At 53.9% G+C, this 115,343-nt stretch carries 93 protein-coding genes and 5 tRNA genes (1 of these 98 running past the window's edge); 69 read left to right on the forward strand and 29 right to left on the reverse strand.

The features are described 5' to 3' along the window. From NXT00_RS02280 to NXT00_RS02290, 3 genes are all read right to left on the reverse strand, one after another. The coding region (locus NXT00_RS02280) for a hypothetical protein (RefSeq protein WP_259157878.1) at positions 1-607 on the reverse strand (607 nt) is incomplete at its 3' end. Positions 608-677: 70 nt separating this feature from the next. Continuing rightward, positions 678-1,373: a hypothetical protein gene (locus NXT00_RS02285; RefSeq protein ID WP_259157883.1), complete on the reverse strand. Its 696-nt coding sequence runs from the start codon at positions 1,371-1,373 to the stop codon at positions 678-680. A gap of 61 nt (positions 1,374-1,434) precedes the next feature. Then, the gene (locus NXT00_RS02290; protein ID WP_259157885.1) at positions 1,435-2,661 is read right to left on the reverse strand and encodes a hypothetical protein; all 1,227 of its coding nucleotides are present in this window, start codon (positions 2,659-2,661) and stop codon (positions 1,435-1,437) included. A 383-nt stretch (positions 2,662-3,044) separates the two neighbouring features. Here NXT00_RS02290 and NXT00_RS02295 point away from each other — a divergent pair, with 383 nt between their 5' ends. The 3 genes from NXT00_RS02295 to NXT00_RS02305 all read left to right on the forward strand — a co-directional run bounded on the left by NXT00_RS02295 (position 3,045) and on the right by NXT00_RS02305 (position 5,250). Then, positions 3,045-4,409, forward strand: a complete 1,365-nt coding sequence (locus NXT00_RS02295; RefSeq protein WP_259157891.1) for an MFS transporter — start codon at positions 3,045-3,047, stop codon at positions 4,407-4,409. Between the two features lie 92 nt (positions 4,410-4,501). Then, positions 4,502-5,005 (forward strand): DUF421 domain-containing protein, encoded by a 504-nt coding sequence (locus tag NXT00_RS02300; protein WP_259157893.1) that lies wholly within the window; start codon positions 4,502-4,504, stop codon positions 5,003-5,005. Positions 5,006-5,070: 65 nt separating this feature from the next. Further along, the gene (locus tag NXT00_RS02305) at positions 5,071-5,250 is read left to right on the forward strand and encodes a hypothetical protein (protein ID WP_259077700.1); all 180 of its coding nucleotides are present in this window, start codon (positions 5,071-5,073) and stop codon (positions 5,248-5,250) included. A 184-nt stretch (positions 5,251-5,434) separates the two neighbouring features. Here the strand turns inward: NXT00_RS02305 and NXT00_RS02310 are convergent, their stop codons facing one another. The 7 genes from NXT00_RS02310 to NXT00_RS02340 all read right to left on the reverse strand — a co-directional run bounded on the left by NXT00_RS02310 (position 5,435) and on the right by NXT00_RS02340 (position 13,654). Beyond that, positions 5,435-6,268: a cytochrome c biogenesis CcdA family protein gene (locus tag NXT00_RS02310; RefSeq protein WP_259077697.1), complete on the reverse strand. Its 834-nt coding sequence runs from the start codon at positions 6,266-6,268 to the stop codon at positions 5,435-5,437. A 6-nt stretch (positions 6,269-6,274) separates the two neighbouring features. Beyond that, complete coding sequence (locus NXT00_RS02315) at positions 6,275-7,174, reverse strand: thioredoxin domain-containing protein (RefSeq protein ID WP_259077694.1); 900 nt, start codon at positions 7,172-7,174, stop codon at positions 6,275-6,277. Positions 7,175-7,221: 47 nt separating this feature from the next. Next, positions 7,222-8,085 carry a glucose-1-phosphate thymidylyltransferase RfbA gene (rfbA, locus tag NXT00_RS02320; protein WP_259157897.1) on the reverse strand — a complete coding sequence of 288 codons (864 nt, stop codon included), beginning with the start codon at positions 8,083-8,085 and terminating at the stop codon, positions 7,222-7,224. Beyond that, a complete protein-coding gene (gene rfbD / locus NXT00_RS02325) occupies positions 8,086-9,432 on the reverse strand; it encodes a dTDP-4-dehydrorhamnose reductase (protein ID WP_259157900.1) in 1,347 nt (448 codons plus the stop codon). It abuts the gene before it with no gap. Continuing rightward, positions 9,429-10,424: a dTDP-glucose 4,6-dehydratase gene (gene rfbB / locus NXT00_RS02330; RefSeq protein ID WP_259077815.1), complete on the reverse strand. Its 996-nt coding sequence runs from the start codon at positions 10,422-10,424 to the stop codon at positions 9,429-9,431. The genes rfbD and rfbB overlap by 4 nt, the downstream gene beginning before the upstream one ends. An 11-nt stretch (positions 10,425-10,435) precedes the next feature. Further along, positions 10,436-12,442 carry a prolyl oligopeptidase family protein gene (locus NXT00_RS02335; protein WP_259157901.1) on the reverse strand — a complete coding sequence of 669 codons (2,007 nt, stop codon included), beginning with the start codon at positions 12,440-12,442 and terminating at the stop codon, positions 10,436-10,438. Between the two features lie 147 nt (positions 12,443-12,589). After that, positions 12,590-13,654 (reverse strand): alpha/beta hydrolase family protein, encoded by a 1,065-nt coding sequence (locus NXT00_RS02340; protein WP_259077677.1) that lies wholly within the window; start codon positions 13,652-13,654, stop codon positions 12,590-12,592. 636 nt (positions 13,655-14,290) lie between these two features. On the opposite strand from NXT00_RS02340, the gene lpdA reads away from it, so the two are divergent. The 8 genes from lpdA (at position 14,291) to NXT00_RS02380 (ending at position 22,529) form a co-directional block, all read left to right on the forward strand. Further along, positions 14,291-15,706, forward strand: a complete 1,416-nt coding sequence (gene lpdA / locus NXT00_RS02345; RefSeq protein ID WP_259157902.1) for a dihydrolipoyl dehydrogenase — start codon at positions 14,291-14,293, stop codon at positions 15,704-15,706. 375 nt (positions 15,707-16,081) lie between these two features. Continuing rightward, positions 16,082-16,849, forward strand: a complete 768-nt coding sequence (locus tag NXT00_RS02350; protein ID WP_259077664.1) for a succinate dehydrogenase cytochrome b subunit — start codon at positions 16,082-16,084, stop codon at positions 16,847-16,849. A 22-nt stretch (positions 16,850-16,871) separates the two neighbouring features. Next, on the forward strand, positions 16,872-18,887 hold the full coding sequence (locus NXT00_RS02355) for a fumarate reductase/succinate dehydrogenase flavoprotein subunit (protein WP_259157903.1): 2,016 nt from the start codon (positions 16,872-16,874) through the stop codon (positions 18,885-18,887). Further along, the gene (locus NXT00_RS02360; RefSeq protein ID WP_259077657.1) at positions 18,887-19,636 is read left to right on the forward strand and encodes a succinate dehydrogenase/fumarate reductase iron-sulfur subunit; all 750 of its coding nucleotides are present in this window, start codon (positions 18,887-18,889) and stop codon (positions 19,634-19,636) included. Before NXT00_RS02355 ends, NXT00_RS02360 begins: the two co-directional genes overlap by 1 nt. A 109-nt stretch (positions 19,637-19,745) precedes the next feature. Continuing rightward, on the forward strand, positions 19,746-20,096 hold the full coding sequence (locus NXT00_RS02365; protein WP_259077655.1) for a hypothetical protein: 351 nt from the start codon (positions 19,746-19,748) through the stop codon (positions 20,094-20,096). 244 nt (positions 20,097-20,340) lie between these two features. Then, positions 20,341-21,636: a DUF445 domain-containing protein gene (locus tag NXT00_RS02370; protein ID WP_259157905.1), complete on the forward strand. Its 1,296-nt coding sequence runs from the start codon at positions 20,341-20,343 to the stop codon at positions 21,634-21,636. Between the two features lie 98 nt (positions 21,637-21,734). Continuing rightward, positions 21,735-22,001, forward strand: coding sequence for a DUF2516 family protein (locus NXT00_RS02375; protein ID WP_259158167.1), 267 nt, complete (start codon positions 21,735-21,737; stop codon positions 21,999-22,001). Beyond that, complete coding sequence (locus NXT00_RS02380; RefSeq protein ID WP_259157907.1) at positions 22,002-22,529, forward strand: hypothetical protein; 528 nt, start codon at positions 22,002-22,004, stop codon at positions 22,527-22,529. A gap of 180 nt (positions 22,530-22,709) precedes the next feature. Here the strand turns inward: NXT00_RS02380 and NXT00_RS02385 are convergent, their stop codons facing one another. The 3 genes from NXT00_RS02385 to NXT00_RS02395 are packed head-to-tail and all read right to left on the reverse strand — an operon-like array spanning position 22,710 to position 24,880. Beyond that, positions 22,710-23,510, reverse strand: a complete 801-nt coding sequence (locus NXT00_RS02385; RefSeq protein WP_259157910.1) for an LmeA family phospholipid-binding protein — start codon at positions 23,508-23,510, stop codon at positions 22,710-22,712. A gap of 45 nt (positions 23,511-23,555) precedes the next feature. Further along, positions 23,556-24,362, reverse strand: a complete 807-nt coding sequence (locus NXT00_RS02390) for a class I SAM-dependent methyltransferase (RefSeq protein WP_259157912.1) — start codon at positions 24,360-24,362, stop codon at positions 23,556-23,558. 14 nt (positions 24,363-24,376) lie between these two features. After that, positions 24,377-24,880, reverse strand: coding sequence for a DUF2505 domain-containing protein (locus NXT00_RS02395; RefSeq protein WP_259077642.1), 504 nt, complete (start codon positions 24,878-24,880; stop codon positions 24,377-24,379). A 30-nt stretch (positions 24,881-24,910) separates the two neighbouring features. Between NXT00_RS02395 and NXT00_RS02400 the strand changes: the two genes are divergently transcribed. Beyond that, positions 24,911-26,002, forward strand: a complete 1,092-nt coding sequence (locus NXT00_RS02400; RefSeq protein ID WP_259077813.1) for a UDP-N-acetylmuramate dehydrogenase — start codon at positions 24,911-24,913, stop codon at positions 26,000-26,002. Here NXT00_RS02400 and NXT00_RS02405 read toward each other — a convergent pair. After that, positions 25,999-27,702 (reverse strand): long-chain-fatty-acid--CoA ligase, encoded by a 1,704-nt coding sequence (locus tag NXT00_RS02405; RefSeq protein WP_259077639.1) that lies wholly within the window; start codon positions 27,700-27,702, stop codon positions 25,999-26,001. The genes NXT00_RS02400 and NXT00_RS02405 overlap by 4 nt on opposite strands. A gap of 178 nt (positions 27,703-27,880) precedes the next feature. Between NXT00_RS02405 and mshA the strand changes: the two genes are divergently transcribed. Next, positions 27,881-29,098, forward strand: a complete 1,218-nt coding sequence (gene mshA, locus NXT00_RS02410) for a D-inositol-3-phosphate glycosyltransferase (RefSeq protein ID WP_259077635.1) — start codon at positions 27,881-27,883, stop codon at positions 29,096-29,098. Between the two features lie 5 nt (positions 29,099-29,103). Continuing rightward, entirely contained in the window at positions 29,104-30,573 is a 1,470-nt protein-coding gene (locus NXT00_RS02415; RefSeq protein ID WP_259157914.1) for a succinic semialdehyde dehydrogenase, read from the forward strand. Here NXT00_RS02415 and NXT00_RS02420 read toward each other — a convergent pair. After that, entirely contained in the window at positions 30,570-31,799 is a 1,230-nt protein-coding gene (locus tag NXT00_RS02420; RefSeq protein ID WP_259157917.1) for a hypothetical protein, read from the reverse strand. The two genes, NXT00_RS02415 and NXT00_RS02420, sit on opposite strands and share 4 nt — an antisense overlap. A gap of 145 nt (positions 31,800-31,944) precedes the next feature. Between NXT00_RS02420 and NXT00_RS02425 the strand changes: the two genes are divergently transcribed. After that, the gene (locus NXT00_RS02425) at positions 31,945-33,513 is read left to right on the forward strand and encodes a DUF885 domain-containing protein (RefSeq protein WP_259157919.1); all 1,569 of its coding nucleotides are present in this window, start codon (positions 31,945-31,947) and stop codon (positions 33,511-33,513) included. A 5-nt stretch (positions 33,514-33,518) separates the two neighbouring features. Here NXT00_RS02425 and NXT00_RS02430 read toward each other — a convergent pair whose 3' ends face one another. Continuing rightward, complete coding sequence (locus NXT00_RS02430; RefSeq protein ID WP_259157920.1) at positions 33,519-34,463, reverse strand: S1 family peptidase; 945 nt, start codon at positions 34,461-34,463, stop codon at positions 33,519-33,521. Positions 34,464-34,695: 232 nt separating this feature from the next. Here NXT00_RS02430 and NXT00_RS02435 point away from each other — a divergent pair, with 232 nt between their 5' ends. Genes NXT00_RS02435 through NXT00_RS02445 form a run of 3 tightly spaced genes read left to right on the forward strand, consistent with a single transcriptional unit; the run spans position 34,696 to position 37,206 of the window. After that, positions 34,696-35,442: a phosphoglyceromutase gene (locus NXT00_RS02435; protein WP_259077613.1), complete on the forward strand. Its 747-nt coding sequence runs from the start codon at positions 34,696-34,698 to the stop codon at positions 35,440-35,442. 31 nt (positions 35,443-35,473) lie between these two features. After that, the gene (locus NXT00_RS02440; protein WP_259157922.1) at positions 35,474-36,496 is read left to right on the forward strand and encodes a cell wall metabolism sensor histidine kinase WalK; all 1,023 of its coding nucleotides are present in this window, start codon (positions 35,474-35,476) and stop codon (positions 36,494-36,496) included. Next, positions 36,496-37,206, forward strand: coding sequence for a response regulator transcription factor (locus NXT00_RS02445; RefSeq protein ID WP_259077609.1), 711 nt, complete (start codon positions 36,496-36,498; stop codon positions 37,204-37,206). Before NXT00_RS02440 ends, NXT00_RS02445 begins: the two co-directional genes overlap by 1 nt. Here NXT00_RS02445 and NXT00_RS02450 read toward each other — a convergent pair. Beyond that, a complete protein-coding gene (locus tag NXT00_RS02450; protein WP_259077607.1) occupies positions 37,166-38,116 on the reverse strand; it encodes a hypothetical protein in 951 nt (316 codons plus the stop codon). The genes NXT00_RS02445 and NXT00_RS02450 overlap by 41 nt on opposite strands. Before the next feature lie 212 nt (positions 38,117-38,328). Between NXT00_RS02450 and NXT00_RS02455 the strand changes: the two genes are divergently transcribed. From NXT00_RS02455 to NXT00_RS02470, 4 genes are all read left to right on the forward strand, one after another. Then, positions 38,329-39,108 (forward strand): hypothetical protein, encoded by a 780-nt coding sequence (locus NXT00_RS02455; protein WP_259157924.1) that lies wholly within the window; start codon positions 38,329-38,331, stop codon positions 39,106-39,108. A gap of 77 nt (positions 39,109-39,185) precedes the next feature. Beyond that, entirely contained in the window at positions 39,186-39,989 is an 804-nt protein-coding gene (proC, locus tag NXT00_RS02460; RefSeq protein WP_259077603.1) for a pyrroline-5-carboxylate reductase, read from the forward strand. A 210-nt stretch (positions 39,990-40,199) separates the two neighbouring features. Beyond that, positions 40,200-40,391, forward strand: a complete 192-nt coding sequence (locus NXT00_RS02465) for a helix-turn-helix domain-containing protein (protein ID WP_259077602.1) — start codon at positions 40,200-40,202, stop codon at positions 40,389-40,391. A 554-nt stretch (positions 40,392-40,945) separates the two neighbouring features. Beyond that, on the forward strand, positions 40,946-41,047 hold the full coding sequence (locus NXT00_RS02470) for a 30S ribosomal protein bS22 (RefSeq protein WP_003402602.1): 102 nt from the start codon (positions 40,946-40,948) through the stop codon (positions 41,045-41,047). 88 nt (positions 41,048-41,135) lie between these two features. On the opposite strand, the gene NXT00_RS02475 is transcribed toward NXT00_RS02470, so the two are convergent. After that, a complete protein-coding gene (locus NXT00_RS02475; protein WP_259157927.1) occupies positions 41,136-42,224 on the reverse strand; it encodes an HAD-IB family hydrolase in 1,089 nt (362 codons plus the stop codon). Positions 42,225-42,478: 254 nt separating this feature from the next. On the opposite strand from NXT00_RS02475, the gene NXT00_RS02480 reads away from it, so the two are divergent. The 16 genes from NXT00_RS02480 (at position 42,479) to ccsB (ending at position 62,184) form a co-directional block, all read left to right on the forward strand. Continuing rightward, complete coding sequence (locus tag NXT00_RS02480) at positions 42,479-42,715, forward strand: glutaredoxin family protein (protein ID WP_259157931.1); 237 nt, start codon at positions 42,479-42,481, stop codon at positions 42,713-42,715. A gap of 145 nt (positions 42,716-42,860) precedes the next feature. Next, positions 42,861-44,192, forward strand: coding sequence for a glutamyl-tRNA reductase (locus tag NXT00_RS02485; protein WP_259157932.1), 1,332 nt, complete (start codon positions 42,861-42,863; stop codon positions 44,190-44,192). 2 nt (positions 44,193-44,194) lie between these two features. Further along, positions 44,195-45,082, forward strand: coding sequence for a hydroxymethylbilane synthase (hemC, locus tag NXT00_RS02490; RefSeq protein ID WP_259077593.1), 888 nt, complete (start codon positions 44,195-44,197; stop codon positions 45,080-45,082). Positions 45,083-45,096: 14 nt separating this feature from the next. Next, entirely contained in the window at positions 45,097-45,858 is a 762-nt protein-coding gene (locus NXT00_RS02495; RefSeq protein ID WP_259157937.1) for a uroporphyrinogen-III synthase, read from the forward strand. Between the two features lie 16 nt (positions 45,859-45,874). After that, positions 45,875-46,879, forward strand: coding sequence for a porphobilinogen synthase (gene hemB / locus NXT00_RS02500; protein ID WP_259157938.1), 1,005 nt, complete (start codon positions 45,875-45,877; stop codon positions 46,877-46,879). 56 nt (positions 46,880-46,935) lie between these two features. Continuing rightward, a complete protein-coding gene (locus tag NXT00_RS02505) occupies positions 46,936-47,478 on the forward strand; it encodes a hypothetical protein (RefSeq protein WP_259157940.1) in 543 nt (180 codons plus the stop codon). Positions 47,479-48,001: 523 nt separating this feature from the next. Then, positions 48,002-50,389: a hypothetical protein gene (locus NXT00_RS02510; RefSeq protein WP_259157941.1), complete on the forward strand. Its 2,388-nt coding sequence runs from the start codon at positions 48,002-48,004 to the stop codon at positions 50,387-50,389. A 292-nt stretch (positions 50,390-50,681) separates the two neighbouring features. Beyond that, positions 50,682-53,297 (forward strand): cation-translocating P-type ATPase, encoded by a 2,616-nt coding sequence (locus NXT00_RS02515; protein WP_259157943.1) that lies wholly within the window; start codon positions 50,682-50,684, stop codon positions 53,295-53,297. A 47-nt stretch (positions 53,298-53,344) separates the two neighbouring features. Continuing rightward, positions 53,345-54,406 (forward strand): uroporphyrinogen decarboxylase, encoded by a 1,062-nt coding sequence (hemE, locus tag NXT00_RS02520; protein WP_259157946.1) that lies wholly within the window; start codon positions 53,345-53,347, stop codon positions 54,404-54,406. Between the two features lie 297 nt (positions 54,407-54,703). Beyond that, complete coding sequence (locus NXT00_RS02525; protein ID WP_259157948.1) at positions 54,704-56,143, forward strand: protoporphyrinogen oxidase; 1,440 nt, start codon at positions 54,704-54,706, stop codon at positions 56,141-56,143. 77 nt (positions 56,144-56,220) lie between these two features. Continuing rightward, positions 56,221-57,528: a glutamate-1-semialdehyde 2,1-aminomutase gene (gene hemL / locus NXT00_RS02530; RefSeq protein ID WP_259157950.1), complete on the forward strand. Its 1,308-nt coding sequence runs from the start codon at positions 56,221-56,223 to the stop codon at positions 57,526-57,528. Positions 57,529-57,562: 34 nt separating this feature from the next. Then, positions 57,563-58,171: a histidine phosphatase family protein gene (locus NXT00_RS02535; RefSeq protein WP_259157952.1), complete on the forward strand. Its 609-nt coding sequence runs from the start codon at positions 57,563-57,565 to the stop codon at positions 58,169-58,171. Continuing rightward, positions 58,161-58,766, forward strand: a complete 606-nt coding sequence (locus NXT00_RS02540; RefSeq protein ID WP_259157954.1) for a TlpA disulfide reductase family protein — start codon at positions 58,161-58,163, stop codon at positions 58,764-58,766. The genes NXT00_RS02535 and NXT00_RS02540 overlap by 11 nt, the downstream gene beginning before the upstream one ends. After that, on the forward strand, positions 58,766-59,575 hold the full coding sequence (locus NXT00_RS02545; protein WP_259157955.1) for a cytochrome c biogenesis CcdA family protein: 810 nt from the start codon (positions 58,766-58,768) through the stop codon (positions 59,573-59,575). The genes NXT00_RS02540 and NXT00_RS02545 overlap by 1 nt, the downstream gene beginning before the upstream one ends. Positions 59,576-59,606: 31 nt before the next feature. Then, entirely contained in the window at positions 59,607-61,190 is a 1,584-nt protein-coding gene (locus tag NXT00_RS02550) for a cytochrome c biogenesis protein ResB (RefSeq protein ID WP_259077571.1), read from the forward strand. A gap of 70 nt (positions 61,191-61,260) precedes the next feature. Beyond that, positions 61,261-62,184, forward strand: a complete 924-nt coding sequence (gene ccsB / locus NXT00_RS02555) for a c-type cytochrome biogenesis protein CcsB (protein WP_259157956.1) — start codon at positions 61,261-61,263, stop codon at positions 62,182-62,184. On the opposite strand, the gene NXT00_RS02560 is transcribed toward ccsB, so the two are convergent. Then, positions 62,181-62,510 carry a metalloregulator ArsR/SmtB family transcription factor gene (locus NXT00_RS02560; protein ID WP_259077565.1) on the reverse strand — a complete coding sequence of 110 codons (330 nt, stop codon included), beginning with the start codon at positions 62,508-62,510 and terminating at the stop codon, positions 62,181-62,183. The two genes, ccsB and NXT00_RS02560, sit on opposite strands and share 4 nt — an antisense overlap. A gap of 40 nt (positions 62,511-62,550) precedes the next feature. After that, positions 62,551-62,823, reverse strand: a complete 273-nt coding sequence (locus NXT00_RS02565; RefSeq protein WP_259077560.1) for a hypothetical protein — start codon at positions 62,821-62,823, stop codon at positions 62,551-62,553. 101 nt (positions 62,824-62,924) lie between these two features. On the opposite strand from NXT00_RS02565, the gene NXT00_RS02570 reads away from it, so the two are divergent. Continuing rightward, positions 62,925-63,224 carry a DUF4229 domain-containing protein gene (locus tag NXT00_RS02570; protein ID WP_259077557.1) on the forward strand — a complete coding sequence of 100 codons (300 nt, stop codon included), beginning with the start codon at positions 62,925-62,927 and terminating at the stop codon, positions 63,222-63,224. A gap of 5 nt (positions 63,225-63,229) precedes the next feature. Here NXT00_RS02570 and NXT00_RS02575 read toward each other — a convergent pair whose 3' ends face one another. The 3 genes from NXT00_RS02575 to NXT00_RS02585 are packed head-to-tail and all read right to left on the reverse strand — an operon-like array spanning position 63,230 to position 66,263. Continuing rightward, positions 63,230-64,117, reverse strand: coding sequence for a 1,4-dihydroxy-2-naphthoate polyprenyltransferase (locus tag NXT00_RS02575; protein ID WP_259077555.1), 888 nt, complete (start codon positions 64,115-64,117; stop codon positions 63,230-63,232). A gap of 42 nt (positions 64,118-64,159) precedes the next feature. Further along, positions 64,160-65,302, reverse strand: coding sequence for an o-succinylbenzoate--CoA ligase (menE, locus tag NXT00_RS02580; RefSeq protein WP_259077549.1), 1,143 nt, complete (start codon positions 65,300-65,302; stop codon positions 64,160-64,162). Positions 65,303-65,315: 13 nt separating this feature from the next. Beyond that, on the reverse strand, positions 65,316-66,263 hold the full coding sequence (locus NXT00_RS02585; protein ID WP_259077548.1) for a 1,4-dihydroxy-2-naphthoyl-CoA synthase: 948 nt from the start codon (positions 66,261-66,263) through the stop codon (positions 65,316-65,318). 412 nt (positions 66,264-66,675) lie between these two features. On the opposite strand from NXT00_RS02585, the gene NXT00_RS02590 reads away from it, so the two are divergent. After that, positions 66,676-67,698 (forward strand): o-succinylbenzoate synthase, encoded by a 1,023-nt coding sequence (locus tag NXT00_RS02590; protein WP_259157957.1) that lies wholly within the window; start codon positions 66,676-66,678, stop codon positions 67,696-67,698. On the opposite strand, the gene NXT00_RS02595 is transcribed toward NXT00_RS02590, so the two are convergent. Next, complete coding sequence (locus NXT00_RS02595) at positions 67,664-69,613, reverse strand: MMPL family transporter (RefSeq protein WP_259157958.1); 1,950 nt, start codon at positions 69,611-69,613, stop codon at positions 67,664-67,666. The two genes, NXT00_RS02590 and NXT00_RS02595, sit on opposite strands and share 35 nt — an antisense overlap. A 175-nt stretch (positions 69,614-69,788) precedes the next feature. Between NXT00_RS02595 and menD the strand changes: the two genes are divergently transcribed. The 3 genes from menD to NXT00_RS02610 are packed head-to-tail and all read left to right on the forward strand — an operon-like array spanning position 69,789 to position 72,639. Beyond that, positions 69,789-71,420 (forward strand): 2-succinyl-5-enolpyruvyl-6-hydroxy-3-cyclohexene-1-carboxylic-acid synthase, encoded by a 1,632-nt coding sequence (menD, locus tag NXT00_RS02600; protein WP_259158168.1) that lies wholly within the window; start codon positions 69,789-69,791, stop codon positions 71,418-71,420. A gap of 11 nt (positions 71,421-71,431) precedes the next feature. Beyond that, complete coding sequence (locus NXT00_RS02605) at positions 71,432-71,896, forward strand: DUF3592 domain-containing protein (protein ID WP_259077544.1); 465 nt, start codon at positions 71,432-71,434, stop codon at positions 71,894-71,896. Between the two features lie 59 nt (positions 71,897-71,955). Continuing rightward, positions 71,956-72,639, forward strand: coding sequence for a demethylmenaquinone methyltransferase (locus NXT00_RS02610; protein ID WP_396124725.1), 684 nt, complete (start codon positions 71,956-71,958; stop codon positions 72,637-72,639). Between the two features lie 84 nt (positions 72,640-72,723). Here the strand turns inward: NXT00_RS02610 and NXT00_RS02615 are convergent, their stop codons facing one another. Then, positions 72,724-73,983, reverse strand: a complete 1,260-nt coding sequence (locus tag NXT00_RS02615; RefSeq protein WP_259157961.1) for a geranylgeranyl reductase family protein — start codon at positions 73,981-73,983, stop codon at positions 72,724-72,726. Positions 73,984-74,163: 180 nt separating this feature from the next. On the opposite strand from NXT00_RS02615, the gene NXT00_RS02620 reads away from it, so the two are divergent. The 10 genes from NXT00_RS02620 to rplA all read left to right on the forward strand — a co-directional run bounded on the left by NXT00_RS02620 (position 74,164) and on the right by rplA (position 79,421). Further along, positions 74,164-75,195, forward strand: coding sequence for a polyprenyl synthetase family protein (locus NXT00_RS02620; protein WP_259077540.1), 1,032 nt, complete (start codon positions 74,164-74,166; stop codon positions 75,193-75,195). 111 nt (positions 75,196-75,306) lie between these two features. Continuing rightward, a tRNA-Tyr gene (locus NXT00_RS02625) sits at positions 75,307-75,388 on the forward strand. 175 nt (positions 75,389-75,563) lie between these two features. Beyond that, positions 75,564-75,636: transfer RNA gene (locus NXT00_RS02630), tRNA-Thr, on the forward strand. Positions 75,637-75,670: 34 nt separating this feature from the next. Further along, positions 75,671-75,742: transfer RNA gene (locus NXT00_RS02635), tRNA-Met, on the forward strand. Between the two features lie 58 nt (positions 75,743-75,800). Next, positions 75,801-75,873 (forward strand) — tRNA-Trp (locus tag NXT00_RS02640). 173 nt (positions 75,874-76,046) lie between these two features. Beyond that, positions 76,047-76,119: transfer RNA gene (locus NXT00_RS02645), tRNA-Thr, on the forward strand. A gap of 210 nt (positions 76,120-76,329) precedes the next feature. After that, entirely contained in the window at positions 76,330-76,665 is a 336-nt protein-coding gene (gene secE, locus NXT00_RS02650) for a preprotein translocase subunit SecE (RefSeq protein WP_259077539.1), read from the forward strand. Between the two features lie 239 nt (positions 76,666-76,904). After that, positions 76,905-77,711, forward strand: coding sequence for a transcription termination/antitermination protein NusG (nusG, locus tag NXT00_RS02655; RefSeq protein WP_259077538.1), 807 nt, complete (start codon positions 76,905-76,907; stop codon positions 77,709-77,711). Positions 77,712-78,109: 398 nt separating this feature from the next. Then, positions 78,110-78,544 (forward strand): 50S ribosomal protein L11, encoded by a 435-nt coding sequence (gene rplK, locus NXT00_RS02660; RefSeq protein WP_259077532.1) that lies wholly within the window; start codon positions 78,110-78,112, stop codon positions 78,542-78,544. 172 nt (positions 78,545-78,716) lie between these two features. Beyond that, positions 78,717-79,421, forward strand: coding sequence for a 50S ribosomal protein L1 (gene rplA / locus NXT00_RS02665; RefSeq protein ID WP_259077530.1), 705 nt, complete (start codon positions 78,717-78,719; stop codon positions 79,419-79,421). Positions 79,422-79,848: 427 nt separating this feature from the next. Here rplA and NXT00_RS02670 read toward each other — a convergent pair whose 3' ends face one another. After that, positions 79,849-80,766 carry a class C sortase gene (locus tag NXT00_RS02670; protein WP_396124903.1) on the reverse strand — a complete coding sequence of 306 codons (918 nt, stop codon included), beginning with the start codon at positions 80,764-80,766 and terminating at the stop codon, positions 79,849-79,851. A 993-nt stretch (positions 80,767-81,759) separates the two neighbouring features. Here NXT00_RS02670 and NXT00_RS02675 point away from each other — a divergent pair. From NXT00_RS02675 to NXT00_RS02735, 13 genes are all read left to right on the forward strand, one after another. Continuing rightward, positions 81,760-83,310 (forward strand): SpaH/EbpB family LPXTG-anchored major pilin, encoded by a 1,551-nt coding sequence (locus tag NXT00_RS02675; protein WP_259077527.1) that lies wholly within the window; start codon positions 81,760-81,762, stop codon positions 83,308-83,310. A 175-nt stretch (positions 83,311-83,485) separates the two neighbouring features. Then, positions 83,486-84,412 (forward strand): class C sortase, encoded by a 927-nt coding sequence (locus tag NXT00_RS02680; RefSeq protein WP_259077526.1) that lies wholly within the window; start codon positions 83,486-83,488, stop codon positions 84,410-84,412. Further along, on the forward strand, positions 84,412-85,212 hold the full coding sequence (locus NXT00_RS02685; protein ID WP_259077525.1) for an LPXTG cell wall anchor domain-containing protein: 801 nt from the start codon (positions 84,412-84,414) through the stop codon (positions 85,210-85,212). The genes NXT00_RS02680 and NXT00_RS02685 overlap by 1 nt, the downstream gene beginning before the upstream one ends. 125 nt (positions 85,213-85,337) lie before the next feature. Further along, positions 85,338-87,866, forward strand: a complete 2,529-nt coding sequence (locus tag NXT00_RS02690) for a VWA domain-containing protein (RefSeq protein ID WP_259157963.1) — start codon at positions 85,338-85,340, stop codon at positions 87,864-87,866. Positions 87,867-88,625: 759 nt separating this feature from the next. Next, positions 88,626-89,141 (forward strand): 50S ribosomal protein L10, encoded by a 516-nt coding sequence (gene rplJ, locus NXT00_RS02695; protein ID WP_259077522.1) that lies wholly within the window; start codon positions 88,626-88,628, stop codon positions 89,139-89,141. Between the two features lie 100 nt (positions 89,142-89,241). Next, positions 89,242-89,628 (forward strand): 50S ribosomal protein L7/L12, encoded by a 387-nt coding sequence (gene rplL / locus NXT00_RS02700; RefSeq protein ID WP_259157964.1) that lies wholly within the window; start codon positions 89,242-89,244, stop codon positions 89,626-89,628. Positions 89,629-90,054: 426 nt separating this feature from the next. Beyond that, positions 90,055-91,611 (forward strand): SpaH/EbpB family LPXTG-anchored major pilin, encoded by a 1,557-nt coding sequence (locus NXT00_RS02705; protein ID WP_259157965.1) that lies wholly within the window; start codon positions 90,055-90,057, stop codon positions 91,609-91,611. A 128-nt stretch (positions 91,612-91,739) separates the two neighbouring features. Next, the gene (locus NXT00_RS02710; RefSeq protein WP_259157966.1) at positions 91,740-92,660 is read left to right on the forward strand and encodes a class C sortase; all 921 of its coding nucleotides are present in this window, start codon (positions 91,740-91,742) and stop codon (positions 92,658-92,660) included. A 9-nt stretch (positions 92,661-92,669) separates the two neighbouring features. After that, on the forward strand, positions 92,670-93,980 hold the full coding sequence (locus NXT00_RS02715; protein WP_259157968.1) for a SpaH/EbpB family LPXTG-anchored major pilin: 1,311 nt from the start codon (positions 92,670-92,672) through the stop codon (positions 93,978-93,980). A gap of 3 nt (positions 93,981-93,983) precedes the next feature. After that, the gene (locus tag NXT00_RS02720) at positions 93,984-98,042 is read left to right on the forward strand and encodes a SpaA isopeptide-forming pilin-related protein (RefSeq protein ID WP_259157970.1); all 4,059 of its coding nucleotides are present in this window, start codon (positions 93,984-93,986) and stop codon (positions 98,040-98,042) included. 110 nt (positions 98,043-98,152) lie between these two features. Beyond that, positions 98,153-99,079, forward strand: a complete 927-nt coding sequence (locus NXT00_RS02725; protein WP_259157972.1) for a DUF3068 domain-containing protein — start codon at positions 98,153-98,155, stop codon at positions 99,077-99,079. 276 nt (positions 99,080-99,355) lie between these two features. Then, entirely contained in the window at positions 99,356-102,850 is a 3,495-nt protein-coding gene (locus tag NXT00_RS02730) for a DNA-directed RNA polymerase subunit beta (protein WP_259158171.1), read from the forward strand. 112 nt (positions 102,851-102,962) lie between these two features. After that, positions 102,963-106,970, forward strand: a complete 4,008-nt coding sequence (locus tag NXT00_RS02735) for a DNA-directed RNA polymerase subunit beta' (RefSeq protein ID WP_259157973.1) — start codon at positions 102,963-102,965, stop codon at positions 106,968-106,970. 77 nt (positions 106,971-107,047) lie between these two features. On the opposite strand, the gene NXT00_RS02740 is transcribed toward NXT00_RS02735, so the two are convergent. The 3 genes from NXT00_RS02740 to NXT00_RS02750 form a co-directional block, all read right to left on the reverse strand. Beyond that, positions 107,048-107,701: an anaerobic ribonucleoside-triphosphate reductase activating protein gene (locus NXT00_RS02740; protein WP_259157974.1), complete on the reverse strand. Its 654-nt coding sequence runs from the start codon at positions 107,699-107,701 to the stop codon at positions 107,048-107,050. After that, positions 107,667-109,421: a ribonucleoside triphosphate reductase gene (locus tag NXT00_RS02745; protein WP_259077497.1), complete on the reverse strand. Its 1,755-nt coding sequence runs from the start codon at positions 109,419-109,421 to the stop codon at positions 107,667-107,669. The genes NXT00_RS02740 and NXT00_RS02745 overlap by 35 nt, the downstream gene beginning before the upstream one ends. Before the next feature lie 168 nt (positions 109,422-109,589). After that, positions 109,590-110,846, reverse strand: a complete 1,257-nt coding sequence (locus NXT00_RS02750) for an ammonium transporter (RefSeq protein WP_259157975.1) — start codon at positions 110,844-110,846, stop codon at positions 109,590-109,592. 276 nt (positions 110,847-111,122) lie between these two features. Here NXT00_RS02750 and NXT00_RS02755 point away from each other — a divergent pair, with 276 nt between their 5' ends. From NXT00_RS02755 to pulA, 3 genes are all read left to right on the forward strand, one after another. Then, the gene (locus NXT00_RS02755) at positions 111,123-112,214 is read left to right on the forward strand and encodes an ABC transporter ATP-binding protein (protein WP_259077484.1); all 1,092 of its coding nucleotides are present in this window, start codon (positions 111,123-111,125) and stop codon (positions 112,212-112,214) included. A 90-nt stretch (positions 112,215-112,304) separates the two neighbouring features. Beyond that, positions 112,305-113,585 (forward strand): DUF4032 domain-containing protein, encoded by a 1,281-nt coding sequence (locus tag NXT00_RS02760; RefSeq protein WP_259077483.1) that lies wholly within the window; start codon positions 112,305-112,307, stop codon positions 113,583-113,585. A gap of 50 nt (positions 113,586-113,635) precedes the next feature. Next, positions 113,636-115,343 carry the 5' portion of a type I pullulanase gene (gene pulA / locus NXT00_RS02765; RefSeq protein WP_259157976.1) on the forward strand. Its footprint extends 104 nt past the window's final position, so 1,708 of the gene's 1,812 nt are visible here — the first part of the coding sequence; it begins with the start codon at positions 113,636-113,638; the stop codon falls past the right edge of the window.

Below are 115,343 nucleotides of genomic sequence, written 5' to 3' on the forward strand. Positions count from 1 at the left end.
GTTCGTCGCTGAACGCTCGGGTGGAAAAGTTTATAGTGCCGTTAGTCGTACTCGTTGCGGCAGTGCACCTGATGTAGAAGCCTGCTTTACCATTGGTTAAGTTTGAGTAGAAGTAGATGCGGGGGTGACGCCCTTCGAAATCGAAGTACAAAACTTTACCGGCTAGGCGGCGTGTTTCGTACGATAGGCGGTCAGTTAACACTTGGTATTCGACGCCTGGGTATTCAGGGATGGGATCGAAGTGACAGACCGATTCTTTGAATTGAGCGTCTCTTTCGGTTTCTGAGCTGTCGTGGGCGCGTAGCCCGATGCCAGCGAGTTCTTCGAGGGTGAAGCGGTCGCAGAAATCATGAACAACAAGCTCACGATCTGAGCGGTCGTATGCTTCTTGGTAGCCTTCGAATTTAGGGTCGTCGGGGTCCACATCGACCGGCTGCACGGTGGGGGCCGTGGTGGGGGCAGTAGTCTCGGGGGTTTGGGGTGCTTGGGGTGCGGTGGTGCGAGACATTGTTGCTGTTTCGGTTGTTTCAAGATCTGGTGGGCTCGGTGTGCACGCGCTAGCACTAAGGAGTGCTGTGGTGCTGAGGAGGGTGAGTAGTTTGTTCATCAGGGTCGGCGTTTCTGTGATCGTGAGTGCGATTGGATTTAGCTTGCAGTGGCGGTGGGGTTGAAGGTGATCATGGCCATGGGACTCCGCTGAGGTTGATCAGCTCGATGAGTTGGTCGTGTGAATGGTGGCAGGTGCTAGCGGCATCGTTGAAGCGCGCATCAGGGATAAGTTCGTCGCTGAACGCTTCGGTGGAAAAGTTTATAGTGCCGTTGGTGGTGCTCGTTGCGGCGGTGCAACCGAGGAAGAAGCCTGCTTTAGCATTGGTTAAGCTGGAGTAGAAGTAGATGCGGGGGTGACGCCCCTCGAAATCGAAGTCTAAAAGAGTTCCCAAACTACGCTGCGCTTCGTATGGTACGCGGCCCGTTAACACTTGGTATTCGACGCTTCGGTCTCCAGGGATGGGATCGAAGGAACAGTACGATTTCTTGAGATCGATGTTTCTGTATGTTTTTAAGCTGTTGTGGGCGCGTAGTCCGATGCCAGCGAGTTCTTCGGTGGTGAAGCGGTCGCAGAAATCATGGACAACAAGCTCACGATCTGATGAGTCGTATGCTTCTTGGTAGCCTTCGAATCTAGGATCGTCGGGGTCCACATTGATCGGCTGCACGGTGGGGGCAGTAGTCTCGGGTGCGGTGTTAGCTGCAGTGCGAGACACCGTTGCCGTTTCAGTTTCCTTTGGTTCGTTTGGCCCAGAAGAATCTGGTGTGCACGCGCTAGCGCTAAGGAGTGCTGTGGTGCTGAGGAGGATGGGTAGTTTGTTCATCAGTGCTCGGCGTTTCTGTGATCGTGAGTGCGATTGGGTATAGCTTGCTGTGGTGGAGAGGCTATGGCCACTGTATTCCGCTGAGGTTGATCAGCTCGATGAGTTTGTCGTGTGAATATTTGCAAGTACTGGCGAGATCTCTTAGGGGTGTACTAGGGTCCAATAAATCTTTGTAGACAAGTGTCGAGAAGGATAATGTGCCGCTGGTAGTGCTTGTAGCAGCGCTACAATCAAAATTTTCGTCCGTCTCCCCATTGGGTAAATATGCAAAGAAGGAGATGCGGGGGTGACGCCCCTCGAACTCGAAGTCGAGAATAAGGCCAGCTGAGCGATTTTTTTTGTACGGTACTCCGTCGGTTGCGATGAGGTGAACGATATCTGGGTTTTCAGGGAAGGGCTTGAATTGGCAGACCGTGAGTTTCGTCTTCGGCGACTTGCTAGTTTCAAAAGTCTCATCTTTTTGTAGTCCGATACTGGCGAATTCTTCGGGAGTAAAGCGGTCGCAGAAATCATAAGGGACAAGATTGGGGTCTGAATAGTCGTATGCTTCCTGGTAGCCTTCAGACGCAGGATCGTTGGGGTCTATATTGACTGGCTGCATGACAGGTTGCGGCCACCTTATTCCGCTGAGGTTGATCAGCTCGATAAGTTTGTCGTGTGAATGTTTGCAGGTGGTGGCACTATCGTTGAAGTACGCATGTGGGTTAGTGGCGTTTTTGGAAACTTTCGTTGTGAGGTTTACTGTGCCTCCAGAGGTGCTCGTTGCAGCGGTGCAATTGAAGAGTTCACTCGACTCACCATTTTTTTGGGGTGATTGAAAGTAGATGCGGGGGTCCTGTCCTTCGAATTCGAAGAGCAAAAGACGGTTAAGTTGGTGGTATAAGTTGTGCTGTGTGAAGTTTGTCGCGACCGCATAGAGGACGTTGGGGTCTTGTGGATAGGGCTTATAGTCGCAGCTCGATAAAAACCCATCAGGGCTCCGCTCTGTCTCGGAGCTTTCGTCTTCTTGTAGTCCGATGCTGACCAGTTCCTCGGGGGTGAAGCGGTCGCAGAAATCATGGAGGACGAGGTTGGGATCAAAATGGCTGAAAGCTTCGTGGTAGTCTTCGCCCCTAGGGTCGGAGCGGTCTATGGTAATCGGTTGCGTGACGGGTGCAGTGGCGGGAGCTGTCGCCACGTTCAACTTGGACGGGTTGGTGGAATCGGCGTTGAGCTGTGGGGCATCGTTCGTACATGCGGTGAGAAGGGTAAGGCAGCCGCCTAGTATTCCAACTGGCAAGAATTTCATAGCTAGAGTCCTTCGGTCGTTGAATTTCGCGAGAGTAGCTGTATGTAAACCGTTGGACTGCGAATAAGCGCAATCGGTTCCCTGAATGTGGGAGAGACTTGGATATGTCGGTGTGAGGCGAACCTGATCACATACATGGGGAGATATATCCGGGTTAATCCAGATTTATGCAGTGAATCGCATTGTGAAGTCCGTGTGTGGATGCTAGCGCCCCTGTGGGAGGGGGACTTTAGTCACATCGTAGGCTTTACTCATGTTTTTATTAGGTTTTCATTAATATTATTCATATAATATGTGCGGCTTTTTGGCGATATCTAATTCATCGCAAGCTGACGTATTTTGCAATAAATGCGCCTCCTACAATCTAGTAAAGGAGCATTTCAGTGCTGACATGGCTACACACCCCGCCAGCTGCACCACGGTTGCCTCAAGCAGAAATCGACCGTAAATATCCCCGCCTCCGATTCCAAGTTTTCATGGGAATCTTCCTCGGGTATGCAGGCTTTTATCTTATCCGCAACAATATTTCGACTATCGCGCCGTTGCTTCTTGATGAAAATGGCGTCATCGATAAGCCCGCTGTCGGCATTATCGCCAACGCTGTATTGATCAGCTACGGGTTATCCAAATTCTTCAGCGCTATGGTTTCCGACCGCTCCAATGCGCGATACTTCCTTCCGTTGGGTCTGGGCCTGTCGGCCATTATGAACCTCATCGTCGCCTTTGTGCCGTGGGTTTCGGCCAGTGTGGGTATCTTTGCCACCGTTATGTTCATCAATGGATGGTTCCAGGGTATGGGCTATCCTCCGTGTGGGCGCGTTGTAGTTCAGTGGTTTAGTACTAACGAACGCGGCTGGAAAGGCTCATTGTGGAATACCTCCCATAATCTCGGCGCTGGCGCCCTGCCCTTCCTCGTCGCTTTTGGTTTGCACCTTACTGAGCAAAACTGGCGTGCAGCATTCTGGGTACCCGCTGTTGTGGCGCTTGTCGTCGCAGTTATCTCCTTTGTGCTCATCAGGGATAATCCTACCGCTGTGGGCTTGCCGCCAATTGATGAGTACCGCAATGACCCGCCTAAAGTCGCCGAAGACACCAATAATGGGTTGGGAATTTCCACCCGTGAACTGGTATTCAAGCATATCTTGACCAATAAGATCATCCTGCTGCTCGCCATCGGTAATGTCTTCGTCTATGCCTTGCGCTACGGCGTTCTTAACTGGGTGACTACCTATCTCTCCGAAGTGCACAATATGTCGATCACCAGCGGATTGATTAGCTTTGGGGCTTTTGAAATCGCCGGATTTATAGGCACGATTCTGTGTGGTTGGACGTCCGATAAAATTTTCAATGGTAATCGCAGTGCTTCGATCCTGCTCTTCACCACGGGTGCTGGCCTATCTATTGCGGGCTATTGGCTCATGCCCGTTGGCACCCCATTTTTGGTCATGGTGCTATTTGTCGCCCTCATCGGTGGGTTCATCTATGGTCCCGTAGGCCTCATTGGTCTCCAGGCTCTGGACCTATCGCCTGCTAATGTCGCCGGGACCGCCGCAGGTTTTACCGGTCTGTTTGGTTATCTTCTCGGCGCTACCTTAGCGTCTACTGGTGTCGGCTACCTCGTGGAATACGCTGGCTGGGACGTGACCTTCATGGTCTTCCTCGGTTTCGCCGTTCTGATCTTCATCATCTTCCTTTTCATTCGAAGGGAAGAAAATGCTCTACTTGAACGTCGGAAGATGCTGATCTAGAGATTTTCACCGAAAGGGCGGGGTGCACGCACACTCCGCCCTTTTTATTACCCGAATAAATAGCCCTGAGCATATATGCCATACTGCTGAGTATGTTCTTTGATTCTTGGTTTTCTCTGATTCGTATTCTTGTTATTGGTGTGCTGACCTATTTCACCATCGTTGCCATATTGCGCATGAGTGGTAAGCGAACCCTCGCGCAGCTCAATGCTTTTGACTTTATTATTACAGTGGCTCTCGGCTCGACTGTTGCGAGCATTATTCTCAGTACGGATGTGACATATTCTGAAGGACTGCTCGCCCTTGGCCTCTTGGCGTGCCTGCAGTTTGTAGTTGCACGAGCAAGCTCCAATAACTCTAGGATCCGGCGCATTATCACCTCTCCACCTGCACTTCTTGTCCGAGACGGTGAGCCGCTACTCGATGTTATCCATACTCACCGTTTGAGCGTTGCCGGAGTTGAACAGGCGATTCGCCAAGCGGGGTATGGTGGCTTCGACCAAATATTTGCCGTTATCTTGGAATCCAATGGTCAGCTCAGTGTTATCCCCCACAGTAATCGAGGCGATGGAAGCGCATTAACTAATCTCTACTGATCAATGAGCACATTGTGAGTGTCCGTAGAGCTCGATCCCGTCATGGGTAAACCGTTAAGTTCAGAATGAATAGGACTACAGTGCGGAGACTATCGATTGTGTGCAATGGTTATGGTGTGCCGCACGGAAATAATCGCCCGCTTCCTATCATTGGTTTTGCCGCATTCGGCAAAACCGAGAAAATTGTGCACCGTGCACTGCCCCGCCTCGCTCACAACTGGTGGTACCTCAGCGTGCCTCGGTAGTGATGCGGCAGGTCCATATATACCCGGTGACTTAGGTTTTCCCCCACATCCTAAGATTCAGCGCACACGCTAGGTGACTGGTGAGAATATGAGATCCGCAAGCGTGCGGCTGTCGCGGGTCTGGCCCTGATTGCCTAATTAGGACATCAAAAAGGAGACTTTCCCCAAGGGAATGTCTCCTTTTCTACTTCTCACGCTCGCTGGTGCTCGTGGCGGGAGATTTTTTCAGAATATAAATGATCAGTCCTAAGGCTACCAGGAGCGCACACCCGAGAAGGACGAGGACATCCGAGATGGGACCAAGGTTGACAACAATCCATCCTTGAATCTCAGCTTGAGTATCAATGCTTATTGCGGACGGAAGATGCGTTGTGCCTTTGCTGAAGATGAAGAGCAGTCCAATGCCTATAAAGAGAAGCCCGGAAAGCATCGACATTGTATTCAGGCGAAGAGGACCACATATCAGCGTCCGGCCGCGCAACCACGATCGTGAACTCATATCAAAACGCTCCCATACTAGCGCTAAACATATGAGGGGAACGGTCATTCCAAGAGCATAGACGGCAAGGATGAGCGCTCCGTAGAGGGCGCTACCACCCACCACGGCTGTGGTGAGCACAGCACCTAAGAGAGGGCCGGCGCAGAACCCCGAGAAGCCGTAGATGGCTCCGAGGAAAAACGTCGCTGGATACCCACGTCCTGTGACTGCAGCTCGAGGACCTAGTCGAAATCCTCCTCCAAAGAAGCTAATTACTCCCATGATGCAAATGAGGACGCCCCCGTAGACAATGAGCTCGTGACGGTAGGTGTTCAGAAAGCTCCCGAGGGTTCCGGCCCCCGCTCCTAAGGGGACGAGAACTGCCAGCAATCCGAGGAAAAATACCCCTGTGCGGCTTAAAAGCTGTGCAGGCGCGCTAAATGCATAGGCGAAAAATGCTGGGAGTAAAAGTGCTGAACAGGGGCTGAGTAAGGCAAGGACGCCTCCGAGGAAGGCGCCCAGTAATCCAAAATCAATCACGATCGTTTAATTCTTAGCCTTTTCTAGCTCGGCGTCGATAACTTGTTTGAAAATTTCAAATGGTTGAGCGCCGTTGACGAACTGCCCACCAATAACAAATCCTGGGGTGCCCGTGATTCCCAAAGAAGCCCCATAGCTGCGGGCCTGGTCAACAGCCTCGTCGAAGGTGGCGTCCATCGCTTCTTGCTTGAATTTATCTAAATCGGGCACTCCTGCTTGACGTGCGAAATCCATAAAATTCTCTATGGTGTTGTGGGGGTGACCCGGGACAGATTGCGAGGCAGTGAACAGGGCGGCTAAGAATTCATGGAATTTACCCTGAGCCGCAGCAGCGCGAGCAGCTTTAGCGGCTGCGATCGAGTGATCACCATTAATAGGGAAGTCATTCCACTCAATACGCACCAATCCCTTATTCACATACTCCTGCATAATTTTAGGATGGGTCTCATTAGCGTGGCGCGCACAGAAGGGGCACTCAAGATCGGAGAATTCGCTGATGACTACGGGTGCGTCGAGGGCTCCAATAGCAAAGGGATCGGCTGGATTGCGGCGGTGGACATTCATGATATCCTCAGCGCGTTTCACTTCAGCCCCAGGTCCGTACATGGTGGCGTCGATAGTAGCACTATCCGTATTGGGGGCAATAGCCTGGCTACCAGGAGTAGCCTCAGCACCAGCAGGAGCAGCCTCAGTTGCGGGATTGGGGTCGACGCTCGTCGGGGCCGCAGCTGTGGTGCTGATCGTCTCAGCTGGAGCTATGGCAGGTTCGCTACTACCTTTGTTATAGCCTAAGGCATAGCCGGCGAGACCGGCGACGGCGATGAGGGTAATAACAAGCGCCCAGATCGCCGGAGATACGCTGGCGAAAGCCGATTGCTTCGCGGGCGGATGAATAGGTGTTGCCATGGATGAATCTTTCTCTGTTAGGGTTTGTCCAAGTTTATCAGCGTCTGTTATCTCAACGTATTAAGCAGGAGGGCGCCATAACCTGATTTCGCGTATCGACGCTGCGCTAAATGCTTTAATTCCTCGGCACTAATGAAGCCCTGATGGTAAGCAGTGGCTTCGGGGGATCCGATGACAATCCCTGTGCGTTTTTCCAAAACCTCAACATAAGAGCTAGCTTCGCTCATGGAATCGAAGGTGCCAGTATCGAGCCATACGTCACCTCGAGCCAATTTGACCACGTTAAGATGACCAGCCTGTAAATAGGCCTGGTTAATCGCGGTAATTTCTAATTCGCCGCGCTGCGAAGGGGTGATGGACTGCGCAATCTCCACCACCCGGTTGTCGTAATAGTAGAGACCTACCACTGCGAAATTCGACTGCGGCGCAGCGGGTTTCTCCTCAATGGAGGTGGCGCGCCCTTGATCATCAAAGGTCACCACTCCATAGCGCTGGGGATCTCTGACCTCATAGGCGAAGACTATTCCGCCATTAACTGAGCTGATGCTTGAGAGGCGCTCAGTCAGCTGGGAGCCGTGGAAAATATTATCACCGAGCACTAATGCAACATCATCGTTTCCGATAAAGTCAGCGCCAATGCGAAAAGCATCCGCGAGCCCCCGTGGTTGATCCTGGATAGCATAGCTAATGCTGATTCCGAGGTGGCTGCCGTCGCCTAAGAGGCGACGAAAGTGCTCGATATCGAAAGGAGTCGTAATAACGAGGATCTCTTTCATGCCCGAACTCATCAGTGTTGAGAGTGGGTAGTAGATCATAGGCTTGTTATAGATGGGCATCAATTGTTTCGAAATGCCTTGGGTAATGGGGTAGAGGCGGGTACCTGAGCCGCCGGCAAGAATGATGCCCTTCATTTAGATCATCTCCTCGAATGCGAGTTGCCAATCGCGTGGATAAAAGCCCGTGGCCTCAATCTTCGCTAGATCTAATACGGAATACTGTGGCCTCGGAGCCACCGCCTGATACTCAGCGCTGGTACAGCGGCTCACCCGTGAGGGATCGTGACCGGAGCGAGAAAATACTCGTTGAGCAATCTCGTACCAGCTCACCACCGGCCCGGAATTGCTGAGGTTATAGGTGCCATAGGGAGCCTGAGTATGAAGGAGGTGCACGATACCCGAAGCGATTTCATTGGCAAATGTTAAGCGCCCAAATTGGTCGCCCACAACCTGTGGATTAATCCCTGTGCGAGCAAGGGTGGCCATGGTGGTCATGAAATTTTTGCCGTCGCCAACTACCCAAGACGTGCGGATAATATAGTGCTTGGGGTTTCGGGCCGCAGCGATATCCCCAGCCGCTTTGCTGTGACCGTAGACATTAAGCGGCGACGGAATATCCATCTCGGTATAAGGATGCGCTGTGTCGCCGTCGAAGACATAATCAGAGGAAATATGAACCAGGCACAGGTCATAGTCACGGGTAATATCAGCCAGTGCCCCCACTGCCTGTGCGTTAGTAGACCACGCTTTTCTGCGGTCGGTTTCGCAAGCGTCAACGTTAGTATAGGCAGCCGTATTAATAATCGTGGAATATTTGGTGAAGTCGATGCCAGAAGCAGCCGGCCTCTCAATATCGAATTCTGCCCGCGTGAGGTAGTGCGCATCGGGGAGGATACGACGCAGGGCCGTGGCTACCTGGCCGTCAGCGCCAGTGACAAGAACCTTCTTATTCGGTACCGGTAGCGCCTCATCTAGCGGTGGGTGGTGGCGATCTTTTTCGGAGATTTCGGTAACAGGAAGAGGCCAAGAAATTTCGTCGAGGTTGGTAAAACTGTAGTGGGCCGTGGGAGACCAGTGGGCATCAACGAGGTAGCTATAGCTGGTTGCCGTGAGGGCTTGAAATCCATTGGCTACTCCGCGCGGTACGAAGACAGCTTCGCCGGGGCTTAGGCGGCAGTGGAATTGGGTTTTGAAGGTAGGGGAATCGGCGCGCAGGTCGATCCACGCCCCCTCGACCTCACCGGCGGCGAGGGAGATGAGCTTATTCCACGGTTCGGCGTGCATGCCGCGGGTCACTCCCGGGCGCTGGTTAAAGGAGATATTGTGTTGGGCGGGTCGGAAATATTTTAAAGCCAGCGGTGCGAGATCGAGGTTCTGAAATTTTTCGCGCTGCCAATTCTCCTTGAACCAGCCACGGTTATCACCGTGGAGGTCGAGGTGGATGATGGCTAGATCTTTAATAGGCGTGAGGGTGATATTCATGAGTGTCCTTTGCGCGCATAGGTGGCCTCGACACGCTCTTTATCTCCTTCCCACCAACTGCGGTGGGTGGTGTACCAGTCAATAGTGTCCAACAGGCCTGCGCGCATGCCGGTGTCGGTATCGGTAAAGCGTGGTGCCCAGCCTAGTTCGGAGCGCAATTTGGTGGAATCAATCGCGTAGCGCATATCATGCCCCGGGCGGTCGGCGACATGCTCATAACTGCCCGTACCCATGAGTTCGCAGATCAGTTCAATGACCTGCTTATTATTCACGTGGTCGTTATCGGCGCCAATAACGTAGCTTTCTCCGATCGTGCCACGATCAATAATCATATTGACGGCGTCATTATGATCATCGACGTGGATCCAATCACGCACTTGAGTGCCTGAACCATAGAGTTTCGCAGGTTGGCCTATGAGAATATTGGTGATCTGGCGGGGGATAAATTTCTCTATGTGCTGATAGGGGCCGTAATTATTGGAGCAATTGGACAAGGTCGCGGCTATGCCGAAGCTGCGGATCCAGGCCTGCACCAGGTGATCGCTTGAGGCTTTACTCGCGGAATAAGGAGAGGATGGCCTATAAGCGGTGTGCTCGTGAAAACGCGCCGGGTCGTGCAGGTCTAGGTCGCCGAAGACTTCGTCGGTGGAGATATGGTGATAGCGGGTCTGGTGGCGGCGGACGGCTTCTAGGAGTGTATAGGTGCCAATAATATTGGTGTGAATAAAGGGCCACGGATCGGCTAAAGAGTTGTCATTGTGGGATTCGGCGGCAAAGTGAACCACGATATCGTGGGTTTTAACAAGCTCGTCGACAAGCTCAGTATTGGTGATATCTCCTATAACGGTGGTGATATCTAGGCCCTCAAGGTTAGCGGGGTTGCCTGCGTAGGTGAAGGAATCGAGACAGGTGATCTCGTAGTGGGGGTGAGTCGAGAGCGTGCGCCGGATATAGTTGCTTCCAATAAAACCGGCGCCGCCAGTGACGAGCATTTTCATAGTATTTATCGTACCGCGCGCAGCCTCTTCTTCATCCAGCTGTATACAAGTGCCTCCATAAAAGCCGATTGGGCATTATCGGCGGCACCTGCGTGACCACCTTCGGTGTTTTCGTAATAGGTAAGGTCCTGGCCAGCCTGAATGAGGGCGTGGCTGAAGAGACGAGCATGGGCGGGGTGGACGCGGTCGTCGCGGGTGGAGGTTGTTACCAGCGCCGGGGGATAGATCTGGTCGGATTTCGGAACCACGTTCTCTAGTGGTGAGTATGCCTGGAGATAGGGGCGTTCCTCAGGATTATCAGGATCGCCATATTCTGCCATCCAGGAGGCACCGGCAAGGAGGGTGTGATAGCGCAGCATATCGGTCAGTGGAACCTGTATGACCGCACCGCCGATTTTTTCGGGGTAGTGGGTAAGCGCGACCGCGCTTAATAGGCCTCCATTGCTACCGCCGCGCACGAATGTGGTCTCGGGTCGGCTATAACCGCGGTCAACGAGGTCATCGAGGATTGCCTGATGATCTTCGTAGACTTTGTAGCGGTTCTCCTTTGTTGCCTGGTTATGCCACCCAGGGCCAAATTCGCCGCCCCCGCGTAAATTGGGTTGCACGAAGTAATAGCCATCTTCCAGCCAGCCGATGCCCCGTGCCCCGCTATAGGCTGGGGTAAGGGAGACTTCGAAGCCCCCATAGGCATAGACCAGAGTGGGCTTGGGTTGCGGTTGATCAAAGACGCCAACAATGAAGTAGGGGATCTGAGTACCATCAGCGCTTCGTGCCCAGTGTTGCCGGGTCTCGATTTTCGTGGCATCGAAGAAGGTGGGGGCTTGGGCAATTTTTTCTAAAAGGGAGGCACCTTGGCGGTATAAGGTGTCGGGTTGGCTAAAGCTGGAACAGCTCAGCCATACTTCATCGCCGTGTTCATCGGCTGAGATTATTCGTGCGGTTGTCAGCTGCGGAAGATCTAAGGTGCGCTGGGCAAAGCTGCGCAAATCAATCTCAATAATCGAGCTGCTGACATCTCGCATGATGGTGATATAGGCCTTGTAGCGGGAGAAATGGAGGCTCTGCAGACTCGTGTGCTCATCGGGGCTAAAAAGCACATGGAATTCTCGGTTACCCGCCATGAATTCTTCGAAGTCGATCACCCCGAGTCCGCCTGCGGGAATGGTGCAGAAATCGGTGCGGGGAACCACAAAGAGGAAATTTTCGCGCACATTCATGCTGGCATCGCCCGGCACCGGAACGGGCTCCAGCCCAGAGGGGGTGTGGACAAAGGTTGTGGAGGTATAAAAATCGATTTGGCGGCGAACAAAAACCCGCTCAAATCCTGGCGTTGGGTCGGCCCACCCCATCACCAAGAGGTCGGATTGTTCTCCAGAGTATAGTTCTTGGGCAGCGCTGATATCCTCTCCGCGGCGCCACACTCGAATCTGTCGAGGGTAGCCAGATATGGTCAGCGAGCCCGGTCCGAAATCAGTGCTGACCAGCAAGCTATCGCTGTCGATCCACGAGAGATAGGAGCGAGCCTCATCGAGGACAAAGCCATTTTTTACAAAACTCTGCGTGCAAAGATCAAATTCGCGCACGCAAGCAGCATCGGCGCCGCCACGAGAGAGGCTGACTAAAGCCACGTCTGCTTCACGGCGTATGACCACGCCCTTCCATACCCAGTTTTCCCCATCCTCGTGGGCCAGGGCATCGACGTCTATGAGTATTTCCCATTGAGTATGAGCGTCGCGGTAGCTCTCTAGCGTGGTGCGTCGCCAAATGCCGCGGGGATGGTGAGAATCGCGCCAGAAATTGTAGAGGAAGTCACCGCGGCGGGTGACGTATGCGATGCGATCAGTATTGTCATAGGCTTCTAAGATGCGGCGGGCGAGCTTTTTGTCAACCTCTTTCGCTGCCCGCCCATTCAGAGTTGCTACCCAGCTTAAAGCCTCGGGAGAGTCGATAGGTTCGAGCTCCTGGGTGCTTATATTCGGTAGTGGGTGAGCGGGAGAAACAGGATTCATAGGTGATATGGGCCTTCTGACGAGCGAGTAAAGAGCTAGTGTCAGGCTACCCAACGCGACGGAGGGCGGCAATCAAACGGATAGAAAAATTCGACCCCAGCCCCCTTCTCACTACAGGGGCTGGGGTCGAATGGTCGGTTCGAGCTTTTAAGAATTGAAGGCGCGCTCGAAGGTTACCCAAGAGTTGCGCAGGTCATCTTGCCAATAACCCCACGAGTGGGTGCCGGTGGGGCGGAAATTGAAGTCCGCGGGGATGTTCAAGCTGTCCATCTTAGATTTGAGATCGTGGGTGCAGGCATTGGTGGCTGCCTCGATCACGCCACCTTCGATAATGGTGGTAGCGGCACCGACGGACTGGATTAAGGGATCTTGGCCAATCAGACGTGGGCCAGTGGGCATATCCCAGGCGCCGGCGAGTCCGGATCCGTTGGAAACGTAAACCTCGGAATTGCGTAATCCTTCAGCATTAATCACGGCATCATTATAGATCCAGGTGGGGTTGCCCCATGGACCCCACATTTGCTCGATAGTGGCTTGGCCACGTTGGAGAGTCAGTGCAATAAATCCAGTGGGTGCAGGTTTCGAGGACGCGTAGCAGCCAGAGAAGGCGCCTACAGCGTCATAGAATCCCGGATTGTGTTCAGCTAAGAGAAGCGCAGATGTTGCAGACATCGACATTCCGGCAATAGCGCGTTTGCCATTTGCGCCTAAGAGGTTCTCGATAGGGCCAGGCAGCTCTTTGGTGAGGAAGGTTTCCCAGCGCTGCTTGCCACCGAGATGGGGAACGTCCTGTACCCAGTCGGAATAATAAGAGAAGCGTCCGGCCATGGGGATGACGACGTTGATATCTTTTTCTTTGTAGAAGTCGATAGCATCCGTTTGCATGAGCCAGTTGGCGCGTCCCTCTCCACCGTCGCCACCATTGAGTAGGTAGAGGGTGGGGCGTGCGGGCTGACTGGCTTTGATAACGACTACCGGGATCGAGCGATTATCCATAGCTGGAGAGGTTGCCCACATCTCAACCACGCGATCGCCGTCAACGACACTCCGCCAGCGCGGGTTCTCATTGGTATTCGTTCCCACCGTGATCTGCGAGGTTGCCGCGTTGGCGGCGAGCTGCGCTGGGGTTATGGTGCCGGCCACGGCAGGACTAGCGCCTAAGAGTCCGAGGGCGAAAAGTGTTGCGCTAAGGCGTCGGTACGTGTACTTCATAGTGATCCTTTGGGAGCGTATTTGTGCTTACTTCTCATATCATCGTTGTCAGCGCTTCAAACGTTAGCTGAGACGTGGCGAATAGACGATATTTCTGCGCTAATGGTTGCGCCATCAGTGCTCAACAGTATCACCAGTAATGTTACTAGAGTTGCTTATGATACTCGAGTGAATAACATGTGTAGATGAGCGATAGCAGGTATAGGTATAAGCGCTGATACCTTGATATAAGCATTTATAAGCACTTATAAGTGCTTATATAGGCGCGGGCAAAGCTGTTGATGTAACGCTGAAGGCCGCTTGAGCGCTGGTACTAGTTGAGAACTCTGAGCCCTCATCGGCTATTGTTTTTTAAATATATGATCCCTCGAGTAGGCAAGGAACACCATGCCCATTAATGTTATTGAGCAAATTATCGTCCAGATCAACGCCGCCCTCGGAGCCGTCCTTCACTTCGGTTCCTCCGCATCGAGTGAACTAGCGCTCATCTTGGGTCTCATCTAATCCCTAGTAGGCTTTAGGCGCCTCAAAGATCCAGTCTCGCTCGAAAGCCTTTACCCCCTTTAGGTGAGGAGGTCAAACATTTTCCCCGCATAAAAGGCGACATTCAGCGGAATTTTCCGTATCCTTGTGGGCGTGACTAAACATTATGACGTAGTAGTTCTCGGCGCTGGCCCTGGTGGCTATGTGGCCGCCATCCGCGCAGCTCAGCTCGGCAAGAAAGTCGCTGTGGTGGAGAAGCAGTATTGGGGCGGGGTCTGCCTCAATGTTGGCTGTATTCCATCCAAAGCGCTGCTAAAGAATGCTGAAGTGGCCCATATCTTCAATCATGAGAAGAAAACCTTTGGTATCGAAGGTGACGTTAGCTTTGATTTCCAAGTGGCTCACGCGCGCTCCCGCAAGGTTTCTGCAGGCATTGTCAAGGGCGTGCATTATCTCATGAAGAAGAACAAGATCGACGAGATCGACGGCTTGGGCTCTTTTGAAGATGCCACAACCATCCGTATTACTGAGGGTAAAGCAGCGGGCGAAACCCTCACATTCGATGACTGTATTATAGCCACGGGCTCCGTGGTCCGTTCCTTGCCTGGGGTGGAACTAGGCGGAAATATTGTCTCTTATGAAGAACAGATCTTAAGTGCCGATCAGCTCAAGTCCATTGTGATTGTGGGTGCCGGTGCTATCGGCATGGAATTCGCCTATGTACTGGCCAACTATGGTGTCGATGTCACCATAGTGGAATTTATGGACCGCGTTCTGCCTAATGAGGATCAGGACGTGTCTAAGGAGATTGCCAAGCAATATAAGAAGCTAGGTGTCAAGCTCCTTACCGGACATAAGACCACCGCGATCAAAGATCTCGGCGGGGACCATGGTGTAGAAGTGTCTGTGGAATCTAAGGATGGTTCTTCCTCCGATACCATTAAGGCCGATCGATGCATGGTCTCTATTGGTTTCGCCCCGCGCACCGAAGGCTTCGGTTTAGAGAAGACTGGCGTGAAATTAACCGATCGTGGTGCTATTGCCATTGACGAGCGCATGCGTACGAATATTAAGGGTATTTATGCCATTGGCGATGTGACCGCGAAATTACAATTGGCTCACGTTGCTGAAGCACAAGGTGTGGTGGCAGCTGAAACCATTGCAGGGGCTCCAACCCAAGAGCTGGGTGATTATATGATGATGCCACGGGCAACATTCTGCAACCCCCAGGTCGCCTCATTCGGTTATACCGAAGAGCAGGCGAAGGAGAAATTCTCTGACCGGGAGATCAAGGTAGCAACCTTCCCCTTTAGTGCCAATGGTAAGGCCCAAGGTCTGGCGGAATCGGCTGGTTTCGTTAAGGTCATCGCCGATGGTGAATTCGGTGAACTCCTTGGAGCGCATATGGTTGGCGCTAATGTCTCGGAGCTGTTGCCGGAGCTGACCTTAGCTCAGCGCTTCGACCTTACGGCGGAAGAAATCGGGCGCAATGTGCATACGCACCCCACCCTTTCGGAGGCGATGAAAGAAGCCTGTGAGGGAACTATGGGTCACATGATTAACCTTTAAAGGTTCTCTTAGATAAAGGGGCGCGATCTCACAGGATTGCGCCCCTTTATGTGTACTCGAACAGGGCTTTGGTGCCTGAGTGACGCAATGTCATTTTGACGCTTACAAAAAGATCCGTCCTTTGATTGAATCCAAACGGGTGGACACCTATCGGTCGAAGCAGTATGCACCGCTTTTCAATAAGAGCATTTTAAGGGTGTGGCTTTCTTATAAAGCCAGCTCGAGGGGCTCTACCCGAAGTGAGCGACAGGTCAGGCTATCCTAATTTGCAGGTGAGAGGCTATTTTTAGCTATGTGAGGTGAATCACCTCCACGCTGTGCGAGTGGTAAAACTGTGGTCACGCCTAATAAAGTGGAGGTGACACTGGAGGTGCCATGACTATTAATAATGTTGACCGTGATGCACTCGCGCACGGTAAAATTACCGAAAAGCCGCTGCGTGAGCGGCCAAAGTTCCCAACCTGGGCGCTAAAACTAACTATGGCCATTACCGGCCTTATTTTCGCAGGTTTCGTTGTTTTCCACATGGTGGGAAACCTTAAGATCTTCCTGCCCTTCTACGAAGACGGAAGCCACCCCATCGATGTTTACGGGCATTGGCTACAAAAAGAAATTCTCTATCCGCTGGTTCCTCACGGCTGGTTCGTGTGGATCTTCCGCGGTGTCTTGCTCCTCGCTCTGATTCTGCATGTCTACGGCGCTTTCGAACTCACCAGGCGCTCGAATCAGTCCCGCGGAAAATTCCGCCGCACCAACCTCATGGGCGGCATGAACTCCTTCACCACCCGCACCATGCTGGTGACCGGCATCGTGCTCTTGGCGTTCATTGTCTTCCATATCCTTGACCTCACCGCTGGTGTAGAACCTGCAAGTAGTGACGTATTCGTCCATGGTGAGATCTACGCCAATATGGTTGCAAGCTTCTCGCGCTGGCCAGTAACGATTTTCTACGTTATCGCTATGGTGACCCTATTCCTGCACCTAAGCCACGGCATTTGGCTGGCAATTTCCGATCTGGGTGTTACTGGCAAGCGCACTCGCGCTGTGGTCTTGGCCCTGTCGTATATCGTTCCCGCAGCTGTGATGGTGGGTAATATTTCCATTCCGCTATCCATTGCTTTGGGCCTCATCGGCGCGAACTAAGAAGGACGAAAAGGTAAATCATATGAGCATTAACTCTGAAACCGTAACTCGCCCGGAGTTCCGTCACCCCGAATCCATCGTGCCAGGCGTTCGCCCAGGTACCATCCTGGAATCTCACGAGCCTAAAGGGGTTTCCACCCGTGAGATGTGGCAGTACCACAAGGACCATATGGAGCTGGTCTCGCCACTGAACCGTCGTAAATTCCGTATCCTCGTCGTTGGTACCGGACTCTCTGGTGGTGCCGCAGCCGCAGCTCTCGGTGAGCTCGGCTACGAGGTGCAGGTCTTCACCTACCATGACGCCCCTCGCCGTGCGCACTCGATTGCTGCGCAGGGCGGTGTGAACTCCGCTCGCGGTAAGAAGGTCGATAACGACGGCGCTTACCGCCACGTTAAAGATACCGTCAAGGGTGGTGACTACCGGTGTCGTGAGTCCGACTGTTGGCGCCTAGCATATGAGTCCGTCCGCGTGATCGACCATATGAATGCTATTGGTGCCCCCTTCGCTCGCGAATACGGCGGCGCCCTCGCCACCCGCTCCTTCGGTGGTGTGCAGGTCTCCCGTACTTACTACACCCGTGGACAAACAGGTCAGCAGCTGCAGCTGTCCACCGCTTCTTCCTTGCAGCGCCAGATTCATCTCGGATCGGTGGAGATCTTCACTCACAACGAGATGGTCGATCTGATCGTTACTGAAAAAGACGGCCAGAAGCGCTGCGAAGGCTTGGTGATGCGCAATATCCTCACCGGCGATCTGGTTCCTTATACCGGTCACGCAGTTATTCTTGCCACTGGTGGCTACGGCAACGTTTACCATATGTCTACCCTGGCCATTAACTCGAATGCTGGTGCCATCATGCGCGCCTACGAGGCCGGTGCCTATCTCGCATCGCCATCGTTCATTCAGTTCCACCCCACTGGTTTGCCCGTTAACTCGGAATGGCAGTCCAAGACCATTCTGATGTCGGAGTCCTTGCGTAACGATGGCCGCGTGTGGTCACCTTTGGTAGAAAAAGATGATCGCGATCCTAATACCATCCCAGAGGACGAGCGAGATTACTTCCTCGAGCGTCGCTACCCTGCCTTCGGCAACCTGGTTCCCCGCGACGTGGCTTCCCGTGCTATTTCGCAGCAGATCAATAAGGGCCTGGGTGTTGGACCGCTGCATAACTCCGCCTACCTCGACTTCCGCGATGCGATTGAGCGTCTCGGGGCCGATACAGTGCGCGAGCGCTACTCCAACCTCTTCCAAATGTACGAAGAGACCATTGGTGAAGATCCCTTCACCTCACCTATGCGTATCGCTCCAACCTGCCACTTCACCATGGGCGGTTTGTGGACCGATTACAACGAAATGACCTCCATCGAGGGTCTCTTCGCCGCTGGCGAGTGCTCGTGGACCTATCACGGCGCTAACCGTTTGGGTGCAAACTCTCTACTCTCGGCTTCCGTTGACGGGTGGTTCACCCTTCCGTTTACTGTTCCGAATTTCCTCGCCCATCACCTCGGTGAAGAGCGACTTCCAGCAGATGCCCCAGAGGCTCAAGCTGCCGTTCAGCGAGCCGCTGACCGTATCCATCGCCTCATGAATATTAAGGGTAACGATCCTCACGGCCCTGAGTATTATCACCGCAAGCTCGGTGCTATTCTCTACCGCTATTGCGGTGTGGCACGTGAAATCGATGGTCTCAAGAAGGGCATCGAAGAAATCCGCGCACTGCGTCGCGAATTCTGGGCCAATATGCACGTCACCGGTCGCGCTGATGAACTCAACCAGGTGTTGGAATATGCAGCCCGCGTCGCCGACTATATCGATCTCGGTGAACTTATGTGCGTCGATGCTCTCGACCGCGATGAGTCCTGCGGTGCTCACTTCCGTGACGATCACCTCTCGCCTGAGGGTGAAGCTGAGCGCGACGATGAGAATTGGTGCTTCGTTTCGGCATGGGCTCCGGGTGAACACGAAGGTGAATTCATCCGCCACGCTGAACCACTCGAATTCGAAGCGATCCCTCTGATGACAAGGAATTACAAGTAATGAAACTGCATCTAGAAATCTGGCGCCAAGCCGGACCGACCGCGGAGGGGCACTTCGAGTCTGTCACTGTTGAAGACGCAGTTGCGCAGATGTCGATCCTGGAGCTGCTCGACCACGTGAACTCTGAGCGAATCGAACGCGGTGAAGAGCCCTTCATGTTCGCTTCCGACTGTCGCGAAGGTATCTGTGGTACCTGCGGCCTCCTGGTCAATGGTCGCCCTCATGGCTTGGAGCAAAATAAACCCGCATGCCAACAGCGTCTGATCAATGTCGCTGATGGCACCACCTTGAAGATTGAACCATTCCGCTCCGCTGCTTTCCCTGTGGTCAAGGATATGATCGTCGATCGCTCCGCCCTGGATCGCGTTATGCAAGAGGGTGGCTACGTCTCGGTAAACTCCGGTACGGCTCCTGACGCTGATACCCTCCACATGAACCATCAGACGGCAGAGCTCGCCCTCGACCATGCTGCCTGCATTGGTTGCGGTGCCTGCGTAGCAGCCTGCCCGAACGGTGCAGCGCACCTGTTCACCGGCGCCAAGCTGGTACACCTGGCCCTGATGCCGATGGGCAAGGAAGAGCGCGGTCGTCGTGCCCGCAAGATGGTCGATGAGCTAGAAACCAATTTTGGCCACTGCTCGCTCTATGGAGAATGTGCGGATGTCTGCCCAGCGGGAATCCCACTGACTGCCGTAGCCGCTATTAACAAAGAGCGCGCTCGCGCCTTCTTTAGTAATAAAGAAGCCTAAAGATCCCTACCCCCGCAGTAGTGGTCAACCTCCTCGCGTGCTTGCTAAGCTTGGAGAATAACACCCTGCTGTGGGGCGATCGAAGACGAACGTGAGAGAAAGGCAGATTATGTCCGCTGCGAATAACACCACTGAGTACCCTGTATTCAATGGCGAAGAATCTAGCCGCATGCATTATATCGAGGGTTACGAGCCAGTTAGCTATGCCGCACCCCACTCGGCATTGCTGCGTACCAGCACCTGGGTCGGTATGGGATTCGTCCTCGCCTCGGTGGCAGGTTTTGGAACCTTAATCTTCGGTTTTGCGACGAAGATTTACGGCACCCAGGACAATGCGTCTTTCTTTATGCTGATCGGTGCCATCTTGGCCGTTAGCATGATGGTTATCGGCTTCGGCTTGATCTACCACGGGCGTCGCTTCAATCGGCAGTATCGTCAAGAGACTGGGCGAGTAGCCTAGCACGCCTAGCAGTTATTGCTAGGGGCACCTCCACTACGGGAGCTCACCGGCGAACCACTTCGGTTTGTCAGTGGGCTCCCGTGGCATTTCAGCAAAGGACAACCACGATATGAATAAACCCATGATCATTATCGCTATCCTAGCGAGCCTGATAACCCTGCTGACTGTGATCAGTTTTCTCGACCTAGCCAGGCAGCTATTATAAGAAATCAATCACAGCTCTCAAGAAAATCAAAGGGATGATATGAGCTTCTCCGGGGTTCCGGCCTTCAGCATGGAAGCTGAGGCCACACGGCGCATCGACTTACGTCGCCATAAAGCTCTAGCCACAGGCTTACTCATTCTCGCGGGGCTGATCTACCTAGCCTGCCAATGGTATGACACCGCTATCAACCCAGGCACCGTCTGGGTTGGCTTCGTGCGCGCTGCCGCCGAGGCTGGAATGGTTGGCGGTTTAGCGGACTGGTTCGCTGTCACTGCCTTATTTCGTTATCCCTTGGGGCTCAAGATCCCGCACACCGCCATTATTCGTCGCAAGAAGGACCAGGTGGGGCGTTCCTTAAGTGAATTCATAGGCGATAATTTCCTCAACGCCGCGCTGATTACGGAGAAAGTCGCGGCTTTGCAGCTGCCCCTGCAACTGGCGCGTTGGCTGAGTGTGGAGAAAAATGCTCGCACTGTTTCAGTTAAAATCTCGGAATTTCTTGTCAAGGCAATCTCAGCGCTCGATCCAGGTGATGCCGAGTCGGTGATCAAGAACTCTCTCATCGACCGGCTCGCCGAACCGCAGTGGGCACCACCTCTGGGCCGGGTGCTCAGCCAACTGCACCACGAAGGGCGCAGTGAACCCCTGGTCGATCAATTGGTGGCTTGGCTGCATCGTAAGGCGTTAGGGAGCGAAGCTCTGATCGCGCGACTCCTAGACGAACGCGCCCCCTCATGGGCACCGCGATTTGTCAATGAGCTGGTGGGTGATCTCGTGGCCGAAAAGGTATACCGCGAGCTCATCACATGGACAGGGGCGGTCAATGCAGATAAAGATCATGAGGCTCGCCAAGGGATCCGCGATTTTATTGAGCGCCTCGCTAGCGATCTGCAATCAGATCCCACGTTGATTGCGAAAGTAGAAGAATTAAAGCAACAGTTCCTGTCCTCCACCCCGATTCACAATGCCCCGCAGCTGATGTGGCAGCATACCCGCGAAGGGATCATCACCGCGTGTTCTAATCCCGACTCCTTGCTGCGTCAGAAATTAGAAGAACTTGCACAGACATGGGGGCAACGCTTGGCTACGGATGAGGCTCTCCGCGACAGTGTGGAGCGCCGTTTTGAGTCTATTGCTGAATTCTTTGCCGATAATTATGCCACCGAGGTTACCGGTATCATCTCCGAAACGATTGAGCGCTGGGATGCTGACGAGGCGAGCGAAAAGATTGAATTGATGGTGGGTAAAGATCTGCAATATATCCGCCTCAATGGCACCTTAGTGGGTGCTCTTGCGGGCCTCGCCATCTATACAGTTTCTTATCTACTCTTCTAGGAGCTTGGTCTTTGGCCGTGGAATCCACTACGCTGGGGCTTGGATAGACTGTCTCTTTTGCCAAGAATGAGGGCGCTCGCGTGCTATATATTTCACTAATTCTTTCCTATGCCATTACGGGTGTGTACTGGGTTTTAGCGCTGTGCGCACTCATTGGTGCGGTCGAAGTGCTCTTTACGCGTGACGACGCTTTTACCGCCGCCGATCGCAAGCCCAAAATGATCTGGGCGGCTATCCTCGGTGGTTCCAGTTTTGCGGTGGCCCTGAGCCTGCCTTTCCTCTCGTGGATCGGTATTGTGATGACGGGCCTGTACTGGTTTGACGTACGTCCGCAGATAAAGAATATTATTTCCGGCAACTGGTAGATGAAGCGCTATACCACCTATCTTGATCCGCTTATAGTAGCTGCGGATATCCCCGCGAGCGGCGAGCCCATCTGCACCCCCGCTGGATTGATCGACAGTTCTTGGTCAGATAGTGCCGCGCTTATTGCCTATCCCAGCGGCAAGCACCATATGCTGGTCAAGGCAGCCGAAGCCCGACTGGCGGTAAGTCTTGGTGCACGTCTCGTTATAGTGGTAGCCGATCCGGGATTGGTTCATAAAAACCCCAATGCTTTCCTCACGGAAGCGATTATGATCCGCGAAGCAGCCTCCCACCCCACCACCATCGCGTATATGGTGGAAGCAGAACTACTTAATCCAGCGGATCTTAAAGCAATGGCACATCACGCCAAGCAAGCAGGAATTGATGCTTTGGTATCTGGAACCACCCAATCACACGCGCTCACCGATGAGCTCTTTAGCGAGTATCTGCCCACCATCAGTATGGGCCCTCAATCGCCAGAGCAAGCGATGATCTGGTTAGATACATCGTCTGCAGCCCCTTCTTAAGAAGGCCCCACAGTCGCGCAGGCCCAAGCGGGATGGCGAGGGCTCGCCCTCAACTAGGTTTAGTTCCATGCGCAGCAGTGACACCCGTGGATGTGACGGCAGTGGAACACTGTTGGGCACAAGAACTAAGTAGGAAAAAATCCCCTCGATTATAGCGAGGGGATGTCTGAGCTGGTGTTTTTAAGCTGGTACCTGCTCTTGTAAATCCTTCAAGGGAACGTCCGTACCGGCGAGGCGAAGGGACAATCCTTCGGGAGTAATCACAGCCTCGGTCACTTTCATCCGAGGACCAGCCACCTGAGCAATACCTTGATCAAGGGCCTCGGTAATGGCATTCGTGAGGTTTTCGGGGAGATCAAATCCCAATAATTGTGCATTTGTCGCCTCAAAGGTTAAATTACCTGCAACAACGACCGGTGTAAACGTCAGCACCGCAGCACCGCCTGTGAACTGCACATCAAAGGTGTTATCGGTGGCATTGGAGGAAAAACCCGTCACTGTGATGATCTGCTGCAGGAACTCCTGCGCTAGCGCCGCGATATCATCACTATCTGCCGGAGCTTCCAGCTGGTTCTCCGCCATACCCTTTTGAATCTGCGCTAAGACGAAATCATCGCTGAGAACCGTATGCATCTTAAGCGCCCCAATAGTGGCATCGGGATCTTGGCTCAGCGGCATATCGGTTATCTCAAGATTAATGCGGGGCTGTCCAGTAATGACCGGTGCTGCGCCTGAGATCCTACTAATACTGATGGTATCGGGGGCAGAGACTGCCAAATAGGGAATGCCGCCGCGCACCAAACCCAGGAGCAGAGGGGAGGAGCCTAGTTCCACGGTGGTTTCTTCCTTGGCGGTGCCGAAGGATGACGTCAATTGATCTTTGATAAACCAACGCATCCCACCCTCAGCAACCACCAAGGTCACCACAATGAGTGCGAGGATTCCGACGACAATACTCGTGACGAGCTTTCCCTTATTCATAAGATACTAGTGTGGTCGAAAAGCCTAAGATTTTCCACCCCATCACTACTCAACCACATGCCACGGCACCGATAAGATATTATCCCGGCGCATCCGAGGCCGAGGCACCTGAAATTCTGGGTGCTCTGAGCGCAAAATCTTGGAAGCTTCAAACCAACGCACTCGAGGCCCGAAGGGGGCGAAACCACTCGCTAGATCCCACGCTCGATCCGCTGCGCTAAGCAGTGAATGGATCTTATTGCCAGGGGTATTGCGGTGGATTAAAATCTTAGGCAGGCGCTCAGCGATACCCGAGGGGGTATCTAAACTCCATGGGTTCCACGCTAGAGTCAACGATTGGGGCCCCTGTGGCGAGAGCAGCACCCATGTTGCCAATCTGCCTATCTCATCGCAGGTACCCTCGATAAAATAACCCTGAGGATCGATCCGACCGAGTACCGTATCCCAAGCTGCATGGACCTGATTCACATCATATTGCCGCAACACATTAAAAGCGCGCGCTAGCTGCGGGCGGTGCCCGGCTAATTCAAATCCGCCCTGTTCGAATTGCACGCCATCGCGTGGGGGTAATACACGCGCCGGGTCGATTTCTAGCCCAATGACTCGCATTGCGGGATTAACTGTGCGCAGCCAGCGGGCCCACTCGCAGGTGGTCGTATGGCTGGCCCCATACCCAATATCGATAGCTAAGGGGGAATCGGTCAGATGGCATGCAGCGCGAATAGCGGGCTGATGAAAAGCCCATCGGTCGGATTTGCGCAGCCGGTTGAATCCGGTGGTGCCGCGCGTAATAACGCCGATGGGCTTGGAAGTCGTGAAATCAGCGCGCTTATTATGCCCGTGATATGCCATGACTTACAAAGATTTTAAAGATGAGCTGAAATCCATTCCTCGGTCAGCTTAGCCTCGTTATTGAAAAGTTCCGCGAGTGCCTCAGCGACTTTAGGTTCAATAGCAGGTCCCATAAAAGGAATATTCACATCCACTTCATTGGCGTAGCTCAGCGTGGTGATCTCGCCCTCGCCACTGAGGTTAATGGTGCCGCGGAAGTCTACCGGCGTCCCCTTAACGTCGGCAGTGTAATCGAGGTGAGAGTTGGCGGCATTGAGGGCACCAACAGTGACCACACGCTTAACCTTGAGTGCCTGAGAAATCATCGCACGCACGGCCTCAGGGAGAATCTCTAGAGGTAGCACCTCGTAGAGGGTGATTTCGGCGCCAGACTCGGTGGCACGGAATTCGTGGACCTCGCCAGCTTCGGGGGAGAGGTGGGCTGCAATATGAGCCCAGTAATCGGCGTTGGTATAGGCTTTGTGAACCTTCTCGGCGCCGTGATTGATAGTTACAGTGTTTTCACTACGCGTTGTCATGGCAATAAGACTACCCTTTAAAGGGTGAGTATGCCTTCTGACACCCTCGAATCTCTATCCCGCATCGATGGCGTTGCGCTTGATCAGCGCAGCTTCGCGGATCTCACCACCTTGCATATAGGGGGTCGCCCCCGCGCTACTATCAGTTGCCAAACTTCTGACTCAGTGGTGGCCGTGGTATCGCTTCTCGACGCCCACCACATTCCCTTCCTCATCGTTGGCGGCGGTAGCAATCTGGTCGTCGCCGATGGAGAATTACCAATCGTGGCCGTGGTAGTAGAAAGTGATACGGTTCGGATCGATAAAGAGACCGGTCAGCTCTATGCTGAGGCCGGCGCCTGCTTCGATGACGTGGTGGCCAAGAGTATCGCCGCCGGCTTGGGTGGTCTGGAGTGTCTCTCCGGAGTCCCTGGTTCTACCGGCGCCACTCCGGTGCAAAATGTGGGAGCCTACGGGGTAGAAATCGCCGATATCCTGAGCGGGGTAGAGCTCTATGACCGTATAACAGGCATTAGGGAGTGGGTGAGCGCAGAAAGCTTAGAGCTGAGCTATCGCTATTCTAATTTGAAGTTCACATCCCGAGCCGTTGTTTTAGCCATTACTGTGCAGCTGCGTACCGATGGTCTTTCCGCGCCGGTGCGCTTTGGGGAATTGGCTCGCCAATTGGGGATCGAGGAAAGCGAGGAGGAGCCGCGCCGCCCAGCTCACCTGGTGCGTTCTGCGGTGCTGACCTTGCGCGCGCGCAAAGGGATGGTTTACAACGAAAAGGATTTTGATACCTGGTCAGCGGGTTCTTTTTTCACCAACCCCATTGTCGACGAGCAGCAACTACGCGTAGTACGCCAGGTTTTAGGGGATGAAGCTCAGGCAATGCCGTGCTTTCCCCACGGGGACACACATTATAAACTTTCTGCGGCGTGGCTTATTGAGCGAGCGGGCTTTTCTAAAGGATATCCAGGTACAGGCCCGGCACGGTTATCGGATAAACATACCTTGGCCTTAACTAATCGCGGTGATGCGAAGGCCGCTGATATTGTGGCCCTCGCCCGCGATATTCAGGCTGGGGTCGAGGAGACCTTTGGGGTCATTCTCGAGCCCGAGCCGATTTGGGTGGGGATTTAGCTATTGCGCTCGAGGAGTGCATCGCGCACCTCGCGGCGCCTGATTTTGCCGAGCGGGTCGCGGGCAAGTTCCTCAAAGTGGTAGAAGGAGCGGGGCACCTTATAGCGGGTGAGGCGCTCGCGGCAGAAGGATTTCAACCCCTCCGGATCCAAGATGGCGCCGGGGGCGAGGGTGATGGCGGCAACAACTGATTCGGAGCCGTCGTCACGCGGTAGCCCCACAACGGCGCAATCCGTGACGTCGGGGTGCTCCGCCAAGGCCTCTTCAACCTCCGCGGGGTAGACATTAAAACCGCCCGTAATAATAACTTCCTTGATGCGAGCCACCAGACGAATAAAGCCGTCTTCTTCCATAATTCCCACGTCACCGGTGCGATACCAATCTTTATGGAAGCTTTCAGCGGTGGCTTCTTCGTTATTTAAGTAGCCAGCGAAAACCTGAGGGCCGCGGGCCAGGACTTCACCTTCGGTACCATCGGGCATCGTTTCGTCGAGGTTATCGGGGTTCGCGATGCGAACTTCGGTATCCGGCATGGGAATCCCAACATAGCCAGGGCGACGATTCGGATTCATTGGGTTACCTACCAAAACAGGTGAGGTCTCGGTGAGACCGTACCCCTCAACGAGCAAACCACCAGTGAGCTTCTCCCACTGTTCCACGGTACTCACCGGCAGGGAGGATGCGCCCGAGAAGGAATTGCGCACTCCCGAAATGGAGATTCCCTCGGCCTCCGCCGCTTCGGCAATTTTCTGATACAAGGTCGGTACACCCGGAACCCACGTGGGCTTAACCTTCTTAATCATCTGCATCACCAGCGGTATTTGCGGTGCAGGTAAAAGGAGGAGCTCACCACCAACATAAACGGAGAGGTTCAAGATAACGGTGAGCCCATAAGCATGGAAGAAGGGCAGTGCAGCGAGGAGACGCTCTTCTTGATCGCCTAGGCCTGGTACCCATGCTTTACCTTGTAAAAGGTTGGCAAAGAGATTGCCGTGGGTCAGCTGCGCGCCCTTCGGGGCCCCGGTGGTGCCAGAGGTATAAAGGATCACAGCTACTGATTCCTTAGTAACCTCTACGTTATCGAAGACATCCTCGCCATTGCCGCCGAGCGCAGTGCCAGTGAGCACACTCCAAGGAATGGTATTAGGGGCATAGGCATGGAGTTGATCGCGCTTTTTAATGATCGCTGGAATGGGGAGTTTGAGAGCATAGCGCTGCAGCGTAGGCATCGCGTGGATCATATTGACAGAGACAATAGTCTCCAGCGGGGTCGTACGGCGCAACTTCTCCAGGGTTGAACACACCTTATCCCACACGATTGCGACTCGAGCGCCGTGGTTTTTAAAGGGCTGCTCTAGTTCGCGCGCAGTATACAACGGATTATGCTCAACGACCGTGGCGCCTAGTTTTAAAACCGCAAAATAGGCGGCTACGTGTTGCGGGCAGTTTGGTAGTGCGATAGCAACGCGGTCTCCGGCGCGCACGCCTAGGGCTCGCAGCCCGGCGGCAGCGGAGCGCACCTGTTTATCCAAATCGCCATAAGTTTCGCGGCGACCAAAAAAATTGGTCGCATTTTTATCAGCGTTAACAGCAATGCTGTTGTCATAGACATCGACGAGCGTCGAGTTTTCGTAGTCCAGAGTGTGGGGGGTCCAGTCTCCGTAATACTGCAGCCAGGCCTTGCTTTCGAGAGCAGACATAGAAAGTGTCCTCTTCTTTCGTGGGGCACGGGTGACCGTGTCGTGAAATAATTGCTTTCCCCACTCTACAATAAAACATGACGCTTTCCTCATATACGCGCCAGATTTTATTTCCCTTCCAAATCTTCATATAAAACCATAAGCCCAACGCGGTCAACAGATACTACACTTGACGGTCATGCGCGTCGCCATGATTTCTATGCACACCTCCCCCCTGCTACAACCAGGAATTGGAGATGCCGGGGGGATGAATGTTTATATCCTCAATACCGCGATGAATCTCGCTCAACGCGGGGTTGACGTGGATATATTCACCCGCGCCATAAGGCCTAGCGAAGGCGAGATCGTAACAGTGGCACCAGGCCTCCGGGTGATCAATATCGCAGCTGGCCCCTATGAAGGGCTGGCTAAAGAAGAAATGGCGACGCAATTAGCGGCCTTTAGTAGCGGCATCGTGCGTTTTATTCGCGAGCATCATTCCTATGACCTTATCCATTCCCACTACTGGCTGTCCGGACAAGTTGGATGGTTGCTGCGCGAGGTCTTTGGCATCCCCTTAGTCCACACCGCCCATACCCTAGCCGCGGTAAAGAACCACGATCGCGCCCTCACCGATACTCCTGAGTCAGAAGCGCGCCGGATCTGTGAGCAGCAATTGGTTGACCACGCAGATCTCCTGGTGGTCAATACTGCTGCAGAGACGAAGGATTTGGTGTACCACTACGACGCCGACGAGGCCAAGATCAGGGTGATGACCCCAGGCGTGGACACCACTCTTTTCACTCCGGGAGAGGATCGGAATACTGAGAAGGCGCGCCGGGAGTTAGGAATTCCGCTCTATGCCAAAGTGGTTGCATTTGTGGGTAGGCTTCAAGAATTCAAGGGGCCCCATGTACTCATTGAGGCGATTGCCAAACTTATTCATGCCGATCCGCACCGCGATCTCTATCTCGTGTTGTGCGGTGGGGCCTCGGGGGCCGCGGCAAGTATGACGCAGTATCACGCGATGGTTGCTGATCGTGGCATTGCCCACCGAGTGCGGTTTTTCAGGCCACGGCCGCCGCAAGAATTAGTGAGTATTTACCGTGCAGCCGATATCGTAGCGGTGCCGAGCTATAACGAATCCTTTGGCTTAGTTGCCATGGAGGCTCAGGCCTCGGGTACTCCAGTGGTGGCGTCCAAGGTGGGCGGCTTGCCCATTACGGTCAGCGACCGGGAAACGGGAATCCTCGTGGAGGGGCATAATCCGGCTGATTTTGCTACCGCGCTCGCCACGCTGTTAGATGATGATTCTTTGCGCATCACGATGGCTCGGCGCGCCCACATCCATGCTCAAAAATTCTCTTGGGATCAATCGGCCGAGGTATTGGCGGGAATTTATAGCGAGCTATGCTAGGAGATATGACACCTTTAGAAGTGAGAGATCCTCGTACTGGCGAATGCGTCGGTCAGGTCAATGAATTAGACGCCCAGGCAGTCGACCGCGCATACGCCGTCGCCCAGCACGCACAAGTCAAGTGGGCTCAGGTTCCTGTGAAAGAGCGCGCAGCCATTATGATGCGCCTGCATGATTTGATTTTGCGCAATCACAATGAGTTATTGGATCTCATCCAACAGGAGACGGGAAAGAATCGACGCAGTGCCTTCGATGAAATTCTCGATGTTGCGGTGACCGCCCGTCACTATGCCAAAAGAGCCCCGTATCTGTTGCGGCGGCATGCGGCGCAAGGGGCTTTACCTATGGTGACCAAAACTCGCGTCGATCATGCACCCATTGGTGTCGTAGGTATTATCTCACCGTGGAATTACCCACTTACCCTCACGATCTCTGACGCCATCCCCGCCTTACTTGCTGGTAATGCGGTTATTTTAAAACCAGACTCCCAAACCCCGCTGACCGCTATCTACGCGGCTCGTCTCCTCGTTGACGCAGGCCTAGATCCAGATCTTTACCAGATCCTTCCTGGGCCTGGGCGTATTGTGGGCGATCGGATAGCTCGCGTCGCTGATTATCTTATGTTTACCGGTTCCACTCAGACCGGGCGTAGCCTCGGGGCGATCGCGGGGGAGCGCCTTATTGGTTTTTCGGCCGAATTAGGGGGCAAAAATCCCCTCATTATTAGTCCCGATGCCGATCTGTCGCGCGCGGTCCGCGGCACCATTGAGGCGGCCTTTTCTAATTCCGGTCAGTTGTGCATCAGTATCGAGCGGGTCTATGTCCACCAAGATATAGCTGATACTTTTATTCCCGCACTTGTGAAGAAAGTCAAAGAAATGCGCATTGGCGGTGGCGGCTGGGAAGAAGATATGGGTTCTTTGATATCTGCGGAGCATCGCACGCATGTGATGGAGTACTTAGATGACGCGCTCAGTCATGGTGCCACCTTATTGCACGGTGGTCCGCGCGATGACCTAGGGCCAGCATATCTAGATCCTATTGTGCTCACCGGAGTCACAGACAGTGCGCGGCTATATCGCGAAGAGGTCTTCGGCCCGGTTATCGCTATCGAGGTCGTAGCAGATGAAGAGACTGCCATTAAAAAAGCCAACGATACCCAGTACGGATTGAATTCGGCGGTCTTTGCTCGTAGTCGCACGGGATGGCGTATCGCCGGCCAATTAGAGTCTGGAACGGTCAATATTAATGAAGGTTTTGCTGCTGCCTTTGGTTCGGTGGATGCTCCCATGGGTGGATGGAAAGCGTCGGGAACAGGGCGTCGGCACGCTGATGACGGGCTATTGAAATATACCGAGGCTCGCACCATTGCTGAGCAGCGATTTTTCCCCATCTCTGGGCCTCAAGGGGTAGATCGAGAACGGTATGCAGGGTTCTTAATGAATGTCCTACGCTGGGGTAAGCATATCCTCTAAAGGCGTCTCCACCCGGCTCGGAGCACGATGAAGCCTACGGCAATGATCGGAAGAATTCCCTGGCCGCCAGTATTGGGGAGGCGGCCAGGGGATGACTTAGTCTGAGTTTCGGCTGTGCGCGCTGGAATTTCGATGGTGGATATTTCGCTCGGAATAGAGAAACCCCAATTGGTCTGATCAACGTCATACCCTGGGGGTTCCTGAGTCATGATCAGGCAGTAGGACTGGCCACTTACCAAGCTAGCGGAGGTGATCTCTGGGGCAAGAGGAGATGTGGTGAGCGGAAAGAGATTCAATGGTTGAGTACCGGGGATCAACTGGTAATCAGGGGAACAGCGGTAGAGATCGAAGAACGCGCCGCCAATCTCCTCGCCATTTTCATTGCGTACAATAATATCAATGGTGGGAGCAGCCGCTAAAGGTTCAGTATGTACCCGAATTGTTGCAGATTGACCTGCGGGAATGCTCAGTGGGAGTTGCGCGCTCTCAAAGCGCCCACTTAAAAAACCTACACCCGACGAGGAAACCTCCAGATAAGCCACGCTGAGCTCGGCAGGGGGGCGGAACTCAAAGGGGGAGAGACCGAAGCGGTTATCCACAAAGAAAATATGGTCTTCGCCTAAACCTGAGGCGACACCATCGAGATATATCTGCTCCCCCACACTGTAAGGCTCGGGGATATCCTGGCACGCAGTGGCGCTTAGCTCAACACCAAAACCAACTGTGAGGACCACGTGATTTTTAGCTCCGCACTCAAGCTGATTCACAGGCGAATCAAGCCGGCTAGTGAGGCGAATGCGGTAAGTGCGATTAGACAAGGGTGCAAGATCACCGCTATCGACTATATAACCCTCTTCTGTGGCGAGAAGATCAACTGCTGTGGGTTCTAGAAGCTGTACCCGCTCGAGCATGAGTCCTGGGCTTATAGCGGGAGTATCCACGAGGGTGAAGGGCTGTGTGAAGGGGGTGTTATTGCGAACAGATATCAGATAGTCGAAGGAGTAGGGGGCATCCTCTGCTTGTTCCAGGGCGATCTTCTCCACGCTGATGGGCACCACGCCGCTGAGATATTCAAAAGCCTCTAAGAATGCGCGATTTAATGCCACAAGCGGAGATTCACCACGAGGTGAAGAACTAGTTAACTCAGGCTGGGCATAAGCGACCCCGGTATTGAGACTCAGCGCAAGCAACAGACCACCAAGAAGGGTGCGTCGCAAACGGGACATGGGGCATCCTCGGGGTCAAGAGTTGGTCAATGCTGCCTCATGGTAACACCGTCACTCGTGCAGGTGAGGGAGGCGCCACCGGGAAAGTCATCCACTCCTTTTCATTGTGTACGACCAATACACTAGGTGGGTTAAACTTGTTGATATGACGCATTCAACTCCCCTTGATCTCGCTGCCGATCGCTATGTTCACGATATGGCGGCCCTCATCCCTACCCTAGCTAGTGCCTGGGGACTTGATGGCTATGAGGACCAACTGCAGGACTACAGCCCCGACTACCACGAGCAGGTATATCAGCGCACCGCCCGCATGCTGGCCGAGCTGGATCACCTCGACGGCGATCCTATAGCCAAGGCCACCATGCGTGACCGACTAGGGGTAGAAGTGGCCATGTCTGAGCAGGGCGAGGACCTAAGAGATCTCAATAATATTGCTTCCCCCATCCAAGATATCCGCGATACCCTCGTGCAAATGGGCGAGACCGGCCGAGCCGATAGGCTGCGCAAAGTTCCCCAAGCGCTTGAAGGCTATCGCCAATCACTCGCTCTTGCTGCTGATCGCAAAATGGTTGCAGCCCAGCGTCAAATCCACAAGGTTATCGCTGAAATCGATACATTGATTAGCGCTGACACCTTCAACGGTTTTGGGCCGGAGAAGGATATCAACAAAGCCTATGAAGCTTTCGCATTTCTGCGGCAGTGGTTAAAGGACGATTTGTTGCCCCAAGCTCCGCATACAGATGCCTTCGGTAGGGAGCGCTATGAACTCTTAAGCCACCTCTTCGTCGGTGCTCGTGTTGATCTCGACGAAGCCTATGAATGGGGAAACGAGCAGCTCAAGGACATCATCGCCCAACAACACGCGTGTGCTGCGGAACTCTATGGGCCCGATATGGATATCGCCACCTGTTTTGAGCGCCTAGACCGTGAGGATCGCTATACTCTCCGCGGTGTTCCGGCCCTGCAGCAGTGGATGCAACGGGTAGCCGACGCTGCCGTGAATGATCTAGCTGGCATCCACTTCGAGATCCCGCAACAAATGCGTACTATCGAGGCCTGCATTGACCCAGCTGGCACGGGGGGTATCTTCTACACCCAGCCCTCCGCCGACTTCTCTCGCCCTGGTCGGATGTGGTGGTCGGTCCCTGAAGGCGAGGACACTTTCCATACATGGCAGGAATTAACCACTGTGTACCATGAGGGCGTTCCAGGGCACCACCTGCAGTTGGGAACGGCCCTTCTGGCTCAGGACCGCTTGAACCTGTGGCGCCGGATCGCCTGCTGGAATTCCGGACACGGTGAAGGATGGGCCCTGTATGCAGAGTCACTAATGGCAGAACTAGGATATTTCGACGATCCGGGTTACCGCATGGGCTATCTTGATGCCCAACGTCTGCGCGCAGCTCGCGTCGTCCTCGATATCGGGGTGCACCTTGAGAAAAAGAACCCCGACGGAGGCGTGTGGGATTATGATTATGCGCGCGCCTTCTTACGCCGTCATGTAGCGATGGCGGAATCAGCCCTCGATTTCGAGATACACCGCTACCTCGGCTGGGCAGGCCAAGCGCCCAGCTACGCACTGGGGCAGCGCCTATGGCAAGAGCTGCGAGCTGATGCCGCTACAGCGGGAATGAGCGCTCCGGAGTTTCACGCGAAGGCGCTATCCGAAGGCTCAATCCCTATGGATATTTTGCGCCAGGCAGTGTTAGGGTAGCCGGGTTAGGGTAGCCGAAAAAGTCCGCGCACAATCCCAAAAATCACTCCCAGTACCCCCAAGATTCCAGCAATGATGCCGGCGATCATACCAGGTGTGCTGGGGGCTTTCGGTTGCGGAGAGCTAGGGGGCTTGGGCTGCGTAGTTGGAGTATTGGGCTGAGTAGTCGGTTTTTTTGGTGGCGCCGTTGGGATCTCAGGGTGGGTGGTCGGAACCGTAGGGTGGGCAGACGGGGCCGTAGAGTGAGGTGCATAAGGATCCTCGGTCTGCGGGACACTATCAGGACCTTCGTGAGACTTTATTATGTCTTCCACCCACTTCAAGTGGGGATGAAGTTCCGCATAATCCGCGAAGCCGGCGCTCGCCTTAAAACTTGTCGAGGTTACCCCAGCAACGGCGCCATCGATCACCAATGGACCCCCGGAATCGCCGCGGCGCGGCGAGGCATCATTTAAATACTGCACTTCGATGGTCGAACCACCAAAACCAGCAGGATCCATGCGTAGCCTCTTAACAGCGATATCAGCTTTTTTGAGCCGGTGGAGGGTACCGCCGCCCCAGCCATAGGTGATACCTAGATCGCGGAACTGGGCTTGTTTGGGATAAAGCCCAGGGTAGGTAGGTACCGCCATATTCTCACTAATGTGCAGAAGCGCAATATCGCCAAATTCTGGAACCGTAGCCGAATCCACGAGGTACTGCCTGGCCTGGGGGTCATCCTTGAATGGCCGGTTGAGCCCGTGATGAACCGTGCTGGAGTGAGCACAATGGCGCGCGGTGAGTACCCAATGCGGATGAATAATCGTGCCAGTACATACCCCAACCTGAACGACTGCCTGAGCAATGGGATCATCGGAACTGACTTCTACTCCACCCACCAGTGCATGAGCCACAGGCACGTGGCCGAGCAAAGAGGCGGCTAAGCCTAAGGCCACGATAGACTTCTTCACGTTCTAACCTTTCTCACCCGTTTGTGATTGCGGTTTTTGATCATAGAGCACTTATGCCATACGAGAAATATGTGGACACCAAGCTTCCTTCTTCCGCACCTACGAGACCTCTGCTGAGCTGCTCTCAGGACCCTCCTAGGGGATCGTGTAAAAGTGTTAAAAAGTCCACATTTGCCCGACATGTTGGTTTTTCGAGCTGACTTTGCGCCCATTTAATGGCACACTAAGAGCTATGGCTAATGGAAAACTAGTACTCCTCCGTCACGGACAGAGCGAGTGGAATGCGTCCAACCAATTCACGGGCTGGGTTGATGTCAACTTGACCCCTCAAGGCGAGGCCGAAGCAAAGCGCGGCGGCGAGCTCATGAAGGATCAGAATATCCTCCCCGACGTGCTGTATACCTCCTTGCAGCGTCGTGCTATTCGCACCGCACAAATTGCTCTCGACGCCAGCGACCGCCTGTGGATCCCCGTTGTGCGCGATTGGCGCCTCAACGAGCGCCACTACGGTGCACTGCAGGGCCTCAATAAGGCTGAGACCAAGGAAAAGTACGGCGAAGAGCAATTCATGGCGTGGCGTCGCTCCTATGACACCCCACCACCAGCACTCGATGATAATAGCGAGTTCTCCCAAGCACACGATCCTCGCTACGCACACCTGGATGAAGTGCCCCGTACCGAGTGCCTCAAGGACGTTGTTGCTCGCTTTGTTCCTTATTTCGAGGAAGAGATTTTGCCTCGCGTGAAGAAGGGTGAAACCGTTCTCATTGCTGCGCACGGTAACTCCCTGCGGGCCTTGGTCAAGCACCTCGACCATATCTCCGATGATGATATTGCTGGTCTCAATATTCCAACCGGTATCCCACTGGTCTACGAGCTTGATGCTGAAGGCACCGTGCTGAACCCAGGCGGCACCTACCTCGATCCTGAGGCAGCTGCGGCTGGTGCTGCTGCCGTTGCTGCTCAGGGCGGCAAATAATACTCCCTTGAAAGCACGAGGATAGTACGGCATGGAACTCCTCCTTGCTTTCGGCGCGGGCGTGGCCTTGATGGCCTTAGCCCGCGCTTTTTTCAATCCACCACCGCAGCGTGTGGTGGCCAATGATCACGATATCTTAGAGCGAGCCCCCATCGGTCTGCTCATTATCGATTCCGATGACCACCTCATCTTTGCCAATAACCTCGCGCGTCAGTTGGGGTTGGATACGCTGGGTATAGGACGACAGGGGAGTTCCACCATTCAGCTAGCTGAAAAGATTCTCCATATTGAGCGCTCTGACCTTGGGAACGCTACCGCGATATACGCCTACGATGATTCCAAACATCATCGACTCGAAGCAGCCCGCCGCGATGTGGTAGCCAATATTACCCACGAATTGAAAACCCCAGTAGGCAGTATTGCTTTATTAGCTGAGGCGCTACGCCATAGCCTTGACGAGCCGGAACAGGCAGAAAATTTCAGCCAACAGCTCTACGCAGAGGCACACCGACTCGGGGAGATGATCTCCGAACTCATTGCTCTCTCCCAGCTTCAAAGTGCACGTCCGGGAGACAATATGCAGCTTGAGCCACTCGATGAGATTATCTCCTTAGCCCTCATGCGCAACCAATTGGCCGCCGATAATGCCCACATCTCTCTCAACAGCGAAACTGTACCAGGGCTGAAACTTTACTGTGACGCCAGCCTTCTGGCCACAGCGCTATCTAATCTCATCTCCAATGCTATCCACTATTCCCCTGCTGGCTCCACGGTATGGGTGAGTACCATCTCGAATAATGAGGGAATAGATATTGTGGTGCGCGATCAAGGTATTGGGATTGCGCAACGCTATCATGAGCGTATTTTCGAACGATTCTTTCGCGTCGATGTGGCCCGTTCCAGGGCGACGGGTGGCACGGGACTGGGGCTGGCTATTGTTAAGCATATTGCCCATATCCATCACGCTCAGATACGTGTGGAGTCTGCAGAGAATAAGGGTTCAACCTTTATTTTGAGCTTTCCTCCAGGTGAAGGTAGAGGCGGTGAGCAATAATGACTACAGTTCTTTTGGTTGAGGACGAAATGGCCTTAGCAAGCCCCTTGATTTTTCTCCTGGAAAAGGAGGGGTATCAGGTCATCCACGCTGCCAATGGTCCAAGTGCGTTGGTGGAATGTGATACTCAAGCAATAGATATCGTGCTTCTCGATCTCATGCTGCCCGGGATGTCTGGGGTGGCAGTGTGTAAAGAATTGCGAGAAATGAGTTCCGTACCCGTCATAATGGTGACGGCAAAAGATTCCGAAGAGGATAAAATCCGCGGCTTCGAGGTGGGGGCAGATGATTATGTTACCAAACCCTTTTCTGCCAAAGAATTAGTAGCACGCATTAAAGCAGTGCTGCGTCGCGGTCCAGATCGCAGCGTAGATCGCAGCATAGATCGCAGCGAAGATCGTGGTGATCAGGTAGAGCGTGGCACGAGCAGGCTTATCCTCGATACTGATACCCGCTCTATTGTAGTGGACGGCCTGAGACAATCCTTAGCCCCCAAAGAATGCGAGCTTCTCGAATATTTTATGTGCAATCCAGGTAACGTTCTCACCAGGGGTTTGCTCATTGAGCGAGTGTGGGGCGCTGACTATGCGGGAGCGACTAAGACTCTCGACGTCCATATCAAGCGGCTTCGAAGCAAGATAGAAAAGGATCCCAGCAACCCAATTCACCTTATGACCGTGAGAGGCGTGGGTTATCGCTTCGAGCCCTAAGAGTAGCGGGATGGGTATAGAAAAGCCTTTCTACCAGCTCTGGTGACATGGTTTTCTCAGCCTCCAGGCGGGCATTTTCCCGCATGATGAGATGATTTTCGAGAATATCGAAGCAGGCAGTGCCAAGCAAAGCCAATAATTCTTCTCGGCAACTACGCCACAGCGGTTGGGTATTCTCATGGCAACCAGGTGCGGTCGTGCAATACCAATCGAAATCCTCACCACCATTGCCCCATCCGCGCCTGGTGTACTCAGTAATGGTGGTGCGCAGAATTTCCTGCCCGTCACTCCGCTGCTCGTAAGCATCAATTCCGCGCAGGGGAAGTTGCCAACACACTTCTGGCTTCACCACAGTGAGATCTCGACCGGTTGCACTGGCCCACTGGTGCAAGGCGCATCCAGTCCCAGAGGCCCACCCAGGACGATTGGCAAATATGCATGCTCCATCAATAATCGCTGTTTTTAAAGCGGGCTCGTTCTCGCCCTCCTCATTTTCTAATTCATCCCACTCCAACCACGGCTCTATAAGCTCGGGGCGATGATGAACATCATCAATGACATCATCGGTGGTATCAGGGCGCAATTGCCAGTAGCGGGCAGGCATCTGAGAAACAGCGTCGAAAAGCGCTACGCGATCATCCTCATCCGCGAGGAAGGCACCGTGATTGCAGCAGCCCACGGATGGAGCATCGCTTAAGATTCCGTGACAGCGGGAGGTCCCGAAGGCACAGCGATAATGCGATTCGAGCCATGTGAGGTCAATGTCAAGAATATGGAGGGGATCCTCAGGGTCGGTAAATTGCCACCATAAACGGGGAAAATCCGGTGCTAATTCCGCCCCCGAGAGGATACTTCGCCCGGCTGGACTGGTTCGGGGGAAGCCCAGATTAATCCGCGTATGCTCGTTCACACCCGCATATCCTAGACGCATCGGGGGAAAATATGCGATACGGGTGGGCTATGGCTGATAAAATTCTTGTGAATATATAATCCTCTGAGAGTTTCTCAACTAGGGCTATACTTGCACAAGCTCATGATAACGCGTTGAATAACCTAGAGATGGCTATAGGATTATGCTACCCAGATACCTAGAGCCGAGAATACTTGGGAAGGTAATGAAAGATGAGTGAGAAACAGCTTACAGTTGCTGAGCTCCTAGCCAGGGCCGGCAAGGAAGAGGCTGCCGAGCCCACCCGCCGGCGCCGCCGCCGCAGCCTCGACGAAGGCGGCGTCTCTGTCGCCGAACTAACCGGCAGCATCCCTAAGGTGGAGGCAAAACCCGCCGAAGCAAAACACTCATCGGAACCCCTCGATCCTGATCCTGAAGACACCCCCGTCACGGTAGTCGCAGAGGACGTTACCTCAACCCCAACGTCGACGGAGCCAGAGGTTATTGTTGACAACGTTAATACCAGTGTCAACACCGAGGACGAGGCAGATAGCGCAGATGAAACGGTGGTCCTCTCGGTGGTACGCGAGGATGAACCCGTGCGCCTGACCACCTCTGATTTTCCGGCACAGGAGAAGCAGGTGGCGGTTGCTGATCTCACTGAGAAAAAGCCTCCGGCTACTGGCTATGATGTCGAAGGCCAGCCCACCCCAGTCTTTGAAGAAGAGGAAGCGGCTCCCGTTGAGGAAGAGACCCGTTCTATCTCGGTGCTCTCTGTGATCCTCATGGTCGTTGTGGGAAGCATTATTGGCTTCAGCGTCTTTGCAGGTTTCGAATATCTGTGGGGTCATTTCAGTAAGAGCGTTGTCGGGGCACTTGCGCTCGGCGCAACCGCAGGTCTGGTAGTGGTAGTGAAGATACTGCGCACCTCACACGATATCTTCTCCATGGCGCTGGCAGCCGTGGTTGGCCTGGTCATTACCTTTGGGCCGTTATTAGTCGTTGGCTTCTAAGTTTCCATCCCCGCCTGAGATAAGAGGCGGGGTTTTTCTTAAGTGCATTTGCTTCAAATTTTTGGCATGGTAGAACCATGACATCTGTAGCAGTAGTTGGTGGCGGAAAAATAGGCGAAGCTCTTATTGCGGGGCTGATCGAGGGTGGCACGAACCCCAAGGATATTCACGTATCGAATAGGCGGGAGGAGCGGGGAACCTTTCTGCTTGAAACATACGGCATTGTCCCGTTTGACGAACCAGCCGCTGCCGTCGACGGGGTAGATGTCGCATTTTTGTGCGTCAAACCCAAAGTGCTCCTGAATATTGCCGACGAGATCTCTGATGTGATCTCCAATAATGACGCCACCACCGTGGTGTCGATGGCGGCTGGGGTCAGCTGCGCGGCTATCGAGGAGGTTCTGTCCGCCGGAGCACCGGTAGTCCGCGCAATGCCTAATACCCCGATGCTGGTTAACAAGGGCATGATTGCCTTGGCTCCGGGGCGCTTTGTCGAGCAGGAGCAACTAAACGAGGTGGTAAAACTCATTTCTGCGACGGGTCGAGTGCGCTTAGTGCTTGAACAGGATATCGACGCTGTCACCGCCATGAGTGGATCCTCACCGGCCTATTTCTTTCTCATGATTGAATCCATGATCGACGCGGGAGTGGCCTTAGGTCTAAGCCGCGATGCTGCCCAAGAGTTGAGTATTACCGCCCTGGATGGTGCGGCGGCCATGTTGCGTGAGACGGGCGCAGATCCTGCACATCTGCGCGCTAATGTGTCCTCCCCAGGTGGTGCCACGACGGCCGCGATTCGTGAATTTGAAGAGTCTGGTTTCCGAGGCATGGTCTACCGGGCAACGGCCGCGTGTGCGAAGCGTTCGGGGGAGCTAGGGTAATAGATACCCCTGCACAGACAATCCAAGCTGGCTCGGCTGTCGGACTTTACCGTGCTCAGCGAGGTTGATATGAAAACGAGGGGTACTTTTTTTAACTTCTGTTCGCAACAGTCACACCGTTCACGCTAGAATCGTAGAAGCACGTGCGTGTTTTGTTCTGCAGGAGGGGAAGCCTGCAGCGCGCTCGCCGCTGAAGGGTATAGGTTAACTATGGCTAGAGAAGAAAACGGAACCTTTTTAACAGTCGCGGAAGTCGCAGAAATCATGCGAGTATCCAAAATGACTGTTTACCGGCTTGTTCACTCCGGTGAGCTGCCAGCGGTTCGCGTTGGACGCAGTTTCCGCGTTCACGAAAAAGCGGTCAATGAATATCTGAATGCCTCGTATTACGAAGCAGGTTAATATCAGATATCTCAGTGAACCCAGTGCCTGTGAAGGCGCCGACGGCGGTGTATAGGTCTGCGCATGCAGTCTGTATACCGCCATTTTCGTCGTCCTAGATAAGTGCCCGACCCTCGGCAGCAGCCAAGATATGACCTGAGGTTCGATTTATAGAGCGATCCCTTGTTTGAAGCGTGGCTCGATCCGTGGCTCCATCCCTTGTTTGATTCATGCTCCGATCTTTGGCGCGGTAGTGTGATAACCGAACAAGTACCCCAAGTGCCCAAGGCGGAAACTGCCCTCTTAATTTTTGTTCATGGCTGATGCTCGGTATGATTGACACCATTCGTGTCAGGCAAGGCTTTTGCACGAGAATTTCTCGCGGATGCGGCATCGTATCTCCATGGGTGGCCACGGTTACTCTTTATGGCTGGGATGCGGTATCTTGTTGAGATTTTCACACCGCAGGGCGAAAGTGCACTTCGGACTGCTGGGAAGCATTCAGTCCGTGCAATGAGCCAGCAAGACTGACGTCGGAAGTACGTACATCCATCTAGTAAGCGAGGGAAACCGATATGGGTTCTGTCATTAAGAAGCGCCGCAAGCGCATGTCCAAGAAGAAGCACCGCAAGTTGCTCCGTCGTACCCGAGTGCAGCGTAGAAAACTCGGTAAGTAAAACGTCTGTCAAGATCCCTGCCCCAAGGCATCACCTGAAACGATTGGTGAAATCTTATGGGCAGGGATTTTCTGTGTCACCGTACCAGCTAGGATCGACGACGAGCTTTCCAGGTTCGCCACGAAAACAGGGCTGTGATCAGAGCGGGAGCACCAAAGGTGCGCACCGCCTTGCGTACACTGCGATAATCATATATTTCCCACCCATGTGCTTTGGAAATCTTGCGAAGCTGGCGATCGGGATTAATAGCCACCGCCGTACCCACCATCGACAACATGGGAGTATCGTTAACCGAATCAGAATATGCGGTGCACTGTTTGAGATCGATCCCTTCTAAGGTGGCCAATGCCGCCACCGCATGGCGTTTGCCGGGGCCGTGAAGAATATCACCGACGAGTCGACCCGTAAACTTGCCATCCTCCACCTCGGCAACGGTGCCTAAGGCTCCAGTAAACCCTAGGCGTTCTGCGAGAATCTGTCCTAGCTGGACAGGTGTGGCCGAGACGAGCCACACTTGGTGGCCCGCAGCTAAATGTTCTTCGGCTAGCTGCTTAGTACCTGGCCACATTCGATCGCTCATATGGGAATCGACGATCTCACGGCAGAGCTCGACTAGATCAGCGGTCTCTCGTCCTGCAATAAACTCCAGTGCCTGTTCTCGGCCAATAGCGACGTCCTTCGCAGATTCTTGACCGGTTACACGGAATTTAATCTGCTTCCACACCATCGGAATGATATCCCCGACTGTAATAAAGCGCTTGCGGAAAAGACCGATGGCAAAGACAATCATCGAAGACCCTTGTATTAAGGTGTTGTCGATATCGAAGAAGGCAGCCGCTCGCTCTGTAGGCGGGTGAGTAGGGTCCGGTTGCTGTTTTCTGCCTCGCCCCGCGGCCTCAAATGCTCCAGATACGGACTTTAAACCAGAGTCGTAGTCACTGAGCTCTAGTCCAAAGAGCTCGCTAGCTGCTAGAGCGGCCGCTGCTTCACCAGCTGTTCGTTGGGCTTCATCGTCGATAGGGGGGAAGGCTTGCTCTTCGAAAAAACGCCGCATATTGCCGCGCGTGCTGCTCCAGCTCGCCAGAAAATCTTCGGGTCGCTGGTGCCACTGCGGGTTTCCGGAGTGTGAGGGTGAAGGGGCATCGCCTGAATGAGATGCAGGTTGAGGGGAATTCATTGCGGGTAGTCACTACCTTTTGGGGCTTGGTGAGGTGCTGATTAACGCTACTATCTATCATGCCAGACACACGTATATTCCGCCGTAGCCCTTGTACTAAGCCAGTTGATAGTTTGATTGATACCAGCCCGTGGGGTGTAGCGCATAGGAAGCACAAACCAGCTGCTCTTCCTCAGCCTAAAAGTATTAGGCTAGGAGGTATTTAAAGAAGATTCCGTGGGGTCATCAGCGCGGCATAAAAATGGGGAGGATCTATGGCATCGAAGGTCGAATTGATGGTGCGCAAGCAGTGTGGCTCGTGTGTGCGGGTGCGGGAGCAAATACGTCCGGTTGTACAGGCGGCTGGTTTGGAATTATTGGTCATTGACGTGGAAACCGATCGCGAGCTTTGTGCTGAGTTCTCGGATCGGGTGCCCGTTGTGGTCATCGACGATGAGGAATTTAGTTGCTGGGAGGTGGACAATAGCGACTTAGCCAAGGCTTTGTTGTAAAAAAGTGCGTGATATGACAAGGTTAAATAAACCTTAAATATGCAGGAATTATCCATCTAAAGTTGGATATCTATCGTGCTTTTGGCGGATGGCTACGCGATGCACACCAAAGCGAACGTGGAGAACAGAGAAGGGATAACAGGCGATGAGTGTCCTCGTTGTGGGATTATCCCACAAATCAGCGCCCGTCTCTTTGCTGGAAAAATTAAGTCTTGATCCCGAGCACCGCGATCGCATGGCTCACCAGCTTCTGGCTCGAGACTCAATATCCGAGGCCATGATCATTTCTACGTGTAACCGAGTTGAGGTCTACGTCGTTACTTCCTCCTTTCATGGTGGAATCTCGGATATTGTGAGTGTTCTCCAGCTCAATTCAGGGGTCGATTTCGACCAACTGCGTTCCTCTCTATACGTGCGTTACGATGACGCCGCAGCCGAGCATATGATGGTGGTGACCTCCGGCCTCGACTCCATGGTCTTGGGGGAACAGCAAATTATTGGTCAAGTCCGCTCCGCCTACCAAGCCTCAATTGCTGCTGAGAGCGTTGGCCCGAAATTGCACGGCCTAGTACAGGCCTCGCTCCATACGGGCAAGCGCGTCCACTCCGAGACGGAAATTGATGCAGCTGGAGCCTCAATGGTGTCCTTTGCTTTTGAGCAATCTCTTGGGCATCTGCAGGCGGAGGATTTTCGAGGGAAAACCGCGCTCGTCTTAGGGGCGGGTGTCATGGCTTCCCTGGCCGCCACGCACCTTGGCAGACTGGGCATTAACAAGCTCATCATCTCCAACCGCACCCAATCGCGCGCGGAGCGATTAGCTGAGCATGCTCGCGAATCAGGGGTAGAGGCTGAGGTTATTGATTTCGGCCTGCGTACTCAAGCTTTGCGCAAAGTTGATATTGCTGTTTCAGCCACGGGCGCCCAAAACTTCACCATTACCGCTGCCGATATCCCTGCCATGGACCAGCGTCAATCAGAGCTGCTTCTTATCGATCTCTCCCTGCCTCGTGATATCGAGGATGCGGTGACCGAAAGAGGAGCCAGATTGGTCAATATCGAACGCCTTCACGCCATTCGATCCGACCGTGGATTTATTCCCTCCGACGCCCAAGCTCAAGCGATTGTTGCGGAGGAACTCAAAGCCTACTGCTCTGAGCAGCGGATCAAGGATGTCGTTCCCGCGGTGACGGCTCTCAGGCGCCACGGAGCGAAGCTTGTTGAATCCGAGATGGCCAGGCTGCGCTCGAAAGCAAGTGGGCTCGATGTCCAAGAGCTGCACGAAGTTGAGCGATCAATGCGGCGCGTCGTGGATAAATTGCTCCACCAACCCACAGTAGCCGTGAAACAACTAGCGGCTGAATCTCGGGCCGTCACCTACGAAAGTGCCCTCCAGGAGCTTTTCGGGGTCGCACCAGCCGGTCGATCCATTACGGTCGATCTCGACGCGATGCCGCTCAATGAGGAAATAGGAGCCTAGAAATGTTGACAATCGGTACCCGAGGATCGCTACTGGCCACCACGCAGTCTGGCCATATCCGAGATGCACTGCATCAACTGGGGTACCACGCAGATCTTCGCATTGTCACCACACAGGGGGACGTCAATATGGCCCCAGTGGAAAGAATCGGCGTGGGAGTATTCACCCAAGCCTTGCGTGATGCCCTCGCCCAAGGAGACTGCGATATCGCTGTTCATTCTTTTAAAGATCTCCCCACCGCGCCCGACCCCCGTTTTTATTGTGTGGTTCCTCAGCGCGCTGATGTCCGGGACTGTCTCATCGCTCGCGATGGCTTAGATTTCGCAGCCCTTCCCGAAGGCGCTGTGATCGGAACCGGCGCCCCGCGCCGTATATCCCAGTTGCGGGCGATGCGTCCAGATATTCAGACCCGCCCCTTACGAGGCAATATTGATACTCGCATAGCCAAGGTGCGCTCTGGGGAACTCGATGGCGTTGTTTTAGCATATGCGGGGCTGGCGCGCGTCAATAGGAATAACGAAGCTACCGATATTTTTAATCCTGAGCAGTTTATTCCCGCCCCTGCGCAAGGCGCATTGGCGGTCGAATGTCGCGCAGACGATCAGGCCGCTATTGCTGCTATTTCACAGCTAGCAGACCACCCCGCTACAGCGTGTGCTCTCGCTGAACGAGCGGTTTTAGCCCACCTCGAAGCCGGCTGCACGGCTCCGGTGGCCGCCTATGCTCGTCTAGAGGCAGATACTCTCACTCTTGTGGGAAGTGTTACCCGACTCGATGGCGGCCTCACGCTGCGAGCCCACGCAACCGGGGCTGTGGATCAGGCTGCGAACCTAGGCGAAGAGGTGGCGGCAAAGCTCTTTGCTCGTGGAGCCGCGTTGCTCCTCGATTAGGACTTAAGACCATTATGATGCCCGCAATCGTGGTGCCTCGAGCGCTCGGACAGGCACAAAACATGGTTAACGCCATCGAGCACCACGGCATGCGCGCCCTCGTCGTACCCATGATTGCCATCAAACCTACCTGCGATCAACAGGTCTTATCTAAGGCATTACAAGGCGCATATGAGTGGGTCATTTTCACCTCCACCAATGCTGTTGATGCCTGCCGCGAGGCCTTACCTCTCCATGGAGTGAAAATAGCGGCCGTCGGCGTCAAAACCGCACGTGCGCTCGAAGAACTCGGCCAATCGGTTGATGTAGTTCCGCCCGCACAGCACTATAACGCCACTGGACTGCTCACTATTTTTCCTCCCTTTTGTGCACAGGGCACACACCAACCCCAAGGCGCAGGGAGAGTTCTGCTGCCTCGAGGCAACCTGGCGAGCCCAGAACTACCCGCAGGGTTGACCTCGCTGGGATATGAGGTGGACTGCGTCGAAGCCTACCGAACCGTGGAGGCACCACCGCCCCCACCAGAGGTGCTAGAGATCATGGCGGCAGGCGACTACGCGGCAATCTGTTTGAGTTCGGGATCGATGGCTCGACATTTTGTTAGTCGTTTCGGTCTTCCACCACAGCGGTGTGTTGTGGGCTGTATCGGTCCCCGCACCTTAGCCGTGGCCGAGGAGCTCGGACTACACTCCACAGTGATGCCCCCTGTTGCCACTGTCGACGCACTGGTTAGGGTCACCATCGACCAAGTACGATCAAGGTTGAAATTCGAATAATAATGAAGGCTTAATCATGACCTCCCACTATCCACAACGCCGTCCTAGGCGGCTGCGCGTTAATGCCACGATGCGAGATTTCGTTGCAGAAACAACGCTGCAACCCGCAGATCTCACTTACCCGCTCTTTATTGCCCACGGTCTATCTCAACCTCGTGAGATCAGTTCGATGCCAGGCCAATATCAACACACGATGGACTCCTTGCGCGAAGTCGTCGGCCAAGCGATTGAGTGTGGTATCCGCTGCATTGATCTTTTTGGAGTCCCTGACGAAGGTAATAAAGACGCTCGTGGCACGGAAGCGAGCGACCCGGATGGCATCCTCAACCGAGCAATTTCAGTGCTCCGCCAGGAATACGGTGATGATATCCTCATTATGGCCGATACCTGCCTTGATGAATTCACCGATCACGGTCACTGTGGAGTGCTCACTGAGAATCAGTGGGGTGAGATGATCGTTGATAATGATGCTACTCTTCTTCGTTATAAAGATATGGCGGTATCGCAGGCGCGAGCCGGAGCGCATATTATCAGCCCATCGGGAATGATGGATGGACAAATCCGCGCGATCAGGGAGGGGCTTGACGAAGCGGGCTACCATGATGTGGCCATTATGGCCTACTCCGCTAAATATGCATCTGCATTCTTTGGGCCATTCCGAGAAGCCGTCGGCTCCAGCCTGGTGGGGGATCGGCGCGCTTATCAGCAAGACCCCGCGAATGCGCGCGAGTCGCTGCTTGAAGTCGATCTAGATATAGCCGAAGGTGCCGATTTCGTCATGGTAAAACCAGCCATGAGTTATCTCGATATCGTACGGCAGGTAGCAGATCGTTCACCTATCCCAGTTGCCGCCTACCAAGTCTCGGGTGAATATGCGATGCTACACGCGGCAGCCAGTAACGGGTGGCTCGACCTCGATGCCGTGATGATGGAATCCCTGCTCTCTATTAAACGTGCAGGCGCTGAGCAGATTTTGACTTATTTTGCGTTGGATGCGGCAAAAAAGCTCCGTAACTTTTAAACTGGAGAGACAAATTTATTGGCTTGCGGAGCCACGAGAGTAGATTTTGAGGAATTATGAGCGAACCGGGATCAAAACCTGAATTAGTGGCTTTTGCGATCAAACTGTTAAGCGGCATTTTTCTCATCGAGATTCTCCACCAGATTATCGCCACAGTGGGCGCTATCATCCACCGGGATACTCTTATCCGACAAATTCAACAGGCTTATGCGGATTCGGATGCCGGCCTCAAACCCGGCCCCGCGATGCTCGATCTCCTTGCAATAGTCAGTATTTGCTTCTCGGCCTTAGTTGCTATCGCTCTCGTCGGAGTCTTTGCGTGGTTTGTGACCACCTTGTCGCAGCGGGGCAAGCGATCTGCGATGGCCCGACGATTGCTTATTTATGTATGTATATATCTCAGTGTTCGGGGAATTTTTGTCTTTGCTGTCACTGAGGCAAGTGCTATGTCCTTAGTGCTGTTAGCAATCAACGGCAGCTTACAAATTCTTATCGGTGTGGGAGCAGCCTTAGCGGTTTATCTTTTAGGCCGAGAAGAGATGCGTCGCTGGGCTGAGGATGACACTAACTCCACGCCCCTATCGTCGATTCGGTCATAGAAAGGCGTATATAGCGGGTGGATGAGGCCGCCGCGGTGTTCCTTATTGTCCTTTCAGCACCCATCAGAGCCCCGCAGTTTCTCACGGTGTTCTCCAGTGCCGTGAGAAACTGCGGGGTTTTGCTATGACTATAAGATTTTTCTAAGTATTTAGTGAGCTCCCAGTCCTGATAAAAAGTATTTGAATATAAATACTCTTCAACCGTGAGTGGTATCACAAATATATTATGCTGTGAATAAGATCCCCAATATCTAGTAGCATATCAGCAAAAGCGCAGATCAGACCATAGGTGAGTGGAAGAAAGAGGTCCGTTTCTTCGGCCTTTTCTGGGGATGATATAACTAAGAGCCTTAGCCGGTGTGCATAGTTATTTCCTATTTGTTACCGTGGTCTTCACAGAAAACTTATTAACTACAGGAGCTCCTGAGGGTCGACTGATTGCTTGGCTCCACGAGCAACCAGCTCGACCAAGACGGGGTGCGGATATCGCCCTCATACAGGCGCTCCGAAAGAAAGGTTCACGATGACGCAAACCTATGGCCGTCGCAATGCGGGGAAAAACCTCAGTGCTGGCAAATTCCGCACAGGGCTTTCCGCAGCTGCAATTATCGCCTTAGCCGCAACAGGCTCCCTGAGCGTCCCAGTGATTGCTGAGGAGAACCCAGCAGCTGATGCGCAGGTTGAATCTCAAAATCAGGATGCACAGACTGATGCGCAGTCTCAGGACGCTCCAGCAGCAGACGCTCCAGCGTCGGATACTGAAGCGCAAGATACCCAGACGCCGGATGCTCAGACTCCACAGGGTGGCGAAAAAGCGCCAGCTTATGAATCTGCTCCAGTTACGGAAGATATCAACGATCTCCCCGAAGGCCTTCGCGACCTTATCGGTGGAGCAAATGACGAGACCGATACCGACAACGATGGTATCCCAGATGCTTATGAGGCCTTCTACGGAACCAAAGTGGGCAATCCTGATACCGACGGTGATGGCATCCTGGATGGCGACGAAGTTCTAGGAACGCACAATCAAACATTCCCTACCGGTTATTTTCCTGATACCCCCGGCTCAACCAACCCTGCCGATGCCGATACCGATAACGACGGCACGAGCGACGGTGTGGAGCTTAAGGTTAAGTACAACGAGGTCACCGGGGAGACCGAAACGCTCGACGGTGAAAAGACCGACCCCAACGACAGCACCTCCGGTGCTTTGACTCTAACTTTGCCCGACGGTGAGGATACCGACAACGACGGCCTCCCCGACGCCTTCGAGCTAGAAATTGGTACCAAGATCGACAACGTTGACTCCGACGGGGACGGGATTACCGATTACGATGAGGTCTTCGCAACCGTGTCGAACGATCTCTTCAAGAATCATTCCTTCAATCCGGAGTGGCCAGCAGGCAATACCGACCCCAACAACGCAGATACCGACGGAGATCTGATCCCCGACGGAAAAGAAATGCAGGTCAAGGTCCGAGGCAATAAAACCGTTGACGATGGCATTCCGGGCACCCTACCTACCGACCCAAACAAAGCTGACTCGGACGGCGATGGCCTCACCGATAAAGAGGAGCGGGACTACGATACTGATCCTTGGGAAGCAGATACCGATAATGACGGCATCGGTGACGCCGCTGAGGTGAAGGGTCTACTCTCGGATTTCGAGACCAAATTTGATCCCTCACGTCCAGCGGGCAATACCAACCCTAAGGATCGGGATACCGACAAAGACGGAGTGCTCGATGGTATTGAATTGGGTACCTACGTCGATGAGGCAACGGGCCAGACCTTTGTGAACCCTACCCTCGATCCTCGCTTCTTCACCGATCCAAACGTACAAACCGTCGATACCGACGGTGACGGCCTAGCGGATCCCGTAGAAGAGAACTTCGGAACCAACCCTCAGGCGAAGGACTCTGACGAGGACGGAATTGATGATTTCTCTGAAATTGCTGGTACCTTCAACCCCTTCAAGGATCAACACGCAGACGGCATCAATTTCCCAGGGAGCACCAACCCAACTAATAACGATACGGATGGCGACGGTATCCTAGACGGTGAAGAACTGAAGGTTCGCTTCGATGAGACCGAAGGCCGCAGTATCCAAGATGAATCTGCCTTCGGTGAGTACACCAACCCTAATCGCGATGATCGCGTGGTGGATACCGATGGTGACGGCATTCCCGACGACGAAGAGATCGCAATCGGAACTGACCCACAGCTGGCCGACACCGATAAGGATGGCGTTAATGATCTGGACGAGCTAACCGGCAAATACGGTGAGCCAACCGATCCCCGCGATCCAGACTCCAAGCCCGCGACCGCTGTACCTGAAGAAGCTCCTAGTGTTGAGCTTCCTGAGGGCGAAGTGCCGGAGACCGCTGTACCTGAAGAGGCTCCTAGTGTTGAGCTTCCTGAGGGTGTAGTGCCGGAGACTGCTGTTCCTGGCGAGGCTCCTAGTGTTGAGCTTCCTGAGGGTGTAGTGCCGGAGACCGCTGTACCTGAGGAGGCTCCTAGTGTTGAGCTTCCTGAGGGTGTAGTGCCAGAGGCTGCTGTTCCTGGCGAGGCTCCTAGTGTTGAGCTTCCTGAGGGTGTAGTGCCGGAGACCGCTGTTCCTGGCGAGGCTCCTAGTGTTGAACTTCCTCAAGGCGAAGTGCCGGGGCAAGATAAGACCGGTAGCGCCGATATTAAGGATCCGAAGTTCTGGACTAACCTTCTCGGTGGGGGCGCCATTGCCGCAGCAGTGACTTTCGCTATCGCAGCGCTGGTATCTCTGATTCCTGGTGGTCCTGTTGCCGGAACCTGGCCTCAAAACCGCCACGCACCTTTTGATTGGACCCGCCCATTCCCATGGCTGCGTCCTATCGTTGATTCCTTCATGAAGAACTTCACTAATCCACAACGCTAGGATCAGGAAGTCCTAATACAGAAGATTAGGCGATGACTTTGGCTCTGAGCTGCTGATGAAATAGCAGCCCAGAGCCTTTTCATTTCTCTTAGCCTGCTTCAGAAAGGCGGAGTTCCGAGGAAAGAACGCCCAAAGGAAGCTCACGAGGTCAATCTTCAACTCAGCCCCATGACCCTGTAGTGTGTGAGGAGTGCCTCTGGGAAAGCTGGGGCTTCGTCGGTCGGGTGCCGAGTGATGGGGAGCTTTTTTCTCCCGCTGAATAGGCTGTGAGACAGTAACGGGTTGGAAAATTATGGATCAAAACGATATTAAGGCCATCGATTCACGGGTTCTTGATGCTATCGCCTCGGCGAAGAAAGCAGCAAAGCGAGTAGGAATCTCGTCATTTACTCTTTCGGATATCAACGACCCCGAAGAGGCGGCGGCCGCTGCCATTAGTAGTGGACGCACCTCTTTTGCCTTCGAGCTCAAGGGATTAGAAAATGCTGCTTCCGTAGCACCGCTAGAAGAAGCCATCAACGACATTGAGGGCGTTGAGGCACGCATCGTTTACACCTCATCCATGGCATGGGTGAGTGCCATTCGCACGATCGATATCCAAGTTATTGAACAAGTCTTTGCCCGCCACGGGATTACTGCTCGTCTCACGGACTCCTCGATTCGACGGCGCATGGCGTGGTCGGATGTGGAGGAGGGGAGAATCTCCCGCTCGCAACTGCGACAGCGTCGTCGGCAGCAGCGGATGTCACGGGGGGCGCGCAGGCTCGCCGAAGAAGAGCAGAAGGATTTCGCTCTTGCCCGCAGAGAGGGTTTTCTGGAAGGGCCGGATCGGCATATCGAGCCCCAAGACCCCACAGATGTACTTTTCACAGCACGAAGCCTCATCACGAAAGCTCGGCTGATCGTCTCATTATTGCTCACCATCCCCGTGGTAGTGATCAGCTACGATTCGACCCTGCAATTCGATTACTGGCAGTGGGTGCTCGCTCTCATTGCATTTCCTGTTGTTACCTATGGCGCTTACCCCTTCCACCGGGCGATGCTCGGCGGTTTCCGACGCAGCATGTTCGCTCTCGATGCTGCGAGTTCCCTCGCTATTATCGCCGCATATGTTTATTCCGTCTTGCATATGCTGCTGAGTTCGGCAGGGAGCCCGAGCTATCGGGTGAGTTCAGAAATTCTCACCGCATCTCCCGCCGCTAATGATTCCGGGGTCTTCTTCTTCGATGTCGCGTGTACGATGACCCTCTTCCTGCTAGCGGGACGCCTACTGTCACGCAAAACCCGAAAGAACTTAGTTGATGAGCTCGCCGAGTATCTTCCCGCTGCCCGCCAGACGGCCCTGCGGGTAACCAAACAACGCACAACTGGGGCAGTCAAAGAAGAGGAAGTTGCAGTTCAGAAACTCAACGTGGGCGATGACCTCATCGTTGCGGCAGGAGATATTATTCCTGTTGATGGAATAGTTATCGGCGGATCCTCCACCATCGACGGTCGAGCCCTCGGGATCGGCCACTTCGATGTCAAAGTTAAAAGTACCGTGTACGCAGGGTGCATCAACGGAGAAAAGAACCTGAAAGTACGCGCCATCGCAACGGGTCACCGCACCTGGTTAGTAGCAATAGCGCGGTGGATTCGGCGTTCGGGTCTTCATCAAAATTATTCAGATGCTCTCGCTACCCGTTCGGCATCGCTACTCGTTCCAGCAGCAATTATGGGCGCGGTGACTGTCTTTTCCATCTGGGCACTGCTCACCAACAATTACTATCTCGCCACCGCAACGGCCCTCTCTATGATGGGGTGCGTGGCGCCGGTATCCCTAGCTGTATCCGCGTCGGTGGCTACCCGTCAGGGAATTGAAGCAGCAGCGCGCCGAGGCGTGCTGATTCGAGATTCTGCGACGGTGCGTCGCCTCGATATGGTGGACACGGTTATCTTCAACCGAGTGGGTGCCTTAAGTGAAGGCGAAATGTCAGTGGAAACGGTTACCGCGAATGCGGGAGAAAATGCTGACCTCGTGATTCGCGTTGCCGGAGCCCTGTGTATGGAGAGTGAACATCCCGTATCGCTGGCTCTGGTGCGAGCAGCCCGGGAATCTCGGGATACGTCCTCTGATGATTCTATCCCGAGTTTGATCGAGGTGAGCCACCAATATATTGATGAACAAGGTAGCTTCGGGGGTGTCGTAGAGATTCCTATGCGCACCGCTGATGGGGGCATGGAGATGCGTAGCGTAGAGGCGAAACTGTGGCGCCCGCGTAATCTCTCTGATGTCAAGGGTCGGTTGGCTGCCCCCGCTGTCTCTGGGGGCACACCGCTCGTCGTTCGGTGGAAGGGGCAAGATCGCGGCGTTATTACATTGCATGATGAGGTAAAACCCGATGCTAATGATTCCATTGAGGCCCTCGAGGATCAGGGCATCGACACCATGATGCTCAGCCGTGATACCTATCCGGTGGCGCGTCGCTACGGGGATATGGTTGGAGTATCGCATGTGTTGGCAGGCATCCAGCCGGGAAATAAACCCCAGACGGTGCGCAGTGTGCACAACCATGGCCGGGTAGTGGCCGTTGTCGGCGATGACTCGGCTAAGCGTTGCTTTAGAGCTGCCGATGTGGGCGTGATGGTGGGAGCGATGGCGAGTATGCCACTGCCTGCAGGGCTGGAAACGACCGACGCTAATGTTGTCCTCTTAAGGGGTCTTACCGAACCGATACCGTGGCTCTTTACCGGAGCCAAGCGCATGAATCGCCTCATTAATAACAATTTTCTTTTAGCCTGGACCTATAATATCGCTGCTATGACCGCTGCTGCTCTCGGGCTTTTACATCCTATGGGTGCCACCATCTTGATGCTCGCAGCATCCTTGATTATCGAAGCGCGGTCGATGTGGATTAAAACTTTTTAGGCAAAACTTACTTTCCTAGGATTGTCGGCTGTGTCATACTTTCGTATATGATCTCCCCTCGCCGACGCAATATAGACAGTGCTCCCTTTATGCAGGCTGCTCGTGGCCTGAAGCCATCGCACCGCCCCGTCTGGTTTATGCGGCAGGCGGGGCGCTCACTTCCTGAGTATCGGAAACTGCGGGAGAATACTACGATGTTGGACTCCTGCTTTAACCCCAGTATGCTCGCTGAAATCACCATGCAGCCAGTACGCCGTCACGGGGTAGACGCTGCTATTCTCTTCTCCGATATTGTGGTTCCCTTAAGGGCGGCGGGAGTCGGCGTGGAAATTGTGCCAGGTAGAGGGCCCGTCATGGATCAAGCGATCCGTAGTGCTGATGATATAGCGGCGCTTCCTATCCTCGAGGGCTCCGTGCCGGAACTCACTGAGGGGATTGGTATCATCCTCGACGAGCTCGATCATACTCAAGCCCTCATTGGTTTTTCGGGTGCACCTTTTACCCTCGCGAGCTATCTTATCGAGGGCGGTCCTTCACGTAATCACGAGAAGACGAAGTCCATGATGCATCACCAGCCGGATATGTGGCATGCACTTATGCGGCGTCTGGTGCCCACCATCAATGCTTTTCTCGATACCCAAATAGCAGCAGGCGTCGATGCGGTGCAGCTGTTCGATTCCTGGGCCGGTTTCCTCAACGAGCGGGATTACCGCGAATTTGTTCTTCCCTACTCCCGTGAAGTTTTCGAGCATATCGCTGACGCCGGCATACCGCGTATCCATTTTGGCGTAGGCACAGGAGAAATCCTTGGCGCCATGAGTGAAGCGGGGAGCGAAGTGGTGGGAGTTGATTGGCGGGTACCGCTCGATCAAGCCGCCCGGAGAATGTGCACCCCAAAGGTGCTACAAGGCAACCTTGATCCGGCGCTCCTATTCGCCGGCGATACAGCGGTGGAGGCCGAGATCGAGCATATCATTGCCCTAGCAGATCACGCTATTGCCGCTGGTCATGCAACCGGCCATATCTTCAATCTCGGCCACGGGGTGCTCCCAGATACCCCACCAGAAGCGCTCAGTCGCGCGGTCGATATCATCCACGCCCATGCCTAATATTCACGTGCATGCGGTACACGGATACCGTACCGCTCAAGGTGCACACCCACAGTGAGCACTCATAGGTAGAATGGGGCCAAATTACAAGGATGCCAGATACTTATAAGAATTCGCGAGTCCACCCTTGACCCCAAGGCTCGCAGAGTGATTTCGGAAAACAAGAAAAACAAGGTAGTTCCATATAAAAACCCTCGAGCCGTCAAAGAGAGGCGCTCGTAGAAATACTTCAGCCCCACGTGATCGACGGCAGCACAGTGGTGGTTCTATACGCTAAGAGAAAGGCTTGAATATATCGTGCGTGTCGCTATTATCGGAGCAGGACTGGCTGGATTAACAACGGCGTGGCAGTTACATCAAGAAGCCCCCGACACCGAGGTTGACATCTTCGAGGCCTCGGATCGCATAGGCGGCAAACTCTATACGGTTCCCTTCCACTCCGGACCGACAGATATGGGTGCGGAAGCCTATCTGAATTTCCGCGCGGACGCTACGGACTTCTTCAAGCAACTCGGTCTCGCGGACTCCTTGGTCTATCCCTCCGGGCTTCCCTCTTCGTTTTACGCCGCGGGCCAGCTACACGATATGGTCGACGATACAATCATGGGTATTCCAGCTGCGAGTACCTCCATTAAAGACCTTATCGATGCGGAAACAGCGGCCCGCATCGATGCAGAGGACCAGGGGCCCGGGATCGAGTGGGAAGTGGATGGACCTGATATTTCACTCGGAGATCTGATCAGTCAGCGCTACGGCGAACTCGTGAATTCTCGCTTGGTATCTGCTTTACAAGGAGGGGTTTACTCGGCCCGCTCAGAAGATCTTGGTATTAGAGCCACGTTGCCGCAGTTGGCGCGCACCTTCGATGAAATGGCGTTGGCCGGAGAAAAAATCAGTCTCAAGGCGGCCATTGAAAAGATCTTGTCCCAACGCCAGCGCAATAACCGCAATAACCACGAACGCGGATACCGCCCCCATGTATTCGCGACCTTTAAAGGTGGCTATGCGCAAGTCTACGAAACGCTTGCAGAGGCGTCACAGGCACGTATCTACGTTGATGCCTTTATCTCCGGCATCACCGATTCCGCACAGGGATATGCACTGCGAGGAGGTGGCGAGGGCTATTATGACGCCGTCGTGGTGGCCACCCCAGCACCAACCACATCCTTATTATTAAAAACAATTGCCCCCGATATCAGCCCCCACTTCAGTACAATCCCCTTGGCTTCCTCGGTGGTCGTCGGGATGAAATTCGCCAGCGATCGGGGTCTCCCGGATAATTCCGGGATTCTGGTGGCAACCGATGAAGTAGATATTAAAGCCAAAGCCTTCACTTTCAGTTCCAAGAAGTGGCCTCACCTAGGTAGCCGCGGAGGCGCTCTAGTGCGAGCCTCTTTCGGGCGCTACAAGGATGATGAGATTTGCCGGGCAGATGAGGATGTCCTTGTTGACCACGCTCTTGCGGATCTCAAGAAAATCACCGGCTTTGATGGCATTGCGGCAGGGCTCGACGAAATCTTTGTACAACGCTGGTTCGGAGGTTTGCCTGTGTACGGGCCGGGGCATCTAGAGACCGTCGCTGCGATCACTGAGGGCTTGGCGCACTACCCGGGTCTTTATGCAACCGGTGCGTGGGCTCAGGGTGTGGGGGTGCCGGCGGTTATTGCTCATGCGCGCGGCGTGGCGCACACCATCTGTGGCAACGCTGAACCCAACCCCGCTCTCGCTGAGTCTTAAACTAGCCTGAAACTGGTATTGAATCGCTGATACTGGCTTACACTGGCCTAAAAAGCTTGAAACAGAAAGAAAACACGATGACCCAGAAAACTACCCGCTCCGCTGAACTCATGCGTCGCGCCGAAAAACTCATCCCCGGCGGAGTTAATTCCCCAGTCAGAGCCTTCGGCTCAGTGGGAGGTCAAACCCGCTTCATTGAACGCGCCTATGGTTCCACCCTTGTAGATGTGGACGGTAACGAATACGTTGACCTTGTTAACTCCTGGGGGCCCATGCTCATGGGCAATGCCCACCCCGAGATTCTCGACGCTGTCAGCACCGCCATGGCCAAGGGCCTATCCTTCGGTGCCCCCACAGAGGCCGAGGTAGAACTTGCAGAGATGATCATTCAACGAACCAGCGTTGAAGAAGTACGCATGGTCAACTCCGGCACCGAAGCCACCATGTCTGCTGTACGCCTAGCGCGCGGCTTCACGGGTGCGGAAAAAGTCATTAAATTCGACGGCTGCTATCACGGACACGTGGACTCACTGCTAGCCGCCGCCGGTTCTGGAGTGGCTACGCTTTCTCTGCCCGATTCACCAGGGGTGACTGGTGCGAGCGCTAAAGATACTATCGTCGTCCCCTATAACGATATCGCGGCAGTGCGCACTGCCTTCGAAGAACACCCGCACCAAATCGCCTGCGTGATCACCGAGGCGGCCGCTGGCAATATGGGGGCGGTGGCGCCACAGAATAATTTCAATCAACAGCTCAAAGATCTCTGCCATGAATTTGGGGCTGTGCTGATTATCGACGAAGTTATGACTGGTTTCCGCACCTCTTATTCCGGCTGGTACGGGGTTGACCATGTAGCGGGCGATCTCACCACCTTCGGCAAGGTCATCTCAGGAGGCCTGCCCGCTGCAGCTTTCGGTGGACGCGCCGATATTATGCAGCACCTAGCACCCGTTGGACCCGTCTACCAAGCGGGCACACTCTCGGGTAATCCGGTCGCAATGGCGGCGGGCAAGAAGTCACTCGAGCTCGCCACCCCAGCAGTCTATGAGAAGGTAACCAAGCACGCTGATCTGCTGCATTCTCTCATTTCCCAGGCGCTTGATCGGGCCGGAGTTGAGCACCACATCCAGCGTGCCGCTACCATGCTAAGCGTTCGATTTGCTCGTGGTGAGGGCCACAATTTCGCAGATATGAAAGCCGCCGAAACCTTCCGTTTCGCTCCTTTCTTCCACGCTCTTTTAGAACATGGCGTTTATGCGCCACCGAGTGTCTTCGAAACGTGGTTCTGCTCTGCAGCTCTCAGCGCAGATGATTTTGAGCGCATCGAGAAGGCACTGATCCCAGCAGCTCAGGCGGCAGCAGCGGCGGATAAGGTAAATTCATAGCCTGCAGTGTATTAACGAGAAAGGGCCATAAGCTATGACAACAACCATCGTGCACCTCGTGCGTCATGGAGAAGTATTCAATCCGGAGCGAATCCTCTATGGGCGGCTGCCGGATTATCACCTCTCAGCTCGGGGGGAGTCGATGGCTCACGCGACGGCACACTCGTTGTCCGGCCACGATATTTCACTGATTCTTTCCTCTCCACTAGAGCGCGCCCAGGAAACAGCCGCCCCAATTTCCGCCATCAGCGGGGTTGAGGTGAGTATCGATGAGCGCCTTTTAGAAGCCGGTAACCAATTCGAAGGTCTGCGAGTAAAAAGCTGGCGCTCGGATCTGCTGCACCCTCGCTATTGGCCTTTAATGACTAATCCGCTTCAGCCCAGTTGGGGTGAGCCTTATCATGAGATTGCCGAGCGCATGATGGCGGCCGTTACCTCCGCTCGGGAACAGGCCCATGGTCATGAGGCGGTATTAGTGAGCCACCAATTGCCCATTGTGTGCGTGCAGCGCCACGTGAATCAGCAACCTCTGTGGCACAACCCTGCACTGCGTCGCTGTAATCTTGCGAGCGTCACTTCTCTCGTCTTTAGTGATGACGTCCTTATCGACTATCGCTATTCGGAACCCGCGTATGAGATCTAGAACAAGGCATGATCCTTTCGCACTGGTAGCTCTTGGTGGGGTACTAGCGCTGCTGCTTGGTGCCTGCGCCGATGATAGCCTTGCTGGAAAAGACGCCGTAGCGGTGGGCGGAACCTTCCAATTCCACTCACCCGGTGGGCAAAAAACCATCACCTATCCCGAATCTGAGCGCGCACAGATAGCAGATATCACTGGGCCATCAGTCATCGATGACACGGAGATAAGGCTTTCAAATTATGCTGGCCACATCGTCGTTATCAATGCTTGGGGCCAGTGGTGTGGGCCCTGCCGTACTGAAGTCGACGATCTTCAAACGGTGCACGAATACCTCACTAAAGAGGGGGGTACGGTGCTCGGCATCAATATCCGCGATAATAAGCAGTTGGCTAAGGATTTTATGCTCGATAATGGCCTTAGCTATCCGAGCATCTTTGATCCACCCTTTAAAACGGCGGGCTTATTAGGCGGGATTCCCGCCTCGGTGGTACCCACCACCATTATCCTTGATAAGCAGCACCGACCTGCCGTTGTATTCTTGCGTGCCATCACCGAAAAAGAATTAATGGAGGCCATTGCGCCCCTGGAATCAGAATAATGCAGCTCAATATTCTCTCCCAAGGCATCGGGGAATCTTTCGCCACAACAATTAGCTCAGGTCCTTTAATCGCAGGCCTCATCGCCGCAATGATAGCGGGACTTGTCTCCTTTTTAAGCCCCTGCGTCTTGCCCCTGGTACCAGGGTATATCAGCTATCTGGCAGCGCTTGTCGGCGGCGATATCACTTTCGACGCCCACGGGCGCGCCGTTATAACCAAAGGCTCGCGGATGACAATCGCCTTCGCGGCGATCTTATTCATTGCAGGTTTCACGATTATTTTCGTTCTAGCTACTGCTAGCGTCTTCGGTCTCATTGGAGTCTTGGCTTTAAATAATCAGTGGTTAAGCAAGATCGGCGGGCTTATCACCATAGTCATGGGGCTAGTTTTCCTCGGCAAGATACCATTCCTGCAAACAACGCGCAGTCTCTCAGCTGGGCACTGGTCTAGCATTATCGGCGCCCCAATCCTCGGGGCAGTATTTGCACTCGGCTGGACACCCTGCTTAGGCCCAAGTCTCGCGGCCATTATCTCCATCGCGGCTGGCACCGAAGGGGTGACAGCCTTACGGGGAGTAATCCTCATTATCGCGTACTGCTTAGGGCTAGGTATTCCTTTTCTCATTGTGGCACTCGGCTCGGTACGCGCCATGGCGGGCCTCGATTTCTTAAGCCGCCACGCTGTGATCATCCACCGACTGGGCGGTATAGCCCTTATTCTTACGGGGCTGGCGCTTCTGAGTGGATTTTGGTCCGTTTTCATTAGCTATATCCAAGTGCTGAGCTCCAATTACGCGCTGCTACTATAGAGAGCCGAAGAATGAATAAGAAAGGGTTGTCATGGTGAAAAAAGCGTGGCAGTGGCTGACAAGCATGCGCACAGCACTCGCACTATTATGCCTCCTCGCCATCGCCGCCATCCCCGGCGCCCTTTTGCCCCAGCGCTCGCTCAATGCCGCCAATGTTGACGAGTACCTCATCGAGCACGGACGCATTGCTGAGATCTATGACCGCCTACAACTATTTGACGTCTTTTCCTCCACCTGGTTTAAAGCCATAGCCGTCCTGCTCACCATTTCCCTGATCGGCTGTATCATCCCGCGCAGTATTGATCACTACCAGGCCATGCGCACCCCACCAACGAGGGCGCCGAAAAATCTGCACCGGCTACCTCTGCATGGGCAGGGAGTTTTTATAGGAACAGAAGCTCAAGCCCTCTCAACGGCACGTGCGGCACTTAAGGGCTGGAATATTGCTGAGTATTCACCCGCCGACGATCGCGCCCATATTCGCAGTATCGCGGCTGAAAAAGGATATATCCGGGAATTCTTCAACCTCATCTTCCATATCGCTCTTGTGGGTATGCTCGTCGCCATGGCCATTGGCCGCATGGTGTACTACGAAGGGCAAGTTATTATCATCGCCACCGATAAACCAGGTATCAATTCCCAGTTCTGTAATACTGCCACCGCCAACTTCGACTCCTTTCGCGCCGGACCGCTTTTCGATGGTACTGGGCTTCACCCCTTTTGTTTCACAGCCCATAATTTCGTGGCCGATTATCTACCCAATGGCCAGGCCGAAAATTTCCGCTCTGATCTTTCCTATGCCATCGGTGATGATATTTTCCGCGATGAATCCACGTGGGCATCGACCACCCTCGAGGTCAATCACCCCTTAAGAATCGCCGGCGACCGCATTTACCTCCAAGGCCATGGCTATGCCCCCACCATAAAGGTGATATGGCCAAATGGAGAAGAACGCACCCAAACCGTGCAGTTTAGGCCCGACGACCCCACTTTCTTCCTCTCCTCCGGCGTGATGCGCTTCGACCCACCGGTAGGAATGTATGACGATCTTTTTTCCCGCCGGCAGAATCAGCTGACCATTCAAGGGCTCTTCGCACCCACCGCGGCGTGGAGCGGGGAGAATAACGATATCTTGGCCTCCCGTTTCCCAGAAATGCGCGATCCGGCGGTGGCTATCGATATCTACCGCGGCGATAACGGGCTCGATTCCGGACAATCGCAAAGTATCTTCGCCATCGACCCCACCTTGATGAGCTCAGGGCAGTTACAAAAAATTGAACGCGTCAACCTCGCCCAAGGGGAAGACATTACCCTCGATGATGGCACCATCATTCGCTTTGAGGGTGCGGAGGAATTTGCCAATTATCAAATAGCCTACGATCCCACCCAGATCTGGGTTCTCCTTTTCACCCTAATATTCCTTTCGGCCCTGGTTGGATCGGTGACCATCAAGCGCCGCCGCATCTGGGTGCGCGTGCATCCTCAAGATAACGGCACGGTCCTCATCGAGACAGCCGGGTTGGCGCGCACTGATCGCGCCGGGTGGGGTGAGGAATATTATCGGATTCATCGTCGCATTCTTGGGCTCGCTGAGCCGGAGGATGAGGACAGCTAGGCTTTATCTTTGGGTAGGCTGGCGGCTATAGTTGCAGCAAGTTTAAGGACCAAGAAACGAGGTAAGCGGGATGAATATTAATTACACGCTCGCATCTTTTTCAGATTCCGCCTTTTTTAGTGCGGTGGGCATCTATATTCTCGCTCTCGTGCTGTCAGTTATTTACTATATGAAGGCGCAAACCGTTGTCGATTCCCAGCGGGAGGCGAAAACAGTAGCGGTGCGAAGCAAAAACTCCGCCGATACCTTCTCTGGTATGACCCAAGCGGTTGTATGGCTGGGCATTATTATCCATGCCACCTCGGTGATTTTGCGCGGGATATCCGCGGGCCGATTCCCTTTTGGAAATCTGTACGAATATATCACCGAGATCACGCTGTTTACCATGATCATTGCGGCGATTTTCCTGCGCAAAAAAGAGATGCGGGCCCTATGGCCGTGGATTATTACTCCTGTGGTGGCGCTGCTCCTATTGGCCAGTTCCAAGCTCTATGCTGATACCGCTCCTGTGGTTCCGATCCTGCAATCCTACTGGCGGCCCATCCACGTGGGTACCATCTCTATTGGCGGGTCTATCGGTATGCTCTCCGGTGTGGTGTCGGTGCTCTATTTGCTCCGGATGGCGCAACCCAAGGGCCAGGAGCACGGTTTCCTGGGCGCCATAGCCCGGCCACTACCAACGGCACGAGTCCTTGATGCCGTAGCCTACCGCACGGCTATTATTACCGTTCCCCTTTTTGGTTTGGGAATCATTTTAGGAGCCATCTGGGCCGAGGCCAGCTGGGGACGGTTCTGGGGCTGGGACCCTAAGGAGACGGTCGCTTTTATCACCTGGATCCTCTATGCAGCGTATCTCCACGCGCGGGCTACAGCCGGCTGGCGAGATACCAAGGCGGCGTGGATTAATATTCTGGCGCTAGCCACCATGATTTTCAATCTATTCTTTATCAACCTAGTGGTATCCGGGCTGCATTCTTATGCCGGAATCAATTAGAAATAATCGCCGATAAAGGGCATGAGCCTGGCGGAGTGGGCGTTATGGGCGAGCTCATAATATGCCCACTTTCCTTTTTTCGTGCGCGTCACCAAAGACGCCGCCATCAGCTTTTTCATATGGTGGGTGATCGTGGGGGCGGAGACCCCTAAAACTCCCGTGAGGTGATGGGCACATATTTCTTGGCCCGCATTGCTGGCAACTATGAGCAAGATTTTAAGCCGGGTGGGGTCGCTTAATACCTTAAATATCTCGGCGGTGCTGTGCGTGAGCTCAGCGTTGGGTATACGCAACGGCGCGCGGCGCGCAGATTCAGGGCGAGACATACCTCCAATTATAAAGGGTAGCCTAAGTTAAGAAAAGCTTTTATATATCTTCGGGATTGTCGCCATCCATCCGCCGCTGCTTCGCTCTTTTGATGCGTTCAGCCTCTTCTTGAGCCGCTAATTCCTCGGCGCGGCGCTGCTTAAAGCGTTTCTTTTCTAATTCCCACAGAAAAGCCTCATCGTCGTCGGGGCCTTTAATTTCTCGCGGTGGATTCGCCGTTGATACGGTGCGCTGCCATGAGCTGGGGCCGAAGGCCCGCCACACAATATAAATAGCCAGGATTAAGAGTAAGAAGAGAATAAAGCGGCCCACGGTTAGAAAAACTCACCTCGTTGATCTGGGGAATAATCACGGTCTGCCTGTATTTTACCTGCTTTATCACCCGAGGAGGGCATAAGGTAGTCTTAGAAGATATGTCACAGCAACCAGATGCAGCGATCCGCCGGTCCGCGGTGAAAAACCTCCTCTTATACGGCCTCGCTAGGCTTGCGCTTTTTATTCTGCTTACGGCACTCATTCAAATCATTGCCACCATGATCGGGGCCCTAGTGCCCATTTTTATCTCCGCCATGCTGGCCTTGTTGATCGCTATGCCGTTGAGTGTTTTTGTCTTCAAAGGGCTGCGGGTGAAGGCCACGACCGCGGTCGCCCAGTGGCACTATCAACGCAAAGCCTATAAAAAGTGGGTCCAGGACGAACTCGCCTCCCGCTAAGCGCGCTAACTACTACACTGCGGGAGGATAAGTCCGAGCGCCGTCAAGAAGCTAAAGAGGATCATCGCTTTGCCCGTGCCGGCAAGAACAGGGATGAGATCTTTGCCCATGGCGTGTGCGCGCACCGGCGCGCTCGCTGTCCATAGAAGTGGAACGATGCCCACACTCACAAGTGCCCACGGTTCAATAAAGGATAAGAGCAAAGCCCCGATGACCGGAGTGCTGGCGAGAATATAATAGAGAACCCGGGTGCGACTATCTCCTAAACGCACTGCAAGGGTGATCTTTCCGGTTAACCTATCAGAGGGGATATCGCGAAGGTTATTGATCAGATTGACGCTCGCAGACATTGCCCCGATGCTGACCGCAAGAATAATTCCCACTATGGTGATGCGACCAGATTGGGTGAATTCGGTGCCCAAAACGGCCACCAGGCCGAAGAAGATAAAGACAGCTACTTCGCCTAAACCACGATATCCATAGGGGTGAGTACCGCCGGTATAAAACCACGCCGCTAGAATACAGATCACCCCAATAAGGATGAGCCACCACGCGCTTAATAACGATAGGGTGATACCGGCGATCCCGGCAATACCGAAAGCTATAAAAGCAGCCCGCTTAACTAGGTGGGGACTAGCGAGTGCGCTTCCAACCAGCCGCATAGGGCCGCTACGTTGATCATCGGTGCCCTTAATGCCATCAGAATAATCATTGGCGTAGTTCACTCCGACAATGAGAGCCCAGCTTACGATGACGGCCAAGAGAGCACGCCCGAGATTAAAACTGCCTGCCATTGCCGCGGCGGTAGACCCGGCAATGACGGGGGCGAAAGCATTAGCCCAGGTATTGGGGCGGGCGCCGCGGAACCACTGCTGCAATGTAGGAGAGGACATAGACTCTATTGTTGCCCGCGCCCGCACCGAAATTCAAACCCGTTAGCCCAGATCATGCATAAATTTCTCGCGTACCATAAGGCGATCGATCTTACCGGGGCCCTTCAGTGGTAGGGACTCTACCCGCGTGATCTGTTTCGGCAACTGCCAGCGCGGCATCTCATCGAAGGCCTCAATAATGGTCGCTGGTGAGGCAGTACCTGTATAGGCTGCCACAATGGCTTCGCCGAGGCGTCGATCTGGTATCCCTACGACGCACACGGCACTGACACCCTCGATATTCGCGATCACCTGCTCGATGACCTCGGGGTGAATTTTTAACCCCCCGGAATCGATAATGGTATCGATCCTGCCGGTGACCGTTAATAGGCCATTGTCAATAAAACCGGTATCAGAGGTGAGGAACGAGCCGGGTGAAAAAAAGGCCGGAGAATCGCTCATATTTCGATAACCACGCGCAACCATCGGCCCGGAGATAGCAATGCGCTCGCCGCGTAGTTGAATAGTGACCCCAGGTAGTGGGCGCCCATCGTAGACGCAGCCGCCTGAGGTTTCCGAGGATCCGTAGGTGCGTACCACGGTGATCCCGAGACGGCCTGCAGCCTCGTAATCAGAGCGCCTCAGAGGAGCTCCGCCGACTAAGACGGCATGAAAAAGCCTTAAGGCCTCAATACCGGCGAGGGTATCCATGGCTTTGAGCAACTGCATGGGGGTGAGCGCGGTATAAATGCGACCCGGGAAGTGCGCCAAGCGCTCGGCCTTTAGGGCAAATTCCTGGATGGAAAAGCCGTGGCTGAGATCAAGAAACTCGGGTTCATATCCGGAGACAATGCTGCGCACCAAGACCTGCAACCCGGCGATATGGTGTGCGGGCATGGCCAGCAACCACGCTCCCTCCCCACCAAGGTATTGATGGGTGGCATCGGCGGAAGAGATGAGGTTTGCGGGCGTAAGTTCCGCCCCCTTCGGGGTTCCCGTGGACCCTGAGGTAGCCACCACCACGGCGACTTCGGGGTCAATGGGTGCGCCCACTCTACAGTGCCCACGCAAAATCTCGTTCTGGCTTAAGTCAGGGCCACAAGGAAGAATGCTCATTTGGCCGCTGAGCGCCTCTTCTAAGGAGCTCATCAAAGGCAGCGGATCAGCTGGATCAACTGTTATGGCGCGCAAGCGAGAACGAGACATAGGGATTCGCGATCTAGTAATAGTAGGGGAAGGAGGACCAATCGGGGTCGCGCTTTTCTAGAAAAGATTCCTTACCTTCTACTGCTTCATCGGTCATATAGGCCAGGCGGGTTGCTTCACCGGCAAAAACTTGCTGCCCCATGAGTCCGTCGTCAGTGAGGTTGAAGGCAAATTTCAACATCCTTTGCGCCGTCGGCGATTTGGAATTGATTTCCCGACCCACCTGGATGGCCTCGTTTTCTAGGTCCTGGTGATCGGCCACAATATTGACCGCCCCCATGCGCTGCATGGTCTCCGCATCATAAGTGCGGCCCAGGAAGAAGATTTCGCGGGCATATTTCTGCCCCACCATTTTCGCTAAATAGGCCGAGCCGTAGCCGGCATCAAAGGATCCCACATCGGCGTCGGTTTGCTTAAAGCGTGCCTCTTGGCGTGAGGCAATGGTCATATCGCAGACTACGTGAAGGGAGTGACCACCGCCGGCAGCCCACCCGTTCACCACGGCAATAACGACTTTGGGCATGGTGCGGATAAGACGCTGCACTTCGAGGATATGCAGCCTGCCACCTTCGACCTTAGTTCGCGCCTCATCGACGGTATCTGCGGTTTCTCCCGAGGCATAGCGGTAGCCTGAGCGCCCTCGAATACGCTGGTCCCCGCCGGAGCAGAAAGCCCATCCACCGTCCTTGGTTGAGGGACCGTTTCCAGTGAGCAAAATAGTGCCAATATCGGGGCTGCGCCTGGCGTGGTCAAGAGCTTGGTACAGTTCATCGACAGTATGCGGGCGGAAAGCATTGCGCACCTCGGGGCGATTAAAGGCAATACGGACGATTCCGTATTCGCGACCGTCGCCGGTGTGGCGGTGATAGGTGATATCAGTAAAATCTTCGAAACCTGGGACGGTAGCCCATTGGGTTGGGTCGAATGGTTGGCTGGTGCTCGGTGCAGGGTTTTTCTCCATAATGCCTATGTAGTCTAGTTGCTGGCTTAATCCAAAGTCTATGAAGGGCGCCACCCCCTCATATAACCGGTGAGATCGACACCCGGACGGGCATAACAGACAGCAGAAACAGGGCTGGCAGGAAAGACAGCACGAGCGTGCCAGGGCAACGCTGACTATATAAGTCACTACTGCCGACAAGGGGTGAGCTGATATGACTTGGCCTTGGGGGAGTAGTCACAAGTGACTACTCCTGACTACTCCGGGCTCGCGGCTCGCCTGCCCCCAGATCATCCGAGTACTTCAGAGCTATCATGGATTCTATATCTCCCCACGGCCCGACTCGAGGGGGCTCAGCTTAGCGACACTGCTTGACGACACTGCTTAACGGCACTGATGTTGTCCTTAGTATTGCCTCGCTATAGTAAGGGGCATGACCGTATCTTCTCCCAGTGATATCTCAGTCGACGAACTCATTGAGCGCGCCCATATTGTGAGCCTGCCCATGAGGGTACCTTTTCGCGGTCTCAACCACCGTGAAGCAGTGCTGATCGAGGGCCCTGAGGGCTGGGGGGAATTTTCACCCTTTATCGAGTATGAACCTCATGAAGCCGTTCAGTGGTTGCGCTGCGGGATGGAGATGGCCTTCCAGGGACCACCACCTATCAACCGAGAACTCATCGCTGTTAATGCCACTATCCCCGCCGTTGCAGCCGCGGAGGTTGAGGGGGTGCTGGCCCAATTCCCGGGCTGTACCACTATTAAGGTGAAGGTAGCCGAAGCGGGGACCAGCCTGGATCAAGATTGCGAGCGCATTCAACGGGTGCGTGAGTTAGTTCCGCACGCCAAAATCAGAGTGGATGCTAATCGTGGCTGGAGCGTTGCGCAGGCGCTAGAGGCAGCGCACCGGCTGGGCCCGCTCGACTATATGGAGCAGCCGTGCCACAGTGCCGCTGAGTTAAAAGAGCTGCGCGAATTGCTGCTGCGCAGTGGACTTATTGTTCGAGTGGCCGCCGATGAATCCATAAGGCGCGTGGAGGACCCGTACGATGTGGCTGAAACCCGGGCTGCCGATGTAGCTGTGGTAAAGGCCGCTCCCTTGGGGGGACCTCGCGCGGTTCTAAAAATCGCAGAGTTCTACCGTGCCCGCGGCCTTGATATCACCGTCGCTAGCGCCCTCGATACCGGGGTGGGCATGAATGCTGGGATCGCTGCGGTCGCCGGTTTGCCCGTCTTTTATGACGACGATGGCTTCGAGGTTCCCCCGGCTGCCGCTGGATTGGCAACCCAGCGGCTTTTTGTCGCTGATATCACCGCTGAACGCCCGCTGATCGACGGCCATATGAGTACCGAATTACTCGAACCCGATATGGACCGAGTAGCGGAATTTAAAGCCTCAGCTGACCGTCGAGATTTCTGGATCACGCGTCTAACTGAGTGCTTTGAGCTTCTTTAAGCCGAGTGGGCCACCAGAATTTTTCACCGATAATTTCCACCACAGCGGGCAGCAAGATGGTGCGCACAATCAGGGTGTCAAGCAGCACTCCGATAAAGATGATGACGCCAATTTGTGCCAGCGCCACCAGGGGAAGTACTCCGAGAGCGGCGAATACGGCTGCAAGAAGGATACCAGCTGAGGTAATGACTCCACCGGTGGCACTCAGTGAGCGCATTACCCCGATACGAGTGCCATAGATCTGTGCCTCCTCTTTGGCTCTGCTAATGAGGAAGATCGAATAATCAATACCTAAGGCCACCAAAAAGACAAAAGCATAGAGCGGGGTCAAGCTATCAAATTTCTCAAAACCGAAGACGGCTGTGGAGATCCACCAGCCTATGCCAAGGGCTGCGAGATTAGTGAGCAACACCGAGAAGGTCATAACCGCTGGTGCAATAAGAGCGCGCAACATGACAGCAAGCACGATGAAGATAAGCAGCAAAATGAGCGGGAAGATGATCATGCGATCGCGAGCGGCGGATTCTTCTGCGTCGATGAGTTGCGCATCAACCCCACCGACGAGTGCATCAGTTTCGCGCACTGCCTCGCGCACCTCATTGACATCTGCCCCTGAGACATTGAAGACACTCCACTGCTCGGCGGGGCGATCAGGGCGCACCACATAGCCTTGATTCTGAAGTAATTCAGAGACTTTTTGCGGCTCTTGGGTGATAACGGTGAGGGGGGTGGCGTCTTGATCGGGGAATGCCCGAGCAAGATCTGCGGCGGCACTAATAGATTCTGGAGTTGTAACGAACTGATTGCGCTGATCCAGGCCGGTTTCAATCGCCCCTACCCCCAGGCTTGCGAGGGAGAGAAAGATCAGCGAGACCACTGTGACTTTAACCGGCTGGTGCCCCACATACTGTCCGATCCGATCCCAGAGGGAGGAGTGCTTGTCTTCGTTGAGGCCCGGGCTGCGCGGCCAGAATATCCACCGCCCGAAAAGTAGCAAGATGCCAGGAAGGGCGAATACCGCGAAAATGAAGGCCACGATTATCCCCACCACCGTCGCCAAGCCGAGCCCGCGCGTGGTGGGAACAGCAGAAAGAAGCAGGCAGGCCACGCCGATAATCACGGTTGCCCCGGACGCCGCAATAGTTTTCACCGTCGGCGCCCACGCATGGGCCATAGCGGCGAAGCGGTCCTCGTGGCGGGTCAGTTCATCGCGGTAGCGCGAGATAATCAGCAGGGCATAGTTGGTGCCAGCACCGAATACCAGCACCGAGAGGATACCTGAAGTGGAATCATTCCACACCATTCCTAAAGCGCTTAAGACCCAGGTATAGGCGGTGGCAGCGACACGGTCGGCCACCCCGATCACGAGCAGGGGAATCAGCCACAGCCACGGGGAGCGGTAGGTCACAATGAGGAGGATGGCCACGATAATTCCCGTCACTGCGAGAAGGAGGAAATTAGCGCCAGAGAAAACATTAGCCAGATCTGCGCGGATTGCCGCAGGCCCGGTTACTTGGGCCTTGATGGAGGGGTCGAGAGACTGAGTTTGGGCGCGGAGGTCTTTAATGCGAGCGTTATTGTCCTCGGCTTTAACAGCTGGCACGGTCACAGGAATGAATGCGGCTGTGCCATCTTTATTGGGAATAGGTGGGGCCCCGAGCTCGGCGGCGAAGGGGCCCACCACCTGGAGATCGATGGCTCCTTGAGTCGATTCGAGGAGAATGAGGGCGGGCAGGGTTTCTTCGCCGGGGCGGGAGTCAAGAACCTGCGCCACCGTGGTGGAGTCTTTGCCGTCGGGTAGGGCTTGTTGCGGGGCGGTGGGTTGTGCACTCGGTCCAAAGCTGATGATGGCAATTCCTAACAGGATGACCACCAGCGCTAACTGACGAAACCGAAGGAAAACGGATGAATTCATAGGATCAAGATTAATTGAAATCCGTTAAGATCATTCGCTAGGAACCTCAAGAGGCTGCTAGCTGAGCGGCATTATGAGCCGCTAATTGAGCTCTAACGTGCGCACAATGGGGCTCAATGTGACCAGCTGCGGGGAGGTTAGCGCCTTTATGCTTGCGGGCATTAGGATCGATCGCATGAATAATGCGGATCTTTCTAGCCCTGAACTCGCCCGCGAGATTGCGCGCGAGTTAGCGCGGCACCTCACCGATATTGTGATTTGCCCAGGCTCGCGTAATTCCTCCCTCTCTCTAGCGTTGATTGCGCGCGGCGATATCCGCATCCATTCGCGTATCGACGAACGCTCTGCCGCTTTCCTCGCTCTCGGCATGGCGCGCGCCACGGGCCGCCATGTGGGAGTGCTCATGACCTCAGGCTCTGCCGTAGCCAACTGCCACCCAGCGGTGATCGAATCGCTGCATTCCCATACCCCGCTGGCCATCATCTCAGCCGATCGGCCGCGATATCTGGTGGGAACAGGAGCTAATCAAACTATTGATCAGCACCAGATTTTTGGCCAACCCACGATCGACATTTCAACCCAGGCTGATATCGGCGCCCTCGATACGGCTTTCGAGCACACCTTTGTCCATATCAACTGTCATTTCGCCCAGCCCCTGGTGGATTCAATGCCTCCCGGGGAACCCCCGGTAGAAAAGGTGCAGGGAGGAATTAAACGAGTCGACCATGGGGAGGTTACTCTTGACCTCTCCAAGCGCACCCTCGTCATCGCGGGTGATGAAGCATGGCGCGTCCCTGGGCTCGAAGACGTGCCCACCATCGCTGAACCCTCCGCACCGGCACCCTATCACCCAGTGCACCCCCTAGCCGCCAGCCTGTTCCATAGCACCCACGTATCAGCAGATGGGTACGTGGTGGAAACTAAGCCAGAACAAGTCGTGGTGGTGGGTCATCCCACCTTGCACCGCGACGTAATGAATCTGCTTCACGATGAAAGAATTGAGCTCATTATCCTCTCGCGCACCGCGCAGCTGACCAACCCGGCGCGCCGGGAGGCCCAGTGCGGCAGCCGCATTAAAACGACCGGTGAGGTCAGTGCAGAGTGGATAAAAATCTGCCACGCCGCCAGCGAGCTCGCCATCGAGGCGGTGCGGGAGGCCATCGCCCACCCCGACTACGGCTTTACAGGGTTGCATGTGGCCGCAGCGGTAGCGGATTCCGTTGGGGTAGGCGATACCCTCTTTATCGGACCCTCCAATCCGGTTCGAGATATATCCTTTGTCGGTGCCCCCTTTGACGGGGTGGACCTGTATACCCCACGGGGTGCTGCGGGTATTGATGGCAATCTCTCGCAGGCAACCGGTATCGCTTTGGCCGTACAGGCGCGCGAACCCGATCTCATTAGGGCCCCGCATACTCTGGCTTTGGTGGGTGATATCACTTTCCTCCACGATTGTGGGGGGCTGCTTACTCCCGTCTATTCACCGGTAGCCGAGAATTTCACCATCGTGGTAGCTAATGATGATGGCGGGGGCATTTTTGAAACCATTGAGGTGGGCGATCAATCCTATGCCCCAGGTTTCGAGCTCGCCTTTGGTACAACCCACGGGGTGGATATCGAAGCGTTAAGTGCAGCCTATGGCTATGACTATGAGAGGGTCGATTCTTTAGCGGAGTTATTGCGTGCCCTCGATGATGCCGGTGAGCAGCCGGGAATAAAGATCATTGAGGCGAAGACGGTGCGCGATACGCGCCGGGTGATGCACCAAGAATTGCAGCAGAAGGTTCGTTTTAGCGCACGGGACTAGACTTAAGCGGTATGTCTGGTCGCTTGAGTGCTCGTCGCCCCGTTTATCATCCGGCTGTCGCGCGTCGAATGAGTAGGCGTGTGCTAGTTCTGATTTATCTCGCGGCTGTTATTGGGTGCGTGGCTATGCTCATCGGCCCCATGCTCAATGATTATGCGATTGGCAAGGATCCAGGCCGTGCACTGGCGCGAGTGACTTCGGTATCGGCGTTGGAAACGGCAATTGAATACCAGGATGAAGAAGGGGTTTATCATTCTCCGCGCACGGGTTTGCTTTATCCATCTGGTTTGGGTGTAGGGCAGCGGGTATGGATCACCTACGCCCGTTCTAATCCTGAGCTGGCTAAAGTGGAAGGCCGCACCTGGACGCTGGCCATTATTCCAGCATTCAGTGCGCTGGTAGTAGTGCACATTATTGCGGCTTTGCTTTTTGCTTTCCGACGTTTCATTTTGCGTCAATTAGCAGCCAGGCGCTAAGAGCTGCTGCGCAATCGTGATCCGCCCTTGTTAGACTTTAAGGCGTGGCTAAGGCAAATATGAATAAAAAACCCCTCGATGTAGCGCGCATGTTCGATCAAGTGGGGGAGAAATATGATCTCACCAATACGGTTTTAAGTTTCGGCCAGGACCGCCGCTGGCGTCGCCGCACGAGGCAGGCCTTAGGTATTGGCCCAGGCGATAGGGTTCTAGATCTCGCCGCGGGGACCGCTGTGTCCACCGAGGAGCTGGCCAGCTCCGGGGCGTGGGTTATAGCCTGCGATTTTTCCCAAGGAATGTTAGCTGCCGGAGAGAAGAGGGCCGTGCCTAAGGTCTGCGGCGATGGTATGGCACTCCCGTTCCCCGATGCCACCTTTGATGCGGTGACTATCTCCTACGGGCTGCGCAATATCTACGATTACCAAGCCGGTTTGCGGGAGATGGCACGCGTGACCAAACCAGGGGGGCGCTTGGTGGTCGCGGAGTTTTCTACTCCGACGCTTCCAATTTTCCGCACCTTCTATATTGAGTATCTCATGCGGCTATTACCGGCGATAGCTAAGGTTGTGTCCTCGAACCCTGACAGTTATGAATACCTTGCTGAGACCATCAGGGCGTGGCCCAAGCAGAAGGAATTAGCCAGCGCTATCGATGCCAACGGGTGGAGTGACTGTACCTGGACTAACCTCACCTTTGGCATTGTGGCTTTGCATTGCGCCTATAAGCCAGCGGAGGCCAGCTAATATCACCCAAGGCCCACCCAGGGCCTACCTGGGGCTACCTGGCCTACTCAGGGCCACCCAGTCCTACCTAGATCTACTCAGGGCCTAGGGTGTGGGCACAGTCGACGACCACAGGGTAGGGGCGGCGGAATAACGTTTGATGGCAGCGCCTGCGCTACGCCAGAGCCTGGCAATAAGGTCTTGATCCTCAGGGGTGACAAGGTTACCCATAAGACGCGCCGCCGCGGGCATGAGCATCGGGCCCAGTGGCCGCCTAAGGCCAATTGGGCCAAGATAATCAAGCAAGCGGGGATAGGTTAGTAATTTCGCAGCAGTTCGCGCAAGGAGGAAAGCTTCACCGTAGTGCTGACCGAGGAGATCTGGCCACATCAGCGTAAAATCCTTGGCCTCATCGAGGATTCCAATGGCATACTCCGCTGATTCCATCCCGTAGTCAATGCCCTCTCCATTGAGCGGATTAACCAAAGCGGCGGCATCGCCGATGAGCATCCAGTTCGCTCCAGCCACATTAGACACCGATCCACCCATGGGTAGAAGGGCGGAGGCGATATTCTCCGGATCTCCGAAACCCCATTCTTTTTCGCAGGAAGAAATATAGTGGGAGAGCAATTTCTTGGTATTGATCTGCGCCGGCCTAGACTCTGTTGATAGTGCGCCACATCCCACATTGGCATATCCGTTACCAAGGGGGAAGATCCACCCGTAGCCAGGTTGGGTGACGCCATCGGGGCTGGTGAGTTCTAAGTGGGAGTGAATCCACTGTTCATGAGAATATTCGGTTGTGCAGTAGGAACGCGCTGCGATCCCGTACACATTATCTTTATGCCACGTCCTGCCCAGCAATTTTCCGAAAGTAGAGCGCACGCCATCGGCGACGATGACGAAGCGCGGGCTAATAATAGTTCCGTTTGAGAGTTCCACTTGGCTAATCCGCGAGGAGGAGAACTCCACTTTTTTAGCCGCAGCCCCGGTAATGGTGCTAACCGCTTCCTCTGTCTGAGCTTTGGTGAAAAGAAGGTGATCGAATTCGCGCCGGGGCATCGCTGAGCCTTGATCCCCGAAGCTGCCATCCGGCCACGGGGCTGTGATATCGCCGCCGAAGCCGTGTAATTTCAATCCCTTGGAGTGGTAGCGGTCTAAGATCTCCTCGGCCAGTCCGAGGGTTTTTAGTTGCGTAATAGCCCGCGGTGTGAGACCGTCTCCGCAGGTTTTATCGCGCGGGAAGTCTAAGGCGTCCACGAGGATGGTGGAATAGCCTGCGCGCGCGGCATAGAGGGCGGCGCTTGATCCGGCGGGTCCAGCGCCAATGATGAGAATATCTGTTGCTAACCTTTTTTCTTGCACGTTCCCATTCTTGCAAGGGTTCTAGCCCTTTAGCCACCCCACGGATATGTAAAGGGCCGAGTTTCGGCTACGGTTGAGGGGTTAGTTGGATAAAGTGGTGTGGTGATATGAGAATTTCTTTAACTTTCCTGTCCTCACCACTCTTCGCACCGGCTGTGACAAAAAGAAGGTAGATAAAGCATGAGCAACCGTGCCGAACTTCGCCAACATACTGGTGATTCTGCTATCGGTACACGCCTCGATCTGGGAGATAATGCTCTCAACGAGCAAATCGCCGAAGGAATGGTTCGAGTCGAGGCCACGCTGCGGGCAGAACTCAATAAAGGCGAAGATTTTGTCACCGACAAAGTCATGCATTTAACTAAAGCGGGCGGCAAACGCTTTCGCCCCATGTTTTCGTTACTAGCCTCCAATTACGGGCCCAACCCCATGAACGATGATGTCGTCAAAGCCGCCATCGTTATTGAAATGACGCACTTGGCTACCCTTTACCACGACGATGTGATGGATGAGGCAACTCAACGCCGTGGGGTGGAATCGGCCAATGCACGGTGGACTAATTCGATTGCCATCCTCGCCGGCGATATCCTGCTTGCTCACGCTTCGCGGCTAATGGCGGAATTAGGGGCCGATACTGTAGCCCACTTCGCCAAAACCTTTGGTGGTCTCGTGACCGGGCAGATGCGAGAAACTCTCGGTGCTGGTAAGAGTAATGCGGTTGATCATTATATGAAGGTCATCGACGAGAAAACGGGCGTTCTCATAGCAGCGGCGGGCTATTTGGGGGCCCTGCACTCCGGTGCCGATGAGAGGACCCTAAAAGCTGTAGAAGCCATCGGTTCCGCGATTGGTATGATCTTCCAGATCGTTGACGATATTATCGATATTTTCTCTGATTCTTCCCAATCCGGTAAGACGCCGGGGACGGATCTGCGTGAGGGAGTATTCACCTTGCCGGTGCTCTACGCCCTCGAGGAAGATTCTGTAATCGGGGAGGAATTACGCCTCCTTCTTACTGGCCCTTTGCGTAGCGATGAGGAGATCGCCCGCGCCTTGACACTACTGGGAAAGTCGAAGGGGCGTGACAAAGCGCTTGCGGATGTTCATCGCTTTATGGCGGTGGCCGAAAAGAATCTAGATTTATTGCCCCAAAATTCCACCACCGAGGCGTTGCGCACGCTAGCGCGCCTTACAGTGGCGCGCGTTGGCTAAGGTTGGCTGTTCTCCCCAGAGAACCTGAGAATAGGGTTGTTAAGGTGGCGATTTGTAGTTTGCTAGCGGGTATATAGTAAGGTACTTAAGCGCACCACGAAAGTGTTGCACGCCAGGTTGCCCGAGCGGCCAAAGGGAGCGGACTGTAAATCCGTCGGCATTGCCTACAGAAGTTCGAATCTTCTACCTGGCACAGATTCAAACCCCACCGTTTGTTCACTAACGCGGTGGGGTTTTTCTTATTATCTTCATTTTTGATCCGATGAGCAGGCGATTTGTTTTCTAGCTTGGGATCGGGTTAGAGTATTCGCAGTTCCCGAGACGATCGATATGGTATTACCTTTTTATCGATCCTGTTCTTGAGATCTGCCCCCTTAGCTCAGTCGGCAGAGCGTTTCCATGGTAAGGAAAAGGTCGACAGTTCGATTCTGTCAGGGGGCTCTGTTTCTTTGTTTGAACCCAAAGAATCAGGTATGGCGGTGTAGCTCAGTGGTAGAGCAAGCGACTCATAATCGCTGTGTCGCGAGTTCAATTCTCGCCATCGCTACGGTGACGAAGAAAAAACACTTTATCGTGTACTATTTTCAATATCACTAAAGATAAATAGGGGCGTAGTTCAATTGGTAGAGCAACGGTCTCCAAAACCGTAGGTTGCAGGTTCAAGTCCTGTCGCCCCTGCAAGATGAAAAAGCACCATCCTTCCTCAAAGAGGTTGGTGCTTTTTTGCTTCCGTAACCCTCTCTGAACTGGGAGGATGGGGATAATTTGTAAAAAATTTAATATATCTGTAATCTGATCCACGCTGCGACTAAGAGCACAGATACATGATCTGTTTGTTCCATCGAAGCAGTGCCCCCTTAGCTCAGTCGGCAGAGCGTTTCCATGGTAAGGAAAAGGTCGACAGTTCGATTCTGTCAGGGGGCTCTTTTTTATTGCCCCCACCCCTTGTTAAGCATGGCCTCCATTTATGCCACCGGTAGAGCCCTGATGGGCGCTCGACCTCCCCGTAAGGGTGAGAGTAATGGGATAGCAGTGGATCTTTGATATAGTTAAGCTCTTGCGGGTGGATGAATATCCACGCGACGTAGCATTCTATATATTTCCAACTAATAAAATTTTTTTGAGGAGAGTCGCGTGAGCGAAGATAAGCCAACGCCAGGCGGTGCCGCACGCCCTACGGGTAAGCGTCAGCTGACCGGTGTCAGCACAACCTCCACTGCTGATTATGAGAAAAAGCAACCGCGGCCAGTCGCCGAGGCCGCAGAGCCGACCTCCTCGAAAGCTAATGCAGTTGTTTCCTTCCTGCCTGAAGTAGGCTCGGAAATGAAGAAGGTGATCTGGCCAACCTCACGTCAGATGGTTAACTACACCCTCATTGTTTTCGCTTTCCTCATCGCCTTAACCGCTCTTGTCGCTGGTGTGGACTTCCTTGCAGGCTTGGGAGTTGAGAAGGTTCTCACGCACCGCTAGGATCGTTTTTAGTAGTACATAACCTAATACTTCTCCCGCCGTAACCTCTAAAAATAGAAGCGAAATAATAGCTTCCAATTCGAGGTGAGGGCGGGATAATTTTTCCCATACCGTCCCACACCGCCCCATACTGGGGACGTGGGACACGCCGCCACGATAATCAAGCTGCGGCGTAGGCTCCCACGATTACTCTTTATAGCAACTCATATAAAAGCCCAATTGAAAGCGAGAAGATGACCATGAGCGATGAAACTCCAGATACCTTCGGCGATGTATTTGCCGAAGCAGAGGTTGAACTGCCCGAGACCACCCCGGAACTGGTAGAGCCTGCCTCGCAGTCCCTCGACGAATTAAGTGAAACCCCCGTATCAGAAGGCGCGGACGTCCCCGGTCATGAAGAGGGCGATTATAAGGCTCGTCTGCGTGCTTTTACCCGCGAACTGAAAAAGCAACCCGGCCGTTGGTATATCATCCAGTGCTATTCTGGCTACGAAAACAAGGTGAAAACCAACCTTGATATGCGCTCTCAGACCCTCGAGGTAGAAGATTCGATCTACGAGATTGTGGTTCCGGTGGAACAAGCGGTGGAGATCAAAGATGGTAAGCGCAAGGTAGTTAAGCGGAAATTGCTACCAGGCTACGTTCTCGTGCGCATGGATATCAACGATCGTGCCTGGTCCGTGGTGCGCGAAACCCCGGGTGTGACTTCCTTCGTGGGCAATGAGGGCAATGCCACTCCGGTCAAGCACCGCGATGTTGCTAAATTCCTCATGCCACAAGAGTCTGCTCATGCTGCGACCGCCGCCGAAGCTGAGGCCGAGGGAGAGATGGTGGTGGAGATGCCACTAGACACCTCCAAGCCCGCGGTGACCGTGGACTTTGAAGAAGGCGAGGCTGTCACCATCCTCACCGGTGCGCTCGCGGGTGTATCTGCCACTATTTCTTCCATCGATGCAGATAATGCAAAGCTGCAGGTTCTCGTTTCCATCTTTGGCCGCGAAACCCCAGTGGAAGTCAATGTGGACCAGGTGGAAAAGATTAGCTAACTCGCTCTGGCTCACTCAGTTAACTCCGTTAACTTGGTCAACTTGGTTAACTTGGTCAACCCCGCACCGCCACGAACGTATAGTGATCTAGGGAAAAGATCAACGCTTTGGCCCCGCCTCTATGGTGGGGCCAAAGCATATATGTGCTGGGCTTTGATAAATATTTCACTGACCTGTAGAGTGGTATCCCGCGTGTCTTTTGATGCGCATACACCATAAATTTTAACCGGTGGCTTTGAGCGTTGAATAATCCGTCAAAGGCAATTCTTCGCGGGGCATCCGGGCGCAAGTGGGTATTACCATCACCATCTTGGGTAATACATCCCCCACACGTTGGTCCTGTGGATTCCTCAAAGACCAGGGGTGCTTAGCGTTAACATAGGAAGTAGGTAGTAAAGATGGCTCCAAAGAAAAAGAAAAAGGTCACCGGCCTGATCAAGCTACAGATCGAGGCTGGCGCTGCTAACCCAGCTCCTCCAGTTGGCCCAGCACTTGGTGCTCACGGCGTCAACATCATGGAGTTCTGTAAGGCTTATAACGCTGCCACTGAATCTCAACGCGGCAACGTTGTTCCTGTGGAGATCACCGTCTACGAAGACCGTTCCTTCGACTTCAAGCTCAAGACCCCACCAGCAGCCAAATTGCTGCTCAAGGCTGCGGGTGTGAAGAAGGGCTCCGGTGTTCCTCACACCGATAAGGTCGCTTCCGTCACCATGGATCAGGTGCGCGAGATCGCCCAGACCAAGATGGAAGACCTCAACGCCAACGATATCGAGGCTGCAGCCAAGATTATCGCCGGCACCGCCCGCTCCATGGGCATCGAGGTTAAGTAATACTTTCCCTCTTTAAAGGTGGTAGGAATAAGCCCTAGAAGTTTTCTTACCACCCTTCACCTGGAGTCCTCCTCTAAGGGCTGAGGTGATAAATATTTGTATATACAGTGGAAGGGCTCGCTTCGGCCCACTCACCACACCATCCTCATATCTATCGAGAGAAGGATCTATCATGAGCAAGTCATCCAAAGCTTATAAGGCCGCCGCGGAAAAGATCGTCAAAGATCGTCTGTACGAGCCACTGAAGGCCCTCGAGGTTGTTAAAGAGACCTCGTCAAAAAACTTCGACGCTACCGTTGACGTGGCTATCCGTCTGGGAGTTGATCCCCGCAAGGCTGATCAGCTTGTTCGCGGTACTGTTTCCTTGCCACACGGCACTGGTAAGACCGTGCGCGTCGCCGTCTTCGCCGCAGGCGAAAAGGCTACCGAGGCAGAGGCTGCCGGCGCTGATTTCGTGGGCACCGACGAGCTGATCCAGAAGATCACCGACGGCTGGACCGATTTCGACGTTGCCATCGCAACCCCCGATCAAATGGCTAAGGTCGGACGCGTGGCTCGCGTACTCGGCCCTCGTGGTTTGATGCCAAACCCTAAGACCGGCACCGTGACCACCGACGTAGCCAAGGCCATCTCGGAGGTTAAGGGCGGCAAGATTTCTTTCCGCGTGGACAAGGCTGCAAACCTTCATGCTATCTTGGGCAAGGCCTCCTTCGATGCAGAGAAGCTCGCCGAGAACTACGGCGCTTTGATTGATGAGATCAACCGCTTGAAGCCTTCCTCTGCTAAGGGCATTTATATCAAGAGGGTCACCGTGTCCTCTACCTCTGGCCCTGGTGTTCCAGTGGATCCCTCCATTCAGAAGAATTACCTCGGCTAAGAACTAAAGTTCTATAGCTCGGTTTTAAAGCCCTCTCCCTGATCGGGGAGAGGGCTTTAATGGTGAATCCATTAAGACCATAAGGGGGTTGTATGTGGAGTGGGGGGCGCCCTTGTGATCTCTAGTCAACATTGCCCCCGGTTACTCCGATGTATTAAGAGAACGTTGAGCGTTATCTGCCCGGGAGTTTTGTTCATTTCGTTGAGCTTGCTACGACCATCGAGCGCAGTGTGGGCGAGTCGATGCTACCGACAAAAGGCCGCTATGCGGGTTCTGGTCCCCGCCCTCAGGAGAACCTCGAGTATGTGGCTTTGCATAGATGTGAGTGGACCTAGGGATAGATGCGCTACTGCGATCAGCCACCTCTGGTTGCACTGGTTCAGGCTGGGCTATTGCTAGTACTGAGAAGCCTGAGCAAAAAATCAGCTCATAGTGCGGTGTGCCTGCCCGCACGTCGAGTGCCTTTCATAAGCCACGCTAAGAGTGTCAGTATGATAATGATTGCGGCAGCTATGAGGGCCCACATCCACCACTGCCACACTATTTGAGAGGCTTCGAATACTTTAGACTCGTCCTTATCCATGGGTACCCGGTGTCCCCGAACTAGCAGGCGGTGACTATTAATTCCGTAGGGTGTACACGTAACAAGAGTGACAAAATCACGACCGTTTTCGCGGCCGAGATCATCCAAATGATCAGGCTCTACAATTTTGATCATATCTACTTGATATTTCAGTTTGTGGCCGGATACCGCGATATAGAAGACCTCACCCTTTTTGACGTTGATTAAGTTATCCCACAAGGTCGCGGTTTGAATCCCAGTGTGTGCGGATAATACGGAGTGGCGATTGTCGCCCCCGATCGGTAGATCTGTTCCAAATAGGTGCCCAACACCGCGGTCAAGGGCATGTGGTCCAGTGCCGTGATAGATGGGTAATTTTGACTTGATCGACGGAATCATGATCTGGCCCATGGCATCAGTATCCGACAATTGCGATAGATACTGCAGATATTGCTGGTATGCCGGGGAGGTTTCGTCCGCTATAGCCCGCCACGCGTCTGTGAAGCCAGAATTGCCTGTGCGCTCCAGGTTGTAGCGGAGTGCATCCTCCCATGCGGTATCGAGCACCTCAGGAGGGGCCGCCTTTTCCAACTTGGCATATTCATCAGCTGCTTGCTGCTGCTGCCAGTTATTCCACTGAGTAGCCACGACGGGGTAAACCAGAACGCCTACTCCGATAAGAATTAATATAACCGCGAGAAACATTTTGACATTGCTTCTTTTTGGTGGTGAAGCATTACGTGAGCGGGCCTTCGGATCGTTGTGCGCAGCTATTTGAGCCATATATGAAGAATTTACCCAATAAAGGGACGAAAATATAGGGCTTCACACTAGATATTTTTCTCTGTCCACTAAATGCCCGCTCGTGGGGTAGTAGATCTGCGGTCAGGTGGTGGAGTTTTAAAAAGGACAATGAGCTGCGCCGAGAGCTAAAAAGATACCGGCGTGCAGTGACAAGGTGCGCGATGGTGAAAAATCAGGTGGATTGCTCTGACATGGTGCAAATCTACAAGGGGTGGGTTCCAGCAATCACTCATGGCTGCACGCATCTCCTGACGTGCTGTGACCTGGCTGTACTCGTCGTAGGGTTCATTGGATTTATATGCCATACTCTTCGGCGACTTGAGGGGGAGCCGATATCAGGTGAGCTTTGGCGTCGATGCGGTAAGGCCATCTGTACTCGGTTCACATCGATGTGCGCGGCCAATTACGGGTACATCAAGACCATCGTGGTAACCAGTGACGCGTTGAGTGCGTTGGTATCTAGCTCGTATGAACAAGGCTAGTGCTCTAGCTATTCCCTGTGCGTCTTTGAACAGTGGTGGTTGGAAATATGTGCATACGTTGCTGGACTCTCTGAGATCAGGGGCGGGGGTGTGCCCTGGAGGCATATACATAGCAGGGGAAGGTGGACAGTCTTGGCCTGTTTGTGTGCACTCTCCTCAATGGGGGGCTGCCATAGCGGCCAGGTTAGGGGGGGCGGTGTGGTGAAATCCTAAAACCTCATGCTGTCAGGGGATTTGGCTGGTGAGGAGGCGGGTTAACACCCCCGAAATATAAGTGATTCTCATCACAAAGTAGCACATTACGCTACGTGTAGCCAATATGCTACCTGAGTGTAGTTAATATGCTACCCACGGCCTTGCCCTTCCACCGCAGCTCATATCGATCTCACTATGCAGATCAGGTTTGACGTTGGGGAGGAGGGGCAGACACAAGTTCCTCTCGTTGGGTGATCACATTTGCACTCAATCCACTGATCTAAGGACAGTTCACATGCACAAATATTCCCGTACGGCCCGCTCCGTAACTTTCGCGGCCATCGTCGGCCTCTCGCTCGGTATATCAGCTCCGGGTGCCCTAGCCCAATCCAATACTGGCGGCTCAAATTCTGGAGCCTCGACCTCTGCGAGCGCAGCCCTCATTGACCCCACTCAAACCGGCTCACTGACCCTGCACAAGAAAAAAGATCCAGAATCGCTTGGAACCCCAACGGGTAACGCTGATGATCAAGTCAAGGGCGAAGCCCTCGATGGTGCGGGCTTTACAATCTACAAGATCAAAGGTGTTGACCTCACAACCAATGAGGGACTTAAAAACGCTGCAGGCCTAAACGTCGCAGATTACCTCAGCGGTGAGGAAGCCGATCTTAGCAAGGTAGACAAGGTTGGCGATGAGGTCATTACTGGCGCAGCCGGCGTTGCCGGTCAGGCTCTGTTCGAGAATCTGGAACTCGGCGCTTACCTCGTGGTGGAAACCACCACTCCAACGCTGGCTGGAGTTACCTTCCGCAAGGCTCAACCTTTTATCGCATTCATTCCAATGACACAGGATAATGCCGGTCAAGGTGGAACCAGCTGGAACTACAATCCTATTGCATACCCTAAGAACTACTCGTCGAAGAAACCCATTAAGGAAGTCGTCGACTCCGGAATGAATGCAGGCGATACGATTGTTTATACAATCAAAGCCTATGCTCAAGCAGTGGGTGCCAAGCAGGATCGAACCAAATTTGTCATCACCGATGAGCTCGATGCGAAATTAACCCCACCCGCTGCGGATGCAGTCTTGGTTGCAGGTTTTACCGCTGGTACTGATTACACCGTGACGGTAACCGGAAATCTCGTGACTATTACCTTCACACCTGCTGGCCTAGACAAGCTAGCGAATAATCAAGAAGTTGTGGCAACGATTCCTGCGACGGTCAAAGACGATACAAACGGAGTTGTTGAAAACACCGCGGATGTTATCGAAAATAAGCCAGGGACGAATCAGGATAAAGAGCCTCAGACAACCGATAAGGTGAAGACCTACTACGCGGGTATCACTTTCGAAAAGGTTGAAGCTGGCAACACAGACAACAAGCTCGCTGGCGCAGAATTCCGAGTCTATGGTGTTAAGAACGGTCAAGAGTGCTCGAAGAGCGCGCTGGATGCTGACCTGCTCGATATCGCACAGATCAATAAGGCGGACGCTATTGCAACCTCGGACAGCAATGGTGTGGTGACTTTCAACGGTCTACACGTCAACGATTGGACAGATAACTCGGGACAACCCAACAAATATGAGTCATATTGCTTGGTTGAGACAAAGTCCCCAGCTGATTTTGAACTGCTCGCTGAGCCTATTGAGTTCACACTGACCAAGGCTCAGTCAATCCAAGGCGATCTGGTTCCAATCAACGGCGGCAAGATTGAGAACTTAAAAGATACGACCCCAGAACTACCGATGACCGGTGGTTTCGGCGTAGGTATCCTCGCTGCCTTTGGTGCTGCGATTATCGCAGCTGGTGCCTGGTTAGCTCGACGCACCTCACCCAAGGCCTAAAACAGGTCAAAGGTTGAGGCCATAGGCGTCAACCACACGCACTGAAGGTGAGAAGGGAGCTCGCCACCACCGAGCTCCCTTCTCACCCGGTGCACCAGCAATTGTCTCATTCAGAAAAATAGCAGCGTATCCACACCATTTATATCGGTGGGTCTGCGCCATATGGGGAACCACATTGACTCAGCTTTCGCTTCCAGATCGTAGTAATTCCTACGGTTTCCTTTCAGGTTTTAGGCATATCCTACTGCCAGCACTTCTCGTGCTCTCGGGGCTGCTTATCATCATTTACCCAGTTGTTTCCACAGAATGGAATAACTGGCAACAAAGTCGCGCAGCTGCTCAGTATGCAGAAATACACAAAGATATCCCAGCACCAGTTATAGACCGCGAATGGGAAGACGCTCACCGCTACAACGAAGAGCGTGCAATCGGCCCCATCCTAGACCCATGGATCGAAAGATTCATCTCAAATAACCCAGCATATGAGGATTATCTTGAGCAGCTTCACTCAGTAGACGTAATGGCACGCCTGACCATTCCCAGTATTCGATCAGACCTCCCGATTTACCACGGAACCCAAAAAGATACCCTGTTGCAGGGTATAGGCCATCTATTCGGGTCGGATCTCCCAGTTGGTGGTGCGGGATCACATTCGATCTTGACCGGACATACCGGACTCCCAAATGCCACACTGTTTGACAATTTGAAAAACGTTAAAGAAGGCGATTCCTTCTTCATTCAGGTGGCTGGGCATCAGCTCAAATATCAAGTTGACCAGATCCGAACGGTGCTACCGAACGAAGTCGAATCTTTAAGAGCCGAGGATAACAAGGACATGGTCACCCTAGTGACCTGTACGCCCTACGGGATCAACACCCACCGTCTGCTCGTACGCGGACAACGAATGCCCCTCCTTGAGGAAGATCGAACCCTGTTGAACTCCCCCCAATCGGGCGCACGCCAATGGTGGGTGTATGCGCTCAGCGCGATCTTCATCTTCGGACTACTCATCCTTGTGTGGTGGTTGATTCATGAAAAACGTCGCTTGAAATTCCAACAACTAAATCACAACAACAATATTGACTATGAAGGCGAACTGTAATGGACGAGTATCTTATTAAACCTGCACGTATTGTGCGGATAGGCGTACCCCTTGCTACGGCGTGTGCGTTATCTGTCGCAGCAACTATAGGTTTCGGTGAACCTGGGTGGGTGAGTTCGCCGCAGGCTCATGCAGCGGTGACTGGTTTCGCTAATCCTGCTCCTGCTGCAGATACCATTGACCTTGATCGTGATATCACCGTTGAAATAAGGATTCCGTCTAATTCGGGTCTGTCTGGGGAGGGGTCTGCGGGGTATACGGTTACGCTCACCAAACTCGATACTGATCCGATTAATACGACTCAGGGGTATACCAAAGCCGCTCGGTTGAGTGTTACTCAGGCTAAGAGGCTTGGTCAAGGTGATAGTTATAGCGAGGTCACAAATGCTCAGGGGACAGTGGTATTTAGTGGTTTGAAACCTGGCGTATATCTTTTTAAAGCTACGCCTCCTGCTGGTGGTGGCCGCAAGACACAAGAAGATGTCATCGTTATTCCCATTATTGATAAGCAAGGGGAGTGGAGTTATAACCTCGCTCTTGCAGCGAAATTTGAAGTACCACCGACTCCGACGCCAACACCTCCACCGTCACCTCCTGTAACAATTACTCCTCCACCACCTGTAACGAATACACCGCCTCCCCCTAGTACCACGACACCTCCGGCGCCACCGGTGAAGGGTATGAAGTCTCTGCCGATGACGGGTGCTGGGGTCATTGGTCTTGTTGGGTTGGCTGGTCTGTTGATTCTTGCGGGCTTTTGGGTGCTCGCGGTGAATCGGAGAAGAAATTCACAACAATAAAACGTCGTGGGCACGAGGTGGGCTTGGAATGCTCTACCTGTTAGTGCCTTGGTGTGGTTATAAAACTCAATTCATGGCACGAGCGGATGGTTATCGTGATCCGTTCATATTAAAAGGGATACAGAATGAAGAATGGTTTAGCGGTTAAGGTAGCGGTGTTGGTTGCTGCGGGTAGTTTGATAGGGGTGACCAGCCCGGTTTTAGGTCAACAGGTCACCGAGAGTGTGGGGGGTGAGGCAGTGCTTGATGAGGTTGTGGTGTCTACGAGCGAACCAACCCCAACCAGCGACTCCAACGCGCCCGAACTTACAACGACTGAAGAAATCACCGACGAAGGTGAGACTCCGCCTGAAGAGGGTGAGTTCGTAGAGCCCCAAGACGTCGATATTAACGAAGATAGCGATGAGCAAGTACCCTCTTCTGATGACGATACGCAGTTAGAAGGCGCGAGGACCGTTGCGGGAAGAGTCCTCCCAGATAGTGAAGTAGCCATCGTTAGAGTACGTGCCGGTTCCGACCGATTATGGGACGGCCAAACAGCATCTAATGCAGGAGCCAGTCGTTTCTCGAAGTATTTTAGTCCACTAGCTGGCGTTACTTTGCAGGTTTACCGCGGTAACCCACGATCTCAGGTTTCCTCTATGACGAAGGCGCTAAGCTACGGAGAACCCCTGCGTAGAGTAAATGAAGATTGGGCTAGCTGTACGACGGACTTCACTGGCTTCTGCGATATTAGGATCCCGGTGGGCAGAGAAAGGGGAAGGATCCCCACAAACGAAAGAGTGTGGATTAAACCAGTGGCCGTGCCCATAGGTTATAACCTCATTGACAAGGTCCGCACGGGCCCTTCCGATAGTGGAGATCGCCTCTCCCGCCTGCAGAGCTATGCGCAGCTCACGCCTAAGCTGAAAGCCGGAGTGGTGATAGAAGCTGGTGATGGTTCTGACAAATCAGAAACATTCATGCGCGCTTATGAGTCGAATTGGGAGAGGAATTATAGCATAACGGAAAGTCATCGCTCATCGAGCGGAAGTTTCATTATCCCCAAGGAGAACCCACGCTTAGGGAAAAAGTGCGGCCTGAATTTCGCCATCGTTGGCGACCTCTCTGGTTCCGTTAAGAGAGCTGGGAAAACTGATGACCTATCCCGAGCGATGATAAAACTCGTCAATACCATGGAAGGATCCGGAGGTAACGTTTCCATCTTTTCGCTAGGTTCTGATTCACCGGCTAAACCACCGTATAGGCTGTTTGGTAGGCCCAATATCAAGAACCTGCCGGAACTCTACGATCTCAACGACCCAAGTCAAACGCAAAAAATTAAAGATCAGATCCGTGAATGGGGCAAGTACACCGATAGTAACGAGGGGACTAACTGGGATGCTGGTTTGATGGAAGTATCCCAGGCTCAAGAGGGCCGTACAGGCGGCCCGATTTATGATGCAGTTCTCTTCGTCACCGACGGAAACCCCACGACGAATAGGCTCCCGCAATATTCGGAGGAAAATAATCAGGGTGGATCCATGACCGATTTCATTCGCGTGGAAGCCGCAATTGCTTCTGCGAACCGCCTCAAAGAACAGGGTACCAAGATAATCGGCATCGGTGTGGGAAGAGGAACCACGGGTTTAGATGGTGACTCTGAGTACAACCTGCAGTCGATATCAGGCTTCACTCGATACAGCGATACGGCGAATAACGCAGATAGGTCCGATTATTTTTTGCTCAGCGATTATGATGAGATCCCAGATACGCTCCGATCGATCGTCTCCTGTAGTGCCAGTGTGACCGTGGAAAAGCACATTCTGGATGAAAATGGTCAGAACCCAGAAGCTGGTGTTGGCTGGGACATTGTGGGTGACGCAACGGGTCCGGGTGTGCAGTTGAACTCTCCGCGTGCCCAAAAGACCGACGCAGACGGTTTAGTTTTCTACCGTATTGGCCTAGAGGACACTACAAGCCGTGCGGAAGTCAGTGTGGCGGAGGTGCAGCAAAGTGAATGGGAGCTGGTGAAACAGTCTGATTCGGCTGCCCAGGTGAGAAATGCCTTATGCTACGACAGCAATGATCCGCAGCTACAAGAATTACCTGCATCGCGATATTCAGATGACGGTGAATTTGGATTGCGGATTCGTGGTATAGAAAACGGCGAGCATATTCGGTGTGTGTATCAGAATAAACGGACACCGTCCCCTGCGATCGTGGAGATCGAAAAGCAGGATGCTCAGATGCAAGGTCTTGCGGGTGCTGTATTTATGGTCGCAACCGATAGTGCAGGAAATAGCCCCGTTGCTGGGCTGGAGACTATTACGGAGGACCCTGCTGGATCTGGCCGCTACTCCTTTGAGTTAAAACTCGGTCAGTACTACCTGATCGAGACGGTCTCACCGTCTGGATACAGTCTCTTCCCGGAGTCTGTCGGTTTTGAAGTTTACAAAGATCCTAATGATCAAACGAAGAAGGTCCGCCTTCTCGACGAGGCGAAAGACGGCACTGTGGTGACGGTGGATCAAAATAATACTCTGAAATTGGTAGTGATGAATGTTCAGTCAGGAACCTTGCCAGAAACTGGTGGACAGGGCCTGTGGTCGTGGCTCCTCACATCCCTACTACTGATTCTCGGTGGAATATTCTTAGCGAAGCGACGCGCTTAACGCACAGATAATTGGCAGAGCATATGAAGGATACCCCTCTTCATATGCTCTTTCTTTTGCTATAAATCTTCCCGGTTCTCCTCACCCAGAGATACTCCGGGGGTCTGTTGAAGGGTTTTATACGGTTGCGTACAATCCATATCAAACTAGTTGCACTGACCGCCGCCGTTAGAATTCCTGCAATAGAATCCGGCCAGTCAGTCGAGATAAACCACGGGTGGTCAAATAAGCGCTTCGTATATATTGCGTGCAATCTTTTTATAGTGGGCTACGGGACGGGGGTCTGCAATCGCTTCTACCCGAGCACTTCGGTCAAGCTGGCTAGTATTCGATCCTAGCCACCGGCCGTGAGTTTCCAGTGTCAGCGCAGCGACGGCGGTGGGTAATCGGGGGCTGCTATCTGTTTGCTTCGTATGGATCTGGAGGTGTATAAGACATATGCAAATCGCACCGATAGTTTGGTATCTACCCGGTCGTACGGTATAGTGCCAGATGAAGTTTGAAAGCAGGTGAGAATTACCTCGCTTGTCGCTCAAGTTTCACCGTAGACCGTCGGTCAGCGTTCGCGCTTGAAAGTATCGAAAAGCTTTATCGCTTGAGATCGGCCCACGCAGGAGTCACTTTAGAGCTCATTTCTTTCCCATTTGTGGGAATTAAGTGTTGCGCCCTGTGCTCTTGTACGGGGCTTTTGTCTTGTTCTAAAGAAAAAGCTCCGGCGGATAAACCTTTGAATCAATAAAGAGGAAAGGAGGCGTAGTAATGGCTAACCCGAAGAATGATGCTGCCCTGAAAGCTCTCAAGCAGAGCTTCGCAGAGCACGACGCATTTGTGCTTACGGAGTACCGTGGCCTGAGTGTTGCTCAGACCACCGAATTGCGTAAAGCTCTCGGTGCTGATGTCCAGTACAACGTCGCCAAGAACACCCTCCTCAAGCTGGCAGCTCAAGAAGCTGGCATTGAGGGCCTCGATGACCTTTTCACCGGCCCAACCGCTATTGCCTTCATTAAGGGCGAAGCTGTTGACGCTGCCAAGGTGATGAAGAAGTTCGCTTCTGACAACAAGGCATTCGTTGTTAAGGGTGGCTACATGGACGGCAACGCCCTGAGCTCCGCTCAGGTTGATGCCATCGCTGAGCTGGATAACCGCGAGACCACTCTCGCAAAGCTGGCAGGTGCCATGAAGGGCAACTTGGCAAAGGCTGCAGGCCTATTCAACGCTCCCGCTTCCCAGGTTGCACGCCTCGCGGCTGCACTCCAGGAGAAGAAGGACGCTTAAGAGGCATAGCGTGTAAAAGCGCTGCTTCTTGAAATATATAAACACTTTTTAGGGATATCGGTTTATTGGATGTCCCACCCACACCGAAAGGAATACCACCATGGCTAAGCTCACCAAGGACGAGCTCATCGAGGCTTTCAAAGAGATGACCCTTATCGAACTCTCTGAGTTCGTTAAAGAATTCGAAGAGGTCTTCGAGGTAACCGCTGCTGCTCCTGTTGCAGTTGCTGCTGCTGGCGCTGCTGCTCCTGGCGCTGCTGCTGAAGAAGAGAAAGACGAATTTGACGTTGTTCTCGAGGATGCTGGCGCTAAGAAGATCGGCGTTATTAAGGCTGTTCGCGAGCTCGTCTCCGGCCTGGGCCTGAAGGAAGCTAAGGAACTAGTTGAGGGTGCTCCTAAGGCTATCCTCGAGGGCGCTTCCAAGGACGACGCTGAGGCTGCTAAGGCTAAGCTCGAAGAGGCTGGCGCAAAGGTTACCCTTAAGTAATCTTCCAGCTTTACTTATTCCCCACACAGGTGAGATATTTCACTTGGGTGGGGATTTTTCGTTTTGTTAACATTTAGCGATCATAAGTAGAGCCGGGAATCTTTATTGCCGGTACCTATAATACCTGTTTATATTCCGTAAATGACAGGGTAGATTTTCGTGAATAAAAGCTCTTCTAGCAGTGTATTCGTATCTCCTAATAGTTAATGACTTTCACTGTTTTTCTCTGGTTGGAGACAGTTAAAGCGAGCTTTACATGGCGCGCACGATTGTATTAACATTCCCCGCAGACGCCAACCGCCGAGACTTATCCCATCGTTATCGAGAGCGGTTTGGCTCTATAATTTCAACCGCACAGGAGCTCGTTTCTATCTGGAATTTTAGGACTTTTAGGAGTCGGAGCTCCTCTCGTAGAAAGATATCTATATGAAAATGCTTAAGAACGCTTTGGCGATTTCTTTGGCTGCAGGCCTGATGACCGGACTGCCCATGACAGCTGTGGCGCAGAGCGGTGTTCGTTTCGGAGAACTTCAATCCCTGCCGAAGAACACACCTGACCACAGCCTGATCATTCACAAGTATTCCAATAACACTCCAGGTGAAGCGGGTAACGGCACCGAGATCGACACCCGAAATCTGGGCGATGCCCTAAAGGGTGCGAAGTTCAAGATTGAAAAGGTCAAAAAAGACTCGATCGACCTGACAACAAATGAAGGTTGGAAGAAAGCCGAGAAAGTTTCCAAGGGCGCCGAACCTCTGCGAGATAGTGACTTTGAGACTCTCCCTGACAAGGATGAGCAGACAACCGGTGAAGACGGCGTTGCTAGATGGGACGGACTTCCACTCGGTCTCTACCGAGTAACGGAGACCGAGGCTCCAGTGGGGCACCAGATCTCTCAAGAGCCGTTCTATGTTGCTCTCCCAACAACCGATCCAACTAACCACGATGAATGGTTGAAGACAGTTCACGTTTACCCCAAGAATACCAAGCGGGACGAAACTACTAAGACTGTCCAGGATGAAGCAGTTAGGCTTGCGGGTGATACTACGACTGGACAAAGCGAGGAATTGACCTACAAGATCACCTCGCAACTGTCGGCTGGCAAGGACTACACCAAGTACGTGGTATCTGACTTCTACCCCACTGATCGCCTAGAATACGCCGGTGATAATCTTCTGACAGTTGAGCTTGCTAATGCCCAACTGGATGGTAGCAAGTATGAGGTAACCACGGGTACGGTTGATAACAAGTCCTACCTGGTCATAACCTTCACAAAAGGCGGCCTTAATGACCTGAATAATAACAAGACCGCTCAACTGGTTATCACGCCAACCTTCACAGTGAAGCAGAATACCGATCTTGATAATGTAGCTCCTATCATCAACGAGTTCAAGGTCATTCAGATGCGTGATGGCCAACCAGAGCCTCCGAACCCAGAGGATCCGAAGGTTCCTCCTGTAACACCTCCAGGTACTCCTACTCCAGACCCTAAATATCCTAAGTCCTTCTACGGCAATGTAGACATTGTGAAGAAGAACGCTGATGGTCAATCCCTTGGCGGTGCTGAATTCTCTCTGTACGTCTGCACCAAAGATGGCGTGATCGATGGACAGGCAAAGCCACTTCGCGAAGAAATCAGAGCGACGGATGACGTTGAGATTAAGGGTCTCCTTGCTAATGACTACCGCAACGGCCAAGCCGTTGCTGAGAATGATCGTGATGCTTATTGCTTGGTAGAGACCAAAGCACCTGTGGGTTATGAACTTTCAGCCCAACCGATCCGGTTCCAAATCTTAACCAATCAGGGGGCCGATGCTGAGGTCGCTCTTGTATCCCAAGATGTTGTGGACACTAAGAAGAATGGCGGCTTCAACCTGCCACTTACAGGTGGCGCCGGTGTCATGTACCTGCTGCTCGCCGGTGGTGCATTCTTGCTGGTTGGTCGCGGTTATTCCGCCTATAGCAATCGTCGTAACGCCTAAGTCTCAAGACTTCAACGTTGCTATTTGCTAGCTGAAGGCTTAAGGGGCTAAGCCCAAGCGCTTAGCCCCTTACCTTCACTTTTCACGATCTTATATAAAATAACTTAAACAAACCGAAGGCGTCACCTATGACTGTAACCGCCCGCCATAGGGCCCCTCACGCCCCTGCCCCGCGCAAGCGCGTCTCCCCAGTCTCGGTAATCTTCAGCGTGATTGGTCTCATCCTCTTGCTGTACCCAGTGGTGGGGACCATCTATGAAAATTCGCAGCAAAGCCACCAAGTCCAGGCATATTCCTCACAGGTAGGTGCCGTAGACAAACAAGAGCTTTCCGCGGAGATCGAGCGAGCCCGGGAATGGAACGCTGAGAAGCAAGGTGGTCCTATTTTGGACCCCTGGTTACAGCGAGTAACGCAAGATAACGTCGAATACCAAGAGTATCTCGAACAGCTCAATCTGACCTCTGTGATGGGACGTATATATATCCCATCCATAAAATCTGATTTGCCGATCTACCACGGCACCACCGAGACGGTTCTATCCAAAGGGATAGGCCACCTATTCGGCAGTGGATTGCCAGTGGGCGGAGTGGGTAACCACACGGTTCTGACAGGTCACACGGGTTTATCGGTGGCTACCCTCTGGGATAATCTGATCAAGGTCAATGTCGGCGATGTTATTTACCTCGACGTCTCCGGTGAAAAAATGAAGTATCAGGTACGCCAAACCGAAATAGTTTTGCCTACGGAGACGGATAACCTCCGCCCCGTTCCAGGGCAAGACCTCATAACACTTATTACGTGTACCCCCTACGGCATCAACAGCCACCGCTTCCTCGTTCACGCGGAGCGGGTGCCCATGGAGCCTGAAGATGAGGAAGAATTTCAAACGATTGACACGATTCGTCAACCATTGCAGTGGTGGATGTATGTTGCGCTAGCAGTAGCGCTCATCTTCATGATTTTGATGATTCGGGAGTTTGTAAAAGCGCGCCGCGACAGCAAAAAAGCGGAAACCACTACCGGCCTGAGCGAAAGCGCAGAAGGCTAAGGATAACGAATGCTACAGAAAACGAAACGCCACCAAGGCCGCCGACTCTTTGCGGCCTTGGCCACGGTGGCTTGTATGACGGTCACCACCCCGCTAGCAGTTGCCGCAGACGGCGGGCCATCGCCTTCGCTTATCGACGCCTCGCAAAAAGCCTCCCTCAGTATTCATAAAAGCGAGGGCGACCCCGTCATGCAATACGGGGATCCGTCGAATCCCAACGCACCTAAAAAATTGGATCCACTGGAAGGGATCAAATTCTCAGTGCAGAAGATCAACGGCGTTGATCTCACCACCAACGACGGCTGGCGCCTAGCGGAATCATTTAAGATAGCCGACTTCTACCAGAGGGGAAAAGAGTTCTCTCGCCTGGCACCTAAAGTAAGTGAAGCCACCGGCGCAGACGGCATAGCCCGATTTAATAATCTCGACCTGGGCCTCTACTACGTCACCGAGGAAGTGGATTCTGCTGCTCGCGGGAATTTTACGGTTGTGTCTCCCTTTATTGTGGCGGTGCCTACCACCAGTAAAGATCGCAGCGGTTGGGACTATAGCGTGACAGTGAACGCTAAAGATCAAAAGATCACGGGACGGTCTTCAAATAACCTCAGCTGCGTAAACCCAGGCGATGATCTGCAGTACGGAGTATCGACCACGCTGCCTGCTCCCGAACGCGATGGACGAATCTCTACGTTCAAGGTCTCTGTACCGCTCGAGCAATCGCAGACGTATATTCCTGATAGTGAAGAGGTATATTACGGCACTTACCATAATGACAAGAACCCAGTGCGTCTTGAGGGTGGGGACTACACCATCGACGCGGATTCAGGCAATGTTGTACGCGTAACGCTCACCGATAGCGGGTTGGCCAAGGTTAGCGAGGTGCGATTCGGTAACCCTGATGCCCACCTAACGGTGCTATTCAAAGCTAAGACCTCGCGCGATGCCTCTAAGAACAAGGATCGTATTAGCTTCCGCGGCTATATCACTCCTCCTGGTTACCCGGATTTCGATCTGATTGGCCGGTATGGTGTGGCAACCGATGAGGCGTCTGTGAAGGTGCCGTGTAGTAGTCCGAATATTCCAATAGTGCCGATTCCTATTCCTATTCCTCCAATTGACCCACCAGGTAACCCTCCAATTCCCAAAGATCCTCCGTCGCCAGACGAACCCCCGAGGCCGAATGATCCCAAAAAGGGGATACCCAAGATTCCGGGAAATCTAGCCTACACAGGGGCCAATAGCCTACCCATAGCCATCTTTGGACTGGTGCTCTTGCTCGTGGGCATTGCAGTACTTCGTCGTAGTTACAAAAGGAACTAGTTTATGAAAAACTCTCTATCTCGTTACGGCAAGGCCCTTTTTGCCTCAATGCTAGCGACTGGGTTGCTTGTGACCGTAGCTCCTTTTGCTCAATCGGCAGAGGAGATGGCTGGCACTTCCGAGATTGCTCAGCTATCAGACGCCTCAATCGAAGGGGAGCCGACTCTTGTCGAACAAGAGTCTCTCGCAGAGAATTCTGAGAACAGCGAAGGCAACTTATCCGCTGATTTCACGAGTCGAACCATCTCAGCAGATGAAGAATCTGGACTCGTTGTTCGTACGCTCGAAGGCGTGATTACAAACGTGCCGGAGCTGCAAAGTTCCCCCGATTTTCTCCTGATTCAAAAACTGGGAAATAACGATCCAGTAAAGGAAATTATCTCTGCTTCATTCGGCGACACGGAGGCAAGCGGTGATATCTTCGAGCTTGCCTCCGACGAACTGGAAAATTCGTTCGGACAATCTCAAGAGGATGCAAAGTTTGGGCAGGTTCTTCGTCTTTATCTAGATTCCACCAATGCGGATACGCCCACTGAAATCCAGCGCGGCGACAAGTTCTCTATTACGTATACGGTGATGGGAGTCGAAGAAGATGCCCATTGGAAGCTACTGACAAGTGAATTCTTGGATAGCGTACTCGGCGACTCGCCCCTCAAGCTATCATCAGTCTCGGCTGGCCCCAAGATTGAGTACACAGTCACTGATCTAAAAACTGGTGAATATAAAGGACGTAAGTATACCGAGCGCAGGGTATCCGGGCGGATTGTAGACGACTCGGGGATCCGCCCCAGTTTTCCGCGTGTATTCTTTGAGTTCCAAGGGGTTCCAACGGACTTTTGGGAAGCCCAGTCTCGAGACAGGGGGCCCCAGGAAAAACCTAGCGATCCCAAAATAGGAGGCATAAGAGTTCATATCTATGAAGAAGCAACCGGAAACGTAGTTGATTCTCGAAACCACTACATTTATACCCCTATGCAGTACGAGCGCAGCTTTGATCTAAATGCTGCCGATAGAGACCATGTGATCGTGCAGCTCGTAGATGACCAGCGTAGAGCCACAAATGGACGATTGAGCGGTAAAAATTTCGAATTTGTTTACCGGGATTTTGGGCCAAAAGTGCGCTCAACTTGGAAGATTTTGCCTACAGATTCTGGCTATACAGAAGCTGCTGCAGCACCAAAACCCGGCGGTTTTGACCGGGTCTCGGCGGGCCGAGATGCATATCAGCAGTTCATCGAGAGAGATCACCTCCCTTCCGAGCTCCTCGGTGCTAGGGACGAAGACGGGGAGGTAGAGGATTACCGGTACCCAGTTAAAGAAGTCGCACCTCGTTCCGATAATCCCAGTTTCCCAGGCCCTAATGCGGGCAGCGATAACGTAACGACAGATGGTGGCATATCTAGAAAGATAATAAACAACCCAGGGTGGTGTTCTCCTTTCCATCGAAAACCCGATCACACGACTATAAATTTTTCGCAGGAGCGGCAAAACAATTCAAGGGGGGGAGAGTGCCAAGTTCTGAACTATGGTGAGCAAGGTCGTTTCTATAGCCGGGAAAATGTTCAAACAGCGACCTACAATCGAAACACTCGCCTATCCTACCGTTCGCAGGAGTTTACGATTGGCGGTACAAAGGGCGGAGTGCTTTACGGAGTAAATTTCGGTGTCTTCGAACCCTTGCGATATGCAAGGATGGGCCCCCCCGACTTAGGAATAGTCAGGGGAGACGCCCGTAAAGCCTTGAATTTTCAAATCCTCGATATTTTAGACACGACTGACTGGGTGGTCACCACGGACCTGAAAAATAACTATCACGGCAGTTATATCCTAACTCCTCACCCAGTTAAATCTCGCGGTAAGTATATTGATGATCCGCGAAATAAAATGGGCATTCGAGTATCGACTTCCCAACGGGGGAAGTCCAAGGTTGAATTCCTGTCACCCGAGGGTATTAAATTTTTTATTGATAGCGGCAGAGGAAGTAGCGCAGTAGACGTTACTCGTTTGGGGTTGAAAATCCCCCCAAACACCCCAATGAAAATCAGCTATGGGACTAACGAGCGAGAAAGTGTGCTAAGGAATGACTTAAAGTTTGCGCGGAATGGATTTTTGGTGCCCTATTGGGGGAATGTCTCTCAACCAGATCCAACTGAGTTAGAGGTATCGAAAGCCCCAATCGCATCGGAGTCGAATGGGGTAGACATTTTCACCTACGACCTGACGGTGCGAAATGATAAAGCTGAAGCGGGTAAGCGGAATATTAGCCGCGAATATCTGCTCTACGACACCCCAGATTTCGCCAAGGCTGAGAAGATTATCAAAGTGGTTCAGGTTAAGTCTGGAGGCGAAACACCCCTAGTAAAGTCCGGAGATGGCAAAGGATATGTGATCCCAGGCGAAAATGGTAACACCCATGTCATCGAAGCTGGAGCTACTCAGACTTTCCGGATCAAAGTCTATACCGAATTAGACGCCGAAGCGCTAAATCCGTCTAGATTGGCATGCCAACCAAAACCCACACCTGGAGATGGTGCATACAACAAAGCCCGTATCGAATACGGCCAGTCGGAGGTGGCTGAGGCGGAAGCGTGCATTGACATTGTCAACCTCAAGATCGCTCCGCCGCGGGTGTCTAAGGAAGTTTATGGCAACAGAATTACGTGGCGTCCGAACGGGAATGAGGAACCATTCTACCAGGCCACTTACACGGTAACGGTGGATAATAAGGCTGAGGAAAATCAAACTAATGGCCCAGTTGTATCCACAGATCGGGAGATCTACGTTGATCGTGAACTTACAGTCGTAGATTCCCTCGGTTTTAGCGAAGACGTTGATGTTTTTAGAGTGGTGCTGATCGATCTGGACACCAACAAAAATACGGTGATAAGTCCAGTCAACGGACCGCTAGTACTGCAGCACGGTGACGTGCCGGGCAAGGTAAAAGTCCGAGCTGGTGAGACATTGGAGTTCCGGGTGCTTGTCCAATTTCGATTCCAGCCGAAGCTCATCTCTGGGGTATCTCCGAATTCCCTTAAATGCGCGGCGGGGGGACGTGGAAATGGCGGCTTCAATAAAGTTACTGTAGCGAAGGAAGGTGCCGGCACAACCGAGGATCTCACAGCTGAAGCTTGCATTGATCTCCCTCTACCTCCGCTGGTGGTGAAGGAGGTTTTTCGAGGACCACGGGAGAATGCGTCGGGCAAGCTCGAAATCGAGTATCGCGTTAAGGTTACTAATCCCAACGACAGTACGAAGATCGGGAAATTGAAACTAGTGGATCAACCTCGTTTCTCTCCTAGCGCTAGGAATATTTCCGTCGGAATCAGAGAAGACTCGGCTTCTTCATATCAGATGAGGCCGGCAGATAATCACAAACTGCCAAGTGATGTGTTCGATCTGGACTCTGGTGCGTCGAAAACCTTTTTCGTGATCGCAGAATTTGATAAGCCTCAGCTGCAGGATAAGGCAAGCACTACCTTAATCTGTGACCCCCAAAACGGTGGCGGCCACGGACTTTTCAACGAGGCCACGGTGTCAATCGGCAGTCGGTTGATTGCTCGTGACGATGCCTGTGCCGATATTCCGGCTCCAGAGGATCCGTTGACCAGCCTAGTGCTTCAAAAGGTGGATACCTCTACAGCAATTATTCCGTTGGAAAAGGATTGGCAGTTTAGCGTTTATCGGGCAAATGATTCATGGGAAATTCAGGGGGATGCGATCAACTTCACCCAGACCAATGCGGGGGATAATACGCGCCAGACCGAGAACATTATCGGTCTGGGTAAATACATCCTGATCGAAACCAAGGCTCCGCAGGGCTACCAACTTCTCGCGCAACCGGTTGAACTCGAGGTTTTCCTTGACGGGAATCAGCTCAAGGTGCGTCAACCTCAGGGGCGAGTGAACCCCGCCGCGGAAGTTACAGAACCGAATATCATCAAGGTAGCTGACGTTACTACCGGTGAGTTACCTCGCTCGGGTGGCTTCGGGGTGTTCTGGCTCCTTATCGCTGGCGCTGGTCTTTTAGGTGGCGCCTGGTGGTTTAATCGCCGTAAAAACTAGACCAGGAATTTCAATATAATGCTCCCCTTCCACTGGTAGGGGAGCATTATTGTATGACCGCATATAAGCGCTCCCAAGGGATTATTCGAAGGTGTTATAGGATGGTGCACATGCTTCCAAAGTCACGAATCTTTAGTGTTCTGCTGCTCGGCTTAGGCTGTGCGCTGCTTGTCGGCGGATTACTCCAAGCCCAACTAGGACGCTTTGACGCCAGGCTACCCCTTGACCCCACCCGCTATACCTGGACCCTGGTGGATCCTGAGGCAACCATTTCTGATCTCACCCTGGAAGCAACCGAGAAAGCGTCCGTGACAAAACAGGTAGAAGCAAGTCTGATTCGTCCCAGCGACGAAGATACGGCCACCATTAGGCTCGCCACCTCAGTGCGGCGCACTGGGCTGGACGATCTAGAGGGCCTGCATACCGCAGCAGTCTCCACCTATACCTTCGACCGTATAACGGGTGAGATTCTGAGCCCTATCCGTGTGATTGATCAATTAGCGGGAATCCCTCGAGATACCGATACTGACGGTGTGTGGTGGAAATTCCCTACAGCAGCTGAGAAAACAAGCTATATGGTCTTTGATGAGACTCTGGCTACTAGCTACCCTGCCGTCTATGAGTCGGAGGTAGAGGAGGATGGGCGCACCATGATGGCCTACCGCCAGATCATTGACCCGGAGAAGGTCAATGCGGATAGCTCTGGTTTGCTCACCACCTTAGAGATTGATGGTCAGCCGGCTTATCTCGAGCACGCAGCCGAGCGGGTATTCTATGTTGATCGCGAGAGCGGGGTTGTGGTTGATCTCAAGGAGAAGATCACCGATATATACCGCTACGCAGATGGTGCGCAAGCAGGAGTGCTCCTTGATTTTAATGGGCGCATGACTGAGCAGACTCGAGAGGACCTTCGCGCGGCTGCGTCGGAGATTTCCCGCAGCGATTTTTGGAGGACTTTTAGCTATATTCTTGCAGCACTCGGTGCCCTCTCGATTATTGTCGGTGGTATTGGGGCTTTCCGCCGCGGGCGTGGCTAAGTTGCTTTTAGCGCTAGGACTTCTCTACAGTGTGGTTTTGTTGCCCATAGACTCTGTTCATGGGCTTTACATGGTGTCCTCGGTGCTCTATACTTGACCTTTGCCCTAGGACACTTGTTCCTTTTTTACAGACCTTAGCTGGTCGGCTTTTTGAAAAAGCTGGATAGTTGAGGTCTTTCGGTGTTAGCACCAGCAGGTTTCTTATGGCATTACCGAAATTGCTCAAATACTAGCGGTTTGTGGTGGCCAATATTGCGGGGCCGCCATCCGCGTGAGGTGCTGGAAGGACCCATCTTGGCAAGCCCCCGCCCACTCAACTCAACTATACCAGGGGCTCCCGAACGTAAATCGTTCGCGAAAATTAATGAACCTATTGAAGTCCCTGGTCTTCTTGATATCCAACTGGAATCGTTCTCTTGGCTGATCGGCGCGTCTGATTGGCGCGAACGACGTCAAGCTGAATTAGGCGAAGGGGTCCCAGTGACCTCTGGCCTGGAGGATATCCTCGCAGAGCTGAGCCCAATTCAAGATTACTCCGGCAATATGTCTCTCTCCCTCTCTTCACCACGCTTTGAAGAGATGAAGAATACTATTGACGAATCCAAAGATAAAGATATTAACTACTCGGCGCCGCTCTATGTCACCGCCGAGTTTATTAACAACGAAACCGGCGAGATTAAATCCCAGACCGTCTTCATCTGTGACTTCCCGATGATGACCGAAAAAGGTACCTTCATCGTCAACGGCACCGAGCGTGTCGTGGTCTCACAGTTGGTGCGTTCCCCTGGTGTTTATTTCGATCAAACCATCGATAAATCCACCGAGCGTTCGCTGCACTCAGTGAAGGTGATCCCTTCTCGCGGTGCATGGCTAGAATTCGATGTGGATAAGCGCGACACGGTCGGTGTGCGTATTGATCGCAAGCGTCGTCAGCCCGTCACCGTCCTTCTGAAGGCACTAGGCTGGACCACCGAGCAGATCCAAGAGCGCTTTGGCTTCTCTGAAGTGATGATGTCCACGCTGGAATCTGATGGTGTCTCCAATACTGATGAGGCATTGCTGGAGATTTACCGCAAGCAGCGCCCCGGTGAGCAGCCTACGCGTGATCTCGCGCAGTCGCTGCTTGATAATTCATTCTTCCGCGCCAAGCGCTATGACCTCGCAAAGGTGGGCCGCTATAAGGTTAACCGCAAGCTGGGCTTAGGCGGCGACAACGAGGGTTTGATGACCCTCACCGAGCAGGATATCGCGACCGCAATTGAGTACCTCGTGCGCCTGCATGCCGGTGAAACCTCGATGACCAGCCCCACGGGTGAGGTCATCCCGGTAGAAACCGATGATATTGACCATTTCGGTAACCGTCGCCTGCGTACCGTCGGTGAGCTCATCCAAAACCAGGTGCGTGTGGGTCTGTCCCGCATGGAGCGCGTGGTCCGTGAGCGCATGACCACCCAGGATGCGGAGTCAATCACCCCAACCTCCCTGATTAACGTGCGCCCGGTATCTGCCGCGATCCGCGAATTCTTCGGAACCTCGCAGCTCTCGCAGTTTATGGATCTGAATAACTCTCTCTCAGGGCTTACCCACAAGCGCCGTCTCTCGGCGCTGGGACCAGGTGGTCTTTCGCGTGAGCGCGCCGGCATTGAAGTCCGTGACGTCCACGCCTCTCACTATGGCCGTATGTGCCCCATCGAGACCCCCGAAGGCCCGAATATTGGTCTGATCGGCTCCTTGGCTTCCTACGCCCGCGTGAATGCCTTCGGCTTCATCGAGACTCCATATCGTAAGGTCGTTGACGGAGTTGTCACCGATCACGTGGATTATCTCACTGCGGATGAAGAAGATCGCTACGTGGTGGCTCAGGCTAATACCGAATATGACGAGAATGGTGTCATTACCGAAGAGCGCGTGACGGTTCGCCTGAAGAAGGGCGATATCCAGGTGGTATCCGGCAAGGATATTGACTATATGGACGTCTCCCCACGCCAGATGGTCTCAGTGGCTACCGCCATGATTCCATTCCTTGAGCACGACGATGCTAACCGTGCTCTGATGGGCGCGAATATGCAGCGCCAGGCTGTGCCACTCGTGCGCTCTGAGGCGCCGTATGTTGGTACCGGTATGGAGCTGCGCGCCGCCTATGATGCCGGCGATCTGGTGATCAATAAGGCCACCGGCTATGTGGAGAATATGAGCGCTGACTTCATCACCGTGATGTCAGATGATGGCACGCGCGAGACCTACCTGCTGCGCAAATTCGAGCGCACCAACCAGGGAACGTCCTATAACCAGAAGCCGCTCGTTGATATCGGAGACCGTGTAGAAAAGGGCCAGGTTCTCGCTGATGGTCCTGGTACCCATAACGGTGAGATGGCCTTGGGTCGGAACTTGCTGGTGGCATTTATGCCATGGGAAGGCCACAACTACGAGGACGCTATTATTCTCAACCAGCGCTTAGTGGAGGAGGATATTCTTACCTCTATCCATATCGAGGAGCACGAGATCGATGCTCGCGATACCAAGCTTGGGCCTGAGGAAATCACCCGCGAGATCCCGAATGTCTCCGAGGACGTGCTCAAGGATCTCGACGAGCGCGGCATTGTGCGCATCGGTGCCGATGTTCGCGACGGCGATATCTTAGTGGGTAAGGTCACCCCGAAGGGTGAGACCGAGCTGACTCCGGAAGAGCGCCTGTTGCGTGCCATCTTCGGCGAGAAGGCCCGTGAGGTTCGTGATACCTCCATGAAGGTGCCACACGGTGAGACCGGTAAGGTTATCGGCGTGCGTCGCTTCTCCCGCGAGGATGATGACGATCTCTCGCCAGGCGTCAACGAGATGATTCGCGTTTATGTTGCCCAAAAGCGCAAGATTCAAGACGGTGATAAGCTCGCCGGCCGCCACGGCAATAAGGGCGTGGTGGGTAAGATCCTGCCGCAGGAGGATATGCCTTTCCTCCCTGATGGAACCCCAGTGGATATTATCCTCAATACCCACGGTGTGCCGCGTCGTATGAATATTGGCCAGGTGCTCGAAGTTCACCTCGGCTGGCTGGCTGCTGCTGGTTGGTCGATTGATCCGGAGGTGTTGGAAAACGCCCAGCTTATGGAGAGCCTGCCGGAAGATCTCTACGATGTAGAGCCCGGTACGCTGACGGCAACACCAGTATTCGACGGTGCCACCAATGAGGAAATCGCTGGTCTGCTGCGCAATTCTCGCCCCAACCGCGACGGCGATGTCATGGTTAATGGCGAGGGCAAGGCCACCCTCTTTGATGGTCGTTCTGGTGAACCATTCCCGTACCCCGTGGCCGTGGGCTATATGTATATCCTCAAGCTCCACCACCTGGTGGACGAGAAGATCCACGCTCGCTCTACTGGTCCTTACTCCATGATTACGCAGCAGCCACTGGGCGGTAAGGCTCAGTTCGGTGGCCAGCGCTTTGGTGAGATGGAAGTGTGGGCGATGCAGGCCTATGGCGCCGCCTATACCCTGCAAGAGCTCTTGACCATCAAGTCTGATGACGTGGTGGGTCGTGTGAAGGTCTACGAAGCCATTGTGAAGGGCGAGAATATCCCAGATCCGGGTATCCCCGAATCCTTCAAGGTGCTGCTGAAAGAATTGCAGTCACTCTGCCTCAACGTTGAAGTCCTCTCCGCCGACGGCACTCCGATGGAACTGTCCGGCTCCGATGAGGATGACTTTGATCAGGCGGGTGCCTCGATGGGCATTAACCTCTCGCGCGATGAGCGTTCCGACGCCGATAGCGCCTAAGAATGCTAGGTCTGCCACCACTCAGGTGCACTCTCAAAGGGTGTTTATGTAGTGGTGGCGGGCGGACCGAATCACCACCACAAGAAAAAAACTTTTTAAGAAAGGGAGTTACGTGTACGACGTCAACTTCTTCGAGGAGCTCCGCATCGGCCTAGCCACCGCCGACGATATTCGTCGCTGGTCAAAAGGTGAGGTCAAGAAGCCCGAAACCATCAACTACCGTACCCTCAAGCCCGAGAAGGACGGCCTATTCTGCGAGCGCATCTTCGGCCCCACCAGGGACTGGGAATGTGCCTGCGGTAAATATAAGCGAGTGCGCTACAAGGGCATTATCTGTGAACGCTGCGGCGTTGAAGTGACCAAATCCAAGGTACGCCGTGAGCGCATGGGCCATATTGAGCTCGCTGCTCCCGTCACCCACATTTGGTATTTCAAGGGTGTGCCCTCCAGGTTGGGATACCTGCTAGATCTTGCACCTAAGGATCTCGAGCGCATTATCTACTTCGCCGCCAATATCATCACCAGCGTTGATGATGAGGCTCGCCATTCGGATCAGTCCACTCTGGAAGCTGAAATGCTGCTGGAGAAGAAAGACCGTGAGGCAGAAGCCGAGTCGGAGATCTCCGAGCGCGCCCAGAAGCTCGAGGAGGACCTCGCAGAACTAGAGGCCGCTGGCGCTAAGGCAGATGCGCGTCGGAAAGTGCAAAACGCGGCGGAAAAGGAAATGCAGCATATCCGCGAGCGAGCACAGCGCGATATCGATTTCCTGGACGAGATCTGGCAAACCTTTGTCAAGCTCGCCCCGAAGCAAATGATTATCGATGACAAGATCTACGAAGAGCTTGTTGATCGCTACGAGGATTATTTCACCGGCGGCATGGGTGCAGAGGCAATCCAAACCCTGATCCGCAATTTCGACCTCGATGCTGAGGCCGAGAAGCTGCGCGAAATTATCAATAATGGCAAGGGCCAAAAGAAGATGCGCGCGCTCAAGCGTTTGAAGGTCGTGGCGGCTTTCCAGCGCTCCGGCAATGATCCTGCGGGCATGGTGCTCGACTGCATTCCGGTGATCCCCCCAGAGTTGCGCCCCATGGTGCAGCTCGACGGTGGTCGCTTTGCCACCAGCGATCTCAATGATCTCTACCGCCGCGTGATCAACCGCAATAATCGCCTCAAGCGCATGATCGATCTGGGTGCGCCTGAGATCATCGTGAATAACGAGAAGCGTATGTTGCAAGAATCCGTGGATGCGCTCTTTGACAATGGTCGTCGCGGTCGCCCAGTGACTGGTCCTGGTACCCGTCCGCTGAAATCGCTTTCTGATCTGCTCAAGGGTAAGCAAGGTCGCTTCCGCCAGAACTTGCTGGGTAAGCGCGTGGATTACTCCGGTCGTTCCGTGATTATTGTTGGTCCGCAGTTGAAGCTGCACGAGTGCGGTCTGCCGAAGCTGATGGCTCTCGAGCTCTTCAAGCCTTTTGTGATGAAGCGCCTGGTGGAGCACGATTATGCGCAGAATATTAAATCAGCCAAGCGCATGGTGGAACGCCAGCGTCCAGAGGTGTGGGATGTGCTGGAAGAAGCCATTGCGCAGCACCCTGTGATGCTCAACCGCGCACCGACGCTGCACCGATTGGGTATTCAGGCTTTCGAGCCCAAGCTCATTGAGGGTAAAGCTATTCAGCTCCACCCCCTTGCCTGTGAAGCTTTTAACGCTGACTTCGACGGTGACCAGATGGCTGTGCACCTGCCGCTATCGGCAGAAGCACAGGCTGAAGCCCGCGTGCTCATGCTCGCCTCTAATAATATTTTGTCCCCAGCATCCGGTAAGCCTCTGGCTATGCCACGTCTGGATATGGTCACAGGTCTCTACTACCTCACCATGGACAAGACGGAGGAAGAATTCGGTGGCCAGGGCGCCTATAAGCCAGCAACCGCCGAAGGTCCGGCAACGGGCGTGTACTCGAGCGTGGCCGAGGCCATTATGGCCTATGACCGCAAGGAATTGGGTATGCAGGCCAAGATTAAGGTCCGCATCTCTCACCTGCGTCCGCCAGCAGATATTGAAGCAGAGCAGTTCGCCGACGGGTGGGAGAAGGGCCAAACCTGGCTCGCCGATACCACCTTGGGCCGTATCTACTTCAATGAGCTTTTGCCCTGGAACTATCCCTACCTTGAAGGTGTGATGGTTCGTAAGGGTGGCGGCACTGACAAGATCATGCTCGGTGATGTGATTAATGATCTCGCCGCTAAGTACCCCATGATCACCGTGGCTCAAACCATGGACAAGATGAAGGATGCTGGCTTCTACTGGGCTACCCGTTCCGGTGTCACCATCTCCATGGCTGACGTGCTCGTGCTCGACGATAAGGATGAGCGTCTCGATAAATACGAGGCCGAAGCCCATAAGATCGAGCGCAAGTACTGGGAGCAAGGTGCTCTGACGGAGCGCGAGCGCTATGACCGGTTGGTGGAGCTGTGGAAGAATGCCACCGATGAGATCGGTAAGGCTGTCGAGGATCTCTATCCTGATGACAACCCGATTCCAATGATCGTGAAGTCGGGTGCTGCTGGTAATATGCGTCAGATTTGGACGCTGGCCGGCATGAAGGGCATGGTTGTGAACTCGCGCGGTGAATATATCACCCGCCCGATTAAGACCTCCTTCCGTGAAGGCCTGTCCGTGCTGGAGTACTTCAACAACTCCCACGGTTCTCGTAAGGGTCTTGCCGATACCGCTTTGCGTACCGCTGACTCCGGCTACCTCACCCGTCGTCTGGTCGACGTTGCACAGGATGTTATTGTGCGCGAGGACGACTGCGAGACCCGCCTGGGTATCAAGGTTCCTGTTGCCGTGGCTCAAAAGGACGCCGAGGGCACCGTTATTGGTTATGGCGCCCATAGCTTGGTAGAGACCTCCGTCCTGGGCCGCGCGTTAGCAACTGCGGTGAAGAAGGACGATGAGGTTCTCGCTGAGGCTGGCGAGTACTTAAGCGATGCGCTGGTATCCAAGCTGGTGCTCGCTGGTGTCGAAGAGATTAAGGTACGCTCCGTGCTCACCTGCCAGACGGCAACAGGTGTATGCGCTAAGTGCTACGGCATCTCCATGGCATCTGGCAAGCAGGTGGATATCGGCGAGGCCGTTGGTATTGTGGCTGCCCAGTCCATTGGTGAGCCTGGTACCCAGCTGACCATGCGTACCTTCCACCAAGGTGGCGTCGGCGGCGATATTACCGGTGGTCTGCCTCGTGTACAGGAGCTCTTTGAGGCTCGTGTGCCAAAGAACCGGGCACCGATTGCCGCTGCTGCTGGCACCATTCATCTCGAGGATGAGGGTAATTTCTATACGCTTACCATCACTCCTGATGATGGCTCCGATGACATCGTCTACGAGAAGCTCTCGAAGCGTCAGGGTCTTGCTAATACCAAGGCTCCTATGAGCTCCAACCCAGGTGCATTCCTCGAGCGCACGCTTGTCGACGGCGACCACGTTGAGGTGGGCGACCGCCTGCTGCGCGGCCCCGCCGATCCGCACGATGTGCTCGAGATCCTCGGCCGCCGCGGAGTGGAACAGCACCTCGTCGACGAGGTCCAGGCCGTTTACCGCGCTCAGGGTGTGGCGATCCACGATAAGCATATCGAGATCATTATCCGCCAGATGCTGCGTCGCGGTACCGTCATTGAATCCGGTTCCACCGAATTCCTGCCAGGTACCTTGGTTGATTTGGCTGAGGCTAAGGCCGCAAATGCTGAGGCATTGGCCGTTGGTGGCCAACCAGCTGAGCTGCGCAGCGAGATCATGGGTATTACCAAGGCTTCCTTGGCTACCGAGTCGTGGTTATCGGCTGCGTCCTTCCAAGAGACCACCCGTGTGCTCACGGACGCCGCTATTAATAAGCGTTCCGATAAGCTCATCGGTCTCAAGGAGAACGTGATCATCGGTAAGCTGATCCCTGCTGGTACGGGTATTTCGCGCTACCGCAATATTGCGGTCAAGCCCACCGAGGCTGCCCGCAATGCGGCGTACTCGATTCCTACCTATGGTGATTCGATCTACGGCGACGACTCCTACGGTGATTTCACCGGAGCATCGGTGCCCCTCGATGAAGCCTTCGATATGTAGGTAATTTACCGCTAAAAAAGCACTGCTTTCTCTGTAAGGAGGGAGCAGTGCTTTTTTGCACTATAGGCTCAGGATTCTTAGTGAAGAACAAAAGGTGAGCCGTCGGCGGCGCGAGCATGCTGGATCACCAACTCGTGGCCATAACCCTCGACCTTTTCTGCGAGGGTACTAAGGTGGTGCTCGAGTGGGCTATCGGCGAAGATGGTGGTGCGTACCTGCATATCCACGCCGGCCTCGTCGAATAAGTGCATACTCTCCCAACACCGATTGCCAATATGGGCGGGGCGTTGGATGACATATTCCATATCATCTGGCAGCGCTTTAATATCTAATCCCACCCAATCTGGAGTGGTATCCGGGGATTGCAGAAGGCGCCTAATAGCGGCGGGGGAGTAGCCACAGGTATGCAGCCCCACGGCAAAACCCTCCTGGTGGGCTTTCGCGATGGCTGGACCCAGGCCTGAGGATAAGGTGGGCTCTCCGCCGGAAATCACGATACCGTCGAGTAAGGCGCGGCGAGTGGCTGCCTGGTCGAGGGCGGTATCGAAACTTAGTGCGCCATGTGTCAGCGGCTGCAGATTAGGGTTATGGCAGTAGACGCAGCGTAGTGGACACCCTTGGGTGAAAACGGTGAGCGTGATATTTCCGGGCCAATCGGTGGCGGAAAACGGGATAATTCCCGCCACCGGAAGGCTTTTAGACGAGGGCTTCGTTAAAGTACTGGCGCTCATGGAACTCGCCCTTCTTACCAATATTGAAGCTGGCCATGGGGCGGAAATAACCCATAACGCGCGTCCACATCTCAGTGTCCTTCTCACACTGCGGGCAGTGTGGGTGCTCGCCCGAGATATAGCCGTGATCCGGGCAGATACTAAAGGTTGGGGTGACCGTGATATAGGGGAGTCGGTAGTTCTCCAGTGCGCGCCTGACCATCTTGGCGCAGGCCTCGCCGTCGCTCATCGCGGCCCCCATATACAGGTGCAAAACTGTACCACCGGTATACCGCGTTTGGAGCTCATCTTGGTGCTCGAGGGCGATGAAGGGGTCAGGAGTATGTGCCACTGGTAGCTGCGAGGAATTGGTGTAATAAGGCTCCTCGGCGCTGCCGGCGTGGAGGATATCGGGATAGCGCTTGATATCTTCCTTGGCTAGTCGGTAGGTGGCACCCTCAGCAGGGGTGGCCTCGAGATTATAGAGGTGGCCAGTGTCTTCCTGGGCTTGGGTAAGCCGGCCGTTGATATGGTCTAAGATCTCGATGACGAACTGCTTGCCCTCAGAGTCGGTGATATCGAGGATATCGTCACTATAATTGCGCACCAGCTCATTGAGCCCGTTCACGCCAATGGTGGTGAAGTGATTATCCAAGCTGGGCAGCCAGCGCTTGGTATAGGGGTAAAGCCCAGCATCTAGCATCTTGGCGACAAATGCGCGACGCTTTTCCAGGGTGTCTACGCTGAGATCAATGAGGGCATCGAGGGCATCAAAGAGCTCGTGGCGCTGTCCTTTAAAGAGATATCCCAAGCGGGCGCAGTTGAGGGTAACCACGCCGATGGAGCCGGTGAGTTCGGCGGAACCGAAGAGACCGTTGCCGCGTTTGAGAAGCTCGCGCAGATCCAGTTGGAGGCGGCAGCACATGGAGCGAATATCGCCGGGGTTGAGATCGGAATTGATGAAATTTTGGAAATAGGGCAGCCCATACCGGGCCGTCATGGTGAATAATTCCTTGGTCAGCGGTGCTTCCCAGTCGAAATCTTCCGCAATATTATAGGTGGGTATGGGGAAGGTAAAAGGCCGCCCGTCAGCGTCGCCTTCGGTCATCACCGCAATAAAAGCACGGTTGATCATATCGCGCTCGGCGTCGAGATCACCATAGGTGAACTCACACGGCTCGCCGCCGATAAAGGGCACCTGATCCTTGAGGTCATGAGGGCAGGTGAGGTCGAAGGTGAGATTAGTAAATGGAGTTTGGGTGCCCCAGCGGGAGGGGACGTTGAGGTTGAAGATGAATTCCTGCATGAGCTGTTCAACCTGGTCATAGCTGAGGTTATCGCGGCGGATATACGGAGCCATATAGGTATCAAAAGATGAGAAGGCTTGGGCGCCAGCCCATTCATTTTGCAAGGTACCAAGGAAGTTCACCACTTGGCCGAGCGCTGCGGATAGGTGCTTAGGAGGGCGCGAAGCAATAGCACCGGTAACCCCACCAAAGCCCTCAGCTAGCAGGTTGCGCAGTGACCATCCGGCGCAGTAACCAGAGAGCATATCGAGGTCGTGGATATGAATGGCGCCTTCGCGGTGCGCGGTGGCAGCGGCGGGGGAGAAGATATCGTCGAGCCAATAATTGGCTACAGTTTTGCCGGCGGTATTGAGGATCATGCCGCCGAGGGAGTAGTCCTGGTTGGCGTTGGCGTTGACGCGCCAGTCGGTGCGGTTGAGGTATTCAGTGAGCATGGTTTCAGAATGTAGCCCACTGCCGACCCGCTACGCCACCATATATGGGAGCGTGTTGCTTTACAATACCCACATATTGTGGTTTGACCCCTTGGCTTTCGGGGTTTCACGAGGAGTGTGCCCCCTAGATATAGGATTAGTGGGATTAATTACATTTATGTAATTATCTTAATAATGGGCGAATCTCGCGCCCCCATCATCGTAAGCGGATTCTCCGTGGACCGTATCCGCGCCACTGTGTTCGGTCTCCGGGTCAAGGCGCAAACCAATGGTGTGCTTGATGCCCAAACCAATAATGAGTGTCCATACGCCTGCGTAAACCATGGCGAAAAGTGCCACAAGAATCTGAATAATCACCAGCTCAATGGAGCGATCGGCGCTTAAGAATCCCACGGCTATCGTGCCCCAGAGGCCAGCAACGAGGTGGACTGCGACAACATCGAGGGAATCGTCGATACGCAAACGGTATTTCATGCGGATCACGCTCGAGGACAGCACTCCCGCACTCAGACCCAAGAAGATTGAGGTCAGAGGGGTTAAGGCGCCTGCCGCGGGAGTAATGGCGACGAGTCCCGCAACAAGGCCCGATGTCATGCCTAAGGTGGTGGCATAACCGTCGCGGAAGCGCTCGATCGCAAGCCAGCCGAGGCCTCCAGCGGCTGCGGCCACGGTGGTATTAAGCCATGCGAGGGCGGCCAGTCCTGAGGCAGATAGCGCGGAGCCGGCATTAAATCCACACCACCCGAACCACAAAAGACCGGTACCTAACATGACCATGGGGAGGTTATGGGGGCGGTGAGTGAGCTTGGTGAAGCTGCGTCTCGGGCCAATGAGTAAGGCCAAGACGAGCGCTGCGGTGCCAGCGGAGATATGGACGACCGTGCCTCCAGCGAAGTCGATGGGCTGGATGATCGCCTCACCGTTGTGGGTGCCAAAAAGGAATGCGGAGAGACTGTGGGTGGAGTGGCTCAAAAATCCGTGACCCCAGACCATATGGGCGAGGGGATAGTAGACCGCTGTGATCCAGAGGGGGATGAAGGCAAGCCAGGCGGGAAAACGGGTGCGCTCGGCGATAGAGCCGGCGATAATTGCGCAGGCAATGACGGCGAAGGTGAGCTGGAAGATGACATCAAAAATGATGGGGTAGCCCTCGGCTGTGGGGGTATGAACGCTGCTGAGATAATCCACGGGGTGGAAGGGATTGGCCACAAGCCCGAGGATGGAGATTTCGCCGTAGGCCATGCTGAAGCCGTAGAGGACGTGAATGATGGGCACGATGGCAAGGGCTGCGAAGCACATCATCAGCATATTGAGGACCGCTTTGCCGCGGGACATGCCGCCGTAGAAGAGGGCGAGGGCGGGGGTCATAAGGAGGACGAGGGAGGAGGAGACCAAAAGCCATGCCCCTGTTGCTGTTGAATCCATAAGGGGTCCTTGATCAGCTAGTGGAGAAATTCTATAGGTCAATAGAATTTTATCTATAGAACTATAGAAAACTAGCGGGGATAAGTCAAAACCCACACAGGTATCAGCAGATCTGCAGGAGACGAAGATAACTCTCCCAATATTTGAGTGGCGTGGGTTAAATAGATAGATTGGACTATAGCGCGCCGGCCTGATAAGCAGGCATGAGCGGCGTAGCTGGAAGCTTTTTTCACTCGGATCGTTCGGCACGTACCTGCCGATGAAAGGACGCCACCCATGGCATCAGTAACCTTCGATAAGGCCACCCTGGTCTATCCAGGCGCGAAAGCGCCAACCGTTAATAAATTCGACCTCGAAATCGCCGACGGCGAATTCCTCGTCCTCGTCGGCCCCTCCGGTTGCGGTAAATCCACCACCCTGCGCATGCTTGCCGGCCTCGAAGATGTCACCGACGGCCGCATCCTCATTGGCGACCGCGACGTGACCACCGCCGCCCCCAAAGAGCGCGATATCGCCATGGTCTTCCAGAACTACGCCCTCTACCCACATATGACCGTGCGTGAAAATATGGGCTTCGCCCTCAAGATCGCGGGCATGGACAAAGCCGAAATTGATCAGCGCGTCAACGAAGCCGCCGCCACCCTCGACCTCACCGAATACCTCGACCGCAAGCCAAAGGCCCTCTCCGGTGGTCAGCGTCAGCGTGTGGCCATGGGACGCGCCATTGTGCGTAAGCCCCAGGTCTTCCTCATGGACGAGCCACTGTCGAACCTCGACGCCAAACTACGTGTGCAAACCCGTACCCAGATTGCCTCCCTGCAGCGCAAACTTGGTGTGACCACGCTATACGTCACCCACGACCAGACCGAGGCCCTCACCATGGGTGATCGCATTGCCGTTCTCAACGGCGGTTTCCTCCAGCAGGTCGGCAGCCCCCGCGAACTCTACGACACCCCAGCAAATGTCTTCGTCGCCGGCTTCATTGGATCCCCAGCGATGAATATTCTCGATTGCTCCCTCGAGGGCAACGTGGCCACCATCGGCAATGCACGTATCCCAATTACCGATATCACCCGCGCCGCCATCACCCCTGAGGACCAGGGTCGTATCACCATTGGCTTCCGCCCCGAGGCCCTCGAGCTTGTCGACGCCTCCGGCGACACCATCCCAGTCACCCTCGACTTCGTTGAGGAACTAGGATCCGATTCCTTCCTTTACGGTCATATCGAGGGCACCGACAATAAGCAGCTCGTTATCCGCGCAGCTCCTAATATCGCACCTCCACGCGGCACCACCATTCACGTGCGCGTGACCCCTGAGGGACAGCACAATTTCTCCGCGTCGACAGGCACTCGCCTGCCCGCGTAACCTAGACAGACCCTCACCTTTAGCCCGTACTCCCCACGCCTGGTGGGGGGTGCGGGCGCTATCACTGTTATACACAGGAAGAATCCGGATATGACCAGCCATATGCACATCGACGGCTCCGCCTACTCCGCGAGCCTCTTGCCCCTGCCCTGGAGCACCCCGCTCGAAGAATGGGGCGACGACGTTGTCGTGACCCTACCCCGCGGCATTTCCCGCCACGTGGTACGCTTCGTTCACCTCGGCGACGCCACTGGAACCGATTACGCCACCCAAGCCCTCTCAGGGGGTATCATCGCCGCCATTAAAGAAATCGGACGCCGCACCGCGCACCACGAATACGCCATGCTGCGCGAATTGCGCCGCGTCAAAGCGCCCGCAGTCACCCCCATCGCCGTCATCACAGGGCGACGTGATGAAAACGGCGAGAAACTCACCGCAGCCTTGGTCACAGAACACCTCCGCTTTTCTCTCCCGTACCGCGAAATCTTCTCCCAAACCCTCGAGCCCGCGGTGGCCGATAAGCTCATCCGCGCCCTCGCAATCCTTTTGGTACGCCTACACCTGTTGAATTTCTACTGGGGCGATGTGTCTTTGTCGAATACCCTATTTAGGCGCGATGCAGAGACCTTCTCCGCCTACCTGGTCGACGCCGAAACGGGAGAATTCCAGCCCAAACTGTCAACCAACCGCCGCCTGCATGATCTCGAGGTGGCCCGGGTGAATGTGATCGGCGAACTCATGGACCTCGCCTCAGGGGGTACGCTCGACGAGCAAATCGACCCCATCGCCTTGGGTAATTCCATCGAAACCTATTACCTCGATCTCTGGTCCCAACTCACCGAGGAAATCGAAGTACCCGCCAGCGAGTACTGGCGCGTAAAAGAACGTGTAGAAAAACTCGCCGAAATGGGCTTCGATATCGAAGAATTTCAAATCTCCGGGTCGAGTGGCACGATCACAGCACGGCCGAAAAGCGTGGACGCCGGCCACCACTCCAACCAACTCATCAGCCTTTTGGGTCTTGAGGTTGAAGAGCAGCAGGCTCGCCGATTGCTCTCTGAGATTCGTCGTTACGCGCCCGGGCAACCCATCGAACAAGCGGCGCGCTCATGGTACAGCGAAGAATATTTGCCCACCATTCACGCTATGCCCCCTGAGCTCACCGATAAGCTCGAGCCGGCACAGATTTTCCATGAAATCCTCGATCACCGCTACTTCTTAAGCCAGGAACAAGCGCGCTTTATCCCCATGGACGAGGCCGCTCACTCCTACTACGACAAGGTGCTACCAGGCCACCGTGATGAGAAGATGCTGATCGATTTACCGCAGAAAGCCAGTATGGATATCACTCACCTCGACTCCGATAGCTAGCCACGAAGCAAATTGTTATAGTGATCCAGGAACAATACAAGGAGAAATTGGTGAGACAGTACCCCCACTACGACGGACAACTTGGCGCCCTGTATACCCCTTCAGCCACCACCTTTAGGCTCTGGGCACCAACTGCCGCTACGGTTACCCTCTATCTTCGCTCCGAGGCCTACCCCATGACCCAAGGGGATCACGGGGAGTGGGAAACTATATGTCACGGTGACTTCCACGGAGCCGAGTACCATTTCGGCCTCAGCTTTCCAAATGGCACAACTACGACGAGCGTGGACCCCTATGCCCGCAGCGTGACCATCAACGGTAAGCGGGGCGTTGTTGTGGACGTCGACACGCTACTCGGACCAGTTCAACGACTCGACAGCTTCACAGATCCGCGCACCGCGATCATCTACGAGGCTCATATCCGCGACCTCACCATTGGGCCGAACAATGGAATCACCCATAAAGGCGCATTCCTAGGCCTCAGCGAAGCTGGCACCCGCACCACACGGGGCAACCTCTCAGGGCTCGACTACCTCAGCTCCCTCGGAGTCACCCATATCCAATTACTGCCCATCTTCGACTTCGGCAGCGTCGACGAAGCCGGCGATCTCAGCTACAACGCCCAGTACAACTGGGGATATGATCCAGAGAACTACAATGCCCCGGAAGGCTCCTACGCCACCATCCCCGGCGACCCACTGCTGAGGCTGACCGAGCTGAAAAAACTTATCGACGCCTTGCACGCGCGCGGGCTGCGGGTAATCATGGATGTGGTCTACAACCACGTTTACGAGGCCGAAAGGCACCCCTTCGAACTTACCGTTCCAGGCTATTATTTCCGCACCACCAGTGAAGGCGCATTCTGCAATGCTACCGGCTGTGGCAATGAAACAGCATCCGAGCGGTCGATGATGCGTAAATATATCGTCGATTCTGTTCTCTACTGGGCCCGCACCTTTGGCCTCGACGGATTCCGCTTTGATTTGATGGGCATTCACGACGTAGACACCATGAACGCCGTGCGCCGGGCGCTCGATACGGTGGATGAAGGCATCATTATCATCGGAGAAGGCTGGGAGATGGGCAACCACTCTCAGGGGGTACGTGGCGCTCATCAGGGCAATGCTGCCCTCATGCCAGGTGTGGGTATGTTCAATGATTTCTATCGCGATGTGGTGAAGGGGAGTAACTTCATCCGCACTGGCAGTGGCTTCATCTCAGGGGCTAGCGGGGATGATGCCCGCAAGTTATTTGACGCCCTCAATCCCTTGGATCCCAGTCACTCAGTGGTCTACAACGAGGCCCATGATAATTGGACAATGTACGACAAACTACGTGGTACCACCGGTTTGGAACAGGCCCCTGAGGAGGAGATCGCTCAACGCCACACTCTAGCCACCCTCACCCAATACCTAGCGCGTGGCATGGTCTTCCTTCACGCAGGTCAGGAATTTCTACGTACCAAGGGTGGAGATGAAAATTCCTATAAGAGCCCTGATTCCGTCAACGAATTTGACTACGACCGTGCCCAGCTTTTCGCCAAGGAAGCGGGTTTTGTTCGCCACCTAAATACTTTTCGTAAAAAGTACTCGTGGACCTACGATCCGCAGTATCTCATGGAGCTCATGAGCGCTGAGGGGCGGCGCCTAAGCTATCGGGTTAACGATGCCTTCGGCCCTGGCCGGCACGCGATTGTTATGCTAAATGGGGAAAATAGGCACTGGCTACACCCTGTTACCTCAGGAGCTTACCGAGTGC

Source organism: Corynebacterium sp. ES2715-CONJ3 (genome assembly GCF_024814365.1).
GTDB lineage: Bacteria > Actinomycetota > Actinomycetes > Mycobacteriales > Mycobacteriaceae > Corynebacterium.

Excerpts from the sequence above, each read along its gene's own strand:
- NXT00_RS02745 (WP_259077497.1), bottom strand. The coding sequence starts at position 109,421 with ATGCTCACTGAATACCTCAACCGCACCGACTGGCGCGTCAACGCCAAC.
- NXT00_RS02505 (WP_259157940.1), top strand. The coding sequence starts at position 46,936 with ATGAGCGAACCGGGATCAAAACCTGAATTAGTGGCTTTTGCGATCAAA.
- menD (WP_259158168.1), top strand. The coding sequence starts at position 69,789 with ATGAATAATGCGGATCTTTCTAGCCCTGAACTCGCCCGCGAGATTGCG.
- NXT00_RS02340 (WP_259077677.1), bottom strand. The coding sequence starts at position 13,654 with ATGAAGTACACGTACCGACGCCTTAGCGCAACACTTTTCGCCCTCGGA.
- NXT00_RS02380 (WP_259157907.1), top strand. The coding sequence starts at position 22,002 with ATGAAGCGCTATACCACCTATCTTGATCCGCTTATAGTAGCTGCGGAT.
- NXT00_RS02575 (WP_259077555.1), bottom strand. The coding sequence starts at position 64,117 with ATGTCCTCTCCTACATTGCAGCAGTGGTTCCGCGGCGCCCGCCCCAAT.
- NXT00_RS02440 (WP_259157922.1), top strand. The coding sequence starts at position 35,474 with ATGGAACTCCTCCTTGCTTTCGGCGCGGGCGTGGCCTTGATGGCCTTA.
- NXT00_RS02365 (WP_259077655.1), top strand. The coding sequence starts at position 19,746 with ATGTCCGCTGCGAATAACACCACTGAGTACCCTGTATTCAATGGCGAA.
- NXT00_RS02350 (WP_259077664.1), top strand. The coding sequence starts at position 16,082 with ATGACTATTAATAATGTTGACCGTGATGCACTCGCGCACGGTAAAATT.
- NXT00_RS02550 (WP_259077571.1), top strand. The coding sequence starts at position 59,607 with ATGGTGAAAAAAGCGTGGCAGTGGCTGACAAGCATGCGCACAGCACTC.
- NXT00_RS02710 (WP_259157966.1), top strand. The coding sequence starts at position 91,740 with ATGACTGTAACCGCCCGCCATAGGGCCCCTCACGCCCCTGCCCCGCGC.
- rplJ (WP_259077522.1), top strand. The coding sequence starts at position 88,626 with ATGGCTAACCCGAAGAATGATGCTGCCCTGAAAGCTCTCAAGCAGAGC.
- NXT00_RS02475 (WP_259157927.1), bottom strand. The coding sequence starts at position 42,224 with ATGAATTCCCCTCAACCTGCATCTCATTCAGGCGATGCCCCTTCACCC.
- NXT00_RS02515 (WP_259157943.1), top strand. The coding sequence starts at position 50,682 with ATGGATCAAAACGATATTAAGGCCATCGATTCACGGGTTCTTGATGCT.
- NXT00_RS02755 (WP_259077484.1), top strand. The coding sequence starts at position 111,123 with ATGGCATCAGTAACCTTCGATAAGGCCACCCTGGTCTATCCAGGCGCG.
- NXT00_RS02545 (WP_259157955.1), top strand. The coding sequence starts at position 58,766 with ATGCAGCTCAATATTCTCTCCCAAGGCATCGGGGAATCTTTCGCCACA.
- NXT00_RS02415 (WP_259157914.1), top strand. The coding sequence starts at position 29,104 with ATGACACCTTTAGAAGTGAGAGATCCTCGTACTGGCGAATGCGTCGGT.
- hemB (WP_259157938.1), top strand. The coding sequence starts at position 45,875 with ATGACCTCCCACTATCCACAACGCCGTCCTAGGCGGCTGCGCGTTAAT.
- NXT00_RS02370 (WP_259157905.1), top strand. The coding sequence starts at position 20,341 with ATGAGCTTCTCCGGGGTTCCGGCCTTCAGCATGGAAGCTGAGGCCACA.
- NXT00_RS02740 (WP_259157974.1), bottom strand. The coding sequence starts at position 107,701 with ATGAGCGCCAGTACTTTAACGAAGCCCTCGTCTAAAAGCCTTCCGGTG.
- NXT00_RS02610 (WP_396124725.1), top strand. The coding sequence starts at position 71,956 with ATGAATAAAAAACCCCTCGATGTAGCGCGCATGTTCGATCAAGTGGGG.
- rplL (WP_259157964.1), top strand. The coding sequence starts at position 89,242 with ATGGCTAAGCTCACCAAGGACGAGCTCATCGAGGCTTTCAAAGAGATG.
- NXT00_RS02355 (WP_259157903.1), top strand. The coding sequence starts at position 16,872 with ATGAGCATTAACTCTGAAACCGTAACTCGCCCGGAGTTCCGTCACCCC.
- NXT00_RS02285 (WP_259157883.1), bottom strand. The coding sequence starts at position 1,373 with ATGAACAAACTACCCATCCTCCTCAGCACCACAGCACTCCTTAGCGCT.
- NXT00_RS02605 (WP_259077544.1), top strand. The coding sequence starts at position 71,432 with ATGTCTGGTCGCTTGAGTGCTCGTCGCCCCGTTTATCATCCGGCTGTC.
- NXT00_RS02395 (WP_259077642.1), bottom strand. The coding sequence starts at position 24,880 with ATGACAACGCGTAGTGAAAACACTGTAACTATCAATCACGGCGCCGAG.
- NXT00_RS02590 (WP_259157957.1), top strand. The coding sequence starts at position 66,676 with ATGACCGTATCTTCTCCCAGTGATATCTCAGTCGACGAACTCATTGAG.
- NXT00_RS02435 (WP_259077613.1), top strand. The coding sequence starts at position 34,696 with ATGGCTAATGGAAAACTAGTACTCCTCCGTCACGGACAGAGCGAGTGG.
- NXT00_RS02690 (WP_259157963.1), top strand. The coding sequence starts at position 85,338 with ATGAAGAATGGTTTAGCGGTTAAGGTAGCGGTGTTGGTTGCTGCGGGT.
- NXT00_RS02585 (WP_259077548.1), bottom strand. The coding sequence starts at position 66,263 with ATGGAGAAAAACCCTGCACCGAGCACCAGCCAACCATTCGACCCAACC.
- NXT00_RS02290 (WP_259157885.1), bottom strand. The coding sequence starts at position 2,661 with ATGAAATTCTTGCCAGTTGGAATACTAGGCGGCTGCCTTACCCTTCTC.
- NXT00_RS02720 (WP_259157970.1), top strand. The coding sequence starts at position 93,984 with ATGAAAAACTCTCTATCTCGTTACGGCAAGGCCCTTTTTGCCTCAATG.
- rfbB (WP_259077815.1), bottom strand. The coding sequence starts at position 10,424 with ATGCTCGTCACTGGCGGCGCCGGTTTTATTGGAAGCAACTATATCCGG.
- NXT00_RS02400 (WP_259077813.1), top strand. The coding sequence starts at position 24,911 with ATGCCTTCTGACACCCTCGAATCTCTATCCCGCATCGATGGCGTTGCG.
- NXT00_RS02405 (WP_259077639.1), bottom strand. The coding sequence starts at position 27,702 with ATGTCTGCTCTCGAAAGCAAGGCCTGGCTGCAGTATTACGGAGACTGG.
- rfbA (WP_259157897.1), bottom strand. The coding sequence starts at position 8,085 with ATGAAGGGCATCATTCTTGCCGGCGGCTCAGGTACCCGCCTCTACCCC.
- NXT00_RS02315 (WP_259077694.1), bottom strand. The coding sequence starts at position 7,174 with ATGGCAACACCTATTCATCCGCCCGCGAAGCAATCGGCTTTCGCCAGC.
- NXT00_RS02560 (WP_259077565.1), bottom strand. The coding sequence starts at position 62,510 with ATGTCTCGCCCTGAATCTGCGCGCCGCGCGCCGTTGCGTATACCCAAC.
- NXT00_RS02620 (WP_259077540.1), top strand. The coding sequence starts at position 74,164 with ATGAGCAACCGTGCCGAACTTCGCCAACATACTGGTGATTCTGCTATC.
- menE (WP_259077549.1), bottom strand. The coding sequence starts at position 65,302 with ATGTCTCGTTCTCGCTTGCGCGCCATAACAGTTGATCCAGCTGATCCG.
- NXT00_RS02305 (WP_259077700.1), top strand. The coding sequence starts at position 5,071 with ATGAATAGGACTACAGTGCGGAGACTATCGATTGTGTGCAATGGTTAT.
- NXT00_RS02425 (WP_259157919.1), top strand. The coding sequence starts at position 31,945 with ATGACGCATTCAACTCCCCTTGATCTCGCTGCCGATCGCTATGTTCAC.
- NXT00_RS02685 (WP_259077525.1), top strand. The coding sequence starts at position 84,412 with ATGGACGAGTATCTTATTAAACCTGCACGTATTGTGCGGATAGGCGTA.
- NXT00_RS02750 (WP_259157975.1), bottom strand. The coding sequence starts at position 110,846 with ATGGATTCAACAGCAACAGGGGCATGGCTTTTGGTCTCCTCCTCCCTC.
- NXT00_RS02390 (WP_259157912.1), bottom strand. The coding sequence starts at position 24,362 with ATGGCATATCACGGGCATAATAAGCGCGCTGATTTCACGACTTCCAAG.
- NXT00_RS02595 (WP_259157958.1), bottom strand. The coding sequence starts at position 69,613 with ATGAATTCATCCGTTTTCCTTCGGTTTCGTCAGTTAGCGCTGGTGGTC.
- NXT00_RS02760 (WP_259077483.1), top strand. The coding sequence starts at position 112,305 with ATGACCAGCCATATGCACATCGACGGCTCCGCCTACTCCGCGAGCCTC.
- NXT00_RS02455 (WP_259157924.1), top strand. The coding sequence starts at position 38,329 with ATGAGTGAGAAACAGCTTACAGTTGCTGAGCTCCTAGCCAGGGCCGGC.
- rfbD (WP_259157900.1), bottom strand. The coding sequence starts at position 9,432 with ATGAATATCACCCTCACGCCTATTAAAGATCTAGCCATCATCCACCTC.
- NXT00_RS02540 (WP_259157954.1), top strand. The coding sequence starts at position 58,161 with ATGAGATCTAGAACAAGGCATGATCCTTTCGCACTGGTAGCTCTTGGT.
- NXT00_RS02485 (WP_259157932.1), top strand. The coding sequence starts at position 42,861 with ATGAGTGTCCTCGTTGTGGGATTATCCCACAAATCAGCGCCCGTCTCT.
- NXT00_RS02570 (WP_259077557.1), top strand. The coding sequence starts at position 62,925 with ATGTCACAGCAACCAGATGCAGCGATCCGCCGGTCCGCGGTGAAAAAC.
- NXT00_RS02335 (WP_259157901.1), bottom strand. The coding sequence starts at position 12,442 with ATGAATCCTGTTTCTCCCGCTCACCCACTACCGAATATAAGCACCCAG.
- NXT00_RS02725 (WP_259157972.1), top strand. The coding sequence starts at position 98,153 with ATGCTTCCAAAGTCACGAATCTTTAGTGTTCTGCTGCTCGGCTTAGGC.
- NXT00_RS02535 (WP_259157952.1), top strand. The coding sequence starts at position 57,563 with ATGACAACAACCATCGTGCACCTCGTGCGTCATGGAGAAGTATTCAAT.
- NXT00_RS02675 (WP_259077527.1), top strand. The coding sequence starts at position 81,760 with ATGCACAAATATTCCCGTACGGCCCGCTCCGTAACTTTCGCGGCCATC.
- rplK (WP_259077532.1), top strand. The coding sequence starts at position 78,110 with ATGGCTCCAAAGAAAAAGAAAAAGGTCACCGGCCTGATCAAGCTACAG.
- NXT00_RS02470 (WP_003402602.1), top strand. The coding sequence starts at position 40,946 with ATGGGTTCTGTCATTAAGAAGCGCCGCAAGCGCATGTCCAAGAAGAAG.
- mshA (WP_259077635.1), top strand. The coding sequence starts at position 27,881 with ATGCGCGTCGCCATGATTTCTATGCACACCTCCCCCCTGCTACAACCA.
- NXT00_RS02445 (WP_259077609.1), top strand. The coding sequence starts at position 36,496 with ATGACTACAGTTCTTTTGGTTGAGGACGAAATGGCCTTAGCAAGCCCC.
- nusG (WP_259077538.1), top strand. The coding sequence starts at position 76,905 with ATGAGCGATGAAACTCCAGATACCTTCGGCGATGTATTTGCCGAAGCA.
- NXT00_RS02360 (WP_259077657.1), top strand. The coding sequence starts at position 18,887 with ATGAAACTGCATCTAGAAATCTGGCGCCAAGCCGGACCGACCGCGGAG.
- hemL (WP_259157950.1), top strand. The coding sequence starts at position 56,221 with ATGACCCAGAAAACTACCCGCTCCGCTGAACTCATGCGTCGCGCCGAA.
- rplA (WP_259077530.1), top strand. The coding sequence starts at position 78,717 with ATGAGCAAGTCATCCAAAGCTTATAAGGCCGCCGCGGAAAAGATCGTC.
- NXT00_RS02385 (WP_259157910.1), bottom strand. The coding sequence starts at position 23,510 with ATGAATAAGGGAAAGCTCGTCACGAGTATTGTCGTCGGAATCCTCGCA.
- NXT00_RS02480 (WP_259157931.1), top strand. The coding sequence starts at position 42,479 with ATGGCATCGAAGGTCGAATTGATGGTGCGCAAGCAGTGTGGCTCGTGT.
- NXT00_RS02705 (WP_259157965.1), top strand. The coding sequence starts at position 90,055 with ATGAAAATGCTTAAGAACGCTTTGGCGATTTCTTTGGCTGCAGGCCTG.
- hemC (WP_259077593.1), top strand. The coding sequence starts at position 44,195 with ATGTTGACAATCGGTACCCGAGGATCGCTACTGGCCACCACGCAGTCT.
- hemE (WP_259157946.1), top strand. The coding sequence starts at position 53,345 with ATGATCTCCCCTCGCCGACGCAATATAGACAGTGCTCCCTTTATGCAG.
- NXT00_RS02670 (WP_396124903.1), bottom strand. The coding sequence starts at position 80,766 with ATGGCTCAAATAGCTGCGCACAACGATCCGAAGGCCCGCTCACGTAAT.
- NXT00_RS02510 (WP_259157941.1), top strand. The coding sequence starts at position 48,002 with ATGACGCAAACCTATGGCCGTCGCAATGCGGGGAAAAACCTCAGTGCT.
- NXT00_RS02465 (WP_259077602.1), top strand. The coding sequence starts at position 40,200 with ATGGCTAGAGAAGAAAACGGAACCTTTTTAACAGTCGCGGAAGTCGCA.
- proC (WP_259077603.1), top strand. The coding sequence starts at position 39,186 with ATGACATCTGTAGCAGTAGTTGGTGGCGGAAAAATAGGCGAAGCTCTT.
- NXT00_RS02300 (WP_259157893.1), top strand. The coding sequence starts at position 4,502 with ATGTTCTTTGATTCTTGGTTTTCTCTGATTCGTATTCTTGTTATTGGT.
- NXT00_RS02420 (WP_259157917.1), bottom strand. The coding sequence starts at position 31,799 with ATGTCCCGTTTGCGACGCACCCTTCTTGGTGGTCTGTTGCTTGCGCTG.
- ccsB (WP_259157956.1), top strand. The coding sequence starts at position 61,261 with ATGAATATTAATTACACGCTCGCATCTTTTTCAGATTCCGCCTTTTTT.
- NXT00_RS02495 (WP_259157937.1), top strand. The coding sequence starts at position 45,097 with ATGATGCCCGCAATCGTGGTGCCTCGAGCGCTCGGACAGGCACAAAAC.
- NXT00_RS02715 (WP_259157968.1), top strand. The coding sequence starts at position 92,670 with ATGCTACAGAAAACGAAACGCCACCAAGGCCGCCGACTCTTTGCGGCC.